At 36.1% G+C, this 115,343-nt stretch carries 104 protein-coding genes, 1 rRNA gene, 1 pseudogene, 1 CRISPR repeat array and 1 riboswitch (1 of these 108 running past the window's edge); of the genes and pseudogenes, 45 read left to right on the top strand and 61 right to left on the bottom strand.

Annotation, left to right across the window (positions count from 1 at the left end; genetic code table 11):
* Nucleotides 1–170 carry the 5' end (the start) of a restriction endonuclease gene (locus FHL06_RS02790; RefSeq protein WP_153384725.1) on the bottom strand. The gene continues 751 nt to the left of window position 1, outside the view, so the window shows 170 of its 921 coding nt (coding positions 1–170); it begins with the start codon at nucleotides 168–170; its stop codon lies off the left edge, out of view.
* Nucleotides 171–291: 121 nt separating this feature from the next.
* Here FHL06_RS02790 and FHL06_RS02785 point away from each other — a divergent pair, with 121 nt between their 5' ends.
* Nucleotides 292–774 carry a GNAT family N-acetyltransferase gene (locus FHL06_RS02785; RefSeq protein ID WP_153384724.1) on the top strand — a complete coding sequence of 161 codons (483 nt, stop codon included), beginning with the start codon at nucleotides 292–294 and terminating at the stop codon, nucleotides 772–774.
* 46 nt (nucleotides 775–820) lie between these two features.
* On the opposite strand, the gene FHL06_RS02780 is transcribed toward FHL06_RS02785, so the two are convergent.
* Nucleotides 821–1,279 (bottom strand): MarR family winged helix-turn-helix transcriptional regulator, encoded by a 459-nt coding sequence (locus FHL06_RS02780; RefSeq protein ID WP_153384723.1) that lies wholly within the window; start codon nucleotides 1,277–1,279, stop codon nucleotides 821–823.
* A gap of 154 nt (nucleotides 1,280–1,433) precedes the next feature.
* Here FHL06_RS02780 and FHL06_RS02775 point away from each other — a divergent pair, with 154 nt between their 5' ends.
* Complete coding sequence (locus FHL06_RS02775; RefSeq protein WP_153384722.1) at nucleotides 1,434–2,822, top strand: MFS transporter; 1,389 nt, start codon at nucleotides 1,434–1,436, stop codon at nucleotides 2,820–2,822.
* Nucleotides 2,823–3,207: 385 nt separating this feature from the next.
* Here the strand turns inward: FHL06_RS02775 and FHL06_RS02770 are convergent.
* Nucleotides 3,208–4,191, bottom strand: a pseudogene (locus tag FHL06_RS02770) (aldo/keto reductase).
* 311 nt (nucleotides 4,192–4,502) lie between these two features.
* Here FHL06_RS02770 and FHL06_RS02765 point away from each other — a divergent pair.
* The gene (locus FHL06_RS02765) at nucleotides 4,503–4,757 is read left to right on the top strand and encodes a TetR/AcrR family transcriptional regulator (RefSeq protein ID WP_153384721.1); all 255 of its coding nucleotides are present in this window, start codon (nucleotides 4,503–4,505) and stop codon (nucleotides 4,755–4,757) included.
* Nucleotides 4,758–4,783: 26 nt separating this feature from the next.
* Here FHL06_RS02765 and FHL06_RS02760 read toward each other — a convergent pair whose 3' ends face one another.
* The gene (locus FHL06_RS02760; protein WP_162000275.1) at nucleotides 4,784–6,037 is read right to left on the bottom strand and encodes an FAD-dependent oxidoreductase; all 1,254 of its coding nucleotides are present in this window, start codon (nucleotides 6,035–6,037) and stop codon (nucleotides 4,784–4,786) included.
* 114 nt (nucleotides 6,038–6,151) lie between these two features.
* Between FHL06_RS02760 and FHL06_RS02755 the strand changes: the two genes are divergently transcribed.
* Nucleotides 6,152–7,042, top strand: a complete 891-nt coding sequence (locus tag FHL06_RS02755) for a LysR family transcriptional regulator (RefSeq protein ID WP_153384719.1) — start codon at nucleotides 6,152–6,154, stop codon at nucleotides 7,040–7,042.
* Between the two features lie 275 nt (nucleotides 7,043–7,317).
* Here the strand turns inward: FHL06_RS02755 and guaA are convergent, their stop codons facing one another.
* Together guaA and coaA are read right to left on the bottom strand one after the other, a co-directional pair.
* Complete coding sequence (gene guaA, locus FHL06_RS02750) at nucleotides 7,318–8,883, bottom strand: glutamine-hydrolyzing GMP synthase (protein WP_153384718.1); 1,566 nt, start codon at nucleotides 8,881–8,883, stop codon at nucleotides 7,318–7,320.
* A 57-nt stretch (nucleotides 8,884–8,940) separates the two neighbouring features.
* Nucleotides 8,941–9,867: a type I pantothenate kinase gene (coaA, locus tag FHL06_RS02745; RefSeq protein ID WP_153384717.1), complete on the bottom strand. Its 927-nt coding sequence runs from the start codon at nucleotides 9,865–9,867 to the stop codon at nucleotides 8,941–8,943.
* A 93-nt stretch (nucleotides 9,868–9,960) separates the two neighbouring features.
* Here coaA and FHL06_RS02740 point away from each other — a divergent pair, with 93 nt between their 5' ends.
* A complete protein-coding gene (locus FHL06_RS02740) occupies nucleotides 9,961–10,542 on the top strand; it encodes an SGNH/GDSL hydrolase family protein (protein ID WP_153384716.1) in 582 nt (193 codons plus the stop codon).
* Between the two features lie 11 nt (nucleotides 10,543–10,553).
* Nucleotides 10,554–11,189, top strand: a complete 636-nt coding sequence (locus FHL06_RS02735) for a GPP34 family phosphoprotein (protein WP_153384715.1) — start codon at nucleotides 10,554–10,556, stop codon at nucleotides 11,187–11,189.
* On the opposite strand, the gene FHL06_RS02730 is transcribed toward FHL06_RS02735, so the two are convergent.
* The 10 genes from FHL06_RS02730 to FHL06_RS02685 form a co-directional block, all read right to left on the bottom strand.
* Nucleotides 11,178–11,336 carry a hypothetical protein gene (locus tag FHL06_RS02730; RefSeq protein WP_153384714.1) on the bottom strand — a complete coding sequence of 53 codons (159 nt, stop codon included), beginning with the start codon at nucleotides 11,334–11,336 and terminating at the stop codon, nucleotides 11,178–11,180. The genes FHL06_RS02735 and FHL06_RS02730 overlap by 12 nt on opposite strands.
* 367 nt (nucleotides 11,337–11,703) lie before the next feature.
* The gene (gene helD, locus FHL06_RS02725; RefSeq protein ID WP_153384713.1) at nucleotides 11,704–14,022 is read right to left on the bottom strand and encodes an RNA polymerase recycling motor HelD; all 2,319 of its coding nucleotides are present in this window, start codon (nucleotides 14,020–14,022) and stop codon (nucleotides 11,704–11,706) included.
* 124 nt (nucleotides 14,023–14,146) lie between these two features.
* Entirely contained in the window at nucleotides 14,147–14,914 is a 768-nt protein-coding gene (locus tag FHL06_RS02720; RefSeq protein ID WP_153384712.1) for a formate/nitrite transporter family protein, read from the bottom strand.
* Between the two features lie 139 nt (nucleotides 14,915–15,053).
* Nucleotides 15,054–15,740, bottom strand: coding sequence for a Crp/Fnr family transcriptional regulator (locus FHL06_RS02715; RefSeq protein WP_153384711.1), 687 nt, complete (start codon nucleotides 15,738–15,740; stop codon nucleotides 15,054–15,056).
* Between the two features lie 13 nt (nucleotides 15,741–15,753).
* Nucleotides 15,754–16,314: a ferritin-like domain-containing protein gene (locus tag FHL06_RS02710; RefSeq protein ID WP_153384710.1), complete on the bottom strand. Its 561-nt coding sequence runs from the start codon at nucleotides 16,312–16,314 to the stop codon at nucleotides 15,754–15,756.
* Nucleotides 16,314–16,544 (bottom strand): heavy-metal-associated domain-containing protein, encoded by a 231-nt coding sequence (locus tag FHL06_RS02705; protein ID WP_153384709.1) that lies wholly within the window; start codon nucleotides 16,542–16,544, stop codon nucleotides 16,314–16,316. Before FHL06_RS02705 ends, FHL06_RS02710 begins: the two co-directional genes overlap by 1 nt.
* An 83-nt stretch (nucleotides 16,545–16,627) precedes the next feature.
* Nucleotides 16,628–18,529 carry a heavy metal translocating P-type ATPase gene (locus tag FHL06_RS02700; protein WP_153384708.1) on the bottom strand — a complete coding sequence of 634 codons (1,902 nt, stop codon included), beginning with the start codon at nucleotides 18,527–18,529 and terminating at the stop codon, nucleotides 16,628–16,630.
* A 98-nt stretch (nucleotides 18,530–18,627) separates the two neighbouring features.
* Nucleotides 18,628–19,098, bottom strand: a complete 471-nt coding sequence (locus FHL06_RS02695; RefSeq protein ID WP_337692521.1) for a threonine/serine exporter family protein — start codon at nucleotides 19,096–19,098, stop codon at nucleotides 18,628–18,630.
* Nucleotides 19,099–19,101: 3 nt separating this feature from the next.
* Nucleotides 19,102–19,866, bottom strand: coding sequence for a threonine/serine exporter family protein (locus FHL06_RS02690; RefSeq protein WP_192917938.1), 765 nt, complete (start codon nucleotides 19,864–19,866; stop codon nucleotides 19,102–19,104).
* A gap of 97 nt (nucleotides 19,867–19,963) precedes the next feature.
* A complete protein-coding gene (locus tag FHL06_RS02685) occupies nucleotides 19,964–21,328 on the bottom strand; it encodes an LPXTG cell wall anchor domain-containing protein (RefSeq protein WP_153384706.1) in 1,365 nt (454 codons plus the stop codon).
* A gap of 182 nt (nucleotides 21,329–21,510) precedes the next feature.
* On the opposite strand from FHL06_RS02685, the gene FHL06_RS02680 reads away from it, so the two are divergent.
* A complete protein-coding gene (locus FHL06_RS02680) occupies nucleotides 21,511–22,416 on the top strand; it encodes a proline-specific peptidase family protein (RefSeq protein WP_153384705.1) in 906 nt (301 codons plus the stop codon).
* A 256-nt stretch (nucleotides 22,417–22,672) separates the two neighbouring features.
* Here the strand turns inward: FHL06_RS02680 and ppk1 are convergent, their stop codons facing one another.
* The 10 genes from ppk1 to FHL06_RS02630 form a co-directional block, all read right to left on the bottom strand.
* On the bottom strand, nucleotides 22,673–24,676 hold the full coding sequence (ppk1, locus tag FHL06_RS02675; RefSeq protein ID WP_153384704.1) for a polyphosphate kinase 1: 2,004 nt from the start codon (nucleotides 24,674–24,676) through the stop codon (nucleotides 22,673–22,675).
* Between the two features lie 29 nt (nucleotides 24,677–24,705).
* Nucleotides 24,706–26,079 carry a DUF2252 domain-containing protein gene (locus FHL06_RS02670; protein ID WP_153384703.1) on the bottom strand — a complete coding sequence of 458 codons (1,374 nt, stop codon included), beginning with the start codon at nucleotides 26,077–26,079 and terminating at the stop codon, nucleotides 24,706–24,708.
* A 413-nt stretch (nucleotides 26,080–26,492) separates the two neighbouring features.
* A complete protein-coding gene (locus FHL06_RS02665) occupies nucleotides 26,493–26,915 on the bottom strand; it encodes a PTS sugar transporter subunit IIA domain-containing protein (RefSeq protein ID WP_153384702.1) in 423 nt (140 codons plus the stop codon).
* Nucleotides 26,915–27,733 carry a PTS galactosamine transporter subunit IID gene (gene agaD, locus FHL06_RS02660; protein WP_153384752.1) on the bottom strand — a complete coding sequence of 273 codons (819 nt, stop codon included), beginning with the start codon at nucleotides 27,731–27,733 and terminating at the stop codon, nucleotides 26,915–26,917. Before agaD ends, FHL06_RS02665 begins: the two co-directional genes overlap by 1 nt.
* On the bottom strand, nucleotides 27,723–28,532 hold the full coding sequence (gene agaC / locus FHL06_RS02655; protein WP_153384701.1) for a PTS galactosamine transporter subunit IIC: 810 nt from the start codon (nucleotides 28,530–28,532) through the stop codon (nucleotides 27,723–27,725). The genes agaD and agaC overlap by 11 nt, the downstream gene beginning before the upstream one ends.
* Complete coding sequence (gene agaB / locus FHL06_RS02650) at nucleotides 28,533–29,015, bottom strand: PTS galactosamine transporter subunit IIB (protein WP_153384700.1); 483 nt, start codon at nucleotides 29,013–29,015, stop codon at nucleotides 28,533–28,535. It lies immediately after the preceding gene.
* Nucleotides 29,016–29,036: 21 nt separating this feature from the next.
* A complete protein-coding gene (locus FHL06_RS02645) occupies nucleotides 29,037–29,744 on the bottom strand; it encodes a GntR family transcriptional regulator (protein WP_153384699.1) in 708 nt (235 codons plus the stop codon).
* A 150-nt stretch (nucleotides 29,745–29,894) separates the two neighbouring features.
* Nucleotides 29,895–31,313, bottom strand: coding sequence for a PTS galactitol transporter subunit IIC (locus tag FHL06_RS02640; RefSeq protein ID WP_153384698.1), 1,419 nt, complete (start codon nucleotides 31,311–31,313; stop codon nucleotides 29,895–29,897).
* 32 nt (nucleotides 31,314–31,345) lie between these two features.
* Entirely contained in the window at nucleotides 31,346–31,651 is a 306-nt protein-coding gene (locus FHL06_RS02635; protein WP_153384697.1) for a PTS sugar transporter subunit IIB, read from the bottom strand.
* A gap of 14 nt (nucleotides 31,652–31,665) precedes the next feature.
* The gene (locus tag FHL06_RS02630; RefSeq protein ID WP_153384696.1) at nucleotides 31,666–32,178 is read right to left on the bottom strand and encodes a PTS sugar transporter subunit IIA; all 513 of its coding nucleotides are present in this window, start codon (nucleotides 32,176–32,178) and stop codon (nucleotides 31,666–31,668) included.
* Between the two features lie 271 nt (nucleotides 32,179–32,449).
* Here FHL06_RS02630 and FHL06_RS02625 point away from each other — a divergent pair, with 271 nt between their 5' ends.
* From FHL06_RS02625 to cas9, 7 genes are all read left to right on the top strand, one after another.
* Nucleotides 32,450–33,211 (top strand): DeoR/GlpR family DNA-binding transcription regulator, encoded by a 762-nt coding sequence (locus FHL06_RS02625; protein ID WP_153384695.1) that lies wholly within the window; start codon nucleotides 32,450–32,452, stop codon nucleotides 33,209–33,211.
* Nucleotides 33,212–33,229: 18 nt separating this feature from the next.
* Entirely contained in the window at nucleotides 33,230–33,664 is a 435-nt protein-coding gene (gene lacA, locus FHL06_RS02620) for a galactose-6-phosphate isomerase subunit LacA (RefSeq protein ID WP_153384694.1), read from the top strand.
* Nucleotides 33,665–33,681: 17 nt separating this feature from the next.
* Complete coding sequence (gene lacB, locus FHL06_RS02615; protein ID WP_153384693.1) at nucleotides 33,682–34,197, top strand: galactose-6-phosphate isomerase subunit LacB; 516 nt, start codon at nucleotides 33,682–33,684, stop codon at nucleotides 34,195–34,197.
* A 532-nt stretch (nucleotides 34,198–34,729) separates the two neighbouring features.
* On the top strand, nucleotides 34,730–35,674 hold the full coding sequence (locus FHL06_RS02610; RefSeq protein WP_153384692.1) for a hexose kinase: 945 nt from the start codon (nucleotides 34,730–34,732) through the stop codon (nucleotides 35,672–35,674).
* 27 nt (nucleotides 35,675–35,701) lie between these two features.
* Nucleotides 35,702–36,697: a tagatose-bisphosphate aldolase gene (gene lacD, locus FHL06_RS02605; RefSeq protein WP_153384691.1), complete on the top strand. Its 996-nt coding sequence runs from the start codon at nucleotides 35,702–35,704 to the stop codon at nucleotides 36,695–36,697.
* Between the two features lie 133 nt (nucleotides 36,698–36,830).
* Nucleotides 36,831–37,232 carry a MerR family transcriptional regulator gene (locus FHL06_RS02600; RefSeq protein ID WP_153384690.1) on the top strand — a complete coding sequence of 134 codons (402 nt, stop codon included), beginning with the start codon at nucleotides 36,831–36,833 and terminating at the stop codon, nucleotides 37,230–37,232.
* Nucleotides 37,233–37,468: 236 nt separating this feature from the next.
* On the top strand, nucleotides 37,469–41,542 hold the full coding sequence (gene cas9, locus FHL06_RS02595; protein WP_192917937.1) for a type II CRISPR RNA-guided endonuclease Cas9: 4,074 nt from the start codon (nucleotides 37,469–37,471) through the stop codon (nucleotides 41,540–41,542).
* A 537-nt stretch (nucleotides 41,543–42,079) separates the two neighbouring features.
* Nucleotides 42,080–42,577: direct repeats of the CRISPR family, unit length 36 nt; unit sequence GTTTTAGAACTATGTCATTTTATTTACTTATGAACC.
* A 230-nt stretch (nucleotides 42,578–42,807) separates the two neighbouring features.
* Here cas9 and FHL06_RS02590 read toward each other — a convergent pair.
* The 4 genes from FHL06_RS02590 to FHL06_RS02575 all read right to left on the bottom strand — a co-directional run bounded on the left by FHL06_RS02590 (nucleotide 42,808) and on the right by FHL06_RS02575 (nucleotide 45,550).
* Nucleotides 42,808–43,644 (bottom strand): DNA/RNA non-specific endonuclease, encoded by an 837-nt coding sequence (locus FHL06_RS02590; RefSeq protein ID WP_153384688.1) that lies wholly within the window; start codon nucleotides 43,642–43,644, stop codon nucleotides 42,808–42,810.
* On the bottom strand, nucleotides 43,644–44,324 hold the full coding sequence (locus FHL06_RS02585; protein ID WP_153384687.1) for a sunset domain-containing protein: 681 nt from the start codon (nucleotides 44,322–44,324) through the stop codon (nucleotides 43,644–43,646). The genes FHL06_RS02590 and FHL06_RS02585 overlap by 1 nt, the downstream gene beginning before the upstream one ends.
* Before the next feature lie 156 nt (nucleotides 44,325–44,480).
* Entirely contained in the window at nucleotides 44,481–44,921 is a 441-nt protein-coding gene (locus tag FHL06_RS02580; RefSeq protein WP_153384686.1) for a flavodoxin domain-containing protein, read from the bottom strand.
* A gap of 8 nt (nucleotides 44,922–44,929) precedes the next feature.
* Entirely contained in the window at nucleotides 44,930–45,550 is a 621-nt protein-coding gene (locus FHL06_RS02575) for an NAD(P)-dependent oxidoreductase (RefSeq protein ID WP_153384685.1), read from the bottom strand.
* A 113-nt stretch (nucleotides 45,551–45,663) separates the two neighbouring features.
* Here FHL06_RS02575 and FHL06_RS02570 point away from each other — a divergent pair, with 113 nt between their 5' ends.
* The 3 genes from FHL06_RS02570 to FHL06_RS02560 all read left to right on the top strand — a co-directional run bounded on the left by FHL06_RS02570 (nucleotide 45,664) and on the right by FHL06_RS02560 (nucleotide 48,401).
* A complete protein-coding gene (locus FHL06_RS02570; protein ID WP_153384684.1) occupies nucleotides 45,664–46,314 on the top strand; it encodes a histidine phosphatase family protein in 651 nt (216 codons plus the stop codon).
* A 46-nt stretch (nucleotides 46,315–46,360) separates the two neighbouring features.
* Nucleotides 46,361–47,020: a histidine phosphatase family protein gene (locus tag FHL06_RS02565; protein ID WP_153384683.1), complete on the top strand. Its 660-nt coding sequence runs from the start codon at nucleotides 46,361–46,363 to the stop codon at nucleotides 47,018–47,020.
* Between the two features lie 241 nt (nucleotides 47,021–47,261).
* Nucleotides 47,262–48,401, top strand: coding sequence for a trans-sulfuration enzyme family protein (locus tag FHL06_RS02560; RefSeq protein ID WP_153384682.1), 1,140 nt, complete (start codon nucleotides 47,262–47,264; stop codon nucleotides 48,399–48,401).
* 61 nt (nucleotides 48,402–48,462) lie between these two features.
* Here FHL06_RS02560 and FHL06_RS02555 read toward each other — a convergent pair whose 3' ends face one another.
* The 4 genes from FHL06_RS02555 to FHL06_RS02540 form a co-directional block, all read right to left on the bottom strand.
* A complete protein-coding gene (locus FHL06_RS02555) occupies nucleotides 48,463–50,238 on the bottom strand; it encodes a PTS lactose transporter subunit IIBC (protein WP_153384681.1) in 1,776 nt (591 codons plus the stop codon).
* A gap of 140 nt (nucleotides 50,239–50,378) precedes the next feature.
* Nucleotides 50,379–51,809 (bottom strand): 6-phospho-beta-galactosidase, encoded by a 1,431-nt coding sequence (gene lacG / locus FHL06_RS02550; protein WP_153384680.1) that lies wholly within the window; start codon nucleotides 51,807–51,809, stop codon nucleotides 50,379–50,381.
* 14 nt (nucleotides 51,810–51,823) lie between these two features.
* Complete coding sequence (locus FHL06_RS02545; protein ID WP_153384679.1) at nucleotides 51,824–52,168, bottom strand: PTS lactose/cellobiose transporter subunit IIA; 345 nt, start codon at nucleotides 52,166–52,168, stop codon at nucleotides 51,824–51,826.
* A 26-nt stretch (nucleotides 52,169–52,194) separates the two neighbouring features.
* Nucleotides 52,195–53,049, bottom strand: a complete 855-nt coding sequence (locus FHL06_RS02540; RefSeq protein WP_153384678.1) for a PRD domain-containing protein — start codon at nucleotides 53,047–53,049, stop codon at nucleotides 52,195–52,197.
* A gap of 472 nt (nucleotides 53,050–53,521) precedes the next feature.
* Here FHL06_RS02540 and FHL06_RS02535 point away from each other — a divergent pair, with 472 nt between their 5' ends.
* Nucleotides 53,522–55,216, top strand: a complete 1,695-nt coding sequence (locus FHL06_RS02535) for a phosphoenolpyruvate carboxykinase (protein WP_153384677.1) — start codon at nucleotides 53,522–53,524, stop codon at nucleotides 55,214–55,216.
* A gap of 103 nt (nucleotides 55,217–55,319) precedes the next feature.
* Here the strand turns inward: FHL06_RS02535 and FHL06_RS02530 are convergent, their stop codons facing one another.
* The 4 genes from FHL06_RS02530 to FHL06_RS02515 all read right to left on the bottom strand — a co-directional run bounded on the left by FHL06_RS02530 (nucleotide 55,320) and on the right by FHL06_RS02515 (nucleotide 59,185).
* On the bottom strand, nucleotides 55,320–56,090 hold the full coding sequence (locus tag FHL06_RS02530) for a hypothetical protein (RefSeq protein WP_153384676.1): 771 nt from the start codon (nucleotides 56,088–56,090) through the stop codon (nucleotides 55,320–55,322).
* 80 nt (nucleotides 56,091–56,170) lie between these two features.
* Nucleotides 56,171–57,862, bottom strand: a complete 1,692-nt coding sequence (locus tag FHL06_RS02525) for an FAD-dependent oxidoreductase (protein ID WP_153384675.1) — start codon at nucleotides 57,860–57,862, stop codon at nucleotides 56,171–56,173.
* A 60-nt stretch (nucleotides 57,863–57,922) separates the two neighbouring features.
* The gene (locus FHL06_RS02520; protein ID WP_153384674.1) at nucleotides 57,923–58,408 is read right to left on the bottom strand and encodes a prolyl-tRNA synthetase associated domain-containing protein; all 486 of its coding nucleotides are present in this window, start codon (nucleotides 58,406–58,408) and stop codon (nucleotides 57,923–57,925) included.
* A gap of 24 nt (nucleotides 58,409–58,432) precedes the next feature.
* Nucleotides 58,433–59,185: a MurR/RpiR family transcriptional regulator gene (locus FHL06_RS02515; RefSeq protein WP_153384673.1), complete on the bottom strand. Its 753-nt coding sequence runs from the start codon at nucleotides 59,183–59,185 to the stop codon at nucleotides 58,433–58,435.
* 183 nt (nucleotides 59,186–59,368) lie between these two features.
* Between FHL06_RS02515 and FHL06_RS02510 the strand changes: the two genes are divergently transcribed.
* Both FHL06_RS02510 and FHL06_RS02505 read left to right on the top strand, forming a co-directional pair.
* Complete coding sequence (locus FHL06_RS02510; RefSeq protein WP_153384672.1) at nucleotides 59,369–61,219, top strand: glucose PTS transporter subunit IIA; 1,851 nt, start codon at nucleotides 59,369–59,371, stop codon at nucleotides 61,217–61,219.
* 18 nt (nucleotides 61,220–61,237) lie between these two features.
* Complete coding sequence (locus FHL06_RS02505) at nucleotides 61,238–62,704, top strand: glycoside hydrolase family 1 protein (protein WP_153384671.1); 1,467 nt, start codon at nucleotides 61,238–61,240, stop codon at nucleotides 62,702–62,704.
* 72 nt (nucleotides 62,705–62,776) lie between these two features.
* Here the strand turns inward: FHL06_RS02505 and nhaC are convergent, their stop codons facing one another.
* Nucleotides 62,777–64,183 carry a Na+/H+ antiporter NhaC gene (gene nhaC / locus FHL06_RS02500; RefSeq protein WP_153384670.1) on the bottom strand — a complete coding sequence of 469 codons (1,407 nt, stop codon included), beginning with the start codon at nucleotides 64,181–64,183 and terminating at the stop codon, nucleotides 62,777–62,779.
* Nucleotides 64,184–64,686: 503 nt separating this feature from the next.
* Here nhaC and FHL06_RS02495 point away from each other — a divergent pair.
* The gene (locus FHL06_RS02495) at nucleotides 64,687–67,278 is read left to right on the top strand and encodes a hypothetical protein (RefSeq protein WP_153384669.1); all 2,592 of its coding nucleotides are present in this window, start codon (nucleotides 64,687–64,689) and stop codon (nucleotides 67,276–67,278) included.
* A gap of 163 nt (nucleotides 67,279–67,441) precedes the next feature.
* Here the strand turns inward: FHL06_RS02495 and FHL06_RS02490 are convergent, their stop codons facing one another.
* The 6 genes from FHL06_RS02490 to FHL06_RS02465 form a co-directional block, all read right to left on the bottom strand.
* Complete coding sequence (locus FHL06_RS02490) at nucleotides 67,442–68,095, bottom strand: amino acid ABC transporter permease (protein WP_153384668.1); 654 nt, start codon at nucleotides 68,093–68,095, stop codon at nucleotides 67,442–67,444.
* A 12-nt stretch (nucleotides 68,096–68,107) separates the two neighbouring features.
* Nucleotides 68,108–68,746, bottom strand: coding sequence for an amino acid ABC transporter permease (locus tag FHL06_RS02485; RefSeq protein WP_153384667.1), 639 nt, complete (start codon nucleotides 68,744–68,746; stop codon nucleotides 68,108–68,110).
* Complete coding sequence (locus FHL06_RS02480; protein WP_153384666.1) at nucleotides 68,743–69,570, bottom strand: glutamate ABC transporter substrate-binding protein; 828 nt, start codon at nucleotides 69,568–69,570, stop codon at nucleotides 68,743–68,745. The genes FHL06_RS02485 and FHL06_RS02480 overlap by 4 nt, the downstream gene beginning before the upstream one ends.
* Nucleotides 69,571–69,586: 16 nt before the next feature.
* A complete protein-coding gene (locus FHL06_RS02475; RefSeq protein ID WP_153384665.1) occupies nucleotides 69,587–70,324 on the bottom strand; it encodes an amino acid ABC transporter ATP-binding protein in 738 nt (245 codons plus the stop codon).
* Between the two features lie 452 nt (nucleotides 70,325–70,776).
* Complete coding sequence (locus FHL06_RS02470; RefSeq protein ID WP_153384664.1) at nucleotides 70,777–72,567, bottom strand: FtsX-like permease family protein; 1,791 nt, start codon at nucleotides 72,565–72,567, stop codon at nucleotides 70,777–70,779.
* Between the two features lie 21 nt (nucleotides 72,568–72,588).
* The gene (locus FHL06_RS02465) at nucleotides 72,589–73,341 is read right to left on the bottom strand and encodes an ABC transporter ATP-binding protein (RefSeq protein ID WP_153384663.1); all 753 of its coding nucleotides are present in this window, start codon (nucleotides 73,339–73,341) and stop codon (nucleotides 72,589–72,591) included.
* Nucleotides 73,342–73,531: 190 nt separating this feature from the next.
* Between FHL06_RS02465 and FHL06_RS02460 the strand changes: the two genes are divergently transcribed.
* From FHL06_RS02460 to FHL06_RS02450, 3 genes are read left to right on the top strand one after another with little or no spacing between them, the layout of a single operon-like run.
* On the top strand, nucleotides 73,532–74,977 hold the full coding sequence (locus tag FHL06_RS02460) for an APC family permease (protein ID WP_162000242.1): 1,446 nt from the start codon (nucleotides 73,532–73,534) through the stop codon (nucleotides 74,975–74,977).
* A gap of 42 nt (nucleotides 74,978–75,019) precedes the next feature.
* The gene (locus tag FHL06_RS02455; RefSeq protein WP_153384661.1) at nucleotides 75,020–75,871 is read left to right on the top strand and encodes a metallophosphoesterase family protein; all 852 of its coding nucleotides are present in this window, start codon (nucleotides 75,020–75,022) and stop codon (nucleotides 75,869–75,871) included.
* Between the two features lie 44 nt (nucleotides 75,872–75,915).
* Nucleotides 75,916–76,866 carry a DHH family phosphoesterase gene (locus tag FHL06_RS02450; RefSeq protein ID WP_153384660.1) on the top strand — a complete coding sequence of 317 codons (951 nt, stop codon included), beginning with the start codon at nucleotides 75,916–75,918 and terminating at the stop codon, nucleotides 76,864–76,866.
* 55 nt (nucleotides 76,867–76,921) lie between these two features.
* Here the strand turns inward: FHL06_RS02450 and FHL06_RS02445 are convergent, their stop codons facing one another.
* Nucleotides 76,922–77,578, bottom strand: coding sequence for a histidine phosphatase family protein (locus FHL06_RS02445; RefSeq protein WP_153384659.1), 657 nt, complete (start codon nucleotides 77,576–77,578; stop codon nucleotides 76,922–76,924).
* A gap of 136 nt (nucleotides 77,579–77,714) precedes the next feature.
* Nucleotides 77,715–77,778: riboswitch (Fluoride riboswitch) on the top strand.
* Between the two features lie 47 nt (nucleotides 77,779–77,825).
* On the opposite strand from FHL06_RS02445, the gene FHL06_RS02440 reads away from it, so the two are divergent.
* The 3 genes from FHL06_RS02440 (at nucleotide 77,826) to FHL06_RS02430 (ending at nucleotide 82,056) form a co-directional block, all read left to right on the top strand.
* On the top strand, nucleotides 77,826–79,358 hold the full coding sequence (locus FHL06_RS02440) for a MutS-related protein (protein WP_153384658.1): 1,533 nt from the start codon (nucleotides 77,826–77,828) through the stop codon (nucleotides 79,356–79,358).
* Nucleotides 79,355–80,839: a MutS-related protein gene (locus tag FHL06_RS02435; RefSeq protein WP_153384657.1), complete on the top strand. Its 1,485-nt coding sequence runs from the start codon at nucleotides 79,355–79,357 to the stop codon at nucleotides 80,837–80,839. The genes FHL06_RS02440 and FHL06_RS02435 overlap by 4 nt, the downstream gene beginning before the upstream one ends.
* A 188-nt stretch (nucleotides 80,840–81,027) precedes the next feature.
* On the top strand, nucleotides 81,028–82,056 hold the full coding sequence (locus FHL06_RS02430; RefSeq protein ID WP_153384656.1) for a lipoate--protein ligase: 1,029 nt from the start codon (nucleotides 81,028–81,030) through the stop codon (nucleotides 82,054–82,056).
* A 64-nt stretch (nucleotides 82,057–82,120) separates the two neighbouring features.
* Here the strand turns inward: FHL06_RS02430 and FHL06_RS02425 are convergent, their stop codons facing one another.
* Nucleotides 82,121–82,309: a hypothetical protein gene (locus FHL06_RS02425; protein ID WP_153384655.1), complete on the bottom strand. Its 189-nt coding sequence runs from the start codon at nucleotides 82,307–82,309 to the stop codon at nucleotides 82,121–82,123.
* 431 nt (nucleotides 82,310–82,740) lie between these two features.
* Here FHL06_RS02425 and FHL06_RS02420 point away from each other — a divergent pair, with 431 nt between their 5' ends.
* Complete coding sequence (locus FHL06_RS02420; RefSeq protein WP_153384654.1) at nucleotides 82,741–83,331, top strand: hypothetical protein; 591 nt, start codon at nucleotides 82,741–82,743, stop codon at nucleotides 83,329–83,331.
* A gap of 27 nt (nucleotides 83,332–83,358) precedes the next feature.
* On the opposite strand, the gene FHL06_RS02415 is transcribed toward FHL06_RS02420, so the two are convergent.
* Nucleotides 83,359–83,706 (bottom strand): hypothetical protein, encoded by a 348-nt coding sequence (locus tag FHL06_RS02415; protein WP_153384653.1) that lies wholly within the window; start codon nucleotides 83,704–83,706, stop codon nucleotides 83,359–83,361.
* 121 nt (nucleotides 83,707–83,827) lie between these two features.
* On the opposite strand from FHL06_RS02415, the gene FHL06_RS02410 reads away from it, so the two are divergent.
* The 10 genes from FHL06_RS02410 to FHL06_RS02365 all read left to right on the top strand — a co-directional run bounded on the left by FHL06_RS02410 (nucleotide 83,828) and on the right by FHL06_RS02365 (nucleotide 95,967).
* Entirely contained in the window at nucleotides 83,828–84,031 is a 204-nt protein-coding gene (locus tag FHL06_RS02410; RefSeq protein WP_153384652.1) for a hypothetical protein, read from the top strand.
* Nucleotides 84,032–84,205: 174 nt separating this feature from the next.
* The gene (gene hflX / locus FHL06_RS02405) at nucleotides 84,206–85,498 is read left to right on the top strand and encodes a GTPase HflX (protein WP_153384651.1); all 1,293 of its coding nucleotides are present in this window, start codon (nucleotides 84,206–84,208) and stop codon (nucleotides 85,496–85,498) included.
* 140 nt (nucleotides 85,499–85,638) lie between these two features.
* Nucleotides 85,639–87,273 carry a peptide ABC transporter substrate-binding protein gene (locus FHL06_RS02400; RefSeq protein WP_153384650.1) on the top strand — a complete coding sequence of 545 codons (1,635 nt, stop codon included), beginning with the start codon at nucleotides 85,639–85,641 and terminating at the stop codon, nucleotides 87,271–87,273.
* A 23-nt stretch (nucleotides 87,274–87,296) separates the two neighbouring features.
* Nucleotides 87,297–88,229 (top strand): oligopeptide ABC transporter permease, encoded by a 933-nt coding sequence (gene opp3b / locus FHL06_RS02395; protein ID WP_153384649.1) that lies wholly within the window; start codon nucleotides 87,297–87,299, stop codon nucleotides 88,227–88,229.
* The gene (locus FHL06_RS02390; protein ID WP_153384648.1) at nucleotides 88,229–89,254 is read left to right on the top strand and encodes an ABC transporter permease; all 1,026 of its coding nucleotides are present in this window, start codon (nucleotides 88,229–88,231) and stop codon (nucleotides 89,252–89,254) included. The genes opp3b and FHL06_RS02390 overlap by 1 nt, the downstream gene beginning before the upstream one ends.
* Nucleotides 89,255–89,270: 16 nt before the next feature.
* Entirely contained in the window at nucleotides 89,271–90,317 is a 1,047-nt protein-coding gene (locus FHL06_RS02385) for an ABC transporter ATP-binding protein (RefSeq protein WP_153384647.1), read from the top strand.
* Complete coding sequence (locus FHL06_RS02380) at nucleotides 90,317–91,243, top strand: ABC transporter ATP-binding protein (protein WP_153384646.1); 927 nt, start codon at nucleotides 90,317–90,319, stop codon at nucleotides 91,241–91,243. The genes FHL06_RS02385 and FHL06_RS02380 overlap by 1 nt, the downstream gene beginning before the upstream one ends.
* Before the next feature lie 1,539 nt (nucleotides 91,244–92,782).
* Entirely contained in the window at nucleotides 92,783–93,295 is a 513-nt protein-coding gene (locus tag FHL06_RS02375; RefSeq protein WP_153384645.1) for a YagU family protein, read from the top strand.
* A 9-nt stretch (nucleotides 93,296–93,304) separates the two neighbouring features.
* Entirely contained in the window at nucleotides 93,305–94,618 is a 1,314-nt protein-coding gene (locus FHL06_RS02370; protein ID WP_153384644.1) for an MFS transporter, read from the top strand.
* An 11-nt stretch (nucleotides 94,619–94,629) separates the two neighbouring features.
* A complete protein-coding gene (locus FHL06_RS02365; protein WP_153384643.1) occupies nucleotides 94,630–95,967 on the top strand; it encodes a replication-associated recombination protein A in 1,338 nt (445 codons plus the stop codon).
* 26 nt (nucleotides 95,968–95,993) lie between these two features.
* Here FHL06_RS02365 and rpiA read toward each other — a convergent pair whose 3' ends face one another.
* The 3 genes from rpiA to FHL06_RS02350 all read right to left on the bottom strand — a co-directional run bounded on the left by rpiA (nucleotide 95,994) and on the right by FHL06_RS02350 (nucleotide 98,604).
* Nucleotides 95,994–96,647, bottom strand: a complete 654-nt coding sequence (gene rpiA, locus FHL06_RS02360; RefSeq protein ID WP_153384642.1) for a ribose 5-phosphate isomerase A — start codon at nucleotides 96,645–96,647, stop codon at nucleotides 95,994–95,996.
* Nucleotides 96,648–97,112: 465 nt separating this feature from the next.
* Nucleotides 97,113–97,835: a C40 family peptidase gene (locus FHL06_RS02355; RefSeq protein WP_153384641.1), complete on the bottom strand. Its 723-nt coding sequence runs from the start codon at nucleotides 97,833–97,835 to the stop codon at nucleotides 97,113–97,115.
* A gap of 211 nt (nucleotides 97,836–98,046) precedes the next feature.
* Nucleotides 98,047–98,604: a guanylate kinase gene (locus FHL06_RS02350; RefSeq protein WP_153384640.1), complete on the bottom strand. Its 558-nt coding sequence runs from the start codon at nucleotides 98,602–98,604 to the stop codon at nucleotides 98,047–98,049.
* An 84-nt stretch (nucleotides 98,605–98,688) separates the two neighbouring features.
* Between FHL06_RS02350 and FHL06_RS02345 the strand changes: the two genes are divergently transcribed.
* Nucleotides 98,689–98,898, top strand: coding sequence for a DUF2187 domain-containing protein (locus FHL06_RS02345; protein ID WP_102195489.1), 210 nt, complete (start codon nucleotides 98,689–98,691; stop codon nucleotides 98,896–98,898).
* A gap of 43 nt (nucleotides 98,899–98,941) precedes the next feature.
* Here the strand turns inward: FHL06_RS02345 and FHL06_RS02340 are convergent, their stop codons facing one another.
* Nucleotides 98,942–99,901, bottom strand: a complete 960-nt coding sequence (locus FHL06_RS02340) for a hypothetical protein (protein WP_153384639.1) — start codon at nucleotides 99,899–99,901, stop codon at nucleotides 98,942–98,944.
* A 226-nt stretch (nucleotides 99,902–100,127) separates the two neighbouring features.
* Nucleotides 100,128–100,754, bottom strand: coding sequence for an LVIS_2131 family protein (locus FHL06_RS02335; RefSeq protein ID WP_153384638.1), 627 nt, complete (start codon nucleotides 100,752–100,754; stop codon nucleotides 100,128–100,130).
* 270 nt (nucleotides 100,755–101,024) lie between these two features.
* Between FHL06_RS02335 and nrdH the strand changes: the two genes are divergently transcribed.
* From nrdH to nrdF, 4 genes are read left to right on the top strand one after another with little or no spacing between them, the layout of a single operon-like run.
* Entirely contained in the window at nucleotides 101,025–101,255 is a 231-nt protein-coding gene (gene nrdH, locus FHL06_RS02330) for a glutaredoxin-like protein NrdH (protein WP_153384637.1), read from the top strand.
* A gap of 2 nt (nucleotides 101,256–101,257) precedes the next feature.
* Nucleotides 101,258–101,632: a class Ib ribonucleoside-diphosphate reductase assembly flavoprotein NrdI gene (gene nrdI, locus FHL06_RS02325; RefSeq protein WP_153384636.1), complete on the top strand. Its 375-nt coding sequence runs from the start codon at nucleotides 101,258–101,260 to the stop codon at nucleotides 101,630–101,632.
* Complete coding sequence (nrdE, locus tag FHL06_RS02320; protein ID WP_153384635.1) at nucleotides 101,619–103,784, top strand: class 1b ribonucleoside-diphosphate reductase subunit alpha; 2,166 nt, start codon at nucleotides 101,619–101,621, stop codon at nucleotides 103,782–103,784. Before nrdI ends, nrdE begins: the two co-directional genes overlap by 14 nt.
* Before the next feature lie 15 nt (nucleotides 103,785–103,799).
* A complete protein-coding gene (nrdF, locus tag FHL06_RS02315; protein WP_153384634.1) occupies nucleotides 103,800–104,825 on the top strand; it encodes a class 1b ribonucleoside-diphosphate reductase subunit beta in 1,026 nt (341 codons plus the stop codon).
* A 50-nt stretch (nucleotides 104,826–104,875) separates the two neighbouring features.
* Here the strand turns inward: nrdF and FHL06_RS02310 are convergent, their stop codons facing one another.
* Nucleotides 104,876–105,328, bottom strand: coding sequence for a MarR family winged helix-turn-helix transcriptional regulator (locus FHL06_RS02310; RefSeq protein WP_337692520.1), 453 nt, complete (start codon nucleotides 105,326–105,328; stop codon nucleotides 104,876–104,878).
* A gap of 177 nt (nucleotides 105,329–105,505) precedes the next feature.
* On the opposite strand from FHL06_RS02310, the gene FHL06_RS02305 reads away from it, so the two are divergent.
* Together FHL06_RS02305 and FHL06_RS02300 are read left to right on the top strand one after the other, a co-directional pair.
* Nucleotides 105,506–106,459, top strand: coding sequence for an alpha/beta hydrolase (locus tag FHL06_RS02305; protein WP_153384633.1), 954 nt, complete (start codon nucleotides 105,506–105,508; stop codon nucleotides 106,457–106,459).
* Between the two features lie 233 nt (nucleotides 106,460–106,692).
* Nucleotides 106,693–109,017, top strand: coding sequence for an L-type lectin family protein (locus tag FHL06_RS02300; protein WP_153384632.1), 2,325 nt, complete (start codon nucleotides 106,693–106,695; stop codon nucleotides 109,015–109,017).
* A 54-nt stretch (nucleotides 109,018–109,071) separates the two neighbouring features.
* On the opposite strand, the gene FHL06_RS02295 is transcribed toward FHL06_RS02300, so the two are convergent.
* From FHL06_RS02295 to rrf, 7 genes are all read right to left on the bottom strand, one after another.
* On the bottom strand, nucleotides 109,072–109,428 hold the full coding sequence (locus tag FHL06_RS02295; RefSeq protein ID WP_153384631.1) for a DUF1634 domain-containing protein: 357 nt from the start codon (nucleotides 109,426–109,428) through the stop codon (nucleotides 109,072–109,074).
* Entirely contained in the window at nucleotides 109,428–110,270 is an 843-nt protein-coding gene (locus FHL06_RS02290; RefSeq protein WP_153384630.1) for a sulfite exporter TauE/SafE family protein, read from the bottom strand. Before FHL06_RS02290 ends, FHL06_RS02295 begins: the two co-directional genes overlap by 1 nt.
* The gene (locus FHL06_RS02285; protein ID WP_153384629.1) at nucleotides 110,270–110,746 is read right to left on the bottom strand and encodes a hypothetical protein; all 477 of its coding nucleotides are present in this window, start codon (nucleotides 110,744–110,746) and stop codon (nucleotides 110,270–110,272) included. The genes FHL06_RS02290 and FHL06_RS02285 overlap by 1 nt, the downstream gene beginning before the upstream one ends.
* Nucleotides 110,747–110,843: 97 nt before the next feature.
* A complete protein-coding gene (locus FHL06_RS02280) occupies nucleotides 110,844–111,653 on the bottom strand; it encodes an alpha/beta hydrolase (RefSeq protein ID WP_238333947.1) in 810 nt (269 codons plus the stop codon).
* Between the two features lie 4 nt (nucleotides 111,654–111,657).
* Entirely contained in the window at nucleotides 111,658–112,860 is a 1,203-nt protein-coding gene (locus FHL06_RS02275; RefSeq protein WP_153384628.1) for an MFS transporter, read from the bottom strand.
* Between the two features lie 250 nt (nucleotides 112,861–113,110).
* On the bottom strand, nucleotides 113,111–114,733 hold the full coding sequence (locus FHL06_RS02270; RefSeq protein ID WP_337692519.1) for a helix-turn-helix domain-containing protein: 1,623 nt from the start codon (nucleotides 114,731–114,733) through the stop codon (nucleotides 113,111–113,113).
* 483 nt (nucleotides 114,734–115,216) lie between these two features.
* Nucleotides 115,217–115,333 (bottom strand): 5S ribosomal RNA (gene rrf, locus FHL06_RS02265).
* Nucleotides 115,334–115,343 lie beyond the last annotated feature (10 nt).

Here is a 115,343-nt window from a genome sequence, read left to right as displayed (position 1 = left end):
TTACCATTCTTTGACACTTTAAATCCAAAAACATCATTATATGTTAGCCCTTCATATCCACTATTAGCCATTTCTTTTCTGATATCTTTTCTTGAAGCTGAACCTCCAAGAGTTCTCAATGCTAAAACTATCGATTTTTCAAGTTCTGTTCTCGTATATGTATAAGACAATTTATTCTCCCCAGTACGAAACTTATTGTAATTAACAGCTAAATTATACAGTAAACTGATTATAAAAAATTATTCTTTGTGCTATGATATGAAATCAATCATACAAAAGAGGGTCCAGCCTATGAACATACGTCCAATTAAACCTAAAGACAACCAAGTTATCAAACATATCTTGCAAACTGATTTAAAGCATTTTGGTCTCGACATCCCTGGGACTGCTTATTTCGATAGCAATTTAGACAAATTGAACGAATTCTACGATGCTCAAGACAATCGCGCCTATTTCGTAGTCGAAAACGACCAAGGAAAAGTCGTTGGCGGTGCTGGCTGTGCTGAATTCGATTTGGATAATGGTATCGCTGAACTTCAGAAAATTTATCTAGACTCTAGTGCCCAAGGATTTGGGCTAAGCTACAGGCTGATTGCTTTAGTTGAAGATTTTGCTAAAAAGGCTGGCTATAAGCAACTTTATTTAGAAACTCATCACAACTTGAAGGCTGCTATACACGTCTATATTAAGTCTGGTTACCAAAAGCTTGCTGGTCCCATCAAAAATAGCGACCATAGCGGTGCGATGGACGGTTTTTTTATCAAAACACTTTAAGACACAAAAAGAAGCGACCATATGGTTGCTTCTTTATTTTGCTATCTCATTTACATTCTGTTTCATTAGAAAGATGCTCACTGGTTGGATCCGAAAATACCTCGGGTATCTGTGATAATCCTTGATATACCGAATCAAAATTATTAAGCAACAACTCGTGTAGACGTTGTTCACTTTTTTCAAAAAATTTTTCTATTTGATTTTCCAAACGTCGCGATTTTGCTGTCAGCAATAGACGCTTGTATCTCGCATCGTGTAATGCCGGAACTCTAATCAGTAAATCATTTTTTACCATTTTAGAGACTAAGTCAGAAGCAGTTGCTTTGCGGATATTGAACTCATGCTCGAGGTCGCGTTGGAAAATATCACGTTCTTCGTTATCTGAGATGAAATTAATTGCATAAATCTGCATTCCGGTTAGGCCAATAGTTTTAGCAAAGTGATCAACATCTCGTGCCAGAGCGTTGTTAGCTTGTTTAAGCATCACCCCAAGTGAATTTTTCATTTATAATCCTCCAAGTTCGTATACTAACTAAACAATATTATAAATTTTGATCTATTTTAAATCAATTAATACCTCACTACCATTTCATATAAGTCTATGTTAGAATATAAAACTAGTTCATATACGAACTATTTTTTTAAGGAGTGATTTATAAATGACCAACCAAAACGAAACGAAACTTTTTCCTGCAATATTTGCGGCAGGATTACTCTCGTTTAGTGGGGTCATCGTTGAAACAGCGATGAATATTATATTTCCTGTTCTGATGAAGGAGTTTCACATCAACACTGCAACAGTACAGTGGATGACAACAGCCTACATTCTGATTGTTTCAATTTTTGTTCCAATCTCTGCATTTTTGAAGCGTCGCTTCAAAACTAGATCTTTGTTTATCACAGCTAATCTACTATTTATCATTGGACTTGTAATAGATTCGATAGCACCAACTTTCAGTATCTTACTTTCTGGACGAATCCTTCAAGGTGTCGGTACTGGTATTGCTCTCCCTTTGATGTTCAATATCATCTTAGATTGGGCTCCTGAAAATCGTAAAGCTACTCTAATTGGCGTTGGGACGCTGATTACTGCAATTGCTCCAGCACTTGGACCTACATTGGGTGGGATAGTTCTCAATAGCCTAGGTTGGCATTGGATTTTCATCCTTTTATTGCCGCTACTGGTAATTTCATTTATCCTTGGCTTTTTTTCAATTGGACAAGCTCATGATACCGAAAAAAAAGGATTCGATTTCTTTGGCTGGGTGGCAATTATTCTTACTTTCGTCGGTTTGACATTAGCTTTCAATAACTTATCTATTATTGACTCTAAGCCGATTCAGTTTATTGGTTGGTTGCTTATTGGGTTACTGGGTCTTGTATGTTTCGTATATCAGACCAGTCATTCAAAGCGACCTCTAATAAATTTGTCTATTTTTAAAAACTGGTCTTTCAACTGGCATATATTAGCTTTCTTTCTAATACAAAGCATTGTCTTAGGATTATCTTTTATTTTGCCAAATTATATCCAGCTTGTGGATGGAAAAAGTGCATTACTAGCAGGATTCTTCGTTTTACCTGGTGCTGCGATTGGAGCACTGCTTGCTCCATTTGGTGGCAGGTTCATGGATATCTTTGGAGAGGCCCGTGCAGTTTTAAGTGGTGCAGCGATAGTCTTGATTGCAATGATCTTGTTTAGTGCCTTTGGTTTAGTACTAAGTGGGCAAGCGATACTTCTGATTTACGCGTTTTTGATGGTCGGAGTAGGAATCGTCATGGCCAATACCATGACCAGTGGACTTGCACAGTTGTCTGTCTTTCATCAAGCAGACGGAAATGCTGCTTTCACAACGTTGCAACAATTCGCCGGTGCTACAGGAACATCACTTGTATCAGCTATAATCACCTTGCAACAAGATCGGCCTATTGGGACCATGGCAGTTAATACTGCACGTGGCTCCATGTATGCTTTCATCTTATTACTAGCGTTTATAGTATTTGCAATAATCTTTTTAGTTGCCGCTCTACGTACTAGAAAGACAGCATGAGTGACGATTAAAAGCTGAAATTATTCGTGCTAATAAAAATATTTTAGAACTCGTCGATGAAGTGAACCCTCCTGGTTGGAGTAATCCAACGGGAGGGTTTTCTTCACGACTTCGTATCTAACAATTTTCCGTTATCACAATTAACACACAACCACACATTAAAAAATTTCAATCTTATACGTCGACGATTTCGTTTTAAATACCCTTTTTCATTTAAACTTAATCTGCTTCGATTGCTGCATACTCATAACTTCAATTTGAAACAATTCTACCCAGGACAGTAGTTATTGGTATAGCTTTCTAAGTAGACTTTGAATTATAAACAAATTTTTATTAGCAGGAATATGAACGAAAAGAGACAGCCATATGTAGGCTGTCTCTTTTTTTACCATTTGTAATGAACTGGGTTCTTAATGTACTTATCGTAAACATCTTCAACGATACCCATTTGTTCATGAGTGAAGGCCGGATAGTCGGCAGCTACAACGTTACGTTCGATCTGCTCAGGTTTTGATGCACCTGGGATAACTGTGCTGACAGCATCTGACATCAAGATATAACGTAATGCCATAGCCGCCAATTTGTCCCCGGCACCTTATCGTTGTTTCAATTCGTCCGCTGCTTTAACTCCAGTGGCATAATCGACGCCTGAGAAGGTTTCCCCAGCATCGAATTCTTCCCCGTGACGATTAGTTGTTCGGTGATCATTTTGACCAAATGTCGTGTTCAGGTTATATTTGCCTGTCAACAAACCGCTAGCTAATGGGACACGGGCGATAATGCCGACGTCATGTTCTTTAGCCATCTTGAAGAAGTTTTCAGCTGGACGAAGGCGGAACATATTGTAAATAATCTCGACTGATGAAATGTCGTAGTCGAGAGCCTTCATTCCCTCTTCGATTTTCTCGACTGAAACACCGTAATTCTTGGTTTTACCTTCTTTTTTCAACTTGTCCAAAGCGAAAAATGGTTCTGGATTATAGAAAACTGGTGTTGGTGGACAGTGAAGCAAGACGTTGTCTAGTGCGTCAACATCAAGATTTTTCAAACAGTCGTCGACATATTTGATGATGTTTGCTTCAGTGTAGCCACTGACAACATGAGGATCCATTCTCCGACCGATTTTAGTCGAAATGAAGACTTTGTCCTCTTTACCTTTCAAGAATTTAGCAATAGCACGTTGACTTTCGCCATCTTGATAGACATCAGCCGTATCGAAGAAGTTGACACCTTGGTCGAAAGCTTCTTCCAAAGTAGCTTGAGCATCCTTCTCACTGAAAGGGTCACCCCATTTAGAGCCTAGTTGCCAAGTACCTAGCGATACTTCACTAACGTCAAAGTTAGTTTTCCCGAATCTGCGATATTTCATGGTAGTCCCTCCAAATTATATAATCAATTTAATATTAGCATTACCGTTTCTCAAGCACCAGTTAAATCAGCCATTTAATTCCCCACGAACATCGTCTAAGACTTGATCGATATCGTCTATCAACTTCTTGGCGGATGTTATTGGTTGATTCATTGTGCTTCCTCCTTTAAATAATTAAGTGACATGTTGTGCAATTCAATACACAGTGTCTTTTACTCATTTAAAAAATACCTGAAATAAATCAAAAAATTAAGAACGCTTCCGCAAAAGTGTCCTTAATTTTTTGATTTTAAAATGTGTGGAGGACTTTTATGAAAAATGAACGAAAAACTGACCGCAGGACTATTTTCATAATCAGCGCTATCAAAGATGCTTTTTTGAAGTTGATTGAGCAAAAATCATACAATCAAATCAACGTTGCCGAATTTTGTCGCGAAGCTAGGATCACCCGTTCAACTTTTTACCTGCATTATGACAATTTGACTGACGTCTTAAATGAAATTCTTGATGAGGTTCTACTTTTCAATAAAACCTATATCGAACCAGTAAAAGCCTACCTTATATAGTGAATGTTCCTCCTGAACATATGCCTCTACAGTAACGCCCCCTGTGCCACTAGTTCTTTTCTAACTTCTTCAACACTCGTTCGTCCATTAATTGCTAATGCCGCCGCTACACCAGCAGCTTGACCAGTAATAAAGCCTGTTCCCATTACTCTGATCGAGGCTTGTGCCAAATGATCCGCTGAAATCAGCCGGCCTGCACCCCACAAATTTTCTATTCCCTTTGCTTTTAAGCAGCCTAACGGAATGCTGGCATATTCATTATCAGGGATACAAACATATTCCAGTTGATTATTAACATGGTGAAGCTCTAAACTCCAGGCAGCTCTCCCAATGCTATCAGACCGCTTCGTCGCATTGAGAATATCTTCGTTTTTTAATTCGACCTCGCCTATCATCCTACGTGCTTCTCTAATACCAATTTTTGGTCCCGAAAAAGTTAAAATAGCATTTTCACAACCTGCAATATATTTCTTAATCACTTTAAAGTAAGCTTGAACTTGTTTTCGTAGCTTCATTTCGTACTTAGTCATATTTTTGCTATCGAGACTATCAATCTTAATGCTCGGCGCCGCTAAAAATGCGTAACTGGCTTCAGGCTCTTTAAGAAATACGCCTCTTTCTTGAGTCAAATGCTTAATTCCAGCTTTCTTACCCTTTCTGACAGCCTGTTCTATATCCGCCATGCCAATAGCGTGCTGAGGAAGATTATCAATTCTAAATGATAAGGAGGCCTGTTGTGCATTCCCATCTTTATCGCCCCAATTAGTTTTCAGTCCGGCCGCATGAAGTAAGTTACCGTTACCACTAGCATCGATAAACTCTTTACCATGAACAGTAAATAATCCATCATCATCGGAACAGATCACAGTACTGATCTTGCCTTCTTCAACTCTTGCTCCAATAACAGAAGCATGTAATAAGAAATCAGCATTCGACTTACTCAGTAGATCGTCAAAAATTATTTTCATTTTTTCCGGATCAAATTTAATGGAAACGTTACCCGTTGATTTTGATGGAACAGCTGTGGTATTGATCCCAGCCTCTTTCATCTTATCTAAGACTAACTTACCAATTCCGCCAGCAACAAGATCCGGTTTTTGTCCCCTGGTATAAAAGCCACAATAGGAAGCAACTTGTGAATTTACTCCTGCACCACCAAAAGAGGGATCTCGTTCAATTAATAATACTTTTTGATTAATTTTTGAAGCCGCCAGTGCGGCGCTAATCCCAGCAGCGCCCCCGCCTACTATTACTACATCATAATTAAGATTTCTCTTCATCGGATTACCTCCCGCATATTTCTGAATTATTATGATCATTTACATTTTATTGTAGTAGCCATACTATATAAGTAAAATATATAGTTTAAATATATATTATAGGAGATTCCTATCATGGATATTAAACAAATTAAGTATGCACTGGAAGTAGCAAAATCTCATAATTTTACAGAAGCGGCAAGAAACCTTTACCTCTCTCAACCATCTTTATCTGAACAAGTCACCAAATTAGAAAAAGAACTGGGCTTTAAACTGTTTTTGCGACATAAAGGCCGCCCATTAACCATTACATACGCCGGACATGAATTCTTCAACCAGGCAATTCGTGTTGAAAAAGAGTTTGAACAACTGAAAACGATTAAAAATACTTTTAAAAATGAACAAGCGACATTTATTAGGATTGGGGTTTTAGGAACTTTTGGATATACCAAGATTCAATATCTAATTAATGAATTCCGAAAATTATACCCAGAAATTAAAATTGAATTTACAATTGATGTCTCAGAAAATTTAATTAAGCAATTTAGTCGGAACAAACTAGACATTATTTTTGTTACTAAAGACAATCATCAACTATTTAATTCCCAACAAGTCAAAGAATCTTTAATCTCTTCTAGTCCACTTTGCCTGATTTTAAACAAGCGAGATCCCTTAAGTATCAACTCCACTATTTCTTTAACCCAATTAGCAAATCAGAATATTTTATTACCTAGCTATCGGTCGGGATTATACAAAGCAGTTCATAATGAGCTTAAAAAGAACAATGTCAGCATTAATAAGGTCGGTGCAAATTCTCAAGTAGATGTTGTCTGTCAATTAGCTAAAGCAAATATTGCCAAGGGCTTCATTTCATTAGAAGTTTTTAAAAATAGTAAAACCAAAGATATTGCAGCCATCCCCATCACGCCAAAAATTAACCGCAATATCTATATGATTATCAATTTACAATCGGAATATCGACAAGTTAGTTATCTTTTTCAAACCTTCTTAAACGATAGATTGTAACCACCATTTTCCCCCCACATTTTATTTCTGTCATTATTACATAATAAAGGAATCGGGAATTCCCATCAGTTAAGATTAATTTATATAGAGCTTACAAATATTTTGATTTTCGTTCTTGAATTTTAAATTAATTGCTAAAAAAAAGCACCCAGTTTTACTGAGTGCTTTCATCTTCTGTGGCAAATAATCATGTTATTTTAGTACTTTTGAAGTCGAATCATCGTAGTCGAAACGTTGATATATCGTCTTTCCATTTCTAATTAACATAATGTTCATTATTCCCACTCAATAGTTGCGGGCGGCTTAGAGGTAATATCATAGACTACGCGGTTGACGTGGTCTACTTCGTTTACGATTCTAACTGAGATTTTTTGTAATACATCCCATGGAATCTTTGCGAAGTCGGCTGTCATTCCGTCGATAGATGTAACGGCACGAATTCCGATTGTATAATCGTAAGTTCTGCCATCACCCATGACACCAACTGAACGAATACCTGGCAAGACTGTGAAGTATTGCCAAATTTTTTCGTCTAGTCCATTCTTTGCGATTTCGTCACGTAGGACCCAATCACTGTCACGAACGATTTTTAGTTTTTCATCGGTTACTTCACCGATTACACGAATTCCAAGACCTGGTCCTGGGAATGGTTGACGCCATACTAATTCGTGAGGAATGCCAAGTTTTTCACCTAATTGACGTGTCTCATCCTTGAACAAAGTACGTAATGGTTCAATCAACTTGAAGTGCATGTCCTTAGGAAGTCCACCAACGTTATGGTGAGACTTAATTGTTTGAGCAGTACTTGTACCACTTTCGATAACGTCTGTATAAAGTGTTCCTTGAGCTAAGAAATCAATGCCCTTAAGCTTTTGAGCTTCATCGTTGAACACTTGGATAAATTCGTTACCAATAATCTTACGTTTCTTTTCAGGGTCAGTCACACCAGCAAGTTTGCTGAGGAATCTATCCTTAGCGTCAACTTTGATGATGTTTAAACCAAACTTGCCTGCCAAGCTATCCATAACTTGATCAGCTTCGTTCTTACGTAGTAGACCGTGGTCAACGAAGATACTTGTCAATTGTGTTCCAATGGCTTTATGAAGCAAGACACCAACAACAGAAGAGTCAACACCACCTGATAGTCCAAGAAGAACCTTCTTGTCACCGACAGTATCACGAATCTTTTGAATTTGTTGATCAATGAAATCATCCATTGACCAGTTGGCTTGGGCACCACAGATATCAAAAGCAAAGTTCTTCAAGATATCCATTCCATATTCAGTATTTCTAACTTCAGTATGGAATTGTACACCGTACATCTTGCGCTTGTCGTCAGCGATTGATGAGATAGGTGCATTCTTACTTGTAGCAACGACTTCAAAGCCTGTTGGAGCTTCTTTAACGAGGTCACCGTGACTCATCCAAACGTATTGCTTTTCAGGTAAGTCTTCGAATAATGCAGAATTCTTTTTCGTAATTTCGATATCAGCACGACCATATTCACGGTTATTAGCTGATTCGACTTTACCGCCAAGGTTATAAGCCATCAATTGCATACCATAACAAATACCCAAGATAGGAATTCCTAGCTTGTAAATGTCTTGGTCGATTGAAAAGGCACCTTCATCGTAGACACTCATTGGTCCACCAGAAAGGATAATACCTTTAGGATTGATTTCTTTAACTTCTTCAGCAGTAATAGTATTTGGTAATAATTCAGAGTAGATACCAATATCTCTGATACGACGTGTAATCAATTGATTGTATTGACTACCGTAATCTAGAACAATGATGCTATCGGCATCTGGCCATTGCTTGCTCAAATCAATTTCCCCCATTTTTTTATTTCCTCTATTGTATACGAAATTTTGTTCCATGTCATATATTGTATACGCTTAATATTTTCTCAAGTAAATTTTATTTATTTGATGGTCCTCAGATTTATGCAAAATAAGGTTGGCTCGGTTGCGAGTCGGCCTGATGTAATCACGCAAGTTTGGATAGTTGATAGTCTGCCAAACGTTTCTAGCCATTGCCATTGCCTCTTTTTCAGGCATCTGGGTGAATTGGTAATAATAACTGTTAGGATCGTTTCTAGCCAAATCTAATAGCGTTTCAAAGCGATTCAAGAACCATTCCTCAATATCTTTGACCTCGGCATCAATATAAATTGAAAAATCAAAGAAGTCGCTGACATAGATGTGCTCATTTTGAGGCAGCTGCAAAACATTGATTCCCTCGACAATCAAAATGTCAGGATTGTCTAGTTCTTCATATCTTCCTGGAATAATGTCATAAATATTGTGCGAGTAAAGTGGATACTTGATTTTTCCACCGCGAGTTTTGACATCCCCCAAAAACTTCAACAATTTATTCATGTCATAAGTTTCTGGAAAACCTTTCTTACCCATTAAATTACGCTCTTTTAAAATTTTACTGGGATACAAAAAGCCATCAGTCGTCATTTGTGAAACTTTATATTGTGGATATGCTCTTTCCAACATAATTTTCAACAACCTAGCTGTCGTACTCTTACCAACCGCAACCGAACCAGAAACCCCAATGATAAAAGGTGTTTTACGATTCTTAGTACTTAAAAATTCATTCTTCAATTTAGTCAATTTGCGATAATTTTTAAGATAAATGTGAAGTAGATGTCGAATTGGCGCATAGATAGAACGCACGTAGTCAATGGATATCTCATCGTCCAAAGACTTGATTTTACGCAATTCTCCGTCGGTGATGGCTTGCTTGGTATATTCACCATGGAAGTTTTCCCATTGCTTTCTAGTAAATTCATCATAGTTAGCTAAACTTTGCATATTGTTAAAACCTACCTAATATAGTAATTAACTTTTATTTATTTTCTGGTATTCTAGTATAGTATAGAACTTTTTGTAAAAAGGAAATAATATATGGAAAAAATAGTATTATTTGGGGATTCAATCATGACTGGCTTTTCTAGTGGCAAGGCTAAGAATTATTTAACCAAGCGGATTAAAAAAGACTTTCCTGACTATGACGTCATCAACATGGCGTTTCCGGATTTCAAGACCAATAATGCTATGACACAAGTTGACCGTATTAAAAAGCTCAATCCAACCATCGTTGTTTTGGGATTTGGTACCAATGATATTTCGATAGATGATGAAATCAAACCTGGTAAATTTTCTGCCAACTTAACTAACATAATCACTAGTTTAGGAGAAAAGCGGGTTATTTTGCTTTCCCCTCCTTACATTGATTGGTTAAAAGATCCAACCAGACCTTGGACACGCCAATTGCAATTTGAGTTAGTCACGGAACATCTTAGCAAACAACTAGACATTTCGTATGTCGACTTGCTACACGATATGGCTAACTGTGATAATCTTAAAGAGTTGCTACAGGCGGACGGTTTGCACTTTACTAAGCAAGGATATAATCTCTTAGAAGACGAGTTAATACCAGAAATTAAAGCCACGCTAGCAAGAAAAACTACACTAGTGTCGAATTGAAGGAGCACTTTATGGATTTAAATATTCCTCAAAAATATTTTATTTTATCGTGTAACGAAAAAGGTAGTATTCGTATTTTTAAGAATACCAGACGTCGCGCTTATTTGGCTGAAAGCTCATTTTTCGACTTAGCGCTGAATGATATTATCGATTTAACAGACAACAGTGTCATCATTAACAAGGTCTTGCCCGATGACAAGCAGTATTTGAACGAATTCTTCCAGATCATCAACAAGAATCAAGGCAAAAGTATTATCCACGTTTTACGTGCCATGGCCACCAATGAAAAAATCACTCGTATCATTTACAATGAAATTGGGGATTCACTCGTTGATAAGGTCGATGTCACTAAAGCTGTGACCGGACTAGTCTTCAAGACTAACAATTACTTACCTAATCGGAACGTGAAACGAGAATTAGTCACTGATTTAAGAAAAGAAATCTTAAATTCCAAGAAAATTCCGCCAGAGTCTTTCGCCCTTTTGGCTACTCTATACGGAAATCATGACTTGAAGCTTTATTTCTCGCAATACGAACAAAAACAGCTCAAAGATAAAATCGAAGTTTATCGTGAAGATGCAACTTATGAGAAGTTGTTCGAATTGTCGAAGCGTTTAAACCGAGTCACATTATCATTATTGAGTTAGGTTCAAGAATGCCGTCGTCCGTTCTGCTTTGTGGATGCTGGAACGTACTGGACGCAACTTTAAGCCAATTCCAAAACCAGGAATCGTCTTAAAGCTTGGTCTTTCACTAAGCGATAAATCGCTAAGTGAAATTTCAGTACTGAGCATCCACAAAGCTGCCACTCCCGACTGGATAACGTCATTTATTTTTTATTTAAAATAATCTCAAATCAATAAAAGCCTTCATTTAGATAATAGTTTATTGACTATATCTAAATGAAGGCTTTTTGTTTTTAGTATTAAAAATAAAACCACTATCCAGTCCGGAATAGCAAAGCAAATTGGCTCAGATGTGAAATTATTCTTAGCAATTTATTGCTTAGAATAAGGCCGAGCTTTAAGACTTTGCCTGAACCTGGCAAAGGCTTAAAGTCGTGCCCACATCGTTCCAGCCAAATTTGCTTTGCTATGGAGGACGATATATTACACCAATAAAAGTTCAAAAAGAGTTTTAGATAATTACTGACTCTATTATCTAGACACTTTGTTCCACTTCATAATACTTTTCGGGAACTCTTTGCAATAATTGCGATAGCTCGCCAATCGAAGTAATCGTCAACTTGTGCATGGCACGAGAAGCAATTGTGTAAACTAATTGTTGCTCGTCTTCATCGAACTTATCTTTTGATGCATCCCACATAATAACAGCGTCAAACTCAAGTCCTTTAGCTAAAAATGATGGTAAGACGATTGTTCCTGCTGCTAATCGTTGATTTTCTGAACGGATTAAGGTCGACTTAACTCCGGCTTCTGCTAGTTTTTGATGCAAGTCAGTCGCATCATCTAAAGTTTTGGCAATAATCGCCGTCGTGTATTTGCGTTGATCATTTTCTTTAACTTGACCGACTACTTGTTGAATCGATTCGGCTTCTGTTTGTGCCATTAACAGATTTGGCAAATCGCCATTGCGGTTGAATGGTTCGATTTTTTGTCCATTTGTCAAAATAGCTTTGGTAAAGTCCGTAATTTGTTTTGTTGAACGATATGAGTGAACTAATTGAACGACTCTAGTTTCGTCAGCTTCAAACAAACTCTGTGCTTCTGAAAGCAAGGTTTGACTATTTTTCTTCGTAAAGATGGACTGATTCAAATCGCCTAGCATCGTATAACGTGCTCGAGGGAATTTATATTTCATATAAGCTAGTTGGAATGGTGTGTAATCTTGAATTTCATCAATGAAAACGAACTTCATATCCAATTCACCATGCTTACCAGTAACTAAATCATACAAGTAAAGATATGGCGTCAGATTATTCATGGAAATTTGTTTGTTGTTGAAATCTTTGATGAATCCTGCAACATATTCATCCCATTGTTCAGTCGTAATACCATATTTACTCATATCGACAATTTGAGGAACAGCCTTCAAAAAGTTCAAATAATTAGTAGCAACGTTTAAGAATCTCAAGTGCTTGATATTGCGGTAAACGCCTTGCAGCATGGCCGTAACAATCTTACGTGCTAAGAATTTCTTCTCTTCATCGCCATTTTTAAATTCTTGATCAGCGGTAACGTAAAGTGCTTGCAGTTGCTCCTTGCTCAAGTTTTCGATTCGTTCGGAAACCCAATTAGAACGCATCTCGGCACCAATCTTACGATGCAGCATCTTGATTAAGCGGTCTACCGTTGCATCCAATCTGTTGCCTAGATTATATTGTGGACCATAGCTGTAATAAATTTCTTGAATCTTTTCCTTAGCGATAAAGACTTTGCCTTGGAATTTAATATCCTTGAAAGCCATCCCGCTTTGATTCAACAGCTTGCTATAATTTGTCAGCGTCTTGAAAAATCCTATATCTGCGACAAATTTCCCAATATTTTTATGCTCAGTATCGACGACCTTCTCGAATTGTTCGGACAAACTCTCAACTGCCAAGTTTGGCAAACGACGAGCGAGAAATTGTTTGTAGGTCATCTGAACCATATTCTGTTCACCCATCTCGGGTAGGACGTTTTTGATATAATCGTTAAACAGCGAATTAGGCGAGAACATGACCACTTGGCTAGATGTCAATGTCCCACGGTATCGATAAAGCAAATATGCGATTCGTTGCAAGATAGCTGACGTTTTACCAGATCCAGCAGCCCCTTGAACGAAGAGGAGCTTCGACTTGGTATCACGAATAATCTTGTTTTGTTCACTTTGAATCGTCTTAACGATACCTTTCATGTGCGTAGAAGATTTCCCATCGAGCACTTCTAGCAACATTTGGTCACCGATAGTTTCTTGTGTATCAAAGTAAGCCTTGATTTTTCCATTATCGACTAAGAATTGACGTTTCAAAAACAAGTTAACTGATTGTAAGCCATCAGGAGCTTGATATTGCACTTCGCCTAATTTTCCGTCGTAATAAATTGAAGAAATCGGTGCACGCCAATCGTAGACTAAGAAATGATCGTTTTTATCAGTGAAGGAACTCAAACCGATATAAACGGTCTCTTTCTTAGGTTCACCTTTTTCCTGGAAGTCCAAACGAGCAAAGAACGGCGTCTTCTCCAATTTTTTGAGAATGCCTAATCGTTGCTTCGATTGTTGCCAACTGTTATTTCTTTCATCGAGCATTTGTTGTTGTTGATGAATCGACAAAGCCGCATCCATCGAAATGGAATCTCCATCCATTCCTAAGTGAATGTCATCAAAAGCATTATTGATAACTTTTAAATCTTCTTCAGCAACATCCATATGTTCTTTAAGTTGATTTTCAGACTTCTTAATCTTATCAACCACATCATCTAAATGTGCTTGTTCAATCTTTTTTTCGTCTAGTTCATTAACCTTAGATTTATCTGTCATAATAACCTCTTAAATTAAAGTTATATAATGTTACCATTATTAACTACTGATTTCAAAAAAGACACGCTTTGATAATAAAAATACATCAATAGATATTCCTCCATTGATGTATAAAATATTATAATTATTTATTTTTGCTTGCATAACTATAATAGTAGAAACCAGCCACAAAAATTATTCCCCCGATAATGTTGCCTAAGTAAACCGGTACAAAATTCTGGAAGAACAAGCCCCAAGTACTGCCGTCTTCAAAAATAGCTGCTGGAATGATGAAACAATTAGCAATACTGTGCTGAAAACCGACAGTCACGAAAATCATGATAGGAAACCAGATACCCATAATTTTGCCCGCTGCATCTTTAGCTCCTAACGCTAACCAAACGGCGATTCCCACTAACCAATTACAGCCAATTCCTGAAACAAAAGCTGATAGAAAAGTGGCGCTGGTTTTAGCTTTGGCAACAGCAATCACGCTCTCTTGAAATGGCCCAACATGCGTTAATCCAACTACATGACCGAAAAAATAAGCTACAAAGACGGCACCAACGAAATTGAAAAAGGTAATCACTAACAAGTTCTTCAAATAATCGACTAGACTAGCTTTTTTAGCAAAAATCGAAGTCCCAACTGCCATCATGTTCCCCGTTGCCAATTCTCCACCAGCTAGCAAAATAATAATCAAGCCGATTGGGAAAACAGCTCCGCCGACTAAAGCTTTGACACTAGCCAAATTGTTCGGAATTGAAGCTGTCACTCTGACATAAGCCAAAAAGCCGATTGAAATCATCGCCCCACCGATGAATCCGAGAATTATCTTAGCCAAAAGCGTCTTTTTAAGTTTATTGACGCCAGCTGTAATACTTTTTTGCAGAATTTCTTCTGGAGTAAACATATTTTATTCCCCTAGACTCATCATTTAATGAAAATACAATATCATCTATTTGCGAACGTTTCAATATAATATCAGTTAATCATTCGGATAACGTGTTTACATAAAAATAACGCCACTTTTTTATAAGCGGCGTTATTTTTTAATCGATCATCATCAATCGATCAGTGTCTAAGATTTTAAATTTGTTATTACTAATTTTTTCAATCATACCCTGCTTCGCTAACGAAGTCAGTTTACGACTAATTGTTTCAGGGGTAGTGCCTAAATACGTGGCAATGTCTTTTTTCTTCAATGGCAAGGTGAATATTTCCTCATCTAGTCCAGCACTAGTTTCCAACAAATAGTTAGCCAAGCGGCTCTCAACGCTTGCGGTGGTAACTTCTGTTGTCTGTTGCTCGAGTTGAGCAATTCTGCGTCCCAATGCATTGACCATATTCACTGCCATTTCAGGTGTTTCTTGCATTAACTTTTGGAAATCGCTTCGTGAAATCTGACAAACATCAGTGTCCATCAAGGTTTGAGCGAAGCTGTTATGGTCGGTATTGGAGAACAAGGCGGCTTCACCATCAAAATCCCCAGTTTGGAGAATCCGCAACATTTGTTCTTTCCCATTGGCCGACATCTGGAAAACCTTGGCTTGACCGTGAGCTACGATTATCAAAGAATCGGAAGCATCCCCAGCTGAGAAAAGATATTCGCCGCTCTTGTAGTGATGGTGTGTCACCAAAGTTGCAATCGTATCTTTATCTTTTTTAGATAAATTTTGAAAAATCGTTACCAATTCAACACAATCTTCAGCTGTATGGTCATGCGCAAGTTTTGCCATTAACTATCTCTCCTTAGTCATCAAAATCCTCATCATCATCTTCGTCATCAAAGCCCTCTTTAGCAGATTTGCCAAGAAGTGCTTGATAGATTCTGATTTGGTGATTGTTAAAGCCTAACAATTGAACTAATACTTGAGCCATGAAAGGACGATCCTCATTTTCGGCCAATTTGATAGCGCGTGTGACAAACATATTGTCAGTACTGAAGTCATCGACCACAGTTTGGAGCATATCAGAGGCATCTAAGTACTTGTTCTTGCCGTCTTCTTCAATCATAGAATATTCTGAATATTCTTTCATAGTTGAAGGAGGTAATTCACCCTCATCCAATAATTCATCAGCAATCTTATCATACCAAGCATTATTTGCGTCAATTGTTTGATTCAAAACACGCTTGTAGTTTTCAGCGTTAGCACCTTTAACGAACCACTTGATTTGGTGCAACTTGATATTTAATAAGAAATGATTTGAAACGATGTGACCTGTCATTGCGCCAGCAGTAGGCTTGTGGTGATCAGCATCAGCCTGCTTTTGTTCAGCGGCAAATTTTTCGTCGATTGTTTGTTCAGTCATTATTTACTCTCCTTAACCTTTACCTTTTTAACTTCATATCCTAAGTCAGTAATTACATCTGATAGCTTGTCAGCTGAAGTCTTTGATTCATCAAAGTCAGCTCTGACCTTACCAGCATTGAAGAGAACCTTGACATTTGAAACGCCATCTTGGTTTTCAACACCCTTTTGAATCTTTGTTAAACATGATGGGCATGTTAATTCACCTAATTGTAAAATTGCTTTTGCCATAATTGATTCCTCCATTTATTTTAAAAATCTCAACAAGTAGTCAAACGATTACTTGCTCAACTAACTTACAAATACTATTCTAATTAGTCTGTGGCACTAATAACTTGATTTGAATCAAGTTTTACAGATTTATTTCTAATTAATCTCATTGCATTGAAGATAACTACTAAGATACTTACTTCATGAACGAACATCCCGCTGCCCATGTGAATAATACCAACGATTAAACCTAATAGTAGTAGAGCAACTGTTCCCACAGCAATGATGATATTTTCTTTAGTATTAGCGACTGTCTTCTTAGCTAAGACATAAGCGTGTGCTAAGGCTTCAAAACTTGATTTAACTAAGATAATATCGGAAGTTTCAATAGCAACGTCAGTTCCGCTACCCATACCAATTCCGATATCAGCTGTTGCAAGTGAAGGACTATCATTGATTCCATCACCAACAAAAGCTACGGTACTGCCTTGTTTCTTAAATTTCTTCACAAATTCAACCTTATCTTCAGGAAGCAATTCAGCATGAACTTCATCGATTGGCAATCTTTGAGCAACTCGTGCTGCAGCTACTTTGTTATCACCAGTCAACATGACGATTCGTTTCATACCAGCATCTTTTAGTGCTTGGAGACCAACTCTAGCATCAGGTCTTAATTGGTCATTGACGCCAACGACGAGACGAAGTTCTTGATTAACAGCCATTAAGACTACTGAATCTCCTTGATTCATCTTATCTTCGATAGCTTTATTTTGTGATTTTGAAATCTTAACGTTATTTGCTTTCATCAAGCGAGAATTTCCAACTAAAATACTGAAGTCAGCGTTCTTGCCAACTAATCCTTGGCCTTTAACAGTATTCAGTTCAGGCAGTTCTGGTGTATCGGTGACGCCTAAATCGTCAACATACTTCACGATAGCTTGACCCAATGGGTGATCAGAAGTTCTTTCAACCCCAGCAAGCAAGGCTAAATCAAGGTTTTTACTTTTGCCGAAGTCTTCATAATCAGTAACTGACATTTTGCCAGTTGTTAAAGTACCAGTTTTATCAAGGACTAGGGTATCGACTTTGGCAAAGCTGTTAACGGCATTGCCACCTTTCATCAAAATACCATTTTTAGCTCCGTTACCAATTCCGGCAACGTTTGAAACTGGGGCTCCGATGACTAAAGCACCAGGGCATCCCAAAACTAGAACAGTTATTGCGAGTGGGAAATTTTGTGTGAAGGCCCAAACTAAAGCACCAATGACTAAAACAGCAGGTGTGTAGTAGGTCGCAAATTTATCAATAAATCTAGCAGCAGGCGATTGGCTATCTTGAGCTTCTTCGACCAATTCGATGATTTTACCAAAAGTCGTATCTTCACCAACTGAAGTCGTTTCAATCGTGATAGTTCCATTATCAGTGATTGACCCGGCGAAAACTTTATCGCCTTGAGCTTTTTTAACTGGTGTTGACTCACCTGTAATTGAGGCTTCATTCATATAACCGGTACCATCGATGATTTTTCCATCGACAGGAATTTGACCGCCCGGTTTAACCATGACGTGGTCGCCCTCGTCCAAGTCATCGACATCGACTGTTTCAGTTGTACCATCTTCATTGACTAACTCGGCGGTAGTTGGAGCCATCTTCGTCAAACTCTTAACTGAAGAACGAGTCTTCTCCAAAGTTTTTTGTTCCAAATAATTACCAAAGAGGAACAAGAAGGTAACAACAGCCGACTCTTCATATTCTCCAATAATAAAGGCACCAATGACTGCAATGGTTACCAACAATTCAATACTGATAACTTTATTTTGCAAGGCACTGAAGGCGTGTAGAGCAATCGGAATTGCTCCGATAATACTTGCAAGAATCATAAAGATCGTTGCGGCAATTTCAAATTTCAATAGGAAACTTGAAATCAAACTAAGTGCAATCAAAATGGCAATTGAGACTGTCATTTTATTTTGATGTTTTGAAATCCAGATATTTAATTTTGTCATCTCATTTACCTCTCTCTTAACTTACAAGACATATTCTAAGGGGTAATAGAGTTTAAGAACTTGATGCATATCAAGTTTTGAAAAAAAGTGACCAAAAACTAAAATTGTTTTTGATCACTTTTCTTATTGATATATCTTTTTAAACTTGGATAAATTTTATTTGAGATTGCTTCAGCAATGATGAAGCCTACTGCTAAAGACATTCCCACTGTTAAGGCTTTGATAAAGCCGCTTGCTGCCAGCATATCTTTTCCAAGGGTAAAATTTTTCATGCTGTCGTAAATAATGGCCCCGGGAACTAAAGATACTAGGCAAGGAACGTAAATAATATTGACCGGCGAACGGACTAAGATAGCGCATAAATTGCCTAATATACCAATAACAATTGCTCCCAAAACATTGGGCATAATCAAGCTATCGGTAAACCAGGTGATAACGATATAAACTATCCACGCTAAGGCTCCGACCAATCCTGCTGGGACTAGCGTTCGTCTAGGATTATTGGTGATGATGCCAAAACCGACACTCGACAAAAATCCGAAGATGAACCCATAAACTATTTCCATCATTATTTAACCCCCTAATATGGCTTGAATTACGATTTGTCCAATAATCACGCCGCTTCCAATTGAAATTCCGGAAACAATCGCATCGGTGGCCCGAACTAAGCCAGAAATGGTGTTCCGTTCAATAATTTCTCGCAAGGAGTTAGTCATCGGCACGCCAGGAACTAATGGCATAAGAGCACTGATAATAATGTAATTAGCATCATGCGCCATTCCAACGAATCCTAAAACATTAGCCAAAACGCTGATGACCAAACTTCCCATCGCAACGGGGATATAAGGAATCTTTGAGTGCCTCGAAATAACTTGCGACATCAAATAGCCTAAAATTCCAACAAAAAAGGCCCAACCAAGGTCGCCCCAAGTTGCTTTAAACAAAAGCATTGGTGGCATCGAAACTAATCCTGCCCCGATACATTTAGTTATCCAAGAGAAGTCTAAGGTTTCATTTTGAACCCGTACTATTTCTTTTTTTATTTCATCAAAGGTGATTTCGTGGTTCGAAAATTGTCTGGATAAAGTATTGATCTCATCTACTTTTTGCAAGTTGAAATCTCCAACTCGAACTTTAAAAATTCTTGTCGTAGCACTTCTTTCTGAACTGACAAAAATACCTGTCATAGTGGCATGACAGACTACTGGTAAATCAACAGCTCGCCCCACATATTCAACCGTGTTCTCGACTCTAGCAGTCTCCGCACCGTTTTCTAGTAGAATCGTACCCACTTGACCACAGAGAGTGACAATATCTGCTTCCGTGATAGCCCCCATAATGGTTCCTCCAAATGGTAGATTTTTCATACATAATAGATAAGTATTAACACATTTTCTTGCAGAAAAAAAGCCCGCAGCATTGTGCGAACTTTAATTAGCGTTTCAAATAAGTTCCTTTTAATAGGATAATCCATAATGCCAAGATAGTGCCACCAATTAGCATCAATAAATGATCGACCTCATCGCCAGTCTCAGGCAAAATTTTAGAATTTGTCGTCTTGTTAGCTGAATTACTTTTATCAGACTTACTTTGACCGATTTTGTTGAGGCCACCTAAATTGGCAGCAATATTTGAAGTATCGTTGACGCCGCTTTGGTGCATCAGATTAGAAATATCATTTTGATTTAGACTATCAAAAACTAAATCAAAATCTACTGTCTTGTGCAAATTAAAAGCTGGCACGTTGATGGAAATATTGCCGGCAATCGGATTGCCCAAATCATCTAAACTGTTTAATGGAAAATCAAACTTCAAATAATTATTATCTTCATCATTTGTAAAACTTAAATTGATTGGCTTTTGCTTATTAATATAATTAATTTGAAAGGCCTTACTACCAAATTCCTTAGGATATTTAATCGTTGTTTCAACCGAATAAGTCCCATCAGGATTCTTAATCAATTTGGCTGTATTAGTAAAAAACGAGGCAATCAATGAGCCATCGCCATTATTTTTGGCTACCTTATAAGTCAATTCCTTCAAAACAGTTTTAGGCTGCGTTGCAGGTTTCGTGTCGGCAGTTTCATTGTTAGAAGCACTATCCGTCTTCTCTTGTGGCGTTTGGATAATATCTGAATCTTCATTTTCTTCATTAGAATTAGTCTCAGTATCATCATTATTTACAACGTCTTGATTGTTATTAGTATCTGGCTTATTTTCTTCAGGCTCAGTCTCGGTATCAGTTGTTTTCTTATCTTCTGATTCCGTGATTGAGTCCATGCTATCGGTAAATGGATTAGTTGTTTCCTGACTGTCCATTGTACTGGTATCGAATTTAAAATCGACTGTTTGTTGATTCATATCGATGCTTAACAATTTTGTTTTGACCACTGCTGTCACGTCGTCATTTAATTGTGACAAGCTATTAGTTTTAAAACTGATATCTAAATATTCTTTACCATCTTTGTTATAACTTTCTGATTCTTCAGGTGTTTGATTATCAATCTTGCTTACTTCCAAATCAGTCAATTGCGAAACTTCCACTGTCAAAACCAATCTGTAAGTTCCATCGTTGCATGTGTAAATCTCTGCACTCTTCGTAAAATATGGATCCACTTCTGATTTTTCGTTAGAATTTTCTTTATCTACTTCATAATTAATCGTTTTTTTGTCATTATTTGCTTCTGCTTGAACGGTTTCTTCAAGTAAATTGGGCGAACCTGACACATTTGTTCCAACCTCACCAAAAATCCCTAAAAATATCCCCACAGACAACAGACTAATAAAAAACTTTTTCATAATCTTATCGCCCCTCTTAACATATATACCAATTTTATCATATCTACCCTTTGCTCTTAAAGATAAGGTTGCGACTATTTGTCTCAAATTAGAAAAATCTAAATTATATTATAGATTATTTGAAATACCTAATCCGATAGATATATACTTATAGATATCATGCGCAGGAAGGTGACTTTTTTATGAAACAAGGAACAACGATCCTAACTTTAGACAATGGCTATCATTTGTGGACTAACACACAAGGCCACGGTGACATCAAATTACTATGTCTTCACGGTGGACCTGGTGGAAACCACGAATACTGGGAAAACTTCGGTGAAAAACTAGCTGACCTTGGCGTACAAGTAACAATGTACGACCAATTAGGCTCATGGTACTCCGATCAACCAGATTACAGCGATCCAAAAATCGCCGAAAAATACCTAACATACGACTACTTCCTAGAAGAAGTTGAAGAAGTTAGACAAAAGCTCGGCTTAGATAACTTTTATCTAATCGGCCAATCATGGGGTGGCGCATTAGTTCAAATGTACGCTGCTAAATATGGCCAACACTTAAAGGGTGCTATCATTTCAAGTATGGTTGACGAAATTGACGACTATGTAAAACACATCAACCAATGCCGAATGGATGCCTTAGGTCCAGACAAAGTTAAGTATATGGAACAAAAAGAAGCCGAAAACGACTTAGATGACCCTACATACCAAAGCTATGTTGACGTATTGAACGCTGAATACGTAGACCGCAAACAACCAACAGCAATCAGACACTTGATTGATACAATGTCAGTACCCGTTTATAACACATTCCAAGGAAACAACGAATTCGTTATCACCGGAAAATTAAAAGACTGGCACTTCAGAAAACACCTCAAGGAAATCAAAGTTCCTACACTACTTACATTTGGTGAACACGAAACAATGCCAATTGAAACAGCCAAAATCATGCAAAAGGAAATTCCACATGCAAGATTGGTAACAACACCAAACGGAGGCCACCACCACATGATCGATAATGCACCAGTTTACTTTGATCATTTGGAACAATTTATTAAAGACGTAGAGGCGGGCAGCTTCGCCGATTAGAGAGCGAAGCAGGACCGCTTAGACACCGCGGATTAAGACAATTTCACGAATTGCCCGCGCACTTTGCGGGGGATTTGGGAAATAGGCTTAATCCTCGGTGTCTGTCCTGCGTAGCTCGTTTCCACTATATAGCCAGAAAGCATGGTTATATAAGAAGAAACAACGCTTATTTAACTAAAAGGTATGGTTACAAAACACAAAAAAAGAGGAAAAACTCAAATCCAGAGTTTTTCCTCTTTTTAACTACATAAAAAACCTAATTAGTCTTAATATACTTTCTCCACTTAAGACGGCTAAGCCAAGTCTGTTGTGCCGAAATACTATGTTCATCAGTTTCCTTAGCATAACGTCCACTTTCCAACAAATGATAAGAATTAACATCATCCTTAGAAAACAGCTTAACAATCTTAATCAACTGTTGTTTAGGTTTATCCTCCACAACCGGTACAGCAATTTCCACTCGACGTTCCAAGTTTCTTGTCATCATATCGGCTGAAGAAATCCAAACGTCAGTATGATCTTTCCCATATTGGAATTTAAAAATCCGGCTGTGTTCCAACAATTGACCAACGATACTTTTAACTCGAATGTCTTCCCTTGGTCCACAGACGCCTAACTTCAAAGAACAAGCACCACGTACTATCAGCCTAAATGGCAAACCGTGGCGTGCAGCTTTATAAATGGCGTCGATGATATCAATATCAGTCAACCCATTAACTTCCATAAAGACGCTTCCTTGTCCATCACGAACATAAGCAGCAGTTGCTCGTTCAATATTTTTAATGACCATTTCTTTGATGCCATCTGGTGAAGTGACCAACAAATCGTAGTCAGCTTCTTTATGAGTGACTAAATAGTCGAAGAATTTAACAGCATCATCAATGTAAGTTTGATTGCTGGTAAAGTAACTAACATCCGAAAAACCTTTGGCGGTAATCGCATTGTAATTACCTGTACCAATTTGGACGTAACCCTTGCCATCACCATGCAAGACTAAGCAAATCTTGGAGTGTACCTTATTTACTTTGTCACCAAACAAAACTTTAACGCCCGCAGCTTTCAAAACTTTGGCCACCTCGATATTGTGTACCTCATCGAATCTAGCACGTAATTCAACCACAGCTGTGACGCTGATACCTTTACCTGCAGCCTCTTTTAATAGACGCAACAAGTCGGAATTTTCTTCCGTTCGATAAATAGTAATACAGATTTTAGTTGTTTTGGGATCATTTACAGCAGCTTCCAGATAATCGATAAAAACGCTGAAAGAATCGTATGGATATTGCACAAAAATTGGCGACCTATCCAAATACTTCAAAATATTCTTGGATTCATTCCAAGCTAAAGCTTTAAACGGTGGGAAAACTAAATCCTGATTACTCTTGTAAGTTTTCCGAAAGCTAGTTAAGAACTTAAGGTCCACTGGACCTGGAATTTTATAAACGCTCTTTTTGTTGATATCAAACAAGTCAGCAAAGTAATCGCGACCTTTTTTATCGCCGTTATCGGCAAATTCAACGCGAGTGATTTTGCGCAAGTCCCTAGTATCAACATAATTAATCATCTTATTCAAATAATCGTCGTCTGACATGTTCTTATTCAAAAAATCATACGGCTTGTTCTTGTCATATGTGACACGGAAAACATAAAATTTGGAAATCTTATATTTCCTAATCAAATTTGCGGCAACGTGTCTGATAACATCTTCAATCAGAATGTAATGATTTTTTACACCTGTTTCTACTAAACGGTCCAAGTCCTGAGGAATTGGCGAAGTATAAACGTGATGCGGCGTTTCCATCAATAAATTCAAATTTCGTCTGAACTTATATCCTTTTGAGAATCTTTGCATATCGATTCTTGGAAGGATTTTCTTATTAAAGAATTTTTTGACGTATTTTTTTTCCGAATCCGATAATTCTTTATAGCGCATTAATTCAAAGAGGTCATTATCTCTAGCTTCTTCCATCAATTTATAAAATAAATCGTATTGTCTAACAATATTTTCGCTATTAAATTTATAAGCTAAATCCAGAACCTTCTCCCCGGATAATCCTGATCTCTTATCATCTTCATGGTTCTTAACTAAACTATGAACGTTATGCATTCTAACGCGAAAAAACTCATCCAAGTTATTGGATGCAATCGCTAAAAACTTTAGTTTTTCTAAAAAAGGAACGTTTGGATCAGCGGCTTGATCGATGACCCGATTATCAAATAATATCCAACTTAAATCCCTATTATAATATTTATCTTTCATATATTATTTAACCCTTCATTCCTAAAAATTTAACTTTTATCCCTCTGTTCTTTTTTAAATGATTCAAAATCATATTCGACCTGTTTTACATAGCTGTTTGTGAAATTCATCAAAGAGTTTGCGATGTCAGCATATTCTTCGCCAAATCCAATGATCAATGGATAGTTCGGTGAGTGTGAATGCGCTCTGGCAAGTAAAATTACGCAGACTTTGGTGTAATCTTCAAATGATTCAAAATCCAGCTTGTCCAGATTAATCGATGATTTCATATCTTTAAATTGGCGCATATAGAAACTATATTTATCAGTATCAAAAGCTCCTAAGAATGGATCGGAGGCACTTTGTAAAATCAATTGACTGTTAACAATATTTTGACCCTGACTGACCTTCTCATCAGAATACAATTTGTCATCATTGTAGATTGGCAATGCTTGTTTGGCTTGAAGGACTAAATAGTTACTATCTAAATCCTGCAACAAAATCAAGTAGCATAGCGTTCCGACGCTACCAACCCCAACGCTGTGACGAACAATATCGATAATGTCAAAGTCTTCCAAGAATAATCTAACATCACTTCGCTGTGCTTTCTTATACTTTTTGTATCCTCCAACGACACTCTTATAATCTTTTTCACTGATATGTTGAGTTACCGGCTTATTTTCAACGAAACGACGTTGTCCAGAAGCTGTTAATTCGGTATATTTTTCAATAACTAACTTAGAATTGCTACGTTGTGCTTTTTTTATGCTTTTAGCAATCATATGATTAAAGGACTCTTGAAAATATTCTTCGTTATCCTTTAAGTTACCAAATATCTCCGTAATATTTTGAAGCGTGTTTGGCAAAATAAAACGTTTCATCTCCGAAATCTTTGTCATGTGCTTGAGAGTATCAAAATAAGTCTCTACGACTGTCAATAAAAACTCCTGCACATCAGATTCTTCGAAGCCATGTGATCTGGCAACAATTAAGGCACTGACTAAAAGGCGCTTCAAATCATATTCCCAGTGACCTAAATGTGCTTCATCAAAATCATTCATATCAAACAATAATTGTCCTTCAGATGATCCATAAAAACCAAAATTACCGAGATGGGCATCTCCACCGACCAATACTTTGATTCCACTGTTTTCGTTTCTTGATAAATCGTAATGCATTACATCGACTGTTCCCCTAAAGAATGCAAAAAGCGACTTCGACATCCTTTCACGTTTAACTGCTAATAATTCTGGAACTAGCAATTTGTTCTTGATGTTTAAAATCTTGTGAATATTTCTCTTCTTTGGTTCAAATTGATCAAATTTATCAGAAACCGTTGTCGCAAAGAAACGTCCTCTAATAATTAATTGTTCAGTACTCTTAAAAGCATCTGTATCTTGAAAAGTATATGGTGTACGGCTCATGCCCTCATCTCCTCGAATTTATTATACAATAGCTATCTTAGATAACCGTTGCTTGGGCCAACTTTTTTAATTAAAGTTTACTATATCCAAATATATTTCTTAAGTATGGTTAAAATATCGCCTCTAATATTAAAACATAAATTACACCACAAAAAAATAGGGGGCTAAGAAATTGCTCTCCAGAATTGTACTGTTAGACATCCATATCATGATACTAATATACTTATTTACAGATAAAGAAATATTCTTAGGTGAAACGAATTTTAAGTTAACTTTAACACGGCTTGTGGATTATTTCACTATCGAATTTAGTTGTGACAATTCACTAGCCTTTTTTTGAAAAAATTTGTTGCAAAAAAGAGGTTGCTGAACTTTATTCAACAACCTCTTTTTAAGATAATAAAACTATTTAATTAAATCCCATCTGAATCAGGTTCCTGTTCAACTTTCTTATGTTCAAAAACCTTTGTTCCATTTTTACTGATTGAAACAATTTCATCAGCTAATTTTTTTGAAGAATCTTTATAATTTGAAAGTTGCAAACCAACTTCCATAATAGAACCGACATTGCAGCCACAAGTAACGCTAATATCTTTATCGCTAGCGACGCTTAATTTCACTGCATCTTTAAACGGCGTTCCGCCAAGTAAATCACAAATGAAAACTACCGCATCGTCATCTTTTATTTCTTGGCTAAATTTTTTATAAAGTCCATCTTCATCCATATCACTAGTGAAATCGATAAAGCTAACATTTTTTAAACCACCAGCAAGCAATTTGATAGTAGATTCGATTCCACTAGCATAGTTGCCGTGACCTGTTACGACTAATTTCATTATAGGACCCCCATCCATGAGAATAGGATAGCAAAAATGAATGTTGCCAAAATAAGGATAACTGGTGAAACATTCTTCTTTTTCAATAACCAATAAAGTAAGAATGTATAACCTAGTGGCAAAATATTAGGGAAAATTCGATCAAAGAATTGGGTTTGAATTGAAATCGTGTGTCCAGCTGAAACAGGAATTTTTGTCTTAACTGTAATCTGAACATATGTAGCAATCAATCCACCAATAACCGTACATCCTAGGACACTGGCCGCATGTGAAACAATGGCTGAATTTTCTCTAATCTTAGAAATTGCTTTAGTACCAGTTGTATAACCTAATTGAGCAATTGGAATACGAGCAAAGAACATTGCTAAGTATACGAGGAAGAAAATCAGTGGTCCTAAAATACTGCCTTGTTTTGCAAACGATGCTGTAATACCAGCAACAATTGGTAAAATTGTAAACCATGTAATGGCATCACCAATACCTGCTAGAGGACCGAATAACGCAATTCTTAAGCCATCAATCGTTGAACGTTTTTCACCATTTTCTTCAAGTGAAGCTTCAAGTCCCATCAACAAAGGAGCGGCATAATTATTAGTATTAATAAATTGAAGATTTGATTTTAAAGATTTAGCTAAACCTTCTTTATCATCTTTATAAATCTTCTTTAATGCTGGAATCATCGCTAAAGTCCAACCATCAGCTTGCATTCTTTCATAGTTCATTGCTGATTGATTAAACAAAGATCTGATACCAAGCATTTTTACATCATGTTTAGTTAATTTTCCTCTTTTTGGAGTTTCAACTTTTTTAGATTCCATCATCGTCATCTCCATTGTTGTTTGAATTTTCCATAATTGCCTTTAATTTCTTATCATTTTCGGCATCTTTCTTACTTCTTGCATATTCAATCAAAGCAAGGGCAACACCGATAACGGCAACTGGCATCAAATTTCCAAATTTGATAAAGCATGCTGCAGTAAATCCAATCAAAAGATAAGGTACATATCTAGCTTTCAACATACTCTTAAGAAGTAAACCAAAACCAACAGCAGGTAAAATACTACCGGCAATTTCAAATCCGTGACTCAACCAAGTTGGCATCGAATTTACTAAGTCTTTCATTGGAGCTTGAGCACCATAAACACAAAGGAATGCGATAATACCGTATGATAATCCAACAATCCACGTTGGCAGCAATGCTAAACGTGTAAATTTCTTAGTATCGCCTTGTGCTGCATAAGTATCGAGTTTCTTTGTTAAAACGGAAAATGCTGAGTAATAGAATAAAATAATATATTGCATCAAAATACTAAATGGTAAAGCTAAACCAATAGCTGTAGCTGGAGATTTGCCTGTCGTATAAGCAAGTACGACTGTCATAATTCCAGCCATGATAGGATTAGGCGGCTGTGTTCCTCCAACTGGAGTTAATCCAGCGAAAGCTAGTTCTGTTAGACCAGCAGCAACGATTCCTAAAGTAATATTTCCTAGAATCATCCCTGTGACTGTACAAACAATCATTGGTCTAAAAATGTAAAAACCTTCCCACCAGAAATCAATCCCAGAAATAATAGCAAAGATTCCGATTATAATACCTTGCATTAAAGTAACTTGCATTTAAATCACTTCTTCCAACGGTTGTTTTTTATCTTCTGGAACTTCTTGTACATAAACGGAAGCACCTTTAGCAGCACATACTTTCAAATCGCTAATATCTTTATCGTCCATATAAGCTTGCTTCGTAATTTGTCTTTTTCCTTCTGAAAAATGCATATTACCGATATTTAGATTATCTATGGGAACGCCACCTTCAATTAACTTTCGAGCATCTTCTGGTGTGCGCACGATAATAAAAATCTTTTGACGGGCACTTGCTCGGTGAATATTGTTTATTGTTTTTTCAATTGTCCAAAAACGAATTCCAACGCCAGAACTTTCAGCGGTTGCCTCCATCAATTCCTGTTGAAGAGGATCATTTGCAGTATCATCATTAGCAACTAATAAAAGATTTGCTCCAATTGAAGAAGTCCATACAACACCAACTTGTCCATGAACTAGTCTGTTATCAATTCTCGTTAGTACAATATTTGGTTCACTCATTTTCTATTACCTCTTTCTAAACTAAACTATGAACATAATTAAATCTCTAACAACAGTGGACTGACTATAATAAACAAATTTCTCATCAAAAACGCCACGTCTTTTGATACTGACTAAGGGATCGCCAACGCTTAAATCAAAAATTTTGCGATTAGTTTTCAAAATCATTCCTGGCTCAGTCTTAGATACAAATTCAGGTCGTTTTTGATATTTTTTCACTAGAAAAGGAATCAGGTTATTATTATTCTCAATTTCACTTTTGTGTATCATGGGGAAAGCTGAAAATGGCAGATATATTTTATCTAAAAATACTGGTTCATCATCTGCATAGTACATAAGATATATAACGTAAAAATAATCATCAGGCTTTAAATTCAACTCTTTGCGGATTTTCTTTTCTGAACCATCGATGTTTAATTCAAATTTTCTTAGTTCAAATTTTGGAATTGAACCCATTTGTTCAATTTTTTTCTTAACATTCAAAAATTGGACTGTACTACCTTCTGATTCACTAGATGAAACAAATGATCCCTGACCTTGCTTCTTATAGATATAATTTCGACTCTCTAATTCAGCTAAGGCCCTTCTCACGGTGATTCTTGAAACGTTGTAAATTGCCCCTAATTCTTGTTCAGAAGGAAGCTTACTTTCTTTAGGCAATTTTCCTGATTCAATTTGTTTAATAAGATCATTCAACATGCTTTGATATAGTGGCATTATACTGTTCATCCGGATTTCCTCAACTTGTTATATTGTTATAACAACCACACTCATAGTAAATCACCTTAGCCCTTTGCTGTCAACGCTTTCATTAAAATACGTATAAAAAAGGCTCTCAATAATTAATCCTGAGAGTCTTAATTATTATTTCTTAATAAACTATTTGGCAGCTTTTGCAGCGGCTTCATCAGCATAAATTTTGTTTCTCTTCTTCATTTGCTTTGCGTACCAGATGAAAATCAATAGGTATGCAACTAATGCAAGTGCAGCATAGATAACAAACTTAATTTCACCAGTTGAAGCGTTACCTACTAAGTAAGCCAAGAATTTTTCGATAGGACCTTCCATTGTTGAGTGGGAAATCATTGTACCTGATGACAATCCCTTAGGGAATGCACCAAGCTTCTTAGCTGTTTCAGTAACCATAGGAGCTGACAATGTACCGGCCCATAGGAAGATAGGTAGTTCAATGGCACCGATAACGATCATACGAATAATCTTACCACGTGTAACAACTAGCAATGCTGGTGTAACACCCATGGCGATAATACCACCTAAAGGCAAGATCTTGTTACCAGGCAATACAAGTGCTTCAAGAAGCATGATAGGTGCTAGAACGTTAGCGGCAGCCCACATTTCAGCACGTCCGGCGATAAATGGCCAGTCAAGTCCGACATTCATTGTACGACCCTTTAACTTCTTGTTAGCAAAGTCTGTAATACCTTGTGATAATGGTTCAACAGCGGCAATGAACCAAGAACCGATCAAAGAGAATAGTTCCAAACAGAATGCAGCTGTAAATGAAAGTGTAAAGATTTCCTTAACACCTTGGTGTGAAAGTAAACCGATAAAGATACCTAAATAGATACCAATGGCAAATTTGCTTCCCCAGAATCCAATCTTCTTGTTCAATGCGGCAGCATCAAAGTCGAATTTATCTAACCATGGGAAGATAACATCAAAAATCTTATCAAAGACCATGATAATTGGGTTCATCATGTAGTTCATGTGTGTTGTTGTCATTGGATTAGAAGCAGGTGCATGAAGTAGATCATTAAAAGTAGGTTTCATTAAATCTGAGTTGATAATCTTCAAGACACCAATGAAAATAACAAGACATGTAGTAATTAGCAAGTTAGCACCGAAGAACATGCAAAGTAGTCCAACGAAAGCTAAGTGCCAAACATCGAAAATATCAACATCAAGCGTATTGGTTTTATTCCAAAGAATCATGACGATATTAACGATAACTAATACAAGTAAGAAGAACAATGTATATGGAGAACCCCAAGTAATAGTAGCAAGTGGGGCCCAACCTAAGTCAGTAACTGATAGTTGAATACCAGTTGACTTAACGAAGGCGTTCAATGCGTCTTGGAATGCTGTTGTCAACAATCCAATAACGGCACTGATGGCTGTAAGAGCGATGGCTAATTTAATACCACCTTCCAAAGCCTTGGAGAACTTAACTCTAAAAATCAAAGCGATAATTGTCAAAACGATTAACATCATTGGTGCGGCACCAAGGTCAATTAAAGGTTTGAATATCGCATTGGCGAAATCAATTATTCCTGACATATTCCGTTTCCCCCTAGATGTGTCTTATGAAACTATGCTTTGCCACTGTCCTTAATAGCTTGTTCTACTTGGTCATAAACAGGCTTTGCCATAGCAGGCATTCTATATAGGATAGGACCAGCATCAATAACTGGAATCTTAGGTGTGAATCCTAAATCAGTGGCAGCGATTGGTGTGAATAGATCATAATCATCCAACATATCCTCGGTAATATCTTTGATCATAACGGCATCACATTGTACATCGTAACCACGATTGCTCATTTCTGTTTCCAAAGCATCCTTGATTTGGTGACTTGAATTAACTCCGGCACCACAAGCAGCTAAAATTTTAAACATAATCAACACTCTCCTTATTCATTGCTTTTAGCATATTTAATAAATTTGCGATTCAAGAAAGAATAAATCTCTTTTGGATCGTCGCTCTTAAAGAATGGTACAAGCTCGTTTTCAGAAGTACGAGCCATGAAGTCCATGATCTGTGCCAAAATGTTTGATTGGCCCTCAGGATCATTGTTCAGAATCATGAATAAAAACTTCACGTTAAATTCCTTTGATGGATCAATCATATTGTGAAAAGGAATTTCGTTTTCCAATTTAATAGGAACAATCATACGAACTTTAACGAATTCGCTCTCCGTATGTGGAATGGCAATATTCGGTATCTTTGGCGATACAACTGACATATCTATTCCAGTAGGATAGTTTTGTTCTCGTTCCAATAAATTGTTAATGAAGTCTTTAGTTACAAGATCCTTTTTCAAAAGTGAAGCTGCTATTTCGCGAAAGACATCCTCTCTTGTCGAAGCTTTTGAAATATAAACTTCATTTTCGCTAAATAGTTGATCAGTAGCCAAATTTCCCATTAACACCATCACCTACCTGTTTGTTTGTTTTTGTTTACAAGAACAATGGTAAACGCTCTCATAAAATAAGTCAATACTAAATATAAAAATATAAGGTTTTAAATAGCCTTTCCTATATATAGTAGCGTTACTAACATGTTGACTGTTAAACAGGCAAGTTAAAAGCATCAAACAAAATAAACATTTCGTTGTTAAAGCGATTGACAATTTGTAAGTTAGATGCTAGATTATGTTTGTAACGAACAATAGTAAACAAAAAAGAGGTGATCTTTTGTTAAAGAAAGAACGCTTTCTAAAGATACTATCCGAATTAGATAAAAACGACATCGTTACTGTAAATGATCTAACTAGCTTATTAGATTGTTCCGATATGACCATCAGACGTGATCTTGAGGAATTGTCAGAATCTGGCAAATTAATCAGGATTCATGGTGGTGCACAAAAAATCAGCGTTTCCCCACTTGAGGAAGCCTCCCATGTTGAAAAACGTGAAGTGCACATAAAGGAAAAACAAGAACTAGCTAAATTAGCAGCAAATGAAATCGAAAATTTCGATACTATCTTTATTGGTCCAGGAACAACATTGGAACTGATTGCTCAAAATATTAAAAATATTAATTCTTTAAGAGTTGTCACCATTAGTATTCCTGTCTTTGAAAGCTTTAAAAATTCAGATCTTAACTGTGAATTAATTTTGGCAGGCGGTATCTACCGTGGACGTTCGGGAACATTAATCGGTGCCCTAGCAAGCAATGCTGTGGGTGGATTAAAATTCGATAAAGCATTCGTAGGTGTAAATGGTATTCAAAATTCACAAATTATGACAGCCAATACCGAAGAAGGTCGAATTCAAAGCGTTGCTTTAAATAATTCTCAGGTTAAATACATCGTTGCCGATAAATACAAGTTGAATCGAAATGACTTCTATACTTTCTACAGCCTAGACGATGTAGATTATCTGGTTACTAACAAGAGTGCTTCCAAAGAAACTATCGATTACTATCAACAGTATGTAAGACTTATTACCAATTAATAATGGAGGGATTATTTTATGAAGATTGCATTAGCTTCAGATAAAGCAGGAATGGAATTAAAGAATTACATCAAGGATTACCTTGAAAACGAAGGCAAAGGCTATGAAGTCGTTGACCTTTCAGAACAACCAGCTGCTGACTTCGTTGATTCATCAGTCGAAGTTTCACACGCTGTTCTAGATGGCAAAGCAGATCGTGGAATTATGTTCGATGAATACGGTACAGGTTCAGCTATGGCAAGTAACAAGATTCATGGAATGGTAACTGCCAATGTTACTGAAGAAAATTCAGCTCACATGACAACACAACATAACGGTGCTAAAGCCATTGCCATTGGTTCAGGAATCGTTGGCAAGAAACGTGCCGAATCAATCGTTGACAAGTACTTAGGTGTTGACTACGCCGGTGGACGTCACCAAATTCGTTTGGATATGCTTGAAAAATTATACTAATAGGAGGGAATTAATTTATGATTATTGCATTAGGAAACGACCATATTGTTACAGACGTTAAAATTCAAATTTCAAATATGTTAAAGGCCATGGGCCACAAGGTAATTGATGTTGGTACATATGACACAACAAGAACTCACTACCCTATTTATGGTTTGAGAGTAGCTAACTTAATCCGTGACGGCAAAGCTGATCTCGGAGTTGTACTATGTGGTACAGGTGTTGGTGTTTCAACAGCTGCCGACAAGAACCAAGGAGTACGTGCAGCATTAGTTGCTGATACAACAACAGCTAAGTATGCAAGAGAACACCTAAACGCTAACGTTATCAGTTTCGGTGGTGCCGTAGTCGGTGAACACCTAGCAGAAGAAATCGTAAAAACATTCCTAGCCGCTAAATATTTAGGCGAAGACGACGACCTAGTTAAAAAAATCGATGCCGTTGAAAGCAAAGACAATCCAGAACAACACGATAACCCTCACTTCTATGACCACGAAATGAAATTATGGAACGAAGGATTCTATCACGATTAGAGAGTGAAACAAGGGCGGTCAGCTCTCGGAGCCTAAGACAATTTCACGAATTGCTCGCGCACTTTGCGAGGGATTTGGGAAATAGCCTTAGGTGTAGAGAGTTGCCCTTGTGTAACTCGTTTTAGTTAGAGAGTGAAACAAGCCCGCTTAGATTCCGAGCATTTGCACAACTTCACGAATTGACTGCGTAGCAGGCAGTTTGGGAAGTTTCGCAAAGCACAGGAATCTGGCTTGTGTAACTCGTTTCCACTATTAAAATAAAACCTTTGGTTATTTAAATATTGTTGATTTCCATACAAGTATTGTTTATTTCCAAAAAAAACAATAGAATAACCAAAAATAAACATGAGCTACCATCGTTGCGTAACTCATCTGGGCTATATGAAATAAAAAAGTTAGCCCAGCTTCAAGCACTGAACTAATAAACAGTACAGTGCTTGAAGCCGGACTAACTTAGAGAGGTTTTGTTTCATCTAACCCATTTTTGGTGGTCTTTAATGACCATTTGAAATTTTACAAGGGGGTCCGCACAATGAGTAATTCAGTTTTAACAATCACCATGAACCCTTCCGTTGATATCTCTTATCCATTAGAACACCTAAACGTCGATACCGTGAATCGCGTTAAAGATGTTTCCAAGACAGCTGGTGGCAAGGGATTAAACGTTACAAGAGTTCTTAAGCAACTAAACGTTTCAGTAACAGCATCAGGTATTATCGGTGGCACGATCGGTCAATATATCACTGATCAACTCGATGAAAATGATATTGACCATGCCTTTATGAAAATAAGTCAAGAATCAAGAAATTGTATCGCTATTTTACATGACGATGGCGACCAAACGGAAATTCTTGAAGCCGGTCCTATCCTTTCAAAAGATGATGAAAATGCTTTTCTTGAACATTTTGAGGATCAAGTAAGCAGCTTTAAATTAGTAACTATCTCGGGAAGCCTGTCACAAGGCCTCTCAACTGGCGTTTATTCTAAAATGGTTCAACTCGCTGCTAAACATAATGTTCCTGTCATTTTAGACAGTTCAAATGAACCTTTACGTCTAGCATTAGAAAATGAAACTAAACCATTTATGATTAAACCTAATCAAGACGAAATTGCTCAATTAATCGGCAAAGATATTACTGACTTGAGTGATTTGAAAGACAAATTGACAACCGAAGAAATTTTCCAAGGAATTCCTTGGGTCGTAGTGTCACTAGGGGCACAGGGTGCTTTTGTTAAATACCAAAATGACTTCTTCAAAATAAATATTCCAAAAATTAACGCCGTTAACCCTGTTGGATCTGGTGACTCTACCGTAGCCGGTTTGGCTGCAGGTTTAGTTAAGGATGAAAGCCCAGAAGATATTATGAAAAGAGCTATGACAGTCGGTCTCTTGAATACTTTACAAGAAAAGACTGGAAATATTGACATTAGACAGTATAAAGATTATTTTGAAAAGGTAGACATAGTTAAGTACTAATGTTTAATTTATTATTCGGAGGAATGAATGTATATGACAACACCAAAAAAGTACGCAGCACTAGAAAAAATGTCTGACAAGAACGGAGTTATTGCAGCTCTTGCTATTGACCAACGTGGTTCATTGAAGAAAATGTTAGCCGCAGCCGCAAACAAGCCAGCTAACGAGGAAGATATTGTGGAGTTCAAGAAAGCGATTTCTAAAGAACTAACACCTTATGCTTCTGCTATTCTATTGGATCCAGAATATGGCCTTCCAGCTTCAAAAGTTAGAGCTGATGGCTCAGGTCTATTAGTTTCATACGAAAAGACTGGTTACGATGCTACTGAACCAGGTAGAATTCCTGATTTGATCCCAATCTGGTCTGTACGTCGTCTCAAGGAAGCTGGAGCAGACTCAATCAAGTTCTTGCTATACACTGACCCTGACGAAGATAAATCAATCGTTGACCAAAAGGAAGCTTTCGTTGAAAGAATCGGTGACGAATGTGTCGCTGAAGATATTCCTTTGTTCGTAGAATTAGTTACATACGATGACTCAATCGGTGATGTTAAGAGCGCAGAATACGCTAAAGTAAAGCCTCACAAAGTTATCGAAGCTATGAAAGAATTTTCAAAAGAGAAGTATCACATTGACGTCTTGAAGGTTGAAGTTCCTATTAACCTTGACTACGTTGAAGGATTCAATGGCGACAACCCTGTTGTTTACACAAAGGATGAAGCTGTTAAGTACTTCAAGGAACAAAGTGATGCAACAAACTTGCCATACATCTTCTTGAGTGCCGGTGTTACTGCTGAAGCATTTAGAGACGAATTGCACCTTGCTAAAGATGCAGATGCTAAATTCAATGGTGTTCTTTGTGGCCGTGCTACATGGAGAGGTGCCGTTGAACCATTCGCTAAAGATGGTGAAGAAGCTGGTAAGAAGTGGATGAACGATCAAGGTAAGAAGAACATCGAAGACCTTAATAAAGTTCTTGCTGAAACAGCAACTTCATGGAAAGAAAAAGTTTCAAAAGACTAATTTATTAGAATTTCAAAAAGCATATCCATTGCGGGTATGCTTTTTTTCTGTGACAAATCGTCTAAGTTTGCAAAGTAAAAGGTGCTAACATCACCTATGAAGCTTTCCTTTACAAACTAAGAATGTGATTACAATGTTAAAAATTTCTGAAGTAAGTAAAAAAATTGATTTGCCAATCGCTACGATTAGATATTACACAGATTTAGGACTGGTCCCTTCTGTTATCCGTGATGACGAAGGACAAAGGATTTTCGACGATGAGGCAATTGTCTGGTTGCAAGGAATCCAATTTCAAAGAGAATTAGGAACGCCAATTCCAGAAATCAAAGAGTATATCGAATTGAGTCAAAAAACTGGCCCTATCGCCTTACAAAAACGCCACGATTTATTGTTGAAGCAATATATTAGAGCTCAAGAACAAAAAAGTGCTTCTCAAATTCGACTCGATAAACTTAATAAAAAGATACAATTGGAAAATGACATCATCAGTGGCAAAAAGCGTGACAGTTTAAGTGCTGCTAGAAGATTCAACTAAACAACCTCATAACTTAATATAATTAGATCTAAACAACTTACTAGCAATTCCTTCATATTACGAATTTGAACCATCATATATACTTGTTAATTGCTTTTCATAATACAAAAAAGTTATTATTTCAACATAAAAAATGTATCTTATAAAAAAGACCTCAAATTAGGATTTAAATCACTTTAATTAGCTCATATATTGTATTCTTTATGTATCAAATACAAATGTAAATGGAGGATATCATGACAAAAAGAGAAGAACCTTATAATATTGGTATAGATATTGGTACAAATTCAGTTGGATGGGCCGCCACAAGCGAAGTCTACGATTTAATCAATCAAAAAAAGAAAAATCTCTGGGGTGCAAGATTATTTAAAAATGCATCCACAGCAAAAAAGACTAGAATATATCGTTCTACAAGACGACGTTATAAAAGAAAAAAGAACCATATCAATTGGCTTAATGAGGTTTTTAGTGAACAATTAGCTACAATTGATCCCTCTTTTTTGTTACGTTTGCAAAATTCTTGGGTTTCTAAAAAAGATTCTGATAGAAAGAGAGATAAATATAATTTATTTATTGATAAATCTTATACAGACAAAGATTACTACAAGGAATACCCTACAATTTTCCACTTGAGAAAAGAATTAATTCTAAACAAAAAGAAATTTGATATTCGCTTAGTTTATTTGGCACTTCACAACATTCTTAAATACCGAGGTAACTTTACTTATGAGCATCAAAAGTTTAGTATTTCAAATCTAAATAATGATTTGACAAAAGAATTGTTTGAATTCAATCAACAGTTAATAAATTATGATATTTCCTTTCCTGACAATTGTGATTGGACTCATATTACTAATATTCTAATTAGCCATGGAAAAGTATCTGACAAATCAAATAATATTTTAAATAATTTAAATCTTGATAAAAATTCAAAAAAAAGACTAAATGAAGTTCTTACTTTAGTCTTAGGCAATACAGCTCATTTAAATTCTATTTTTAAAACATCCCTAACTAAAGATGACGAAAAATTTAGCTTTAAAGGTAAAGATGTAGAATCACAATTAGATAGTTTAGAATCATTGCTAGATGATGAGCAATTAACACTACTAGATTCCGCTAATAGAATATATAGTAGCATCACTTTAAATGAAATTCTTAGTGGCGAATCTTATCTAAGTATGGCAAAAGTTAAACAGTATGAGAAACATCACATTGATTTATGTAAATTACGTGATATGTGGCATACTACTAAAGATAAAGATGCTGTAATGGATTCTAGAAAAGCTTATTATAGTTACATCAGAGAACCAAATTATGATATCAAGAAATTTTATTCTAGTATAAAAGATTTTCTCAAAATAGCTGAACCCTTGAATCTAGCAAAAGAAGCTGAAAAAAAAATAGATGAAGGAACATATCTAGTTAAACCACGTAATAAAGAAAATGGAGTTATACCTTATCAGTTAAATAAATTAGAAATGGAGAAAATTATTGATAATCAAGGTCAATATTATCCCTTTCTAAAAGAAAATAAAGATAAATTATTATCAATATTAAAATTTCACATACCTTACTATGTAGGACCCCTCCAATCATCTGAAAAGAGCCCTTTTGCATGGATGGAACGAAAATCAAACGGACACATACGTCCATGGAATTTCGACGAAATTGTAGATCGAGAAGCATCATCAAACCAGTTTATTCGTCGTATGACTGTTACAGATTCATTTTTAATTGGGGAACCTGTTCTACCAAAGAATAGCTTCATTTATCAACGATATGAAGCCCTTAATGAATTAAATAATATTCATATAACAGAAAATCTAAAATCAAATCCAAATGGATCTAGATTAACTGTAAAAATTAAGCAGCGTATTTATAACGAAATATTTAAAAAATATAAAAAAGTTACCGTCGATAAAGTAAAAAAATGGTTAATTGCTCAAGGATATTATAGAAATCCTATATTAATTGGTTTATCGCAAAAGGATAAATTTAATTCTAGTTTGACTTCTTATTTAGATATGAAAAAAGTTTTCGGATCATCTTTTATAGAAAACAGAGAAAATAGTAAGCAAATTGAAGAGCTTATTGAATGGTTAACAATTTTTGAAGATAAACAAATATTAAAAGAGAAACTACATAATTCCAATTACGATTACACTGACAATCAAATCAAACAACTATCCAACATGCGTTATAAAGGTTGGGGGCGTTTATCTAGGAAAACTCTTATTGATATTAAAACCGAAACTAATACGCCTCAATCACGACAGCTATCAAATTATTCTATCTTGGATTTAATGTGGTCAACAAACAATAATTTCAATAGCATTATTAAAAATAATAAATACGATTTCAAAAATTATATTGAGAATTATAATTTAAACAAAAATGAAAATACCAGTATCTCTGATATGATCGATGATGTTCATGCTTCCCCTGCTCTAAAAAGAGGTATTACACAAGCAATTAAAATAGTCCAAGAAATAGTAACTTTTATGGGACATGCTCCTAAACATATTTTCATTGAAGTTACAAGGGAAAGTGATAAATCTGAATTATCCACATCTCGTAAAAAGCGTATTCAAAAATTACAGAACAAAATGGCTAATAAGGTTGATGACTTCAAACCACAGTTAAGTCAATATTTAGTTCCAGATAAAGAAATTAAAGATGACTTTAAAAAATATAAAAATAATTTGTCAAGTGAACGTCTAATGCTCTATTTTTTACAAAACGGAAAATCATTGTACTCCGATGAACCTTTAAATATAGAAAATTTGTCTCAGTATCAAGTAGACCATATATTACCAAGAACTTATATTCCTGATGATTCTTTAGAAAATAAGGCTTTAATATTAGCTAAAGAAAATCAACGTAAGGGTGATTATTTATTGTTGAATCCATCAATAATAGATAAGAACCTAGATCGGTGGACTTACATGTTAAACAATGGCATGATGGGATTGAAAAAATTTAAGAATCTGACTAGACGAGTGATTACAGACAGGGATAAATTAGGATTTATAAATCGTCAATTAGTACAAACCTCTCAAATGGTAAAAAGAGTTGCGAACATATTAGATAGCATGTACAAAGATGAAGGGACTACTTGTATTCAAATTAGAGCTAATCTTTCTACTTCTTTCAGAAAAGCACTAAGTAACCAAAATAACTCTTATCATTTTCAACACCCAGAATTAGTAAAAAATCGTAATGTCAATGACTTTCATCATGCTCAAGATGCTTATTTAGCGAGTTTTTTAGGCACATATCAATTAAAGAAATTTCCTACAGATGAAATGCTACTACTTAATGGAGAATATAATAAATTTTACGGCCAAGTACAACATTTATACTCTAAAGAGAAAAAAATACCTGACAACAAAAAAAATGGTTTTATAATCTCTCCATTAGTCAATGGAACTACACAATATGACAAAAATACTGGAAAAACCATTTGGAATAAGACATTCCTTGATAAAATCTTAAAAATATTTAATTACCATCAATACAATATTACTAGAAAGACAGAAATTAAAACCGGTCAATTTTACAAAGAAACAATATATTCCCCAAAATCCAAATATAAAAACCTTATTCCTCAAAAAAAGAATTTAAATCCTAAAATTTATGGAGGATTTACTGAAGAAAAAACTTCTTATATTGCAATTGTAAATATTGACAATAAAAAGACAAAATCAATTTCAATACCTATTAGATTAATGAAATCTCTTAGTAAAAAAGAAAACTTACAAAATTGGTTAGAAAAAAATATTAAACATAAGGAATCCATAAAAATCATTAGAGATAAAGTACCTATAGGACAATTAACGTATAGTAATAAAAATGGTTACTTGGAACTAAAGTCGGGTGAAGAAATAATTAATGGTCGTCAATTATTTATTTCCCCTGAACATTCAGCTCTTTTGAAGTTACTTGAAACAGAGGATACAGATTTTGATTTGATTTTAGCTTTTTACAATAAAAATATTCTAACTGACATATTTAAGGAACTCACTATAAAAATGAAGAAATTATATCCCTATTACACAAAAGAGTATGAATTCTTAAATGATAACATTGACAATTTTGTACAATCTTCTACATCAGAAAAAGTTGATACTTTACAGCAACTACTAAAATTTTTAAGTGTCAATTCTACAAAAATATATCTCTCTTTTAATGGAATCAAAAAAAAGGAATTTGGCAGAAAAAGAAGAAATAACGGTTTGGAGTTAGGCAATACTGATTTAATTTATCAATCAGTAACTGGATTATATGAAACAAGATTTCATATTGACTGATAAAAAGGGCAAAAAAAAAGCTCCTACGCAGGAGCGGCACAATGGCTATTTAACATTAATGGTTATTTTAATTTAACTATGTCATTTTATTTACTTGTGAACGAATACAGTGTATCTCATTTCCATATTTATATCAATATTTTAGAAGAAATTCTATGAACTAGTGAACTATTTAATCCAATCGTCTTATAAAGCTAATACCTTGATTATTTAAATTTTTAAATGGATCTTATTATGCAACCATACTATTTGCTATTAAACCTTGACGATATATTAGATATAGTAAATAATAAAAAATATAGATATTATCAAAAGATAAGATGGATATGATAAATTAACGGTGGAATTGTGCTTTATTTCGATTTCATAGATAATAATCTTTTCTTTTCAACATTACAGATGTTTACTGATAAATGATAAATCTAAATAGAACATAAAATCACGTGGAGGCTTTTGATTTAAGACTTATATCTTTAAAAATTATTTCTAATTATGATAGTGACAAGCCAATTATTAGAATTTGGTTAGAAAACAACGGTTTTAGAACTATGTCATTTTATTTACTTATGAACCTAGAACTCTTGCAAGCAAGAAGAGGAAGACGTTTTAGAACTATGTCATTTTATTTACTTATGAACCCGAATTGTGGTATCTCACTAATCCATCTTTGTTTTAGAACTATGTCATTTTATTTACTTATGAACCTTCAGTGTTCGATGACTGGTACAAAACTGCGTTTTAGAACTATGTCATTTTATTTACTTATGAACCTGAACAAAATGCAGAAAACAAGTTAAGTTAGTTTTAGAACTATGTCATTTTATTTACTTATGAACCTAACAAGAAAATTCTGGAACGTTAAAACATGTTTTAGAACTATGTCATTTTATTTACTTATGAACCCTTAGATTTGAAGAGATAAGCGGATTAACTGTTTTAGAACTATGTCATTTTATTTACTTATGAACCTTGAGTACAATTTACCTGCTTGATAGCGCTGTTTTAGAACTATGTCATTCTATTTACTTATGACTACTTTATGATAACAATTTTATCAAATTTAAGTTACAGCCCTCTTATCCCACCTATTAGAATCTTGCTTATTCTATTTTTCCTTTAATTTTAATAGAGTATTTTTTAGTAAAAATACTTAACATAAATATTTTATAGCATTTAATAAGTAACAATAAGAGAGAGCCTGCATTGAAATATATCAAAATGGATTCAGTAATCAAAAAAAGATTACTGAGTCCATTTTTTAATTTTTATCCAATTTGACTAATTCCATCTGCGTAATTTAAAGTAACGCCTGATTGAACATTGAAAATATAGACGTTAAAGCGAACCGAATTATCACCGATTGATTGAGCTTCCATTTGCACGCCGCGAGGCAACAATTCATTTCCTCTAAAGACTGGCGTGACACGATATCTGATGTAATGGGAACTACTTTTCTTCAAATAATAAGCAATATCCATTTCATGAGCTAACATTTCCGGACTATTCAATGAACGAGTTCCTGTCATCAAGTTTTTAGGATTATTATTTTGACCCGTCAATTGATAGCCAATCAAATGGCTTCTGTTATAGAGCCATCCCCCGCTGATTCGTTTATTATGCCAACCGGTTGGATTCCAATGCAACGCCTCACGTTTGGCTGATGGCATCAAAGAAACGTTTAACAAAGCATTTGCGGACGTGACACGATTAAGATTATCCAAATCGCCATATTTTTGCCAAGCACCATTATTAGTGTTCAAATCAGTTTGAGAAAAATTAGGCTGATTGTTATTAACGATAATTTCTTGCGTTCCGTTATAGTTCATATCGGCTAATTTAGTGTTAGCAGAATTCTGGACTGGTTTATTGTTGTGCTCGTCAATAAACTTCTGATCGTCAGCTATTTCTTGCTGCAATTTGGTAATAGATTTTTTTAATTTCTTATTTTTAGTAACTAATTTTTTAGTTTTCTTTTGATAAGAATAGTTTTTTACAACTTCTACCTTACTATCAGTAGTACTAGCGGCTTGGCTTTGGTTGGCACAAGCTGTCAGTGAAGGCAGCAATGCAAAAACCATCAACAATTTAATTAATTTTTTCATCAGACCTTCGCCTTTCTGTAACCAGCATTGATAGCATCCTGCTCATTATCGAAATAAACGGCATTGGATGAATTCATCTTGTAGCCTCTTTGACCAGGTACGTGATAGATGTGCGAATTAGAATTACCAACGATTTTTCCAGATTGACTGGTAGTCATATCACCACGTTGCTGAGTTTCTTGTTGTTGGTTTTGCTTTTCTTGTTGCTGTTGAGCCTGTTGTTGGGCTTGTTTTTGTTGCTCCTCTTGCTGTTTTTGGGCCTGTTCTTGTTGTTGTTGCTGTTCTTCTTGTTCTTGTTTTTCTTTATCTTCTATTTGGTCTCTTTGCTCTTGTAAACTATCTTCTTGTTCTTTTAGTTTATTTTTTTGAGCTACTAAAGCAACGTGTTCTTTTTTAACGATTTTATACTTACTCTTACCGACGTATTTTGTTTTCGTTGCAACAACTGAAGTTCTAGGCTCATTTTTTTGATCCTGATGCGATACCTTTTCTTCAGTTGTTCCCCCACCGCTGGCAAAGGCAACTATCAAAATTATCAAACTACTAAATAAACCAATTCGATATTTTTTCTTAATTGCTTTACCGGTACGAGTTTTATTACGTACTTTATGTTGATTAATCAGCTTAATGGCAAAATAAATCATTGCAAAAAAGGCTATTAATCCGATTAAAACAGTCATCCCCACGACCCCCTTATTTATATATACAATTAAATCTTATCGGGGATAATTGCCATAATCAAGGTAAATTTGATTAATTTAAGACACATGTTCAGAAATATAAAAAAATAGCTGCAAAAATCATTGACGATTATTGCAACTATTATTTATTACAAACTATTTTAAACTTTTCAAAACATTATCAGCTAACATATCAACTCTCTTGAAGTCAGCCTCATCTGGATCTTGGTTGATTTTAACTGAGTCAGCAACTTGTTCTCCGTTGCTGGAATTCAATTGCATCGTAAAGTAATCGACTGCTCGACCAAAGTGAAGATGCTCTTTAGAACTAGAACCTAAAACAGCAAATTTAGTCTTCTCTAAATCGACGTCTGCTAAATCATCATAAAAGTCCTTCGCCTCATCTGGAACTTCGCCATCGTTATATGTATATGTCTCCACAATAACGGCATCGTAATCCTCTAATTCAAAAGCATCCGTATCGACGATTTGCTGCAAAGTCACTTCTGCACCATGGTCGCGTAAATACTGGTCTAAATACTTAGCAATTTTTTCATTTCGCCCAGTCATGCTTGTATATGTTAGTAAAATCTTCATCTAATTACCTACCATCTAACGCTGATGCGCTCTTTTTGATGTTTTGCATTGACGATTTCATCAACCATTGCTAGAGCAAAGTCGGCATAACTGATGACGCTCTTGCCATCTTTGTCATAAGTCAATTCCTCGCCTGCTAAAACGTACTCACCAGTTTTTTCACCCTTAGCTTCAAAGGTTGCTGCCGGACTGATGAAGGTCCAATTGATATTGCTGTCACGCAATTCGTCCAATGACTTACCCATTTCTTCGCTCAATGGTTTAACTGCGTCTGGGAAACCTGCTTGTTCGTAGACTTTTTGTTTATGATCCTTGTCGACGTACAATGAACCGGCTCCACCAACAACTAATAGTCTAGTTTCAGAGCCATTTAAAATTTCAATCAAATGCTTGGTTGCGGGCACGTATTCTTTGACGTTTGGTCCAAAGAAACCTAAGGCATCGACCAAAACATCGAAGTCTTTTACATCTTCAGCTTTCAAATCATAAACATCTCTGACTAAATATTTATCTGTCGGTGATTTCTTAGCTGCCCGAACGATTGATGTTACATCTAAGCCTCTTGCAACAGCCTCTTTGACGATTAGAGAACCTTCTTTACCATTAGCACCAATAACTGCTATTTTCATAAAAATTAATACCTCCCAATCCTTTGACTACCTTAACTTTACACAATTATAAGCAAAATAACTAAAAATAAGACTTAACTATAGTAGTATTGTCATACTAGGAGGCGAATTTTATGTCATATCAAATTTATTTAGTGAGACACGGTAGAACTTGGTACAACGAATATGAAAAAATGCAAGGTTGGTCCGATACTCCTCTAACAGATGACGGCGTAGCTGTAGCTCAAAAAGCTGCCGAATCTTTGAAGAACGTTAATTTTGCAGCTGCTATGACTTCAGATATGAAACGTGCAGTTGACACATGTCGAATTATTACTAGAAGAAATAGAAATCAGCTAACTCCTTACGAATTAGCTGAATTTAGAGAACAATTTTATGGATTTTACGAGGGTAAAAGTATTGCTGAATCATGGTTTTCAATCGGTAAACCACATCACGCTAAAAACTTTGCCGAAATCGTCCAAAAATATGGTTTCGATGCCACTATGGACTTCGTTAAAGAAGCTGACCCACTTCACGATGCTGAAAATGCTGAAGAATATTGGGGTCGAATCGAACGTGGTTTCAAAAAAATCGATCAAATTGCCCACGATGGCGATAAAATTTTATTAGTAACTCACAGTATTACCATTTTAGGACTAGCAGTTAGATATAAAACTGACGATATTAAATTAGATGATATTCCTGCTAATGCTAGTCTGACTTTACTTGAACGTGATGGTGACAATAATAAGATTACAAAATACAATCAATCATTAATCTAATGTAGTAAAATCAGATTAGACATATTGAGGGAGGAACTAGTTTCAAATGGCAAAATACCAAATCTACTTAGTTCGTCATGGACGTACTTGGTTCAATCGTTACAATAAAATGCAAGGATGGTCGGATACTCCACTAGCTCCAGATGGCATAGAAGTAGCTAAACAAGCTGCTAATGCTTTAAAAGACGTTGACTTTGCGGCCGCTTTTTCATCTGATGCTAGACGTGCCATCGATACTTGCAAATTGATTGTCGATCAAAATATTAATCATGATAAAATCACGCCTCAAAAGATGATGGAATTCCGTGAAGAATTTTATGGCTACTATGAAGGCATGAATTCTCCTGAAGCCTGGTTTATGGTTGGACAACCACACGGCGCCGATACCTTCAGTGAAATTATTGATAAATATGCCTTAGATGCAACCAAAGACTTCATGAAAGAGGCTGATCCATTCCATGATGCTGAAAATGCTGAGGAATATTGGACTCGTGTCAATCGTGGCTTCGAAAAGATGGATGAAGTTGCTAAAGATGGCGACAAAATCCTATTAGTTTCACATGGAACTACGATTCGTTCAATCACTGACCGTTATAACGATGGCGATTTTGACGTAACGGTTAGTCCAAGAAACTCCAGTTTAACAATGATGACTCGCGATAACGGTGTAAATAAGGTTACTAGTTATAACCAAATGCTTAATTAATAAAATTACATTTGACAAAACAATTTTTTTAATCTATTCTCAACACATAAATTACTACGAGGTAACAGCCATGATTTTATTCAATACTCAAACAGCTTCATGTTGTTGCGGTTCGCATTCTATGCGTGCCGTCAGTTTGAGTATCTAAAATCAAGCTAGACTACTGGTATATCACGCGTAGGGTGCAAATCAAATTTGATTTGCACCCTTTTTTTACGCAAAAATTAAAGGAGAGATTATTATGAAATTCAATACAAAATTAATTCATGGTGGCATTAGTGAAGACCAAGAAACTGGTGCAGTTTCAATACCCATCTATCGTTCATCGACTTTTCATCAGCATAAATTAGGAGCTGAACCTAAATGGGAATACGCTCGAACTGGCAACCCAACACGGAATGCTTTGGAGAGTTTGATTGCTGATATCGAAGATGGTAAAAGAGGCTTTGCTTTTGCTTCCGGTTCAGCAGCAATTCATGCTGTTTTCTCACTATTTTCAAATGGCGATCACATTATCATCGGCAATGACGTTTATGGCGGAACTTTTCGACTCGTCAATAAAGTTCTCAAACGTTTTGGACTAGAATTCACGGTCGTTGATACTAGAGATTTAACGGCTGTTAAAAATGCCATTCAAGAAAATACCAAAGCTATTTATTTTGAAACTCCCACTAACCCACTCTTAAAGATTACTGATATCAAGGCTATCGCTGACATTGCAAAAGATAATAATTTAAAGACTATCGTCGACAATACCTTTGCCACTCCTTATAATCAAAATCCTTTAACTTTAGGCGTTGATATCGTAGTTCACAGTGCCACTAAATATTTAGGTGGTCATAGCGACGTCGTGGCTGGTCTTGCAGTTACTAATGACGATGAAATTGCTGACGAACTAGCCTTTTTACAAAATTCTATCGGCAGCGTCTTAGGACCAGATGATAGTTGGCTTTTGATGCGTGGTATTAAAACCTTGGGTGTTAGAATGCGGGTCCACCAAGAGAATGCTCAAGCTGTTTACGATTATTTAGCTAATAACGATAAGGTTGCTAAGATTTACTATCCAGGAAATCCTGATTCGACTGGTTATGAAATTGCTAAGAAACAAATGTCAGGTTTCGGCGCTATGATTTCTTTTGAATTACAAGCTGGCTTAGATGCGAAGCGCTTTGTCGAAAGTCTCAACTTGATCGACCTTGCTGAAAGTCTGGGTGGTATTGAAAGTTTGATTGAAGTTCCTGCCGTTATGACGCACTCATCCATCCCTCGAGAAATCCGTTTGAAAAATGGTATCAAAGATGAATTGATTCGTTTGTCGGTCGGTTTGGAAGATGAATCTGATTTATTAAATGATTTGAAACAAGCTTTTGCTAAAATTTAAAAAAAGAACGGTCAATTCAGAATACAAATTGACCGTTCTTTAATTTAAACCAGATTACTAATTACTTAGTATCCGTCTTGTCGTCTTTATCATCGTCATCTTTCTTATTCAAATTTTCCATAACGAAGTCCAAGGCTTTCTTTGAATCACGTGTTAAGGCAATGTATTGTTGACCTTTTGTAGCAACTAATTGAATACCTAAACGATCGGTATCAGCTTTTAGATCATCGTAATATGTTCTAACTTGTGGAGCTAAGACAACTAAATCATAATTTGGCAAAATATCATGGTGAGAACCATAAGCACCAGCACTAGCAATGATTGGTTCATCGTACTTCTCAGCACCTTCTGTCAAGGCGTTGGCTAATTGTTCACTTGTACCGCCACCGGCACAGAGTACTAAGACTTTAACTTGTTTATCTAATTTTTTATCTTCTGGTGAAGCTTTTGTTTCTGTTTCTTCAGTTGTTGCTGTAGCAGTTGCATCGTTTGATTCTGTAGCAACTTCTGCAGATCCTGCATCGACTCCGGCAGTAGCAACGCCGTCTGCTTCGTCTGCAGCATCAACAGCAGCTTCTTTTTTAACTAATGAAGCATCGTAAGCCTTACAGAATGGTAGGTAAATCAATGTATCAAGAGCAAGCAATAGAACCATCAAAACTAATGATATTGGTTGGAAGTTAGTATCCAAGAACGCACCGATTGGCCCTGGCAATGCCCACGATAGAACGTACATGAACCCTCTCATATTGAATAAATCAATAAATAATTTACCAATAACAACGTTCACAACTGGTGAGAGAACGAATGGAATAAAGAAGTAAGGATTCAAGATAATTGGAGCACCGAACAATAGAGGTTCGTTAACGGCAAACATTACAGGAATGAATGATGCTTTACCGATAGCCTTCAATTGCTTTGATTTCATTAAGAACATGAAAATAAATGGAACAACGAATGTAGCACCAGTACCACCAAGTTCACCAACGAAGTTACCAAAGTTTTCTGTTAGTGAGTGGAATGGGAACTGACCATTCTTGAACAAAGCTAAGTTAGCAGTTGTATTGCCATAAAGTGCTGCGGTGATAGCAGGTTTTACAACTGATGGTCCGTGAATACCCATGAACCAGAAAAAAGGAATAAGGAACCAAATGATAGCCATACCGAAGTAACTTTCAGCACCTTTGAACAATGGTGCAATCAAAGTAGCAATCATGGCACTGAATGGAACGTGTAGCCATGCACGGATTAAGACATCAATAATACCCATTGCAATGATTGAAAATGAGAATGGGAAGACATCACGGAAGTTTTGTGAAATAGCACCAGGAACTTCTTTAGGCATCTTGATAGTAATATCTTTTTCAACACAGAACTTGTAAATAAGAACGGTTGCAAAAGCTGAAACAAAGGCTGATAGAATACCTTTTGTACCAAAGTAGTCGCCGATATAAGCGCCACTCTTTGTTGTACCAATGGCTAATAGCATGAAACCACACATTGAAGCCATCATAGTAGATGTTCCGTTAATAAATCTACTACCTTTGATACGCTGGTTAATAGAACCTGTGAAGGCTTTAGCTGTTGTCCCCGCAACATAAAAGCCAACAAATCCCATTGTGTAGTTATAAATCTTGTTGAACCAATCGTTTAAGCCAGTAGGCAAATTGACTCCAAACAATGGAGGAACAGATGTTAAAAGAATGAAAATACTTGAGAACAAGATGATAGGCATTGCTGCCAAGAATCCATCCTTGATTGCCATCAAATAAATATTCTTTGAAATCTTATCAAAGAACTTTTGATGTTTCTCCAATTTATCAATAATAAATTGCATAATGACACCCCTTTTTTAATTATGCTGGATATGATTTCGAAAAAAATGACCGCAGCAAAGCATAGTATTAGAATTAAATCTATTACTATGCTTCAACTGCGGTCATGCCTAATTTAATAGTAACAATCCACAACTAGAAGCTATTTCATCGTATCAGCAAGTGCCTTATACCATAAAGCACTCTTCTTGATGTAACGTTTCTGTGTTGCAAAATCAATAAAGAATAAACCATAACGCTTATTATATCCATTGGCCCATGAGAATTGGTCCTGAAGCGACCAGATGAAGTAACCGTTTACATTTACACCTTCGTTACGTGCTTTCAAGATAGCTTCCAGATGCTGGTCAACGAAATCGATTCGTTTATCATCATTGATAATAGTATCTTGAGTAGCATTCTCTGGTAATTCTTCTTTAAGACCTAATCCATTTTCAGTAATAAAGATTTCTTTACTATTTGGATATTCTGAACTGACACGCTTCAAAATATCATATAAGCCATCTGGGTAAATATTCCAATCCCAATCGGTGGTTGGAATATCAGGATTTTTAACTGCTTGACCAACTCCTTTGAATTTGAATGATGAAGTTCCTTTAGTACCGGTACCATTGAAATGATTAGTACTCTCGCCGTTATATGCAGCAAAGAATGATGGTTGATAATAATTTAAGCCAAAGTAATCATTTCGCGTAGATGCCTTCTTTAAAATATCCATGTCGCCCGGTTCAATGTCCAAATGCGCATCGTTTGCCTTTAAGATTTCATTGATCAATTTCATCGTCTTATCGGTATATTCGCCTTTGAAAGTTCCATCAAGCAAAAAGGCATTCATGAAAGCATCGCTCAAGTCGGCAGCATGTTGATTTTCTGCTGTATCTGGATATGGATAAACTGGTTGCAAGACGTGAATCAAGCCAATTTTTCCATCATAGCCGCCATCTTTAAACAAATTGACGACTTTAGCGTGTGCTAATAATTCATTGTGTTCTGCCTGAATGGCACTTGTGACATCGAATTTATGATTTGGTGGGAAATTACCTTGGATATATTGTGAATATGCTAAAGAAATCAATTCATTGATTGTAAACCAATGCTTAACTTCTTTGAATTCGTCGAAACAAAACTTCGCATAATCGACAAAATAATCAATATTCTTACGATTCAACCAGTCGCCATCATCAAATAAAGTCTTCGGCGAATCGAAATGATGCAAGGATACATAAGGTTCAATCCCATTATCAAGACATTCTTTGAATAATCTATGGTAGTAATCGATGCCTGCTTGAACAGGTTTGCCATAGCCATCAGGAAAAATCCTCGTCCAAGAAATGGAAACTCTAATTGCATTCAAACCATATTTTTTCGACAAGCAAATGTCTTCTGGGTATAAATGATAGAAGTCACTAGCAGGATCTGGTGCAAAACGACCTTGAGCTTTTAAATAGTCATCCCACATCGTCTTGCCTTTACCATCAACTTTAGTAGCGCCCTCAACTTGAAAGGCAGCTGTAGCGCCACCCCAAACGAAGTTCTTAGGTAATTTTTTGACCCGTTTTAATTCAATACTCAAATCAAGACCTCCTCTTATTTCATGTTTAAATTACGTTCAATTTTGTCGATTCGTTTGTATTCATCAATAAAGAATTTGACTTCATCCATCAACATCATTGTAGTCATCAATGTATCTTGGCCGTGAACCATGATGAAGGTAACATCCATATCTTCGCCGCCGGCTTCTTTACTCAAAAGCTTCGTTTGTTCATTATGTGCATCAACGATTGATTGATTAGCTTCTCCAACGCTTGCATTAGCTTTATCAAACTCACCTTTTTGTGCATATTGCAGTGCTTCAATCAAACTAGTTTTAGCGTCTCCAGCATATGCGACGATTGAAAAACCCGTCATTGAAATTTCTTCTTTAGTTGCCATAATAATCCTCCCTGAATTATCTACGATTATCTTTCTTGAATTAATCTCTGAATGTGAATTACGAAATAAACTAGCTCATTGTTATTCAAATTGATTTGCAAGCGAGCTTGAATCTTGTCACATATTTCATTTGCTATTCGATAAGACTTTGGATAAATCTTTTGAAAATCAGATTCAATACTTTGGTTCAACGCACGATTATCTTGTTCATTGGTGCTGATTCTTTGAACTAAATATTGTAAGTGAATCATCAGTCGGTCAAAATAGTTCTGATTAGTGATATTTCTCGTAATACCGTATTCCTTAAAAACACTCTGTACTATTTGGTTAACGCCCTTGCCAAAATCCTCCTGATCTTCTGTTTTTTCTTGCTCAGGATTTTCACTGCCACGAGCATTAATAAAATGCAATGCAATTGCCTTAGCTGAATCTTTTGGGAAATGAACATTTAAATCATGATTGATCATACTCACAGCTTTATCAGCAATCGCATATTCAGTTGGATAACGATCACGAATATCAGGAACGGTACTCTTTTCGTATTTTCCAGCTATTAAATGTTTGTAAGTCTGTGAAATATGGTCAGTCAATGTTACATAAATATAATCGAGAACTGGATAATGAAACTCCTTTTTCGCCATTTCAATGATGGCAAATCCTGTCATGGTAATGTCAATCGGTACATCCTTTAACAACGTGCCAAATCTTTGCTTCGCTTCATCGGTGTTCAAGTAGAAAATCCGTTCCACACGTGTTGGCGAAACATTGTCACCATGCCGCTTTTGAAACCCAACACCTTTACCTTGGATAATTGCTTGATCTTTTCGACCAACGTCCACAAGCACAGTATTGTTATTGTAGACTCGATTTACTACCAACAAAGCTTTCCCCCCTTTCTCGAAAAAAAATGACCATAAACTTCGCCCTTTTAGCGGAATTCATGGTCATGCCTAATTTAATAGTAACAATCCAACGATTTATTCAACTTACGAGTTCAGTATAACCACCAAACCGATTTTTGTAAACGCTTTAATTATAAAAATTATTATCCTTTATCATATTAATATAATTTTTTTATCTATATTTCAAATGAATGATAAATTGTTGATTCCAAAATAAGCTGAAAAATCTATTATTTTTTTCTGTAATTGAAATTAGAATAATAAATAATTTGATAAAATATTTTTTAATTTTAATTTTTCTAATTTAAAGCTGTCATATCACAACATTAAGCGGTTTAAGCTTTTATTCAATGTAGACAAAATTAAATTAATTCTAATTTTAACTACCAGTTTGCTGAAAAATGCTTTAAAATGATATTTAAGCTCACATTTGAAAGGAGATCTTTAACGTATGTCGAACTCATCACAAGCTATTGAATCCAAAGCATTTTATGCTAATCCTAATCGATCAGTTGCTGTTATTAACTATAACGAGGAATACATCCAAGATGTTTTCCAGTTAATCAATAGTAAAGGATTCTATAATTTAGTTGACTTATACCTCCAAGCAAGTCAACAAGCTGTTACTAATAAAGTTGAGGGACTATCCGCCGATTCGTATGTCAATATTTTGAAAGCTGTCCTAATCGACGATAAACCAAATTACGAAAAATATGGTAACGAACAAATTTTGAAAAGTATTGAAGACTTTTATTCATACTACCGTTCATACTTTAGAGTCTCTCTAATCAATAAACACAGTAGTGCGATCGTTAAAGGAAACTTCATGAATATCGATAATCGGTTTAATGAAGTCGTTATCCACCTCTATCGTTCTATTGAAGAAAAACTCCAAGGATTTTCTAACCGCACATATCGTCAAATCAACGCTGGTACTAACGCCTGTGTTTTGACGCAATCAATCAAGTGGGATACACCCGCTAAATATCAATCACTCGAAAGTATTCGCTTTTTGGATACTATCATGCTTCGTCCCCCAATGATGATGCACACTAAGAGTAACAAGCGTGAAGGTGTCTTCAGCGAAGTTCCTGACAACCCTATCGAAAAATTTGATGGCGACCAAAAGGATTGGTACTGCTTCCCAGCAAAAATTGGTGAAAGTTTAGCCTTCATCTACTTCCACCGCGACTATTTTGTCAGTGGAATTGCTCTAGCTAACCTCTTTGAAGTTGCTGATGAAGCAAGCGTTGCCGGTAAAAAGCCAGATGAAATCATCTTGTTTGGTCTTAAGAAAACTGAAGGAGATGTCAGTCACTATTATCACGATACCGATAATGATATTTGGGTCGGCGAAGTGCCATATAACGACAAGACAACTTACTTTGGCTATATGAAGAAAATGTGCTTAACAGTACATAACTTACACATGATTTATGAAAATCGTTTGCCAATCCACGGCTCAATGGTTCGTATCAGCTTCTCCAATGGCAAAACTAAGTCAGTTGTCTTCTTCGGTGATTCTGGTGCCGGAAAGTCCGAATCAATTGAAGCTCTACAAGAAATTGCTGACGATAAAATCATCAGTATCGAAACTATCTTTGATGATATGGGTAGTTTTGCCTTTGATGAACAAGGCAATATCTACGCGCAAGGAACTGAAACTGGTGCCTTTGTTCGACTTGACGATTTGAGCAGTTCAGTTGCCTTCAATAACATGGATCGTGGTATCTACTTGAACCCTGAATTGAAGAACGCTCGTGTCATCTTGCCAGCTAATACTTACAAGCACGTTATCGAACACCACGAAATCGACATGTGGGTCTACGCTAATAACTATGATAAGGAAATCGGCTTGCATCAATTCCCTGATGAAGAACATGCTAAAGCAACCTTCATTGCTGGTAAGCGTAAGGCTCTAGGAACAACTGATGAAGTCGGAATGACAACGACCTTCTTTGCTAATCCATTTGGACCAGTTCAAGAAGAAGAAAAGACTCGTCCCATCATCGACAAAGTCTTTAACAAACTTTATCATGACAAGGTCTACGTTGGAGAAATCTATACTCACCTTGGCTACGATAAGTCAAAATCTAGTTTGCATGAATCAGCTAAAGAATTACTGAATGAATTAATGAATAACTAATTACAAAAACCATCTGTCAACTTCGACGGATGGCTTTTTTAGTGATTAAAAAAAGGAACATCTTCAATGATACTTATTATGTATCGAATAAAAAGATATTCCTTTATTTATTATTATTGTATTTTTGATTGATTTCTGTTGTTAGTTTTTCTAGAGCAGCTGCTAAATTAGGACGATCATTCGATTTTTTTAAGGCTTTAGGATTATTCAAAACATATTTATCAGCGTCCGGTCTTTTAATCCAAAAATTATATTGTGGCACATCGATCATATAGGAATTATGAATCGTAAAGCCACTTTGTTTCAGAGCCATATTATAATCAGTCGCTTCATCTAAGTGGTTTGGTACTAAACCAGCAATAATTTTTGAACCAATGTCTGGCAGTGGAAATTCTTCATTTTTGACCAACATTTCATGATCGAAATCTTTCGGCTTACTCATATTGGCATACCAGTGATCAAATGAAACTAATCCACCCTCAAACGCAATATAAATATTTTTGCCTTTAAGCTGCGTGTCGCCGCTTAAAACTTTATCGATATGAATCGTTGCTTTGGTGTAAGCCATATTTTTAGGACTATTCATTCGTTGTAAATTATAAACCGTGCCCTTAATTACAGCTTTACTGTGATTATCCAACTGATCCATTGTTGTACCGACATAACTCTTGCCATTGTTAAAGCCATCGCTTTTAATGACATCCGCATTTACGATTCTTTTTTTCCAGATATTTTGATTTTTCTTAATAACTAAATTAGGACGTCCGATTTCTTTAGCTTGTGGTTTTATGGATCCTTGTAACGTCTTTATTCCGAAGACAGATAACGGTAAAACAAATACTAACAGTATTAAAGCAATTAGTGTTTTTTTCATCGCAATACTCCTCAGGCCCCATTATCGCACGTGTTGCAGCCATCTTGTACCGCGATTATTTTATATAATTTACTGAAAAATTAATAACTAGTTAAAATGGGCTCACGACCGGTAGTTTGGTCTTTAAAGTATTCATACTCGCAAAGTTCGCCATACGAACCGGATATATTGGTAATGTTTTTATAGCCTAAATTATCCAAAGCTCGAACCATATTGTAACTACGTTGACTAGATTGACAGTGAATATAGACTGGTTCTGTTGTGGGAATCTCATCTAGTCGATCTCTAAATTGACTCAAGGGAATATTAACCGAAGTCGTAATATGACCAGCTTGATATTCATTAGGTTCACGCGCATCAATGATAAAAGCGTTTTTCTCAACTAATTCTCTAACTTTAGTGACCGGTACTTGGCGATATTCATCATTCAAGATGTTTTCAGCCACTAAACCGACCATATTGACAGCATTCTTAGCTGTACTGAACCAAGGAGAATAAGCTAATTCTAGATGCGTCAAATCCGATACTCGACCATGCATCGTTATCATAGTTGCCAAAACGTCAATTTGCTTATCGATTTGCGAATGACCTATCACTTGAGCACCCAAAATCTCGCCACTAGGATAACCAAAGACTAATTTCAAGAAAATCGGCGTTGTATCAGGCATAATGCTGACACGATTTTTTGGTATAACGGTAGCAAAACGGTACTCGATGTTGTTTTCTCGACAAGCTTTTTCAGTCAAACCAGTTGAAGCCACATTAATGTCAAACAAATGAATGACTTGCGTGCCGATGAAGCCCTGATTATCAACTTTTCTGCCATAAATATGGTCCACTGCATCACGGGCTTCCATTTGAGCTGGAAAGGCTAAAGCCAGACGTGATTTTTGACAAGTTTGACGTTGCGTCAATTCAATTGCATCCCCAACGGCATAGACATCAGGAACAGTCGTTTCATAATGTTGATCGACTAAAATTGAACCCGTTTCCCCTAATTTACAGCCAATCTTAGTAGCCAAGGTCGTATCCGGTTTGACCCCGATTGCCATCACAACAACTTGTGCAGGAATTTTTTTACCAGAAGCCAATTCAACTTCTTGGTCAGAAATTTTGGCTAATCCATCATTGACAATAACGTTCACGCCATTATCATAAAGGTGTTTTTGAACAATTTGAGCAAAATCATCATCGACTGTTCCTAAAACATGCTCAGCTGCTTCAATCACAGAAACATTTTTACCTGCTAAAGTAAGATTTTCACCGACCTCTACACCGATAAAGCCACCGCCAATAACGGCCACGTCTTGGACTTTATTTTCAGTTAAATAACTTTGCAATTGCTTAATATCGACCACATTGCGAATTGAAAAGACATTCTTATTATCAATTCCTGAAATTTGTTTTGGCATGATAGGCTTGGCACCTGGTGAAAGAATCAATTCATCATAAGGAACTTCTTCTAACAAATCAGTTTTTACATCTCTTACTTGAACGGTCTTTTCAGCTGTATTGGCACCGATAACTTCCTTATTGACCTGAGCATCAATATTATATTGAGCCTTGAATTGCTCAGGCGTTTTTAAAACGATACTGTCAGCATCAGGAATCACGCCGCTTAGATTATAAGGTAGAGAACAGTTAGAAAAAGAAACATTGGGTCCCTTTTCAAACATGGTTATCTTTGCCTTTTCATCCAAACGTCGTGCTCTTGCAGCAGCTGAAGCACCGCCACCGACACCACCAACAATTACGATTCTTTTACTATTCATTATCAAATCTAGCCCCTTTCATCTAATCTGCCTAAACTATAACGCAAAAGATTTTTTAATCTATATTTGGAACAACTGATATTCAAAACCCAAACTTGTTAAAAATTTAAACAAGCCTTCACAACCAATAAAAATCGTCTTGATATTATCGTTGGGGTGAAAAGTTAATGGCAAGTTGCCCACAATATCCTTTTCAAAATAAACCTGTACATCTTTTGATTGATTGTTCAACAAGCCAAAAACCGAAACGAATCCTGGTTTCAATTTTAATTTTTCCCATAAAGCATCTTCTGAAGCAAACTTAAGATGCCTTTGATTAACAATTTGAGCAAAATTTTTCATATCAAGCTTTTTTTCATCAGCCATAAAGACTAAATAGAAATCACGCTTCTTATTATCAGTCAAAAAAAGCGACTTAGTCTTGACGCAAGGTCGATCAATGTATAAATCGGCCTCCTTTGCTGTATAGACTGGCGGATGTTCAATCATCTCAAAAGGTATTTTTAATTCTGTCAGTTTTTCTTGCACTCGTTCAGCTGGATTCATTGTTTTGGCTCCTTCAACTTGATTTTAATTTTCTTCATGCATTAAATTAAGCAAAAGTTCCACAAAAAACATTGGAATTGATTGTGAATCAACTACTGAACGATTAGAAAATGATGAACCCGGTAAAAAAATGGTATTGTTGAAAATATCTGCCAATTCAGCTTTTTGATTAAGAGTAATTAAAAAAGAATTCTTCGGCATATTCATAACAATATCAGGTAAAAAGTTTGAAAAATTTTGTTTATTACCACTAATAGAAAATAATACTAACGTGTCCTCCTCTTTCATGGATCTAGTAATATGGGCGGAGGTTATATATCCATTTGAGTAAATCGAAGCCTTGCCAAAGTCACTTAAACCATAATAAAGTTCTTTAGCTGGCAACGAGGATTGATAGTTTCCTATAAAATAATTTGTTTGATCATTCAATAAACAATCGATTAGATTGTTTATTTTTTTTTCATCAATTTGCGATATTTGGCCCATTACATTGACGTAATCATTCACATAATCGCCAACTACTGTATTCGCATCCCGATTCTGTCGGCCACTACGCAAGAAGTTAACCATTTCAAAACGAAAATCTTTGTATCCTTGAAATCCCAACGTCTGACAAAATCTTAATACAGCTGAAGTAGAAGTATGAGCTTCCGTTGCTAATTTCGTGATAGTAAATCTTTCAATATTTTCTGGATACTGCATAATGTACGAACTAACTTTTTGTTCTGATTTTGAAAGTTTTAAATGACGTGCCTCAATACTCTCAATGATATTCATGGCAGAACCTCCTTGATTCTTTTCATATCCCAACTTTAGTTATCAGTGACAATTTTGTCAATTTAATACTATAATTTTGTCATTTATCATTGACAACGCTTACAATAGCTATTACTATGATGACAGTTGGTAAAATTGTTAAATAATTTTGACAATATTGCCATTTATTTAGGAGGCAATATTATGGATTATAAAAAGCTTGGCGCTGACATCGTTAAAAATGTTGGTGGCGTAGATAATATTGATATTTTAGTTCATTGTATGACACGTTTGAGATTTAACCTAAAAGACGTTTCAAAGGCTAATAAAGAAGCCCTCGAAGATCTCGACGGAGTTTTAGGCGTCACATATGCTGGCGGACAGTATATGGTCATTTTAGGAAAAGATTTACTTCCTACTTATCAGGCTATTATTAAGGATTTTGATATTCAGACTGGAAAGAACACTGATGAAAATCTTGATAATTTAGATACTAAAAAAGAACCCCTTACTTGGAAAAATGTTGGTGGTAAGGTAATCGGTTTTGTTTCAGCATCAGTTACTCCTTTACTTCCTGGGTTGATTGCCGGAGGTATGATGAAAGTTGCTCTATTATTAGTAGTAACTTTTATATCTCCACATTATGCAAATACATCATCTTACCTATTATTATCAGCTATTGCTGATTCACCATTTTACTTTATGCCCATTATCGTTGCATATGGCGCTGCCACCAAAATGGGAGCTACACCAGTGTATGCAATGGTTGCAACAGCTTCACTATTACACGGTAATTTCACAACATTAGTAACTGCTGCCAAACATGCCACATTATTTGGCATGAGCGTCAAAATGCTCAACTATGGAAGTACTTTGTTGCCAGCACTTTTGATTGCCATTACAGCTTATTATGCAGAAAAATTCTTTAATAAGATTGTTCCAGGAATTTTCCGTTCAGTCTTTGTCGGAATGGGAACGATTTTTGTTTCTGGTTCTTTGGGATTCTTAATTTTAGGACCTCTAGGTAATATGTTAGGTCAAGGTATTGCTTCAGGATTCATGTTCTTGAATAGTACCGTTGGTCCTTTAGCTGTTGGTTTATTAGCTGCATGTTTACCTTGGATGGTTATGGCAGGTATGCATACTGCTCTAACTCCTTTTATGCCTCAATTACTAAGTAATCCTGGTTACGATGCAATCTTGCGTCCAGCTTTCCTACTTCACAATATGGCTGAAGGTGGAGCTAATTTAGGTGTTGCTGCCAGAACTAAAAATGCAAAGTTCAGAAGTGAATGTATTTCTCTTGCTATCGGTTGTATCGTTGCCGGTGTTACTGAACCAGCTATTTATGGTGTCAATTTGAAATATCGTCGACCAATGTACGGCGTCATGGCTGGAGGTTTCGTTGGTGGCTTTATTGCCAGTCTACTTGGTGCCAAAGCTTACGTGATGGGATATTCTAATGTTTTAGCTTTGCCAATTTTCCAAAAAACAATTATGGCTATGGTCTTTGGTATCATTGCCGCAATTGCAACTTCAGCTGTTGTGACATTTATTCTAGGAATCAAAGAAGAACCCTCTAAAAATGTTACTAAACCCGTTCAGGAAACTTACCCTGACGATGCCATTGTTTCAGTCAGTGATGGTACTTTAATGAATATTGAAAATGTTAACGATGAAGCTTTCTCAAGCAAGGCTTTAGGAGACGGCATTGCTATCAAATTGAATAATGATTTCGTTTGTTCACCAGCCAATGGTACTTTGGAAACTATGTTCCCAACTGGACATGCTTTTGGAGTATTGACTAATGAAGGCGTTGAAATGTTGGTTCACATAGGATTAGATACCGTTAAAGCTAAAGGCGATGGTTTCGATGTCCTAGTTAAACAAGGTGAAAAGGTCCGTGCTGGACAACCAATTGTTCGTGTTGATCGAGCAAAATTGAAGAAACAAGGCTATGATTTAACAACAATGTTAGTAATTACTAATGATAATAATCAAGAAATAGATTTGAAACAGTCAGGTGACGTTAAAGTTGGAACTGCACTAGTTTAATATTGGAGGAATAAAATTATGTCAAAAGAATTACCAAAAGGATTTCTTTGGGGTGGCGCAACCTCAGATTTTCAATATGAAGGTGGATTTAACGAAGGCGGTCGTGGTATATCATCACATGATTATGAAACCGATGGATCTAAAGAACATCCCCGCCACCATACGATGAAGATGCCTGATGGAACGTTAATTGAACCAAACAGTTCATTCATTTTGGCCGACTCTGTTCCTAAAGAAGCTCAACCAGTTTTCTTAGATGACCAATATTATCCAAGCCATAAAGCAGTTGATTTTTATCACCATTACAAAGAAGATATTAAATTAATGGCGGAAATGGGTTTCAACGTTTATCGTTTTTCAATTTCTTGGAGTAGAATTTTCCCAACTGGTGAAGAAGAAAAACCAAATGAAGCTGGTTTAAAATTTTATGACAGCGTAATCAACGAAATGGCCAAATATAACATGCAACCACTGATTACAATCAGTCACGACGAAATGCCTGTACATTTAGCATTGAAATATAATGGCTGGACTTCTAGAAAAGTTATCGATGCTTATGTTAAGTATGCTAAGACCCTCTTTGAACGCTTTGGCAATCGTTGTAAATATTGGTTAACTTTCAATGAAATAAATGCTGTTCGTGGATTTGGTCCTACCGGAGTTAGAAACGCTAACGGTCAAGATAGGTATCAAGCTGACCACAACATGTTCGTCGCTTCCGCTAAAGCAGTTAAATTAGGACATAAACTGGTACCTGGTAGTCAATTTGGAACTATGTATGCCATGAGTGAAATCTACCCTGCTACATGCAAACCAGAAGATATGTTCCATCATCTCCAAGAACACCGAGAAAATTGGTACTTCATTGATATTATGGGACGTGGATATTATCCAAGCTACGCTGATGAATTGCTGAAACGTCATGGAGTTAAAGATTTACATATGGAACCAGAAGACAAACAAACTTTAAAAGAAGGTCAACTAGACTTCATTGCTTTTAGTTATTATCGTTCAAATACTACTAAAAAAGGCGACGACTGGTTCAATGTTGGTGGAAATCCTAACCCCTACCTTAAGGAAACCCCTTGGGGTTGGCCAGTTGATCCACTTGGATTAAGATATTGCATGAACGAAATTTATGACCGTATCCAAAAACCTATCTTTATTGTTGAAAATGGTATGGGTGCAATCGATAAAGCTGACGAAAATGGTTATGTTGAAGATGATTATAGAATTGAATACCTTCAAGAACATCTCAGTGCAATGGCTGATGCCATCAACATCGATCACATCCCTTGCCTTGGCTATACAATGTGGGCCCCAATTGATTTGGTTTCATTATCGACTGGTGAAATGAAGAAACGTTATGGATTTGTCTACGTAGATATGGACGATAAAGGTAACGGATCATTGAAGCGGACTCCTAAGAAATCTTTCAATTGGATGAAACATATTATTGAAACAAATGGAGCTGCCTTAGATTAAAAAAATTTATAGTTCAAAAAAATATCACCTATTAGAATCGTAAACTCTAATAGGTGATATTTTTTTGAACTTTTACGCTGTAGCAACTTTTTTATTGTCAGATGTTTCAGCACGTTTTAACCCAATGCCTGTGAATCCACTGAGAATGGAAAGCAATGGCGATAATAAACTGAAGAAACAAAATGGCAAGAAGGATAGTGTGGGAACGCCTAAGGTATTAGCAACAAAGGCTCCAGCAACTCCCCAAGGAATCAAGTAGTTGATAACTGTTCCTCCATCTTCCAAGACTCGACTTAAGGCTAGATTATCTAAACCACGTTTATTAAAGGTTTGTTTGAAGGCTTTTCCAGGTAGAATCACTGATAAGTATTGCTCACCAACGAAGATGTTAACGCCAATTCCTGAAAGAATCGTAGCTGTAATAACAGAACCTGGTGTTTTGAGTTTTTCAGATAATGGTTCCATAGCTGTTTGAATAACGTTGAACTTCATTAAAAGTCCACCTAATGACAAGGTTAAGAAAATTAAGGAAACAGTGCCCATCATTGAACTAATGCCTCCACGAGTCAATAATGCATCAACACTAGCATTTCCCGTTTTTGAAACAAAGCCATTTTCGATGAATCCAGCGATACTCTTAACTGAAGTACTTGGTTTTTCAACAAAAATCATTCCGACTGTAATTGTAATATTTAAAATTAACGTGGCGATAGCTGGCACTTTCATAATTGAACAGATAAACAAGATGGCGATTGGTAAAATGGCCCACCATGAAACAACAAAGTTGTTATTTAAAACATTCAAAGTCGTATCGATTTTACTTAAGCTAGCTCCTGAACCAGCATTGCCTAATAATGTGTACAAGATCAAAGAGATAAAGAATGCGGGAATCGTGGTCCACATCAAATTCTTGATATGGGCAAATAAATCATCTTCAGCGATGGCTGATGCCAAATTAGTCGAATCTGACAAGGGTGACGTCTTATCTCCAAAGATTGCTCCAGAAATAATTGCTCCAGCAACTAAAGCTGGATTCATACCTAAAGTTTGTCCCATTCCAAAGAGTGCGATCCCGATGGTTGAAACGATGGTAAAGGCACTTCCAATGGAAGTTCCAATCAAAGCACAGACTAGAAAGACTGAGGGTACGAACCACTTAGCAGAAATTAAGTGGAATCCAGCAACCATCATGGAAGGAATGATCCCGGCTGCAATCCAAGTTCCAATTAAGGCACCAATCAGAATAAAGATAAAGATGGGAATGATACCATTTTTAACGCCGTCTGAGATGCCGTCGAAGATTTTATCCCAGCTATTGCCACGAACTTTGCCCCAAAGCATCAATAAACCGATAACTACTAGTACCGGTGTCTGTGGTGATAGACCGAATTTAATTACGCCCAATCCTAGGACGATTAACATTATGACTAAAATAGAGATTGCTTCTCTAAAACTTACTGTTTTTTTGCTCTTATTCATTTTAATTCCTCCGATTTTTTTATCTATTGCTAGTAAAAAATTAATATCGAGGATTACCGCCACTCGTATTCAACATATCTCTTACCCCTTGGTATAAAAAAAGTCCCTGCTGCTATTATGCAACAGGGACGATTTACCGTGGTACCACCCAGCTTGAGAATAGTTTAGTCTAAATAAACCATTGCTCCACTCTTGAGAAATAACGAATCTCTCTTCCGCTTGGATAGTCCAAGTAACATCTGGTATTTCATGAATATACCCTGACCGGTTCGCATCATCCACCGGCTTTCTTACGCCCAGATACATCACTAATTGTTTCAGATATTGATATGAATTTATTTGATTGACATCAACATTAACAACTTTATTCTCCCATGTCAACATTATTTATTAGAGATATTCACATTTTAATAAAAATTTTTCATGAATTGATTATTTTTGTAACCGTTTACGTGATATCTTATATATAACATAAATAATTTTATATTAGGGGGGGAGATTACATGGTTCAGAGGCATCATCTTTTATTTAAACTGGCCTTTTTCTGGATTTTTATTTGTCTGCTGATGCCATTCTTACATCCAAGAACTATTTTAGCTGACTATTCAGCTGCTACGACCTTGACTGATACTGATAAAGAGGCTATTAAAAATGCTCCAGAAGGACTTTTGATCAGTAAATATTTTACTAAACAAGATAAGACAGATACCGACATAAACGATAAAACCTACCCTTATCGACATAATTTTGCCACAACTGACGAATCTGGAAAAGTATTAATTTTAGCAAGTGGCTCTAGACAAACTGATACTGAAGATGTAAAAGAGGATGTTATATTAGGATTCCAAAAAACCTTAGGCACCATTCAAAATACGAGTTCTTATGGTGCTATATGGTCGGATGAAACAGCTAGTAATTATATTGACATCTCTAAAGAACAGCAAATTACTGCTTGGCTGTACTTCGGTAAAAGTTCTAATGACGAAGAGACCAACGGACAAGGAACCGCTCTAGTCTTACAAAATGATCCTCTAAAAACTAAAGCAATTGGTGCTGGTCAAGAAGGCCTAGGTGTCTATGGTTATGATGATTCAACATATGAGACCATTTTGTTCAAGAAAAGTCCTAAATTATTAGAACCTGCTGATGTTGCTAAAACAGCAGTCCAGAATAGTGTAGCTATTGAATTTGATACTCAACAAAATAAATTAAGTTTGCATCAACCAACTGAATTATATACACCTAAGAGCGATAATCCTCATACTACCCTCAGCGGTTTTGATACAGTTGATACTAGAGTTACGCCACCTTCAGGATATCCATTAGGTGCCCAATCTGGTGGTAATGGTGGATTTGGCCACATTGCCGTGACTTATCCTGGAATGCCAGGAACTTATGCTCAATCTGAAGCTTTGGGTACAACAGCCATGACAGAAACTTGGGAACCATTTACAGCTGGATACACGCAAATGCATGTCAATCCGGCTTCAACAACTTTGATAAATGACGAAGATTTAGATGGCAACACACTTTACTGGCATCACATCACGATGACTTGGCATCCTTCGACCGATGGCGGTAAAACAGCTACAATTGACTACTCTTTCAATGATAAAAACATCGACAATGTCGTTAACACTAATTATAACGGCGTTATAAATCAAAACTTTTTTGTTAGAATCGATGGCTCAACTCAAGTAGACTTAAGCACCTTTGGCGATATTCAAGATAACAAATTGCTTTGGGGCTTCACTGGTGCTAACAGTTCTGCTAGTGATGTTGAAAGTAAATTAGTCAGTCTTGAATCAATTCCTGCTTTAGTAAATGCTGAAGCAAATAGTTATATTTACGACACTACGATTGATAAAAAAATCACTGATGACAAATCAGACCCTGTATATAACGATGATAAAACGGTGGAAGCTGGTGACGATTTAGCTCTCCACTACAATCTTAACTACATTAATGGACACCAAGATTGGGACGGCGTCACCGGTTCCATTACTTTACCAGATAATATGAAATACACGCCTGATGCTAATAATAACATCGGGACAATAACTTATGCTAATGGCGTAACGGAAAATATTCCTGTCTCTGAATTAAAATCGACCTCAGTCAAAGATGTTTCTGGAAAAACTGTCACTGAAAATATTGTCACCCATAAATTTACCCAAGCTTTGAATGATAGTAATCAAACAGCCGAAGTAATCATCAATGGTCAAGCTGTCAACGATACTGAAGAAAATATCGACGTTGATGCAAAACCTGCTAAATTCAGTTCTGAAGCCAATATTTCAACGACGAGTACACCTGAATTCACTATCAAATATAAAAAGGATTGGAACTTAACTCTATCCACTCCAAAAACTGACTATGATTTAATCTATAAAAAAGATAACCAAGATTTGAATTTTGATACGACTTTAACCTACGACAAGGACCACAAGTTTGAAAAATCTGATCCTATCAAATACACAATAACTATCGACGCAGCTAAATATACTAAGGATATTACAGTCGATTCACAGGACAGTTCTGCTTCATATATGCTCGACTTAAAGGATATCCTTGGCGATGATTTTTGGAGCATCTTTGATAAAGATAAAGATCAGCCAATCAATGTTACTGTCCAAGCAACTGATCAAGACCACATCAAATCTAACCCTCTGACCTTCTTAGTCACAGTTAAGCCTGATAAGACACTTGAGTTAAAAGCTTCTGAATCATTGAACTTTCAAGATATTAACTTATTCAACAATCAAAAAGTTTTAATGAGAAAAAATGACTTCGATTTAAACGTCATTAGTTACAATTCTGTTTGGAAGCTCTTTGGTCAAGCTGGCGATTTAATCAATGATAGCAATGAAAAATTTGATGGTAATGTGATTTACCGTAACGATACTAAAACGCAGAATGTTTCTCAAGAAAAAGCATTAATTGCTCATCAAGATTCCGCTAGTCTAACAAAAGATGTCGATGAAATTTCTGACGACTGGCAAAAAGATACCGGTATTTTGCTTGAACAAGACGGTTTAAACTCTGTCGGCAGTTACCACGGTGATTTAACTTGGACCTTAACTGATACGATTTAAAACCATAAATAAAGAATTTGAGACATAACTATTTTCTCCTAAACTTGCAACATAAACGCGAGAACATAGCTTGTGTGCTTAAAATAAATAGCTCCTGGTAATCAAAATACAATTACCAGGAGCTATTTTCAAAAGCTGACCATTTATGCCTGCTCTTCTTTTTTTATGCCATTCTGTGGTCAATATATTTAGATAATAACGACAAGGCGTAGCAAACGATGAAGTACATGATTGCCATTGCTACAAAGACTGGCACGATATAGTTTGGATCTTGTCCATAAACAACTTGACCGTGTTGCATCAATTCTGGCACCACGATAATCGTTGCCAAAGATGTATCCTTAATTAATGAAATAAACTGACTAACTAAAGCAGGAATCATTTTTTTATAAGCTTGTGGTAAAACGATGTGCCACATAGCTTGACCATATTTCATCCCCATTGACCGTGAGGCTTCCATTTGTCCAATATCGACTGCTTGAATCCCTGAACGGATAATCTCCGCAATCATCGTCGATTCAAAGACTGTCATTGCTAAAATTGCCGCCGGAATCGTATCCGGCTTGAACCCAAAGGCTGGCAATCCAAAATAAGTAAAGAAGATGATCAATAGTAGTGGCAAGTTACGAATAACATCGATTATGAAACCAACTATTTTGGAAAAATATGGAATCTTCGTATAACGGATTAATCCTAGGATAGATCCGAAAATGAAACTCAAGATTACTGAAATAACTGAAATCATTATCGTAACCCATAAGCCTTGGAGAAGAAATCTGATATTTATCCATGAATAAGCGTCTATCCAATTTTGCATAATTTACTCCTCCTAAGCTAATTTTCTTTCGAGATATTGCATATAGTAACTGATTGGCATTGTGATAACTAAGTAGAACAAACCAACAATGATATATGTATTGATCGTATCAAAAGTCTGTGAGGCAATCGCATTACCTTGGTACATCAAGTCAAATCCAGCCACGAAAGCTAGAACTGAGGAATTCTTAACCAAGTTAACGAACTGATTGCCAAGAGGTGGAATTACCAATTTGAAGGCTTGAGGCAAAACGATGTAACGCATACCTTGCCAAAAAGTCATTCCCTGAGAACGGGCAGCTTCCATTTGACCAACACTGACGGAGTTGATACCCGCCCGAACCGTTTCAGCGATAAAGGCTGAAGTATAAATTGTTAAACCAATCGTTCCAGCGGTGAAACCATTGATTTTAACCACATAAAGTGGAATTACCAAATAGAAGAACATCGTAATAACCAAAAGTGGAATATTACGAAAGACTTCCACATAAATATTTCCAATAACACGTAAGAATTTATTTGGCACTACTTCAAGGATGGCGAACAACGATCCAATAATCAAACTGAAGAACAACGCCAAAATACTGGATAGAAGCGTCCAACCAAAGCCACTAATAAATTCACTCCAATTGCTTGTTAGTAGATTGATCATTTGCGTAGCACCTCCTTGTAGTTAAATCCAGAAACATTTCCGAACCACCTCACAACTAACTTGTTGTAAGTTCCGTCTGCTTCTAGTTCATTGAGTGCCTTATTGATAGCCTTTCTGAAGTCATCTTGTCCTTTATTGACTCCAATACCGTAAGGTTCGACCGTAAAGGCTTTTCCCTGAAGTTTGTAACCGGGATTATTGACGGCCATACCAGCTAAAATAACATTATCTGTCGTCAAAGCATCTCCTTGACCTGATTTCAAAGCAGTCAACGCCTGAGCATAATCGGGTAATTGCAAAACGCTAGCTTTTGGAGCAAATTTTTTAACATTTTCAACTGAGTTGGAGCCGACAACACCGATGATTGTCTTATTATTTAAATCCTGAACTTTTTTAATTGATGAATTATCCTTGACCAAAATTGATTGTCCAGCGTCAAAGTATGACTTGGAAAAATCAATCGTCTTTTTTCGTTCCGGCGTTATGGTCATTGTAGCGATAATGGCATCGATATTACCATTCTTCAGCAACGGGATACGAGATTGTGATGTAACGGTTACGAATTTGGCAGTAGCATCCTTGCCGAGCATTTTCTTAGTGATAGCTTTGGCAAGATCAACTTCGAATCCTTTTTCCTTACCATCTTTTACATCGATCAGACCAATCAATTTCGTATCAGCCTTAACACCCCAAGTGATAGTCTTTGATTTTTGGTCGTTAGTTAAGACATTTTGCTTAGAGAGCGGCTTGGAACCACAGGCAGTCAATGTAAGAGCTAGGAGTAAAGAAGTGATAATCAATGCTAAATATTTTAATCGTTTCATATCGTTTACCCCCTTTTTAATGTTTGATAATCTTGCTCAAGAACTTTCTAGCACGATCATTTGTAGGATTTTTAAAGAAGACGCTTGTAGCATCATCTTCAAGAATCTGTCCGTCATCCATGAAAATAACTCGATTTGCTACTTCTTCGGCAAAGCCCATTTCGTGAGTAACGATCAAAGAAGTCATATCGCTTTGACTAGTAACGTATTTGATAACGCCCAAAACATCGTCAATCATTTCTGGGTCCAAAGCACTGGTAGGTTCGTAAAATAGCATGCAACGTGGTTTCATCGCTAACGATCTAGCAATTGCCACACGCTGTTCTTGCCCACCGGAAATCTGCGATGGCATATTGTGAGCTTTGTCAGCTAATCCAACTTGATCAAGCAGTGCCATTGCCCTTTTTTTATTCTCTTCTTCACTTAGCTTCAAAACGATTCTGGGAGCTAACATAACATTTTCTAAAACATCTTTATTTGCGTAAAGGTTAAAGTGCTGGAACACCATCCCGACATCTCGTCTAATTCGATTGATATCAGTCGATTTTTCAGCGATATCACGTCCGTTGACAATCAACTGGCCCTCTTGAATGGTTTCCAAGCCATTGACTGTTCTAGCCAGAGTACTCTTACCAGAACCAGAAGGTCCGATTAAAACGACAGTTTCTCCTTTGTCAATCTCCAGATTAATATCTTTTAGAGCATGAAAATTTCCGTAATATTTTTGTACGTCGCGAAATTCAATCATTGACATAGTTATTTCTCCTTCCAATCCATAATAATTTTCCTAAAAAGTTTTATTAAAGAAATTCTAATGTCTTTGTAAGAATTTAGCAACAAAAAAATATTTTTGCAAGTGAAGAAATTGTCAAATCGTCTAACGTATATGGCTCAAGAACGCTATAATTCCAGGCTTATATTGCTTATAAATAAAAAATAAAAAATATTTTAATTTTTATCCCGAAACTTAAAATTTTGGACAAAAAAATAGTATTTATTAACAATCACTTAATCAATAAGCAAATGAATAAATACTATTTTTAATTAACATTCTTTTGATATTCAAATTTTGAATATCTAGTGAGATTTGTTGAGGATCTCGAAAATTAATTATTAATGGGGGGAAGGCTCCTCTTTTTGAGGAGCTGCGCCCAAAAGGTAGTTAGTTACCCGTTGACCGCAGTTCCCCCAAAAGGGAACTAGCTTTTATTTGAGAACAATCTTCTTATAAAGGTATCTTGTTAAGAAATAATAGCCTAGATACAAGACAAGAAAGATAGCAAATGGTATTTCAATATTGGCATATGGTTTGTACAATATTCCGACGAATAACTGTAGACCAAACAATACATGAACAATACCTAGAACAGCTGGAACTGAGAATAAGACGGCAATTTCTTTATTGATGGTTTTACGTAAGACTTTTTGTCTAGCACCAATTTTTGAAAGCATCTTATAACGCTTAACGTCACCGTTAGCTCCTGAAAGAATTTTAAACATCAAGCAGCTGGCTAACATGGCTAGAAAGGCAATTCCAAGGAAGAATCCCATGAATTCCAGGCCTGATAAGAAGCCATTGATTATCGTATAAGAAGTATATTTGTCGCTTGAAGTGGTTTTTAAACTTGGATAGCGATTATTTTCAGCTTTTGAAATAGCCTTGATTTCAGGTAAATTTTTCTTAAAGAAATCAGTTTTAACTAAGACACTCGTGATTTCTTTTGAATTAATAGCTTGATAAGTTTTATCGTTAACAAATTCAGCTTCCATCATTCGTTCTTTGGGCAAACGTGTTCCCATCAATTCATATTGGGCAGTACTATTCTTAGCTGGATCCTTGGTACTATTCAATTTAAATTGCATTGTTTTGGTATTCATTTTGGCGTAACCGACGGGTTGATTTTTAAATTCGCTTGCTTGATAGTAAACTTTTTTACCATCAGTTTTGTAATTATAAGTGACTTTTTTATCGACAGTTAATTTTTTCAAACGCTTTTGTTGAGCAGCATTAGGATTGGTTACTTGAACGTCATAATAATTTTGTCCATTGACGAGATTATCGATTTGGCTATTAAAACCTAAACCTACCGTAATAGCACCTAAAGCTAAAGCAAACATCATCGATACCATCGAGAGAATCTTAGTGTAATCAGTGATTCTAAAACTCAATTGAGAAAGCGTGAAATTATTCAAACCTTTTTGAGAAAATTTCGTATTTTTCTTTAGTAAAGCAATGATAGTCGTAACGACTGAATTGATCGTGAAATAAGTTCCACCAACAATCGTTACTAGTGCTACCGGAATGCCCATAAAAATAGCACTGGGATTATTACCGGTATAATACATTGTGAAATAGCCAATAATTAACATAACTAATCCAAACAAAGCTTGAATAGCTTTTAAAACGCCGTTACGTTTAATCTTAACTGGTTGACTGTCACGATTTAACAACGTTAAAACCTTGCTGCGACGTAATGATACCGAATTTTTAATCGCTGAAAGCAAGAAAATAACGATAAAGAATACAAAAGTCCAAAGTAATGCTGGTAAATAAAAACTATTAAAGTGTTTGACTTGCATATCTAAAGCTTTGATAATCCATCGACTAACGAAACTAGTTGCAATTATTCCGATAATACTTCCAATGATGGTCGACATTGCTCCGATAGCAAAAGTTTCAACGAAAATCATTTTGGAAATCTTGCTGCTTTTAGCACCAAGCATCATGAACATCCCATATTCTTTTTGACGCATGCTCAACAGGAATGTATTAGCGTAATTGATATAAACAATCGTAATAATTGCTAACAAAACGATTCCGAAAGCAAAAATAAAACTAGTTGCTGCTGCCGGCGAATTAGAACTTAAAAATGACTGATTAGTTGCTAACGACATGAACATATAAAAAATTGCTGAGGCAATCATCAACCCTGAAAATAAGACGCTGTAATCACGGATGCGATGCCTAATGCCACTTAAGGCTAACTTATTTAACATATTATCTTCCCTTTCCCCCTCTTATTCCGCAAATGTTCCTAATGAATCAAGGATTTCTTGATAGTATTCAGCTCGTGAATTATCTTCTTTTTTCAATTCTTGACCGATTTCACCATCTTTAATGAAAAGGATGCGGTCACAAAAACTTGCCGAGAAAGGATCATGGGTTACTAATAGAATCGAAACGTTGTCTTCACGATTGATTTTAGTCATCGTATCCATCAAAGCTCTAGCACTCTTGGAATCAAGCGCACCCGTTGGTTCATCTCCAAAAACGATGGCTGGTTGATGTACTAAAGCACGAGCAGCTGCCACACGTTGTTTTTGACCACCAGAAAGTTCCGTTGGATAGTGGTTCAAAATCTCCGTTAAGCCTAGTTTTTCAGCGATACTCTCCACGTTTGGTTTAATATCTTTAGTTGGCTTATTTTGCAAAGCCAATGGCAAAGCGATATTTTCGTAAGCTGTTAAATTCTCCAACAAATTGAAATCCTGGAAAATAAATCCAATTTCATTTGCACGAAAATCTGCCATTTTATTGTTATTCAATTTAGTGATATCTTGACCGGCAATTTCAACTTTTCCGCTTGTCGGTGTATCAAGAGTTGAGAGAATGTTCAAAAGGGTTGTCTTACCAGAACCTGAAGCGCCCATAATTCCTACGAATTCGCCGGACTTAACTTCAAAGTTAACGTCAGATAAGGCTTTAAATTGTTTCTCCCCGGCCTTACCATAAATTTTTTCAATATTTTCTACTTCAACGATTTTTTGCATTTATTCTTCCTCCATTTGATATATCAATCATAACGGGTGAGACTCCTTGAAGTCGTTGGATTTACCTTACATTTCCTTACAATTTTGTAAGTCATTGTCATTTATAGTGATATAGTATTTTAGAGGCTTTTTTACACAAAAGTTTCCGAACAATTATTTATAAAGGGGTGTATTTTCGATGGGGAAAAAAATGCCAGAACTTGACTCGAAAAAGTCATATATCAGCTGGCCCGTCGTGGCTTTAATGGACTTTGTTACCGTAATTGGTTTCGATGACATTGTCTATAATTTTCATAACCAAGGTTTAGGAATCGTTTTCACTTGGGTACTAATGTTGTTTTTATTCGTTGTACCTTACGAAATGATGGTCGGACATCTTGGTTCAACGTTTGACGAAGAAGGCGGTGGCGTAACTTCTTGGGTTCGTGCTACTGGGGGAAACCTTTGGGGTTACATTTGTGCTTGGACTGTTTGGGTCTCAAGTTTGCCTTATATCGTCGATGTCGCTAATTCAACTTTGATTTCATTTGGTTGGCTGATTAATGGCGACAGTTCCATGTCAGACAAAATGAGCAATTCGATGTTTGCTTTACTGACAGCTGTAATCTTTACGCTATTCATTTTTATTCAACATTACTTGAAAAATTCACTACAGATTTTAAGTATCATCGGTGGTGGTGCTATGTTCATTGTTTCCATTTTGTATGTCATCATGACGATTGCTTACTTGGGACAAGGAAACATGCCACATACGCAACCATTTACTTTCAAATCCTTCATTCCTAAATTTGATATGCACTATCTATCAACCTTTGGACTAGTAATTTTTGCGATGAATGGTTCAGAATTTGCTGCTCCATACGTTACTGAAATGAAAAATGGTAAACGTGACTTTCCAAAAGCTATGTGGATGCTCGCTATCATGACTGGATTCTTAACTGTTCTAGGATCATTTGCCTTGGGAGTCTTTTTCAATGCTCACCATTTGCCAAATGATTTGAAGATGAACGGTTCTTACTATGCTTTCCAATACATGGGTCAAGAATTTGGCATGGGTCAATTCTTCCTTTACTTATTTGCCCTAACGCAAGCACTTTATATGATGGCTCAACTTGCAGTCTTACTGGATGCCGGAACCAGAATGTTCCTCTCTGATACGGCTAGAGAATATTTGCCTAAGGGTCTAACTAAGACTGATAAACGTGGACTACCAATCAATGGTTACTGGCTAACGACAGCTATCTGTACGATTATCATGGTTTTAAGTACTACTTTGCCGAATATGAATTCTATTTTCAATCAACTCTTGAACCTTAACGGAATCGTCTCGCCATATACGACTTGTTTCCTATTTAGTTCCTTTATTTTAGTTAGATTGCATGAAGACAGATTCCAATCAGACTTTGTTTACATCAAGAACAAGTATCTAGCCATCCTTGTTGGTATCTGGTGCTTTGCAATTACTTTTGGGGCCGCAACTTTAGGAATCTTCCCAACTGATGAAACACCTGGAACTAAAGCCTGGACCCACGTGTTAAGCCTAAATATCATTGAACCATTAATTATGATTGCCATCGGAATTATTTTGCCATTGATTGCTAAATACCAGAGGTCAAAATCCGCCAATCAAAGCTAATTTGATGTAAACTAGCAGAAAGTACCCAAGGAGTGATTTAAATTGAAAGAAAAAATTGCAGTCCTTTCTGATATCCACGGCAATGTCACTGCCCTAAAGGCGGTTTTAGCAGATGCGCAAAAAAATAACGCCCAAGAAATTTGGTCGCTAGGTGATACTACAATTGGTGGTTCTTCGACTGAAGAATGCTTCCAATTATTAAGTGAAGTCAACACGACCCAATATCTTATGGGAAACTGGGAAACAGCCTTTCTCTCAGTTATTGCTACGCAAAGCGTTGACCTGGATAATCCTAGTCAAGTCTACTTTGCTAACTTAGTACAATACGATTTGGAACATTTAACACCAGGTCGAATTGATCAAATTAAGAATCTTCCTTTGACCGGTCAAAAGACTATCCAAAATGTCAACTTCTCATTGACGCACAATTTACCAACGTCTAATAAAGGACATGAATTATTCGCTTATAAAAAACAAGCTAACTTTGATCAATTAGATGTCGGCAATGAAATGGATGTTGCTATTTATGCTCACACGCACACGCCATTGTGGCGTTACACGACTTCGGGACAGATGATTTTGAATCCCGGTTCAGTTGGTCAACCTTGGTACAGTCGGCCTAGTTTGATGAAAGACCGTGATGCTAGTTACATGTTATTGACCTTAGAAAATGGCAAAGTTGACGATGTCGACTTTCGTAGAATTCCTTTTGACATTCAAGCCGAATTAAATCACGCCAATGAATTAGGTTTTCCTTACCCATCGCTTTATCAAAAGCTACTAACAACTGGTCATGCTTCAACTCACGACAAAGACATATTGGAAAAAATCAATTCAGAGAACAATTATCGTCAAAAAGCTAAGGACTTCTTGATTGACTTAGCTAAGAAATAAACGTTAATGTTAAAAAAATATCAAAAAGTTGAGGAGAAAAGCCTATGATTGATGAAATTTTAAAAGATATCGAAAAATATAAGACCATCATCATTCTCAGACATCAAAATCCCGACCCTGATGCTGTCGGTTCACAAACTGGTTTGGCCACGATTTTAAGAGATGCATATCCTCAAAAAAATATCTATATAACTGGAATTGATTTACCCGTCCTCGATTGGATCGGTAAAATGCAGACGATTCCCAGCCAAGCTTATCAAGATGCACTCGTTATCACCGTAGACACTGCCAACGTGCCCCGAATCGACAACAATGGCGATTATAAAAAAGCTGCTAAATTGATTAAAATTGACCATCATCCCAATGTTGATCCTTTTGGTGATTTGAATTGGGTCGATGAAGACTATTCTAGTTGTGCTGAAATGATTTACACTCTAGCTGATAAATTAGCACCGCTAAAAATCTCGAAACAAAGTGCTTATAGTCTCTATTCTGGTGTCATCGGCGATACGAATCGTTTCTTATACGCTGAAACGACTTATCGAACCTTGATGATTGCCGCCCAATTAGCAAAAACTGGCATCGATATTTCCGACATCAGCTTGCATGAAGACGAAATGTCTCTTCAAGTGGCTCGACTAGAAGCCTATATCCTAAATAACCTCAAGATTACTCCTTCTGGTTTTGGATATATCGTGATTCGAAAAGATACCTTGGAAGATTTCCACTTAGATGCTGGCGAATTAGATCACGTCGTGCCTTTGATTGGACGCATTACTAAAGTCCACAACTGGATTGTTGTAAGTGAAGAAGACACCAATCGTTTTCGAGTTAATTTGCGTTCCAAGACCGTTTCAATCAACGGAGTTGCTGAAAAATTTGGCGGTGGCGGCCATCCTTTAGCCTCCGGTGCTTATGTTGGTAGCATGGAACAAGTCAAAGCTTTGATTAAAGATATGGATGCTTTAAACAAAGAAAAAGAAAATTCACATTAAAAAATAGGTGATTTCAAGAAATGTTTTCTTAGAAATCACCTATTTTTTGTATTATTTAAATGTTTTGTTCAACCTTTTGGTTGTAGTAAACGACATGTGGCTCAAACTTATCGCCCTCGAGATGAATCTTAGTTAAAGACAAATTATTAGGTTCAATTTGACTCAACATATCATGAGCATAAGTATCGACTAAAGCGGTCAGGATTGCGCTGTGCGTGACGACTATGACGGGCTTTTTTTCTGCTTGATCGATTTTTTCAATTCCTTTAGCAAAACGTGCCCAAAACTCGCTGCTAGTTTCAGCCAAATTGGCTGGATCTAATTTAGCAATTTTATCTTGAATTTCATTAGCAGACAATTCCTTAAAAGTTTCTTCAACTGACTTACCGATAATTTTTTGATAAGTTTCTTTTTTGGACTGGCCTTCAAAACTGCCATAGAATTGTTCACGCAATTCAGGCATCGTGACCATTTTAAAAGTTTTCCCGCCGGCTGCTTTGGCGCCATTATTCAATTCCGTAACAGTCTGGACGGACCGGTTCATATCGCTGCAATAAATCGTATCTGAGAGTTCTCCTAAATTTTTCAAGGTTCTTCCCATGCGATAGGCCTCTTCATGACCCGCTTTGGTTAATGGAGTATCCGACCATCCCTGCATTTTCCTGAGATGATTAAAATATGTTTCTCCATGACGGATGAAGTAAATATTCATAGCTATCAACTCCCATTGAATCTGTCTATATAAGTAAAATTGTAGGCTTGTCCAACTTAAAAGACAATTGTTAGGTTTTTAGAAAACAAGACCTAAATTATTGCTGGAAAACAAAATAAGTAATATTATAATTCCAGAGAGAGTCGGTGATGACGTTCACCGCAAAAATTCAATTTGAATTTGACGACGTCTACCTTTATTTGAGGCAGGCGTCTTTTTTTATCCCAAAATTTGGAGGTATGGCTTTATGTTTAACAGCTTATTATTTACGAATACCAATAAACCAGCGGAATTATTACCCAATGATGATCCCATTTTTCAAGATTTGAACCTCGATGACCTCTTTTTACAAGTTAACCAACTGACTGGCTTCGATATTTCTGAATTTAATCATCAACCATTAATCGATGACGAAGAAATCCGTTACCGTCAGGAAACTTTTAAAGACTTTCAAAATGAAGATATCTATCACGATTTTGAAGACTTCACGAAACAAATGCTTTATTCCATGAAAGAACACGAAGAAATTCACAAACTATATCCTCAAGCTTATCGCGAGCATAAATTAGTCAACATTTTAGATGACGAATTAAATGCGATTCATTCTTTAATTCTTAACTTACAAGACCTATCGCTTGATTCCAAAGGCCTGGTTAAATTTATCGACTACCTAGAAGAATATGAAAATTCCGAAAAAATCTTGGCAATCAAAAAAGATATCAAAAACATCAATCATGATTTCAACGATATTTATTATCGGTTGTATCTCAATGGCCGCAATGTAACTGTTGAAGCTTCTCCCGAACCCAAAGAAAGCATGGATAGTCGTTTTGAAGAGATTTTTACTCCAATCTTCAATCATCAAAAGGACCTCACCAAACCAGTGAAGATGGACGACATTTATGGCTCTTACAATATGAACAACCTGCAAGTCTCAATCATCACCGAGTTAGTCAAGTTGTATCCTGACCAATTTGCAGAAATGAACCAATTCTATCAAAAATATGCTACTTATCATGATGAATTGATTGAAAAAATCGTTAAAGAGCTGACCTTCTTTTTAGCTTGGCAAAAAGCTGAACTAACGGTTGAAAAAATTGGCCATCTCGCTTTCACGCTTCCTATACTAGTTAAATCTGGCAGCAAACGTATCGATAACAGTTTTGACTTTGGTTTAGCGCTCAAGCAATTCACTTCCACGCAAACAATTGTTACTAATCAAGTAGAAATCAATCCGAAAAAACCTTTCTTAGTCATTTCTGGTCCCAATCAAGGGGGTAAAACTACTTACGCCCGCATGGTCGGACAAATTTTTTACCTAGCTAGATTAGGCATTGCGATTGCTGGAACCTCGGCCAAAATCAGAACTCGCCAGTCAATCTTCACCCATTTCGATCGCCAAGAATCCAGCAACAAACTCAGCGGTCTTTTGGAAACTGACGTTGAGCGAATCCACCAGATCATTCAAAAAGTCGACCAGAATAGTTTCGTTATCCTCAATGAATTGTTCTCCTCTACTTCTGAAGAAGATGCAACAAAACTTGGTACCAGAGTTGTTAAAGAACTTGATAAACGACATGCTAGCGGGATTTATGTTACTTTTTTGGAATCTTTAGGAACCTTGCCACAAGTTCAACCCCTGATGAGCCAAGTAACAGCTGACGCCAAAAGAACTTTTAAAGTCATTCCTGAGGAACTGAATGGCAAAGCTTACACCGATATTTTGTTGAATAAATATCACCTGAGCCAAGATAATATCGAAGGGAAGCTATCACAATGAAAACTACATTGATTTCACCTGACGACTTAGATTTGTCGGAATTCAAATTAACTGATCTACAAGAGAATGTCGTTGAAGACTTAGAATTGCAGCCAATTTTAGAAACTATGTCTGACCATGATAAATTTCTGAAACAAACAATCTTAAAAATTTGGTTCACGCCCTTAAAAACGGAATCAGATATCGTTTATCGCCAGGCTGCTGTCCAAGATGCTGTAAATCATCCTCAAGAAATTCACGACTTGTACCAATTAATCCTTGAGACTATCAAAACCGTCCGGAGTGAATTTTGGACTTTAGATTCCGGTTCTGCTTCTTATAAATTGCACAGCTTCGCCCGCCAAATCGACATTTACTTGAATTATCTCGATGAGGTCAAAGCCTTCAATGATACCGATTGGGAATCAGACAATTTCATTAATTTTTTCAAACGTTTGGATAAAGTCTTTTCTAAACAATCATTGGCTCAAATGCACGAATTGATTGATATCATCGTCACTAATAATACTTATAGCTTCCCAGTCAAATTGAATAAAAACTTTGGCAGCGATGTCTCTGATTTAGATTTTACTAAGAAGACCGGCAAATTCAGTGGCATGATGGATTCTGTCAAAACACATTTTGAAAAAAGAGAGGCCAAATTCGTTATTGCTGAGCGTGACGATGACAGCAGCAACGCCCTTGGCCATTACGACAATATCGCAGATTTCAATTTAGCTACTAAAGTCGTTAATACAAAATACGAATTAGAAAAGTTTTTTAACGAATTAAAATTTCAAGTTGGCTTTTTAATTGGAACCGTACGTTTGCAAAGATCCCTTTCAAAAATCAACCTCACCTACCCAAAGGTTGCCGCAAATACACGAGTAACTGGCTTGAAGAATGTCGTTTTACTCGTCAGTGCCGATGATGATACTAAAGTGGTCGGTAATGATTTGTCGGGCAACGATTTAAAACTTGTTATTATTTCGGGAACTAATCAAGGTGGCAAAACAACTACTTTAAGAAGCTTGGGACAAGCTCAATTGATGATGGATTCGGGAATGTATGTCTTTGCCGATAGTTTTCAAGCTCCTTTATTCGATGAAATCTTTACCCACTTCAAACGTGAAGAAGATACTGGCTTAACTAGTGGCAAGTTAGACAATGAACTCTTGCGAATGTCTAACATTGTCCAAGCTATTCACGACAAAACTTTGATTCTGATGAATGAATCATTTTCTTCAACTAATGAACATGAAGGATCACAAATCAACGCTCAAGTAGTTTCCGGTTTGGTAAACAGTGGCGTGACAGTTATTTCAGTCACTCATCAATTTGAATTTTCCAAGATGCTGCAATTGAATTCTGACATCGAACCGATATTCTTACGGCCAGAACGTGACGAAAATGGTCATCGAAATTTCAAATTATTAAAAGGGTCACCATTGAAAACCAGCTTTGGCGTTGACATTTACGACCGTGTCTTTGGTACTAAGTAAATCTAAAAGAGCTACTGTATTAGTAGCTTTTTTTGCTTTCAAAAACAACTAAGATTTCTAAATAACGGTATAATTTCGATGAATAATTTTAGAAATCATTAATTTGCATCAAATACGGGAAATAGTCTTTATTCAATCATATGAAAGGGATTACAATTGACTTAGTTAAAGAAGAAGGAGTGAAGTTTATGTTTTTTATCGATACATCTAGAAACAACAAACCAGTTTACAATGCCATTGTTAACCAATCTTTAGATAACTATTTGGTCAATGATTTACGTTTGCCAGGTCATGGACTGATTCTTTATATCAACAATCCATCCGTAATTATCGGCGTTAACCAAAATGCTTATGCTGAAGTTAACTTCCCTTATCTTAAGAAAAATAAGATTCAATTAGTCAGAAGAACTTCTGGCGGTGGCGCTGTTTATCACGATTATGGCAACTTTATTTTTGAAAATATCGTGATTGGCGACGATGAACATTTTGGCGATTACGCTTATTTTGCTAAACCAATTATTGACGCTTTGCATGACATGGGGGCCACAGGTGTCGAAATGCGTGGTAGAAATGACATTGTCGTTGATGGCAAGAAATTCTCTGGTATGACAATGTTTAAAGTGGGTGATTCATATGCTGCCGGTGGCACATTAATGTTTGACCTCGATATGGAAACTGCTAGCAAGGTTCTCACGCCTGAACAAGATAAGTTGGAATCTAAAGGTGTTAAATCTGTCAATAAGCGAATTACTAACATCAAACCATATCTCGACGAACCCTTCAAAAGCATGTCAGCTAATGACTTCAAAGTTGAACTCTTAAAACGTATCTATCACGTTGACAAGTTATCAGATATTGAAACTTATACCTTGAATGATAAGGACTGGGATATTATTTATTCTCGTTTGGAAGATAAATATGATACTGACGCTTGGAATTATGGTAAGAACCCTGGATTCACCAATTATGTTTCTAAACACTTTGATATCGGAACAGTAGCTTTTAACTTCTCATTAAAAGATAATAAAATTTCCGATGTAAAAATCTACGGTGATTTCATTACCGGTGGCGATATCAGTTTGATTGAAAAAGCTCTTGTCGGTGCCGAATTTGATAAGGATAATTTGGTCAAAGCCTTGTCTTCAGTTGATTTGGCAGCTAATTTAGGTAAGATTGAGCCTGAAACTTTGGCTGATCTTTTATTATCAAAGAAATAAAATTTTTTGGAATACAAAATAATAGCTATGGTAATTACGGATAATTTACCATAGCTATTTTTATTTAACGAATCAAAAAAGCTCCTGCCACAAGAAAAATGATTCCTAATATCAAAGAGAAATAAACTCCATAAAAGACATAAGGTTGGGGATTCTTAACATTTTTCTTGATATTGTAATAAGTTTTTCTAGCGACATATATTTGATATATTCCCATTAGAATAACGATGATTCCAATCAATTCCACAACCATGATATCAGCCCCTTACCATTATCATAGTATAATCTTATCAAATCCATTTAAAAATAATATCAAAACCAACGAAAATAAATAATAATCCAAAAAGCGAGCCATACCAAATTGAAAACTGAATAAATTTAGGAATCCTTTTTTGTGGCGTTGCTTTAATTTTGTAAAGTGATTTACCAGTCAGAAAAATTTGAATACATCCTAAAACAAATAATATTAAAGCGATGAAATATGCCATACTAATCACTACTTTCATAAATAATTTTGCTATTCACATCATAATGATTTTAATGATAATTCCCTACCTAAATGTCTTCAAAATATAGCTTTACCCATAGACAAATTGTCAGGATGATTTTATGACTGTTTTCATCAAAAAATGCTAAAGACAAATTGCAAAATAAATAGATTAGTAAAGAAAGAACAGATTTCTTATGTTGAGCTTTGGAAAAAAAGTCAATTATCGACCATTACTAGTTAGCCTAAGCCTCGCCTTCATTATCGGCCTGCTATTTAAAATAAATCTATCGTTGAGATCAGGAATAGAAATAGGAACGATTGTTTTCCTATTAGTCTTCTTAGGACATTACCTATTAATTTTACCGATTATCTTCAATTACTGGGATTCCCAAAAAGAAAACATTCGTTATAGCGATAACAAAACGATAAGAACACGCCTAGCTGTCATGTTCTACCCCAGACATCTGCGTCTAAAAGAAATAGCCAAAAATGATATCGTGGCCATCACACTACTTGGATTACCACAAAAAAGCTCTAATCCCAGAAATGACCCAACGGTCTCTGAAGAAACTGGCCTGTTATACAACTTAACTTTATTGATTAATCAACCAATTAAGATTAGATTAACTCTCCGTAATAAAACTGTTGTCGACTTGGATTTATCGAACGACTATGTTAATCGACCAGAAAAAACCTTAGGTAAATTAAATATTTTTTTAAATAGCTTTAATCCTCAACTAATTCATCTCACCACTGAAACCAGAGAATTTTTACATTCTAAATAATTATTGTGCAAACAAAAAATACTCCCTTTATAATTTAAAGGAAGCATTTTTTGAACTAAGGATATCTATTAATGAATAAGCTGTTTCAAAACTAGTCGTTCGTTTAGAAATTTGAACGATGACTTTCCAAAGACGCTTTGTATAATCATTGAAAACTAAATCATCAGCTTGAGCTTGATTTATTTTTTTTATTATTTGCTCAACTTCTTTGTCAAATAATGAACCGCGATATTGTTTATCACGCATTTCACGAACCTTATCTTCAAGATACCTACTAGTCTCCTGATTGATATTAGATTCATTGATTTGCTTAGTAAATGAGAGCTCGAATTCAGTTAACAGAGTCAACATTAGTTTTTGTTTAGAATAATCCATTTGTATTTTCACCCGTATATTAATATAACTGATTTTCTTAATAATAGATACCATTTTTGTATGATTATCTAGTGTATAATTAAGCGTATACACTTTTTATTAAATATTTGGAGATTATGATATGAACAAACAATTCTACAAAAGTATCAATTTTTGGTATGCTATCGCCATGTTGATAGTTGGCTTGATTTTTATTGACCATTCTACCAAATCCACTTGGATTTTGATTGATGCAATTTTCATTATTGCTGCTATCGTTTTCTTTTTATTGAGTCTCTTTAGAAAACCCAAACCTAAGAAGAAAAACCAAAGACCTCTTTTATAGAAAATTTCACTTTCTACTATTATATAGCGTGAATTTTGCTTCCATGTTATTATTTAGACAGTTTATGAAAGGATGGTATTAGAATCATGCGCTTAAAAGCAAATATCATTACACTTATTAAATAATACAAAGGCATTATTAACCCTGGGGTAAATAGTGCCACCAGGAGGATTTATGACTGAATCTAAATTAACATATGAAAAAACTCGTGTCATCGTCGCTGGAGTTAGCCACTTACAGCCTGACTTCGAATATACGATGCAAGAATTGGCTGCTCTAGTTGAAGCAAACAACATGGAAGTAGCTGATACAATCACTCAAAATGCCGACAGCGTTAGTGGTGCAACTTACTTTGGTTCTGGTAAAGTTAGTGAAATCAAAGAAATTGCCAACGCCGACGACGTTTCAATCATCGTTTTAAATGATGAATTGACACCTTCACAAATTAGAAATCTTGAAAAAGAAACTAAATTAAGTTTCATGGACCGAACCGAATTGATCCTCCAAGTTTTCTCCAATCGTGCTCAAACGAAACAAGCCAAACTTCAAGTTGAAATTGCTAAGTTGCAATATCAGCTACCTAGAATTCACCCTTCAGGTAACCCATTGGATCAGCAATCTGCTTCCGGTGGACTCGCTAACCGTGGTGCTGGTGAATCAAAACTAGAACTCGACAGACGTGTCATTAGAAATCGAATCACTGCTCTACGTAACGACCTTAAAACGGTCGACAAGACAGTTGATGTTCAAAGCAGACGTCGAACTAATACTTCCTTACCGCTAGTTTCCTTAGTTGGATATACGAATGCTGGTAAGTCGACGACAATGAACGGTATCTTGAATTTTAATAAAGACGATTCTAATGATCGAAAAGTCTTTGAAAAGAATATGCTTTTTGCTACGCTTGATACCAGCGTTCGACGCATCGACCTTGAAGATAATACCAGCTTTCTACTTTCCGATACTGTTGGTTTCGTCAGCAAATTGCCACATAATTTAGTTGAATCATTTAAGACGACCTTAAAAGAAGCTAAAGATGCTGACTTATTGATTCAAGTAATCGATGTCAGTGATGAACATTGGAAGAATATGTTGGAAGTTACTGAAAAGACATTGAAAGAAATTGGCGTCATCGACAAACCAATGATCTATGCTTTCAATAAAGCTGATTTGAAGCCAGGACAAAAGTTCCCAGCTATCGAAGGCGACAATATCTATTACTCAGCCATTGACAAATCGTCAATCGAAAAATTAGTTTACTTAATCAAACAAAAGATTTTTGTCAATTATAAAAAGACCGAATTATTGATTCCTTACAGCGATCAAAAAATAACTGATGAAATCCTTAAAAACTCCCAAGTTATCAAGAAAGACTTCACGAATGATGGTTCTTTGATCACAGCTAATCTAAGTAAGACAGAATTAGAAAAATTTAATAAATATATCCAAGCAGAGATATCTGATTAACAGATATTTCTGTTTTTTTTTGCATTTTAAGCCATATTGTATTATTATTTTATAAACATTAGATTTTTTCTAATTAAGGGCTATTGATTTTAATATTCATTAGTGTATTCTAAGAATAATTATTTTAGGGAGGTTAAACAATGAAATTTAAGAAGTATTTACTTGCATTGTTACCAATATTTCTATTCGCATTAGTGCTAAATGGCTGTGGTTCTTCTTCTGAAAAAGATAGTAAAAGTACCCTCTCCATTAGTTCTAGCGATGTTATCGCAACAATGGATTCATCAATGAACACCGATGTTATTGGTGCTCAAAACTTAACCAACACTATGGAAGGTCTTTACAGATACGATGGTAAAACCTTAAAACCGGCCATAGCTAAGAAAGTCGTTAAGCCAACTAATGGTGGGAAAACTTACACTTTCAATTTGAGACACACAAAGTGGTCTAACGGAAAACCTGTTACTGCTAGTGATTTCGTCTATGCATGGCGCAGAACAGTCGATCCTAAGACAGCTTCACAATATGCTTACATTTATACCGGTATTAAAAATGCCGACAAGATCAATGCTGGTAAGAAGCCTGTAAATACTTTAGGAATCAAAGCTTTGGGAAAATATAAACTCCAAGTAACTTTGGAAGATGCGATTCCTTATTTCAATACTTTGATGGCTAGTTCTACTTTTTACCCACAATACAAACCATCAGTTGAAAAAGCTGGTAAGCAATATGGTCTAAAGAGTAAGGGCATGGTCTTCAATGGACCATTCAAATTAGTTAACTGGTCTGTTTCTGACAACAGTTGGACTGAAGTTAAGAATAATTCTTACTGGAATGCCAAAGCTGTTTCACTAAAGAAAGTTAAATACTACGTCGTTAAGGATGCCAACACTGGTCTCAACCTCTACGATGCCAATAGAATCAACCGTCTTGAAAAGCTAAGCGGGGATACCGCACGTCAAGTTTCAAATTACAAGACTTTCTCCTTGGATAAACAAACAGGAAACTTCTATCTTGAGTTTAACCAAAAGAAATACAAGTTCTTCCGCAATGCCAAGATCAGACAAGCCATTTCAATGGCTATCAATCGTAAGCAATTAACGAATAACGTTCTTGGTAAGACTGGTGGTATTGAACATACGATCGTTCCAGTTGGTATGTCATACAACCCTAAGACTAACGTTGATTTCACGAAAGAAAAGACGCTTCAATCTTCAAGTAAATACACTGAATACAATCCTAAAGAAGCCAAAAAGCTTTGGAAGGAAGGAATCAAGGAAACTGGTCAAAAGAACCTCAACTTTACTCTTTTAGGTGATGATACTGACGGTTCTAAGAAACAAAATGAATTCCTTCAAGGTCAACTTGAAAAGAATCTACCAGGTCTAAATATTACCTTATCTAATGTGCCATTTAAGTCTCGTCTAGATAAATCTTCATCTGGTCAATTTGATATTGTTGTTACTGGTTGGAACGCCGATTATCCAGATCCTGTTACATTCTTGGATATCTTTACAAGCGACAACTCACAAAATAATGGTAAATATTCTAATCCAGAATACGATGCCTTAATCAACAAATCTAAGACAACTGATGCAACTGATGAAAATGCTAGATGGCAAGATCTTTTGGACGCAACGAAGATTTTAACTGAGGACCAAGGAGCTGTTCCTTTGTATCAGTCATATCAAGCTAACTTAACTAGATCTAATATTAAGAATTACACAATGACACCAAATGGTAGTTATAACCTTGTTACCGTCTTTAAAAAATAATCAAAGGTGAGGGAGATTAAATAATGACTAAGTATATTCTCAGAAGAATCTTTTATTTATTCTTGACCCTTTTCATTATTGCGACGATTACCTTCTTCCTAATGAAGATGCTTCCTGGTACTCCGTTCTCTAACCAGAACCGGATGTCAGCGGAACAACTAAAAATCGTTAAAGCACAATATGGATTGGATCAATCAGTATTTGTTCAATACGTTCGTTATATCGGTGGTCTATTGCAAGGAAATCTTGGTACTTCCTTCCAATTCAATAACGAACCTGTAACTTTATTAATCGGTCAAAGACTTGCTCCATCAATGCAAATTGGTGCTCAAGCTATGGTCGTTGGTACTATCGGTGGTATCTTGCTCGGTGCTATCGCTGCTATTCGTAAAAACACATGGGTTGATACATTCGCAACATTTATCTCAATTTTAGGATTATCAATTCCATCTTTCGTTCTAGCTGTTCTACTTCAGTTCTACCTAGCTTACAAATGGAAGATCTACCCAGTAGCATTGTGGGATAACTTCCAATCAAGTGTTCTACCAACATTAGCTCTAGCGGCCTTGCCGTTAGGTACTGTTGCTCGATTCATGAGAACCGAAATGGTCGATGTTATGAGTAGTGATTACATCGAACTAGCCAAATCAAAGGGTAATTCCAGTTGGAATGTTGTTGCAAAACACGCTTTACGTAACTCTTTGATTCCAGTTGTCACAATCATCGGTCCAATGGCCGTTTCCGTTATGACTGGTTCCATGGTTGTTGAGAATATCTTCTCAATTCCTGGTATTGGTGAACAATTCGTTAAATCAATCACCACAAATGACTACCCTACTATCATGGGGCTAACAATCTTCTATTCATTCTTATTAATCATAGTTTACTTGATCGTCGATATCCTTTACGGTTTGATCGATCCAAGAATTAGACTAGGAAATGGAGGTAAAGAATAATGGAACAGATTCCTCAAATTCCTAAGGAAAAATTTAAATTAGTACACAATGACAACAACAAAGAGCAAGAAAAAATTGGTACTCCTTCACTGACTTACATGCAAGATGTTCGTCGTCGTTTATTCAAGAATAAAGTTGCGGTCGTTTGTTTGACCCTACTTTCAATCATTCTTTTAGTTTCCATCTTTGCCCCAATCATTGCACCTTATAATCCTAATGCTCAACAAGTTACCATGTCTAACTTGCCTCCAAAGTTGGGTAACCTGAATATCCCTGGTATGAATGGTTATCAAAATATGGGTGGTCACATGGTCGATGCTTATAAGCAAGCCGGAGTTTCTGGTAGTGAAGTTCACATCCTCGGTACTGATTACTTAGGGCGTGATCTCCTATCTAGAATCATTTATGGTACAAGACTTTCACTAGTCGTTGCTATTTTAGCTACTTTAGTTGACCTTCTAATCGGGGTACCTTATGGTATCGTTTCTGGTTGGAAAGGCGGCAAAACTGATACATTCATGCAACGTATCGTTGAAATCGTTTCTTCAATCCCTAACTTGATCGTTGTTATCTTGATGATGATTATCTTAAAGCCAGGACTTACTTCAATCGTTATTGCGATTGCTATTACTGGTTGGGTCACGATGGCTCGTCTGATTCGGGCGCAGACTTTCCAATTGAAAGAGCAAGAATATATCTTAGCTGCACGGACACTTGGTGAATCCTCAACTAAGATTGCTACTAAGCACTTGATTCCAAACCTTTCATCAACAATTATTATTCAAACAATGTTTACAATTCCGAATGCCATTTTCTTTGAAGCTTTCCTAAGTTTCATTGGTATTGGTATTCCAGCACCAAACGCATCATTAGGTACACTTTTATCAGATGGTCAAAAAGCCTTCAGATTCTTACCATATCAAATGTGGGCTCCAGCTATTATCTTGAGTATTATCATGATTGCCACTAACCTTCTTGGTGATGGTTTACGTGATGCCTTTGACCCACAATCATCAGAACACTAACTAAGGAGAAATCGCAATGGATAAAATTCTAGAAGTAAAAGATTTGCATGTAGACTTTGATACCTATAACGGTGTTGTTCATGCTATCCGTGGTGTTAACTTCCATTTAAACGCCGGTGAAACCTTAGCTATCGTTGGTGAATCTGGTTCTGGTAAGTCCATCACAGTTCGTTCAATCATTCAATTACTCGCATCAAACGCTACTATCTCAAAAGGAGAGGTCCTCTATCACGGAGATGACCTCTTGCAAGAAAGCGAAAAGGAAATGGACAAGATTCGTGGAAACAAAATTTCCATGATTTTCCAAGACCCAATGACTTCGCTTGATCCAACTATGACAATTGGTAAACAAGTTGCTGAACCTCTATTGATTCACAACGAAGTTTCCAAAAAGGATGCACTGAAACGTGCTGAAGAAGTTTTACGCTTGGTAGGTATTCCTAATCCTAAAGCTAGAATGAAAGACTACCCTCACCAATTTTCAGGTGGACAAAGACAACGTATCGTTATCGCAATCGCAATCGTTGACTACCCTGAAATCCTCATTGCCGATGAACCAACAACAGCCTTGGATGTTACTGTTCAAGCTGAAATCATCGACTTATTAAGAGAATTGCAACAAAAAATCGGTACTTCAATCATCTTCATCACCCACGACTTGGGTGTTGTTGCCGGAATTGCTGACCGTGTCGCAGTTATGTACGCCGGACGCTTTGTCGAATATGGTTCGATAAATGATGTCTTCTACAATCCTCAACACCCTTACACATGGGGCTTATTGGATTCAATGCCAACACTTGATACGAATGAAGATGCTCGCTTGAATTCAATTCCTGGTACTCCACCAAACTTATTGAATCCACCAAAGGGAGATGCCTTTGCACCTCGTAATGCTTATGCGATGGAAATTGATGAGGAACAACAACCACCATTTTTCAAAGTATCTAAAAATCATTACGCTGCAACCTGGCTATTGCATCCCAACGCACCAAAAGTTACCCCACCAGCCGGCATTCTCAACCGCTACGCAAAATTTAAGAAATTAGGAGGCAATGCGAAATAATGGCAGATGAAAGAGAAGTAATCGTATCCGTTAAAAATCTCAAACAGTATTTCAATATTGGCAAACCTAATGAAGTTAAGGCCGTTGATGATGTATCCTTTGATATCTACAAAGGTGAAACTTTTGGACTAGTTGGTGAATCTGGTTCCGGTAAGAGTACTACTGGTCGTAGTATCATCCGACTTTACAATCCAACTGATGGCCACATCTTCTTCAATGGTCAAGACATTAGTAAAATCAAAACTCATGGTCCAAAGATGAAGGAATTCCGTCGTGAAATGCAGATGATTTTCCAAGATCCTTATGCTTCATTAAATCCTAGAATGAAAGTTAAGGACATCATTGCCGAAGGACTCGACGTTCACGGTCTAGTAAAAAATGAACAAGAACGTGACCAAAGAGTCCGTGAATTACTCGACGAAGTTAACCTGAATCCAGAACACATGACTCGTTATCCGTATGAATTTTCTGGTGGTCAAAGACAACGTATCGGAATCGCCCGTGCCTTAGCCGTTAACCCCCAATTCATCATCGCCGATGAACCAATCTCAGCACTTGATGTTTCGATTCAAGCTCAAGTAGTTAACTTGATGCAAGACATTCAAAAACAACAAAACCTGACCTACCTCTTCATCGCCCACGATTTGTCCATGGTTAAGTACATCAGTGACCGTATCGCCGTTATGTATCGAGGAAAGATAGTTGAACTAGCAGGCTCAAACGAAATCTACAAAAATCCATTACATCCCTACACACAAAGTCTACTATCAGCCATCCCTGTCCCCGATCCAGAAGTCGAAAAGAAACGGACAAGAATCAGTTTTGATCACAAGAACCACTTTCAAGATGATCAAAGATTACAAGAAGTATTACCTGGACATTTCTTGTATTGTAATGATGAAAAAGCAGCAAGCTTTAAAAAATAGAGAGCGAAAGACAACGCTTAGGACTTGAGGATTATCTGGGCTCTGGAAATTACTCACGTACTTTGTGAGTGGTTTACAGAGCCTGGATAACCGCAGAGTCCTGTTGTCTGTAGCTCGTTTCAATCAGAGAGTGGAAGAAGGGCGTTTAATTCTCGGAGGATAGCCTAGCTTCACGAATTGCTCGCGTACTTTGCGAGTGATTTGGGAAGCGTAGCTATCTGGAGAGAATTGCCCTTCTGCAGCTCGTTTTAGTTAGAGAGTGGAGAGCAACGCTTAGATTCTGAGCATTTGCCTAACTTCACGAATTGCTCACGTACTTTGTGAGTGATTTGGGAAGTGTAGCAAAGCGCAAGAATCTGTTGCTCGCAACTCGTTTCAGTAAACCAATAAAGCATAAAAGCGAAACCTCCCACTTCACTTTTATGCTTTACGCACCATTCTCCAAAGAACCACATACACACACGAAAAAAATCCCCAAAAAATAACGCATAACCACGTTATTCGCATTACACAACACACATCGAAGAATCCAAAATCCAAAAAAATATTATTTCATAACTCACAAGTAAAAGAGCTAGCCAATTGGCTAGCTCTTTTCATATTATTTGTAATTTTCATAGGCTTTTCTTCTTTCTTTTTAAATTCTATATATCATCTTAGGGGGAGGAGATATATGAAAAAATTCATGTTATTAAGTTTTATTATCTATTGTTTTATTTATAGTCATCGAGTCACCTCTTGTTGCTTGACTATGCTTATATAATAACGGGAATTTATGAATATACCATTTGGAAAATTAGAAAGAAATAGTAATTAATTGTGAAGAAATATTATTCTTATTTCCATGAGCAAATTTCTAAATCCCGTCAAAACAATACACAATAGAACTTAATAACTTTTATATTTACTGACACAACTAAAAAGAGCCTACCGGGGAAGTAGGTTCTTTTCATTTTTGTGATATTTATTTAGGGGGAATAAATATCAAATTGTTTTTAGGAAATTAACTTTTATATCTTAGGGGGGAGATAATCAAAGTTTTTCATTTATGTATATTTTATAAGGGGATTAAACTTTTTTAAAAATAGAGTATTTATTTATAAGGGTTTATTTCTATTCATGTGTAAAGTGAGTTATTTAAGAAAATAATTTTTACAGGGAATTTCCAATTTCATTCGGTCACTTCTTTCAAAAGTATCTGTTGTTATAAATTTTAAGGGGATTAATATTCATTCATAGTTTAAGTTATTTATTTTAAAGGTTTGTTTCTTTGAAAAGCGTTTGGTTCGTCCATCCGGTCACCTCTTTGCTTCTTTGTTTTTGACTATGCTTAAATAATAACGGGAATTTATGAATATACAGTTCCCAAAGTACGAATTAATTTATAACAATATATGAAGAATTTGTGACCATGTAATCCCTATCACCCCTCTTTTGAAAACAATCAGCTCTAATAAGACTAATTACCTGAATTCGATTTCTAGCTGATTTATAATTTAATAGAAATATTAATTATTAAATAGAAGAGAGGATTTGAGTATGAAATTAACTAAGAGTCAAAAAGTCGATTTGAAAGCTGCTTTAATTGCTGGTACTGCTGCCGGTATTTTTTCAGGTTTCGTTAAATTAGGTTGGGAAAATGTCTTGCCACCACGTACACCAGAACGTGATGCCGTTAACCCTCCACAAACATTATTAGAACAATTCGGTATTCCACAAAAGATCACTCGAGGTACATATACTTATTCTCATCAACAAATGCCTTGGGCAAGTTTTCTCATGCACTTTGGCTTCTCAACTTCCTTTGCTATCATTTATGAAGTTTTAGCCCAATACAAACCATTCATTAGAAAGGGTTCTGGAGCTATCTTTGGACTAGCAATCTGGGTTGCCTTTCACATCGGAATCATGCCAATGATGAAGACTGTACCTAGTCCTAAGGATCAACCAACTGAGGAACACATTTCAGAAGCTCTCGGCCATATCGCTTGGATGTGGACAAACGACATCGTTGGACGTGAACTTTACCGTCGTTTGACTGAACAAAAATAGGAGCCGCCTTTGAACAAATGGAGGACTTCAGTAACTGAACGAATCAGTTATGGCTTAAGTGATGCAGCCGATAATTTAGTTTTCCAAATGATGACCACCTACCTACTATTCTTCTACACCGACGTCTTCGGTTTGACCGCAAATGAAGTTGCTATCTTATTTGTTGTCGCCAGAACCGCCGATGTTTTTGAAAGTTTGATAATCGGAATGATGATTGATAACACTCACTCCAAATGGGGCAAGAGTCGACCATTTTTCTTGTGGTATTCATTTCCTTACGTAATTTTCGCTGTCTTAACTTTTGTGACACCTAATTTCCTACCACATTCTGGGAAATTGATTTGGGCCTACGTCACGTACTTAGGTTTAGGATTCTTTTATACTGCTGTTAACTTACCAATCACCTCAATCTTGCCTACGATGACCAATAATGAGCAAGAAACTACCCTCTTAGGAGTTATTAGACAATTCTTCGGTAGTTCTGTTCAAATCATTGTTGCTGTCTTTACGATTCCTCTGGTAAGCTTCTTTGGTAAAGGCGATCAACAAAAAGGATTCTTGGGAACTATCATTTTATTTGGGGTCATTTCCCTAATTCTAATTCTCAACACTTTCTTTCATGTGCGTGAACGTTATTCCAATGAGGAAATAAATCATCAACCAGTTTCAGCTGTTTGGAAGATGCTGAAGCAGAATAAACCCTGGATTATTATCTCGATTGTAATTTTCCTATACTGGCTGACGACTTCAATCAAGAACCAAACCACAATCTATTATTTCAAATACATTATGCATGATGAAGCAATGGTTTCACTGGCCAATAGCTTTACTTTGACTGCTTTGATCGGTGTCGTAGCCATTTACTTCGTCTCTGCCAAATTGGGCAAGAAAAATACGATGCTTTTGGGTATCGTAACAGCCTTTGTAGGACAACTAATCATCACCTTCGCTACTTACACGAAGAACCTGCCTGTGCTTTTTACTGGTATTCTTATCAACTGCATTGGTGGCGGTTTTATTATTGGACTTGTTTCTATTATGATTGCCGACACGATTCGTTATGGTACTTCAATGGGAATCCAAGCCGAAGGCGTCTTAGCTTCAACCGATGACTTTGGCGTTAATATAGGTCTAGGACTTGGAGGTTTAATTACCGCTGAATCGCTGCAATTATCAGGTTATGTTTCCAATAAAGCCCAGACAGCAACGACTATCTCTGCCATCAATTTAAATTACGCTTTAATCCCGCTGGCACTTTATGTAATTATGTTTTTGATTTTACTAGGTTATAATGAAGAAAAAATTAAAACTGCTATCAAATAAAAAGAGGCACTATGAAACAAGAATCGCTATTTTCTAATCCAGACAATGACCAAAATACTCCTCTAGCTAATCGGGTCCGCCCTACGACACTAGAGGAGTTTGTCGGTCAACAACATTTAATCGGTGATCACAAAGTTCTCAAAGATATCATCGATCAAGATAAAATACCCTCAATAATTTTTTGGGGACCTCCTGGGGTCGGTAAAACCACTCTTGCTGAAATCATCGCCAAAAAAACTAAAGCCAATTTCATTACTTTTAGTGCTGTCACCACTGGTATCAACGACATCAAAAAAGTCATGAAAGAAGCCGAACTCAATCGAGAAATGGGTCAAAAAACCATCGTCTTTATCGATGAAATCCATCGCTTCAATAAGGCTCAACAAGATGCCTTTTTGCCATTCGTTGAAAAGGGCAGCATCACCTTAGTTGGAGCAACCACAGAGAACCCTTCTTTTGAAATAAATTCTGCTCTGCTCTCAAGATGTAAAGTGTTCGTTTTAAAGTCGCTCACCACTGATGATTTGGTGACACTCATCAAGAATACTTTGACCAATCCTATGGCTTTTCCCAAGTTGAAAATTGACATCGACGACGATACGATTCAAATGATTGCTGCTTATGCTAATGGAGACGCTCGAGTTGCTCTTAACACCCTAGAAATGGCCGTTATCAACTCAGAAACAAAAGATAATACTGTTAAAGTCGATTTAAACGATATTAATCAACTATTAAATACCAAATCATTACGTTATGACAAACACGGCGAAGAGCACTACAACATCATTTCAGCTTTGCATAAATCAATGCGTAACAGCGATACTGATTCAGCAATCTATTGGGTCACACGCATGATGGAAGGAGGAGAAGACCCCCTCTACATCGCTAGACGGCTTGTTAGATTTGCTAGTGAAGATATCGGACTAGCAGATACTAATGCTTTAAACGTCGCTATTAACGCCTTTCAAGCTTGTCAGTTCTTAGGTATGCCAGAATGTAACGTTCATTTAGTTGAAACTGTGATTTATTTGTCAGTTGCACCTAAATCAAACGCTACTTATAAAGCCCTCTTGGCAGCTCAAAAAGACGTCAAAAAATATGGTAACTTGCCAGTTCCACTACAGATTAGAAATGCACCTACTAAATTGATGAAAAATCTTGGCTATGGCAAAGGATATGAATTGGCTCATAACTACAAAGATAAATTGACTACCATGAAGACTGTTCCTAAAGAAGTTGAAAATAGTCAGTATTATTTTCCTACCGAACAAGGAAAAGAACGTTTCTTCAAACAACGGTTGGAAAATATTAAGCAATGGCATTTAAATAATGATGACAAAAAAGATTAGCAGATTTTATCAATCCGCTAATCTTTTTATTTTTTTAGATGTTTAACATCATCATTTGTGGCTAATAGGACATCAGTTACTAAATTTTCAAAATAAGATGTCCCAAGAACACCAGTCATTTGTTCTAATGCTTCATTTATTTGTTTTATCTTGGACCAATCAGAGAATTGACAATCAACTAATCCATTGCCATTTTCTGTTCGGACCATCCCCGCAATCTCGCTAGATTGACGAACCTTTCCAACTCCACCTAATTCTTGAACTTTTTGAAGAACTTGAGGAATCGCTAATTCTAAAACTTCCACGCTTAAGACGACTTCTGGATTTAAAACTTTAGCAAAACGACTTTCTGGTGCCATAATCACATATCGTTTTGCTAAATTAGCATATAACTTTTCAAGCGTATGAATTCCACCATTACTTTTTAAAACATTCAAATTTTCATCGATACTGTCGCATCCATCAAAGGCAATATCAAATCGTTCAACTTGGTCTAAAGAAACTACGGTAATGCCTAATTCTAAACAGAGTTTTCGGGTTGATTCGGAAGGACTAGCAATTTTCAAATTCAAGTTCTTATCTAAAGCTTTGATCAACCTTCCTACTGTTCTGCCACCACCAAAACTGACAGTCATATTCGGTTCAATCAATTCCAGTGCTTGAGCGATCAATTTCTCCATATTCATTTCTCCCAAATAGATTTTGCTTTAATTTTACCAAATTTTGACCAAGAAAAAAGCCCGCTAATAAGCAGGCTGCGACGATATTTATTAACAAGATAAATACCTCTTCTTTCTTTTTAATGAGTTACGGGGAATAACTCATAATTGTTTTTTATTTCTATATCTTAGGGGGGAGATATATTTAATTTATGTTTTAAAGGGTTTAACTTTTATTAATTAATTGATTGTTTTCAATAATCATTATCTATTCAAATAAAGGATTGTTTCTTTGGGAAAATCTTATCTTATCAACTGTCACCTCTTTGCTTTTTGACTATGCTTAAATAATAACGTTGAAATTAGAATATTTTTATACCAATATGTGAAGATTTTTTGAAATTTAAATTGTACAAAAAAAGACTGCCAATTGGCAGTCTCGAATTATTTACTTATTTATAGAATGATTTGAATTTTGAATTTTAATTATAGAACCTTAACAGCGAATGAAGGCATGAAGTAACTTGAGATTGATGAAATCTTAACTGATTCGCCAGGTTGTGGTGCAGCGATGTATTGGTTGTTACCTAAGTAGATAGCTACGTGGTAACTTGCACCCTTGCTACCCCAGAATAATAAGTCTCCGGCTGAAGCTTGTGATACTGATTCTTGTGTACCGGCACTTTCTTGGGCTACTGTGTATGAACCAATGCTCTTACCAGTTGCTTGTTGATATACGTATGATGTGAAACCTGAGCAGTCGAAACCACTTGGTGTCTTACCACCCCATACATAAGGTGTACCAATATATTGTTTAGCAGTACTGATAGCTGCATCGACTGATGAAGTTGAACTTGTATCTGATGATGCAGCTGATTCTGTCTTAGCTGAAGGAATAGTTACGTCATTTACGTTAACCCATTCGTTTGTAGCAACTAAGTACCATGTGTTTCCTTGATCATCAACAGCTTCAGAACCAACTTTCCATGAACTGTTTGATGCCAAAGCACGTCCAGTATTCTTAGCACTTGAATTAGGAGCTGAATACAATGTTGTAACGTTCTTTGTTGTAACAACTGAAGGAACGTTTTCTGAAACGATTTGGGCAGCAGCCTTAGTTGTAGTTGTATGTGCTAGACCTAAACCTGTTACTGCTAATGATGCAGCAGCTGTAAATGAAATTAGACTTTTTTTAATGTTATTATTCAAAATTTAAATCCCCCGTTAATGGTTTGTTTTTATTCCTTAAGTTTTTATTAATTATTATTTTCTTATCACTCAACGATGACTATAATACTCTCTGAATATTGCAGAATTGTTACAGTAATTGTATAAGAATGTTACACTTTGTCATTCACAAAATAAAAGGGCTCTCATCGTTGTTACATAAGCGATAAGAGTCCTTTTGTGAAAAGGCTTTTTATTTGATTTTTTCATTTACTAGTATTTTTGCAACGGTTTCTTTGGTTATTTTGATATTATTGTTAACTATTACGTAGGATTTACCTCTTAATTCTTCAGGAATTTTCAAATCTCGCTGGAATTCATTACTATTGATTCGAGTTTGTAAACGAGCTTTATCGTCCCCACGATTTTCAAGTCTCTGAGTGACTGTTTCCAAGTCGACCTCTAAAAAGATGACCACGGCGTTTTTTCCATACTTTTCTTTGTAGGAGACGGCCCCTTTAGTATCAACAACAATGCTAGCGGCGTCATATTGTTCCCAAGTGCGATTCAGACTTTCTTCAGAAGATCCGTACCAGTTGCCGCTATATTCAACTTTTTCCAAATAATGGTTGTTTGAAAAGCTATCTTTTGTTTCAAAATAGTAGTCAATGCCATTTTTTTCGCCCGTACGTGGTAATCTAGTAGTGTGAGTTATAACACTAGGTATATGATAAGTATCTTGTAAGTATTTGCTAATTGTTGTTTTACCAGTTCCACTTGCTCCAGTGATAACGATAATTTTTTTATCCATTATGGGACCCCTAAGTTTGAAATATTTCTTCTACTATATTATTATACTAGTCTGTTAAGTAATTAATCCGAGGAGAATTTACATATGAAAATAGAAGACTTAAAAGTTGGTACTGTTTACGATTGCTCCGTTGATGAAGATATGGATTACCCATTCCAAGGTAAAGTTGAAAAGATTTACGAACACTCAGCTTTGATGGAAATTGTTAAAAATGATCCCAAAGATAATTCTAATAAAATGGAATTAAACAACAAAATTGTTGTAAGCATCAAGAAAATCAAAAAAGCTAAGTAATGATTTAACCGGCCGGACAAAATGTTCGGTCTTTTTTTGACTCTTAATCGTCGCCTTCATTGAGTCCAAAGTCATCATAAGTATCGTAATAATCATCATCTTGATCGTCAGCAAAATCGTAAGTCTTTTGTTCTTTAGTCTGATGCTTTTCCGGCACATGATAAATTTTAGGCTTTATTGTAATGCCTAATTTATCAATGGCCGTTTCTTTAGGAGTACTATTTTTATTTTGAAATAACGAATAGGTTTCTCCAGTATTCGCATCTTGAAGCTTCGTTTTCGACAATCTTAATAAAACCAACTGTCCTAAAATCTCTTTAGATTGATTTAAATTATATTGATTCAAAACATACTTGCCATTTTTAACCATTATGTCTTTATAAATAATGGGATATTTTTCCTCCCCATCCATTTGAACAATAGCTAAATAAGAATTTTCAGGTGGACAATTAAAACTAAGGTATCTGGCAGGATTATTGTCGCTGACATAAAATTTATTATCCAAATTCTTGGGCAATAGTCGCAAATCTTTTGGAACTGGACCTGGATGATAAATTTCTTTATCAGTATTATCGACAGCATCCTGATATTTACTGCGACTTCTAAAAACGGCTATATCTTTATTGGCAAGAATCTTTACTTTTTTAAATGAAATATCATCATACAAAATATAGGAATTGTCCGTCAACTGGTAGTAGTAAATATCATCTAAACTTTCTCGTTCCACATTTTCAACCAAATCCTTCATCGACAGCTTAGTCTTGGTGAATTTAACTTCGGACATTTCATCAGATACGGTATTTGCTTGAGGAGTATATTGATGATAAACTGCTTGAAAATCTTTGGGAACACCCTTTGTAAATTCCAAAGTTTTTGTCTTTTTCTTTTGTTGATGCGTGCGAGTTGTCGCAGGTTTTGAGTGACTCGTTTTTTGATGTTGACCGCAGCCAGACAAAAGCAGCAGAAATGAAAAAGTTAAGATTATTTTCGTATGATTTTTCACCTTTCATCCCCTTGTTATTGATGAAATAAGTTTAGCACGTAATTCAAAGCATTCAGGTTTTAACTGCCTGTTATATCAAAATAGAATAAGTCGTTAATTTATTTTAAATATTTTCACAAAAATAATAGGCGTGATAACCATTTACGATTGTCACACCTATTTTATCTTTATCATTATGATTAAAAGTTGAATCTCTAAACCTTACTTTTAATATTTTTAAATTTTTCTAGCGTTCGACGTTAATAAACGATCTAGCTGGAACCCTCAATACTCGATATTCCATGGCATAGCGATTAGCCTTCAAGCCTAATCCGTTGATGAAGTTATTCTTATACTTAGCTTGGACGGTAATTACGTAAGCAAACTGGTATTTTGAATCCATCTTCTTGATTTTTTTCATTGGCCAGTCTAAATGCAATCCTGAAACGGTAAATGGCAAAGTTGCATCTGAAACTGTGGCGTTTTTGCTTGAGACGGTATAAGTCGAATTATTCAACCAATATTGATAAACATCAGTTGCCGAACTAGATTCTTTTTTATTGATTTTGACATAGTATCCTTGTCCATCATCAGTCGTTTGAACAATCATCGGATCATATTTATATGAAACGGCGACTTCACTTTTATCTGTCAAATCAACCTTCGTAAACAAGCTATTATATAAAAGTCCGATAACAGCTAAAATTATGACGACAATTTCTAATAAATCCGTTAAAATAGTGGTCCAAGTAATTTTCTTTTTTTGGCCCACGAGAATTTTTAAATGACGATTTCTAATATTAAAGACAACAAAGATCAAAAGTGCTATGACAATGATCCATGCAATAATTCCCACAAAATTCCAAGAGTTCATAGTTTTCTCCCAACTAAAATTAATTGTTTTAAACACTCCATAACTCTATAATAGTCATTACGCTAATTTTACCACGAATCGAAAAATTATTTGAAATTGTAACGCAAAACGCTAAAAATTGCGTGGGCACACACGTTTGTCACTGATTTATAATGGCGACATAACCATGCTATATCGTGTATTGCTCGTTACATGTGAACACAATATGTTGTGTTTATTTAATTAAATGATTATACTGATTTAGAACGCAAGCGAGAGGAAGTAATACTTATGAATAATGTTATCGTATATAGTAAAAACAACTGCATGCAATGCAAAATGACCAAAAGATTCTTGAAGGAACACAACGTTTCTTTTGAAGAAAGAAATATCAATCAAGAGCCACAATATCTTGATGCTTTAAAACAACAAGGTTTCCAAAGTGTTCCCATCGTTATGAATGATTCTATGGACCCAATCGTCGGTTTCCGTCCAGATAGCTTAAAAGAGCTCGTAGGCTAATTTTGAAAGAAGTTGCCTATTATTCCATTACTGGTCAAACAAAACGTTTCGTCAATAAATTAGGAATAGATGGATACGAAATAACCGACGCCGATCCTTTCTACAAGATGGATCGGTCATTTATTCTTATCGTGCCTTCTTATGACGACGATATGATGGATCCAGTAATTGATTTTCTTCAATACGAAGATAATGCTAAAAACTGCGTTGGTGTCGCTGGTGGCGGCAACCGTAATTTCAATACGCTCTATAATCACACTGCTAAGGATATCGCTTCAGCCTTAGATGTTCCGGTCGTCTTCCAATTTGAATTCAACGGAACACAAAAAGATGTCGAAAACTTTAAGAAAGTAGTGAATAAAATTGGGACTAAATAGCCTAGACGCAACCAAACTCAGTTATTTTAAATTAAATAACGAAATCAACATCCCCGTGGATGATAAAATTCCTTTAAACAAGGATAAAGAAGCTGTTGTTGCCTTTTTCAAAGAAAATGTTGAACCAAACACAAAGAAATTTGCTTCTTTCAAAGATCATATCGACTACTTAGTTCAAAACAACTATATCGAAAAAAATGTTATCGATGAATATCCTCATGAATTCATCGACCAACTTTATCAAGACTTGATGGATCAAAACTTTAAGTTTCAGTCCTTTATGGCTGCTTATAAGTTCTACAATCAATACGCCTTAAAGACGGATGACGGTGACCTCTACCTAGAAAATTATGAAATGAGGATTCTTTTTAATGCCCTTTTATATGCCAATGGCGATCAAGAACTAGCTAAAGCCTTGGCCAAAGAAATGATTGCTCAACGTTATCAACCTGCTACGCCTTCATTTTTGAACGCTGGTCGCAAACGTCGTGGCGAATACGTTTCTTGTTTCTTATTGCAAGTAACTGACGACATGAACAGTATCGGAAGAACTGTCAACTCTGCTTTACAACTATCACGTATCGGTGGCGGAGTTGGTATCACCTTATCTAATTTGCGTGAATCAGGTTCACCAATCAAAGGTGTCGACAACTCTTCATCTGGTGTTCTACCAGTTATGAAATTGTTGGAAGACAGTTTCAGTTACAGTAACCAATTAGGACAACGTCAAGGTGCCGGAGCCGTTTATTTGAACGTCTTCCATCCTGACATCATCGATTTCTTGTCAGCTAAAAAGGAAAATGCTGATGAAAAAATCCGTGTTAAGACCCTTTCACTTGGTGTTATCGTTCCTGATAAATATTACGAATTAGTTCGTAATAACGAAGATATGTATTTATTCAGCCCTTATTCAGTTGAAAGAGTTTACGGCGTACCTTTCTCTTATGTCGACATCACTAAAGAATACGACAATATGGTCAAAGACGACCGTATCAAGAAATATAAGATTGAAGCACGTGAACTTGAAGACGAAATCAGTAAATTGCAACAAGAATCAGGTTATCCATATGTTCTAAATATCGATACTGTCAATCGCGACAACCCTATCGATGGCAAGATCATCATGAGTAATCTCTGTACTGAGATTCAACAAGTTCAAATACCTTCAGAATTAAATGACGCTCAAGATTACGTCAAAATGGGAACTGATGTCAGCTGTAACCTTGGTTCAACTAACATCTTGAATATGATGCAAAGTCCCGATTTTGGTAAGTCAATCCGTGCCATGACTCGTGCTTTGACTTTTGTCAGCGATGCTTCAAATATCGTTGCCGTTCCTCCAGTTGCCAATGGTAACAAAGTCAACCACTCAATCGGTTTAGGCGCTATGGGGTTGCATACCTTCCTAGCTTGTCACCACCTCGAATATGGTTCACCTGAAGCCATTGAGTTCATTAACGTTTATTTCTTGTTGTTGAATTACTGGACTTTAGTAGAAAGCAACAATATTGCTAGAGACCGTAATGAAACCTTCAAGAATTTTGAAAAATCAAAATACGCCGATGGTTCATACTTCGATAAGTATGTAAATGAGAGCTTCGCTCCAAAGTTGCCCGCTGTCAAAGAATTATTTGATGGCATCTTCATCCCAAGTCCTAGCGATTGGAAAGATTTAAAACAAAAAGTTATGCGTGATGGCCTTTATAACGCCTACCGGATGGCAGTTGCTCCAACAGGTTCAATCTCTTATGTCAACAACACTAGTGCTAGTTTGCAACCTGTTACACGTTTAGTTGAAGAAAGACAAGAGAAGAAAAATGGTAAAATCTATTTCCCAGCTCCCTTCTTAAGTAACGACACAATCAAGTACTACAAATCAGCTTATGATACTGATATGCGTAAAGTTATCGATACTTATGCTTCAGCTCAAGAACACATTGATCAAGGTATGAGTTTGACGCTCTTCATGCGTTCACAAATTCCTGAAGGAATCTATGAATGGAAAGACGATCCTAAACAAACTACCAGAGACTTAAGTATTTTACGTAACTACGCTTACTACAAGGGTATCAAGTCGCTTTATTACATTAGAACCTTTACTGAGAATAACGATGAAATCGGTAGTAACGAATGTGAAAGCTGCTCAATCTAGGAGGAAATTTTTATAATGGTTGAAACATATTACAAATCAATGAATTGGAATAAACTTGAAGACCAAATCGACAAGGAAACTTGGGAAAAGCTAACTTCTCAATTTTGGCTCGATACTAGAATTCCTTTATCTAACGATATGGATGACTGGAGAACTTTGAGTCCCGCTGAACACACCGTTGTCGGTCACGTCTTTGGTGGTTTGACTTTGCTTGATACTTTGCAATCTCAAGATGGTATCCAAGCTATGCTAAAAGATACCAGAACTCAAGCCGAAACAGCCGTCTTCAATAACATTGAATTTATGGAATCAGTCCATGCCAAAAGTTACTCCTCTATTTTCAGTACTTTGAACACTGCTGAAGAAATCGATGAGATTTTTGACTGGACTGATCACAACGAATACCTTCAAAAAAAGGCCAAGTTCATCAATGACATCTATCAAAATGGCAAGCCATTGGAAAAGAAAGTTGCCAGCGTCTTCTTGGAAAGTTTCTTATTCTACTCCGGTTTTTACACGCCACTTTATTATTTAGGCAATAACAAATTAGCTAATGTTGCTGAAATCATTAAGTTGATTATTCGTGACGAATCCGTTCACGGAACTTACATTGGTTATAAATTCCAATTAGGTTTCAACGAACTAAGCGAAAAAGAACAAGCTGATTTAAAGGATTGGATGTACGATTTGCTCTATACCTTATATGACAACGAAGAAAAATACACTCGTGAACTCTATAAGGAAGTTGGCTGGGTCGATGAAGTTATGGTCTTCTTGCGTTATAACGCTAACAAAGCGCTGATGAATTTGGGTCAAGAACCACTATTCCCAGATGGTAACGCTGAAGATGTCAACCCTATCGTTATGAACGGTATCTCAACTGGTACAAGTAATCATGACTTCTTCTCACAAGTAGGTAACGGCTACTTGATGGGTAAAGTTGAAGCTATGAAAGATTCCGATTACGATATCGGTCGTACTGGCGATCGTAAGACGCCAGAAAGCGATTCGCTCTTTAGTAAAGTTAAAAAATTAAAATAGATTACACAAAAATAAGCTCTAGCAATCAACTGATTGCTAGAGCTTATTTTTTAATCTTTAGCTGTAATATTTTCAAACAGCTTATTCGATAGACTTTCTAATTTGTCCCATTCCGTCTTAGAAAAATGACTCTTTTTTACCAATATTTCGGGTAGTTCATTTACTTCTTCTCTCTTTTTAGTCCCGGCAGCAGTTAGACAAACATTTACCACACGTTCATCTTTCTTACTACGTTGACGCTTTACTAAACCTTCATTTTCGAGGCGCTTCAATAAAGGCGTCAAAGTTCCTGAATCCAATGCCAACAAATTGCCCAGTTTCTTCACTGTCACATTGTGATATTGATACAAAGAAACTAAAACTAAATACTGCGGATAAGTTAAACCATTTTGGCTCAATCCATCATGATAAAGTTTTTGAATAGCTCGTGACGTCGCATAAAGAGAAAAGCATAAATGTTCATCTAAAGGGATTGGTTGTTGCTTGTCGTCGATAATAGGCACAATTGTTGCCCCCTTTTATAATTTATTCGTTAATACATTTTATTCCAAATCTATGAAATTGTAAATAATTATATTTTGTGCAATTTAATTGTTGACAAAATGTATCGCTGATTATATATTTATATCTGCCTCCAATATTGGTTGTGCACAATTTAATTACGAAAGAGGAATAATATTATGACAGATCGTATTTCTTTAGAACAAGCCGCTTTAGATTTTAGCATTGCTAATGAATCGCATCCCCGCATCTATGAAGTAGAACCTGCCTTAGGACGTTCTATCTTAGATCAAGTTCAAGATAGTCCGATTTTAAAACGAGAAGTTGATATTGAAGACGTTGAAATGAATACTGGCAAATGGGGCAATATCAATATCCGTTTCATCAGACCTCAAAACAACTCCTCAGTTCTTCCTGTTATTTTTTATATTCACGGCGCTGGCTGGGTCTTTGGCAATGCCCACACTCACGATAAATTGATTCGTGAACTAGCTGTAAGAACTAATTCCGTAGTCGTTTTCCCTGAATATGCACTTTCCCCTGAAGCCAAATATCCAACTGCAATTGAACAAAGTTATTCTGTGCTGCAACAATTATCAAACTTAGCTTCTGAAAAGAAACTCAATTTAGATAAAATCACCGTTTCCGGCGACTATGTTGGAGGCAATATGGCAACCGTTATGACGATTATGACTAAGATGCGTCACGGTCTTCCTATCGCCCAACAATTACTTTACTACCCAGTTACTGATGCTAATTTTGAAACTGAATCATACAAAACTTTTGCAGAAGATTACTTCTTAACTAAAGCCGGCATGCAATGGTTCTGGGACAAGTATACAACGAGTAAGCAAGAACGTGCTGAGATTACGGCTTCTCCATTAAGAGCCTCTCTTTCTGACTTAAAAGACCTACCTTGCGCAATGATTCTAAATGGTGAAGCAGATGTCTTACGAGATGAAGGAGAAGCTTACGCGAAGAAATTACGTGATGCGGGAGTTGAAGTTACGCAATTACGCTTCCAAGGTATGGTACATGATTTCGTAATGGTCAATTCTCTCGATCAAACTAACGCCACTCGTGCAGCAATGGATATTTCGACCAATTGGATCAATCAAAAAAATAATCGTTAATTATCAAAAAAGAACAAGCTGAAATAGCTTGTTCTTTTTATATAAATAAAAGCATATTTTGATAGCTATTTTATTTATTTTTGTTATATAAAAATAGAATGGTTTTACGGTACCATAAATGAATAATATATTTATACCTTTGTTATACTTTTGGCAGAAAACAACATCTATTTTATCTGCCAGAGGGGAATATGCATATTTTTAAAAGTAAATTTCGGATTATATATATTTTTTTGATTATATTTTTTTCGATTCTTTTTATCTATTTAGTCAATCCCAATACTGCTTTAGCCGATGACTATCAAAACGCCCTAGATACCGTACCTAAAGGACTAAAATGGAGCGATGATGATTTCAAAAAAGCCGGTTTTGAGGGCAACTCTGCAACTATTGTCAATTCTAACAACCCTGAATCTCCTGATACTAGTGTCATTAAAGTAACTAATGGTCTCTATCAAGTTGGTGGGATTTGGAGCAATGCTAACAATTACAATTACTTCGATATCGACCATGACCAAACAGCCTCGATGTGGCTTTATTTTGGACATGATAAAGCTACAGGCGGCGATGGTATGTATCCGGGCGATGGCATGGCTTTTGTGATTCAAAACGACCCTAGAACGACCGATGCTCATTCTACAGGGACCATTACAAATAAGGACAAATCAACAACTAAAGTCGTCCCTGGTAATGGTGAGACCTTAGGTGTTTGGGGTACCGATTGGGACACAAAAGAAACAGAACCCACGAATATTGCTAAAAATGCTATTCAAAACAGTGTTGCTATCGAATTCGATACTTTCATGGATCGAATGACTAATTTTAACGACATCAGTGGCGAAGGTGTTTCTTTTGATGTAGGAACCTATGGACAAAAAGATACTCATCACATTGCTGCCAATTATCCAGGAGAAGCTAGTACTTATATTCATCATTCTGTAACTGATCCAACTAAAACTGTAACCGATCCAACTAAAAAAGTTCAAAATACTGAAACTAATACAACCAAAGCAATCGATACAGCCAAAGCAACTGATTCAACTAAAGAAGACGGTACAAAAAACTACTTTTCATTGTTGCACTTAGCTTATACTTCCAACATAAATTTAGTCGATAGCAAGTGGCATCATTTAACGATTCATTGGACTAAGGCTACTTACAATCAAGTCAGTGGAAAAATGATGGGAAAACTGACTTATTATTACGATGACAAGAATCCTGATGGTACAGCTACTAATACCAGCAAAGTTTCTACTATGGGAGTTGATATTTCTAAATTCAATACTACCGATGGCAAACTTCATTGGGGTTTTACCGGTGCAACTGGTAGATACACCGAAAATAATTTGATTGCTTTTGAATCATTGCCTTCTTTTGTTGATGCAGAAGCTCAAACTACGATTCATAACGATACTGCTAATAAAGAAGTTCCAGCTGATGGCCACGTTGATACGCAAGATAAAATAACTTACAACTATGATTTGAAATATATCGGTTGGACTAGAACTTGGTCTGATATTAAAGCCAAGATGCAAATCCCTGCTAATATGACTTTTTCTAGCGGTGAAGTGACTTATGCCAATGGTTTAAGCGAAACTATTCCTAGTTCTGCCTTTAGTGATCCACAATATATCAATTACACCTTGCAACAGCATCTAGATAAGGACAATCGAACTGCTAAGATTTCTTTACATGGGCAGGCAGCTAAAACATCGACTAATCAGTTGACCGTCCCAACAGCACACGCTCATTTCGATGGCGATAATTTGATTACTGATACCGATACGACTTCATTTATTATTGACCCACGTTCCATTACCCTCAAAAGTTCAACGCCTGATATTATTAAAATCAATAAAAACGACAGCGTCGACATCCCTGCACAAGTCGACTACTTAGGAAATGAAAGCACAAAGCCTGATTACACTAAAATGACTGTCTACCAAAAAATAAACGACCAAGATTACGTTCCACTCACAACTCCAATTGCTGCAGATGGTAGTTTCACCTTGCATCTTGACAACAGTCAGCTAAATGAATCATCTACCCCAATTTCCTTTTATGTTAAAGACCCAGATGATTCAGTTGGACAAACGAATACCTTAAGTCGAATGATCCAAATTGGCGGTACTGTTGCCTTTGGTGAGGTGTCTAATAAGGTCTCATTTAAAAATATTTATTGGACTTCCAGAAATCAATTAGTTCCTCGACTTGATAAATGGAACATCAATGTCATCGACAGTCGTGATAAAGGCAGCAGCTGGTCAGTTCAAGCTCAAGCCTCTAACCTTATCAATACCAATAAACAACACACTCTATATGGTAATTTGGTTTACCGAGAAAATCCCGATAGCCAAGCAATAGATTTAACCAACAATGTTCACATTGCTAGTCATACTAAGAATAGTGACAACATAGAAACTAATAATATTGCCTCTCAATGGACGGATCAAAGCGGTATTCTACTTGCTTTAAACAATAGTAATCAAACCAGTCGCTCTGGTAATTACACTGGAACTATCAACTGGACACTCTTAGATTCAATTGACAATGCATAAAAAAATAAGCTATCGAGATATATTTTTCTCGATAGCTTATTTTTTTACTTACTTTTAACTTCGATATCCCATGAACATTGCAAACATCAAAATGATTAAAACAATCGTTGTGATTATAACGTATAAATTATCATGTTCTTTATAAAAGGCGTAAATCGAAACAACGACTCGCAATACTGGGGTCAAAATTAATAGAAAAACTCCTAACATAATGACCGCATATGACTTGCCACTAGCTACTCCAGCAAAAATTGCTGAAAATCTTTTGGGAAATCCATTCGTATAGCCGCTGCCATTCATAAAATAGAGCGCCATGCCAATTAGAATAACAATAGCTGAGGTAATGACACCGATTCGTAAAATTTTACCAATGATTACTTCAACTTCTCTAGTTTCTTCATGTGATTCCATTAGATATTCACCCCAAATCCTTTAAGTGCCATTTGCAATCCCATATACAAAATAATAGGGACAAAAATCATTCGAATAACTCGAGGTTTCAAAACTTGCATTAATCGAGCACCAATTGTAGCACCCGCTAAAACACCAATTGCTAATGGTCCAGCAATATCAGGACGAATCGATCCATTGAAAAAGTATACAGTCGCACTAGCTGCGGCAGTAACACCCATCATCAAATTACTAGTTGCACTCGAAGGTTTTAGTGGCATCTTCATAATCGTATCCATCGCGATTACTTTAAAAGCACCACTACCGATTCCTAATAAACCACTAGCCAATCCAGCAGCCCACATCATGACAAAACCACCAGGAACATTTTTCATTGAATAATCAACTTGTTTTTGTTCCGATTTATCATAATACGTACTAGCCAATTTGAATTTCTTAACTAGTCCTTCATCTTGGGTATAAACTGATTCGCCCTTCTTATCAAAAAGTTTCCGAAGCATATTATAACTTGAATATAATAGGAAAAATCCAAACAAGACATACAAGAAATTACTTGAGAACATCCCAACTAAGAGTGCACCCATAATAGCACCAACAGTCGTCGCGATTTCAAGAAACATGGCGACACGCAGATTCAGCATATCATCTTTTAAATAGGCAATCGTAGAACCAGAACTCGTCGCAATAACTGAGATGATACTAGCACCGATTGCATACTTAATATCTAACCCCATCATGATAGTCAATACCGGCGTGATAATCATACCGCCACCGATCCCCAAAATTGCGCCAAGAATTCCAGCTCCTACACCCATTACTAAGAGTAGTAGCATCGAATTCATTATTTATCCTCTTTCTCTACTTCTTCTTTATTTGAGAAATTCTCTACAGAAGTTTCATAGTTATCTTTCATTATATCCATTGCATGTTTAATTTCAGCATTTTTTAAGACATTTTCTGAAATTAAATCAATGTGAAATTTTGAGGCATTTAAATAATCGCATGCTGTTGAAAGATAGATTTTTGTCTCAACTTCTGCGTCGTCATCGAAGAAATGAGTGACTTTCTTAGCATCATCAAAAGGTAAATTTATAACACCAGTTTCTAAATAAAAGTTAATTTCGAATTCAGCATCGGCTACATGAATCATCACTTGGGAAAGTTTATTATCGGCAACATCCTTTTCCAGTTGTTCCTTAGCTTTATTAAGTGACCACAAGTCTTCTTGAAGCAAATCATCTTTACTAATTTCTAAACTAGTTTGATTAAAATTTCCTTCTTGAACGTTCTCCATAAAATCAGCAATTTTTACTTTCATCATTTTCTCCTAAAGGTACATTTTCAAAAAGTTATCCACAGCACTTTGATAGTTTATTGAGTCTACGTAGTAGCTACGAATATGGACGCCAAGACTTTTATACGTCTTTTTTTGGGAATTTTCCACATGTGGATAACTTCCCTTCCATTTTATAAGGGACTGTAAAATCATTCTTGCCATGCATGAATAAAATCGGCAACTTGTTTTGTTCTAAAGCCTTTTTACAGTTTGCCTGTTGGTATGAAAAGCCTGCACGAATTTTCGACATCAATGAAATACCATTGATTAGCCACTTGCCTTTGATATGATATCGTTTTTGACAATGATAGCTTAAAATATCAAATGCACTGGTATAACCAGAATCTTCAATAATCAGTTTAACATTTTTTGGTAAATCATTCCTGGTTGCAAGCATTACTGTTGCTGCTCCCATCGATGCTCCAAATAAAACGATCTTTTGATCAGGCTTTCTCTTATTTAGCTCTTTTATCCAGTCTAAAAGGTCTAAACCTTCAATATAGCCAAACCCTAAATATTTACCTTCGCTTTTGCCAGCTGCTTGATTATCGATTTGAAGCGTATTGCAGCCTAATTTATCAAAGAGTTGCGCGTGCACATTTAACGAATTATGATCCACGCCAAATCCATGCACCAAAATAGCCGTTACATGAGCGTTATTATTCGTAAACCAACCATATAGTTTACTGCCATTGTAACTGGACTTTATTTGCCACTCTTCTTTTGTCTTCTCTAAAAACTTTTTAGTGCTTTCTTCTAGTCCTTCATCCATCTTGACTTTGGGTGCTTGTGAACCTAAAGCCTTTGAACCTCTTTGTTGTATATATAAAAAAAAGGCGTTCAGAATTAGAACGACTAGTAATAACAATATCAATAAAAAGATTATCATTATCTTACCCCTCTTGTGCTAATTCTTTAACGCCTAACATTGCTACAGCTACTAATACCATTGAAACCGTTATTCCAACGAATAACGTTGAAAATGATAGAGCTGCAATTATTAAACTACCGGCATAAGGACCGATTGCTCGACCTAACGAACCAAAAATACTATAGAAACTTTGGAAAGTTCCACGGTTTTTATTCGTTGACATTTTGCTCAATAAAGCTGGAATCGTTGGAAAGACCATTGATTCGCCAACTGTCAAAATCAACATACTAGTGACGTATGCCGCATAGCTTTTAGCTTCTGGTAGCAGTAAAAATGAAGAACCCATGATTACTGTTCCAATGAAAATTTGAAATTTCAATAATTTAAATATTTTGGAAATCACACGATTCATTACTGGTTGAATAATCAAAAGCGAAGCAGCATTAATCGTGAAGACTAATCCGTATTCACGCGTTGTATAGCCTTGGTTGAGCATATAAGCTGACAAATTGCTGTCCCACTGCGAATAACCTAACCAGACAATAAAAATTGACGCACAAATAATAAACATATTAATGTTGAAACGTCTTGACCCGATTTCGATTCGTGGGTCTTTGATTTCAGTTGCTTCCATAGCTGGTCTGTCTGATTCATAATCACGTTCAGCAACCTGATCCAACACGTTAGCTCGAAGCAACAATATAACGCCGCTCAACACGAATAATAGCATTGGTATGAAGAAAGTGAAAAAGATACTCCACTTAAATATGAAGCCAACTGCTGTTGAGCCAATGGCAATTCCGATATTAGCTGCCAAATACATATTATTAAAAATAACTCGGCTATTTCCTGACATTTGCTCTGCGACAAAAGCAGTATAGGCATTGATTGCGGTATAGACTAACCCCATTCCAAATCCTAAAATGAACAACATAATCGCATATGTTGGCCATACATGATGTACTGACATACCTAACAACGATAAGATTGAAATAGCATAACCAATGTATAACGTTCCACGCTTAGAAAAACGATCGAACATAACGCCGCCAAGGGCATTTCCAACCATCATACAGCCTGAATAGACCATCAAGGCGAATCCAGCTGTAACTAGTGTTTCGTGTAGGTTCTTATGAATAAAAATTGTATTGACCGGCAACATAAACCCCATTACCAAGTTAAACGTGATATTTAAAATTAACAACCATATTCTTTGTGCACGCATCCTTCTCACCTCTTCTATTAATTTTTTCAATAAAAAAACCATGGCTTAAATCAACCATGGTTTTATCGGTAGTACTCAAATTGAGTAAATAGGTCCCGGTTCACATCCAGTTCCTATAGATATCCCTCACAATCCGGTGAGTGGTGCTCGATACCCTACCATCATAAGTGTCGTCCTAATTCGACGACTCTCGACTCATCGCACAACCTGTATCATAATATATTCTGAAAATAGTTGCAACACCTTTCACTTAAAGATTTGGGTTTTCACTAACTTTTTCTTCAGTCCAAATCTTATAAATCAAGTTCAATAAGCCGCCCATTTGGCCGTCGACGCCATTATACATCCAGCGATAGATGCAGACATCGTCTTTCATTTCATCTTCTGGTGGGTTGGCACTATTAGCAGTCACAACAATATCAGCGTCTTTTGGATCGCTTACGATTTTAGCATAAGGCAATGACTGCAATGTCACTGCAAGATCTGAGTAAACTAAGAAAAATGACTCTAATTCCAAGTAAACTTTGACTTGAATGTTCTTATTGTATAGTGAGAAGAAACGGTAAGCAATCGCATAAATAGCTTCCGAAATCTGTTTAGATTTTCCATTCAATGACTGATATTTATCACGAAGCATCAAATGTTGCACTGTTGAGTAAATTTTGCTTTCTAATCCTTCATCATTTAGCTTGCTGATAGCATCGCCAAATCCTGAATAGAGATTCAAAATTTCAATGTAGTTGTGATCTAATGCTAGAACGCCAATAATACATGTCGTTAAATTATATTTATAACGTAAGAATTCCTTGTGTGACAAGGCCATATCTGAAACTGCTTGTTCCACATCGATTGGAATAAGTTCCAAGAAATCATCAATGAAGTTAGCGAATAAAGGATTGTATCTAACTAATTGTTTAGAAACTGATTGTAGATATTCATCTGATACTTCAAAAGTAGCAGGAACGCACATCAACAAAATATAGAAGTCAGCTGATTGGAACATTTGCTCTTCGTAACTGACATCTTCTTTGATAGCACGTTTCAATTCTCGAACTTTTTCGCTACCAGTATCGCCTTCAAGCATCGAACCAGCACTTTCAAAAATATTAGGGAATGGATAGTTGATGACATTTAACGCATCCATATTCTGAACATGATTTCCTTCAATGATTCGATACAAATGAGCCATAACGACATAAGCATAGAACATCTTGGTAATATGGTTAGTTGGTTTGAGACGATATTTATCTAAAGCAATATCGACAACCTTAAAGGCAGTCTTTTGCGTAAAGTCTTCAAAAGGCCATACGTATCCCCTTGTAGCGTTCCAGTATAACGCCGCAATTGCTAAACGAATCGATTCCTCATCGCCTACGAAACGCATTGGTTCATAAGCTATTCGGACACCAAAACGCTTTAAATAGCCTCTCATTGGCTTTAAATGACGTAAAACAGTTGCTTTGCTGCTTTCTAGCGTTTCATAGAAATGTTTAAAAGAATCTTCCTTATTCTTAACGATTGCATCGAGGAATAAGTAGCCATCTGAATTAGTTGTCAAATAAGCATGATAGGCATCTCTTGTTACATCAAACATTTCTTCAGTACTGTAGTCATCCTTTTTAAGGATTTTCTTGAAATCATCTTGAATACCCAAGAATGTATTGTAAACACTCCCGTAACTCTTATTCATTTGATAAGCAGCCTTACGTAAGTTGATATCCTTAACCTTAATATCACGATTACGATAGGTATTGATAAGATTGGCACTGGCAAGTTGATTAGTTCTGATCAACTTTATTTTATTAAATAGTTGTATCTTTTCTATTTCTGATTTTGAGAGAAATAAGTCAGTAAAGCTATCCAAAGTATCCACCCCCGTAGATATAATTAATTCTATTATAATAGAATATATTCAATTTCGTATTAAAAAGATTACATTATAGTAAATAAAGTTTCATATTACTAACCTAGTAAAATTTATTACTTAAATAACTAGACAAGATATTTAGGGAAATATGAACACATTTTATTATCTATACCAATATGTTATTTTACGCCTTATTTTTAATAAGTATAGCCCCTGAATTTGCCTTAAATTTTGAAAAAAATAATTTTCATAAAAAAGAAAAAAATAAACTGAATTTTATTCAGTTTATTTCCTTGGATTTATATAAAATACTATATATTTTACTGTATTTTCATGAAAAAATGACGCTTGGCATCAAAGTTTACTTTTAAAAAAGTTTTTATTTACAATAAACTTTTTCATTATTTTTTATAAATATTTCTTCCTATTATTGTATCTGTAAAAAAGAAGACACGAAAAAAGGAATCGACATTGTCGATTCCTTAGCTTGCGTGGCAGCTCCCTATCCTCGCGGGTAGTTTCCCACCAACTACTTTCGGCGCGGAGAAGCTTAACTTCTGTGTTCGGCATGGGAACAGGTGTATCCTTCTCACTATCGCCACCACACTATTTTCGC

Source organism: Companilactobacillus halodurans (assembly GCF_009600985.1).
Taxonomy (GTDB): Bacteria; Bacillota; Bacilli; order Lactobacillales; family Lactobacillaceae; genus Companilactobacillus; species Companilactobacillus halodurans.
The sequence above is the reverse complement of the archived record's forward strand: the minus strand, read 5'-3'. Positions and strand labels throughout refer to the sequence as shown.

Coding starts and splice junctions, on each gene's coding strand:
- FHL06_RS02785 (WP_153384724.1), top strand. CDS start 292: ATGAACATACGTCCAATTAAACCTAAAGACAACCAAGTTATCAAACAT.
- FHL06_RS02780 (WP_153384723.1), bottom strand. CDS start 1,279: ATGAAAAATTCACTTGGGGTGATGCTTAAACAAGCTAACAACGCTCTG.
- FHL06_RS02775 (WP_153384722.1), top strand. CDS start 1,434: ATGACCAACCAAAACGAAACGAAACTTTTTCCTGCAATATTTGCGGCA.
- FHL06_RS02765 (WP_153384721.1), top strand. CDS start 4,503: ATGAAAAATGAACGAAAAACTGACCGCAGGACTATTTTCATAATCAGC.
- FHL06_RS02760 (WP_162000275.1), bottom strand. CDS start 6,037: ATGAAGAGAAATCTTAATTATGATGTAGTAATAGTAGGCGGGGGCGCT.
- FHL06_RS02755 (WP_153384719.1), top strand. CDS start 6,152: ATGGATATTAAACAAATTAAGTATGCACTGGAAGTAGCAAAATCTCAT.
- guaA (WP_153384718.1), bottom strand. CDS start 8,883: ATGGGGGAAATTGATTTGAGCAAGCAATGGCCAGATGCCGATAGCATC.
- coaA (WP_153384717.1), bottom strand. CDS start 9,867: ATGCAAAGTTTAGCTAACTATGATGAATTTACTAGAAAGCAATGGGAA.
- FHL06_RS02740 (WP_153384716.1), top strand. CDS start 9,961: ATGGAAAAAATAGTATTATTTGGGGATTCAATCATGACTGGCTTTTCT.
- FHL06_RS02735 (WP_153384715.1), top strand. CDS start 10,554: ATGGATTTAAATATTCCTCAAAAATATTTTATTTTATCGTGTAACGAA.
- FHL06_RS02730 (WP_153384714.1), bottom strand. CDS start 11,336: ATGCTCAGTACTGAAATTTCACTTAGCGATTTATCGCTTAGTGAAAGA.
- helD (WP_153384713.1), bottom strand. CDS start 14,022: ATGACAGATAAATCTAAGGTTAATGAACTAGACGAAAAAAAGATTGAA.
- FHL06_RS02720 (WP_153384712.1), bottom strand. CDS start 14,914: ATGTTTACTCCAGAAGAAATTCTGCAAAAAAGTATTACAGCTGGCGTC.
- FHL06_RS02715 (WP_153384711.1), bottom strand. CDS start 15,740: ATGGCAAAACTTGCGCATGACCATACAGCTGAAGATTGTGTTGAATTG.
- FHL06_RS02710 (WP_153384710.1), bottom strand. CDS start 16,314: ATGACTGAACAAACAATCGACGAAAAATTTGCCGCTGAACAAAAGCAG.
- FHL06_RS02705 (WP_153384709.1), bottom strand. CDS start 16,544: ATGGCAAAAGCAATTTTACAATTAGGTGAATTAACATGCCCATCATGT.
- FHL06_RS02700 (WP_153384708.1), bottom strand. CDS start 18,529: ATGACAAAATTAAATATCTGGATTTCAAAACATCAAAATAAAATGACA.
- FHL06_RS02695 (WP_337692521.1), bottom strand. CDS start 19,098: ATGATGGAAATAGTTTATGGGTTCATCTTCGGATTTTTGTCGAGTGTC.
- FHL06_RS02690 (WP_192917938.1), bottom strand. CDS start 19,866: ATGGGGGCTATCACGGAAGCAGATATTGTCACTCTCTGTGGTCAAGTG.
- FHL06_RS02685 (WP_153384706.1), bottom strand. CDS start 21,328: ATGAAAAAGTTTTTTATTAGTCTGTTGTCTGTGGGGATATTTTTAGGG.
- FHL06_RS02680 (WP_153384705.1), top strand. CDS start 21,511: ATGAAACAAGGAACAACGATCCTAACTTTAGACAATGGCTATCATTTG.
- ppk1 (WP_153384704.1), bottom strand. CDS start 24,676: ATGAAAGATAAATATTATAATAGGGATTTAAGTTGGATATTATTTGAT.
- FHL06_RS02670 (WP_153384703.1), bottom strand. CDS start 26,079: ATGAGCCGTACACCATATACTTTTCAAGATACAGATGCTTTTAAGAGT.
- FHL06_RS02665 (WP_153384702.1), bottom strand. CDS start 26,915: ATGAAATTAGTCGTAACAGGTCACGGCAACTATGCTAGTGGAATCGAA.
- agaD (WP_153384752.1), bottom strand. CDS start 27,733: ATGGAATCTAAAAAAGTTGAAACTCCAAAAAGAGGAAAATTAACTAAA.
- agaC (WP_153384701.1), bottom strand. CDS start 28,532: ATGCAAGTTACTTTAATGCAAGGTATTATAATCGGAATCTTTGCTATT.
- agaB (WP_153384700.1), bottom strand. CDS start 29,015: ATGAGTGAACCAAATATTGTACTAACGAGAATTGATAACAGACTAGTT.
- FHL06_RS02645 (WP_153384699.1), bottom strand. CDS start 29,744: ATGAACAGTATAATGCCACTATATCAAAGCATGTTGAATGATCTTATT.
- FHL06_RS02640 (WP_153384698.1), bottom strand. CDS start 31,313: ATGTCAGGAATAATTGATTTCGCCAATGCGATATTCAAACCTTTAATT.
- FHL06_RS02635 (WP_153384697.1), bottom strand. CDS start 31,651: ATGTTTAAAATTTTAGCTGCTTGTGGTGCCGGAGTTAATTCAAGTCAC.
- FHL06_RS02630 (WP_153384696.1), bottom strand. CDS start 32,178: ATGGGAAATTTGGCTACTGATCAACTATTTAGCGAAAATGAAGTTTAT.
- lacA (WP_153384694.1), top strand. CDS start 33,230: ATGAAGATTGCATTAGCTTCAGATAAAGCAGGAATGGAATTAAAGAAT.
- lacB (WP_153384693.1), top strand. CDS start 33,682: ATGATTATTGCATTAGGAAACGACCATATTGTTACAGACGTTAAAATT.
- FHL06_RS02610 (WP_153384692.1), top strand. CDS start 34,730: ATGAGTAATTCAGTTTTAACAATCACCATGAACCCTTCCGTTGATATC.
- lacD (WP_153384691.1), top strand. CDS start 35,702: ATGTATATGACAACACCAAAAAAGTACGCAGCACTAGAAAAAATGTCT.
- FHL06_RS02600 (WP_153384690.1), top strand. CDS start 36,831: ATGTTAAAAATTTCTGAAGTAAGTAAAAAAATTGATTTGCCAATCGCT.
- cas9 (WP_192917937.1), top strand. CDS start 37,469: ATGACAAAAAGAGAAGAACCTTATAATATTGGTATAGATATTGGTACA.
- FHL06_RS02590 (WP_153384688.1), bottom strand. CDS start 43,644: ATGAAAAAATTAATTAAATTGTTGATGGTTTTTGCATTGCTGCCTTCA.
- FHL06_RS02585 (WP_153384687.1), bottom strand. CDS start 44,324: ATGACTGTTTTAATCGGATTAATAGCCTTTTTTGCAATGATTTATTTT.
- FHL06_RS02580 (WP_153384686.1), bottom strand. CDS start 44,921: ATGAAGATTTTACTAACATATACAAGCATGACTGGGCGAAATGAAAAA.
- FHL06_RS02575 (WP_153384685.1), bottom strand. CDS start 45,550: ATGAAAATAGCAGTTATTGGTGCTAATGGTAAAGAAGGTTCTCTAATC.
- FHL06_RS02570 (WP_153384684.1), top strand. CDS start 45,664: ATGTCATATCAAATTTATTTAGTGAGACACGGTAGAACTTGGTACAAC.
- FHL06_RS02565 (WP_153384683.1), top strand. CDS start 46,361: ATGGCAAAATACCAAATCTACTTAGTTCGTCATGGACGTACTTGGTTC.
- FHL06_RS02560 (WP_153384682.1), top strand. CDS start 47,262: ATGAAATTCAATACAAAATTAATTCATGGTGGCATTAGTGAAGACCAA.
- FHL06_RS02555 (WP_153384681.1), bottom strand. CDS start 50,238: ATGCAATTTATTATTGATAAATTGGAGAAACATCAAAAGTTCTTTGAT.
- FHL06_RS02545 (WP_153384679.1), bottom strand. CDS start 52,168: ATGGCAACTAAAGAAGAAATTTCAATGACGGGTTTTTCAATCGTCGCA.
- FHL06_RS02535 (WP_153384677.1), top strand. CDS start 53,522: ATGTCGAACTCATCACAAGCTATTGAATCCAAAGCATTTTATGCTAAT.
- FHL06_RS02530 (WP_153384676.1), bottom strand. CDS start 56,090: ATGAAAAAAACACTAATTGCTTTAATACTGTTAGTATTTGTTTTACCG.
- FHL06_RS02525 (WP_153384675.1), bottom strand. CDS start 57,862: ATGAATAGTAAAAGAATCGTAATTGTTGGTGGTGTCGGTGGCGGTGCT.
- FHL06_RS02520 (WP_153384674.1), bottom strand. CDS start 58,408: ATGAATCCAGCTGAACGAGTGCAAGAAAAACTGACAGAATTAAAAATA.
- FHL06_RS02515 (WP_153384673.1), bottom strand. CDS start 59,185: ATGAATATCATTGAGAGTATTGAGGCACGTCATTTAAAACTTTCAAAA.
- FHL06_RS02510 (WP_153384672.1), top strand. CDS start 59,369: ATGGATTATAAAAAGCTTGGCGCTGACATCGTTAAAAATGTTGGTGGC.
- FHL06_RS02505 (WP_153384671.1), top strand. CDS start 61,238: ATGTCAAAAGAATTACCAAAAGGATTTCTTTGGGGTGGCGCAACCTCA.
- nhaC (WP_153384670.1), bottom strand. CDS start 64,183: ATGAATAAGAGCAAAAAAACAGTAAGTTTTAGAGAAGCAATCTCTATT.
- FHL06_RS02495 (WP_153384669.1), top strand. CDS start 64,687: ATGGTTCAGAGGCATCATCTTTTATTTAAACTGGCCTTTTTCTGGATT.
- FHL06_RS02490 (WP_153384668.1), bottom strand. CDS start 68,095: ATGCAAAATTGGATAGACGCTTATTCATGGATAAATATCAGATTTCTT.
- FHL06_RS02485 (WP_153384667.1), bottom strand. CDS start 68,746: ATGATCAATCTACTAACAAGCAATTGGAGTGAATTTATTAGTGGCTTT.
- FHL06_RS02480 (WP_153384666.1), bottom strand. CDS start 69,570: ATGAAACGATTAAAATATTTAGCATTGATTATCACTTCTTTACTCCTA.
- FHL06_RS02475 (WP_153384665.1), bottom strand. CDS start 70,324: ATGTCAATGATTGAATTTCGCGACGTACAAAAATATTACGGAAATTTT.
- FHL06_RS02470 (WP_153384664.1), bottom strand. CDS start 72,567: ATGTTAAATAAGTTAGCCTTAAGTGGCATTAGGCATCGCATCCGTGAT.
- FHL06_RS02465 (WP_153384663.1), bottom strand. CDS start 73,341: ATGCAAAAAATCGTTGAAGTAGAAAATATTGAAAAAATTTATGGTAAG.
- FHL06_RS02460 (WP_162000242.1), top strand. CDS start 73,532: ATGCCAGAACTTGACTCGAAAAAGTCATATATCAGCTGGCCCGTCGTG.
- FHL06_RS02450 (WP_153384660.1), top strand. CDS start 75,916: ATGATTGATGAAATTTTAAAAGATATCGAAAAATATAAGACCATCATC.
- FHL06_RS02445 (WP_153384659.1), bottom strand. CDS start 77,578: ATGAATATTTACTTCATCCGTCATGGAGAAACATATTTTAATCATCTC.
- FHL06_RS02440 (WP_153384658.1), top strand. CDS start 77,826: ATGTTTAACAGCTTATTATTTACGAATACCAATAAACCAGCGGAATTA.
- FHL06_RS02435 (WP_153384657.1), top strand. CDS start 79,355: ATGAAAACTACATTGATTTCACCTGACGACTTAGATTTGTCGGAATTC.
- FHL06_RS02430 (WP_153384656.1), top strand. CDS start 81,028: ATGTTTTTTATCGATACATCTAGAAACAACAAACCAGTTTACAATGCC.
- FHL06_RS02425 (WP_153384655.1), bottom strand. CDS start 82,309: ATGGTTGTGGAATTGATTGGAATCATCGTTATTCTAATGGGAATATAT.
- FHL06_RS02420 (WP_153384654.1), top strand. CDS start 82,741: ATGTTGAGCTTTGGAAAAAAAGTCAATTATCGACCATTACTAGTTAGC.
- FHL06_RS02415 (WP_153384653.1), bottom strand. CDS start 83,706: ATGGATTATTCTAAACAAAAACTAATGTTGACTCTGTTAACTGAATTC.
- FHL06_RS02410 (WP_153384652.1), top strand. CDS start 83,828: ATGAACAAACAATTCTACAAAAGTATCAATTTTTGGTATGCTATCGCC.
- hflX (WP_153384651.1), top strand. CDS start 84,206: ATGACTGAATCTAAATTAACATATGAAAAAACTCGTGTCATCGTCGCT.
- FHL06_RS02400 (WP_153384650.1), top strand. CDS start 85,639: ATGAAATTTAAGAAGTATTTACTTGCATTGTTACCAATATTTCTATTC.
- opp3b (WP_153384649.1), top strand. CDS start 87,297: ATGACTAAGTATATTCTCAGAAGAATCTTTTATTTATTCTTGACCCTT.
- FHL06_RS02390 (WP_153384648.1), top strand. CDS start 88,229: ATGGAACAGATTCCTCAAATTCCTAAGGAAAAATTTAAATTAGTACAC.
- FHL06_RS02385 (WP_153384647.1), top strand. CDS start 89,271: ATGGATAAAATTCTAGAAGTAAAAGATTTGCATGTAGACTTTGATACC.
- FHL06_RS02380 (WP_153384646.1), top strand. CDS start 90,317: ATGGCAGATGAAAGAGAAGTAATCGTATCCGTTAAAAATCTCAAACAG.
- FHL06_RS02375 (WP_153384645.1), top strand. CDS start 92,783: ATGAAATTAACTAAGAGTCAAAAAGTCGATTTGAAAGCTGCTTTAATT.
- FHL06_RS02365 (WP_153384643.1), top strand. CDS start 94,630: ATGAAACAAGAATCGCTATTTTCTAATCCAGACAATGACCAAAATACT.
- rpiA (WP_153384642.1), bottom strand. CDS start 96,647: ATGGAGAAATTGATCGCTCAAGCACTGGAATTGATTGAACCGAATATG.
- FHL06_RS02350 (WP_153384640.1), bottom strand. CDS start 98,604: ATGGATAAAAAAATTATCGTTATCACTGGAGCAAGTGGAACTGGTAAA.
- FHL06_RS02345 (WP_102195489.1), top strand. CDS start 98,689: ATGAAAATAGAAGACTTAAAAGTTGGTACTGTTTACGATTGCTCCGTT.
- FHL06_RS02335 (WP_153384638.1), bottom strand. CDS start 100,754: ATGAACTCTTGGAATTTTGTGGGAATTATTGCATGGATCATTGTCATA.
- nrdH (WP_153384637.1), top strand. CDS start 101,025: ATGAATAATGTTATCGTATATAGTAAAAACAACTGCATGCAATGCAAA.
- nrdF (WP_153384634.1), top strand. CDS start 103,800: ATGGTTGAAACATATTACAAATCAATGAATTGGAATAAACTTGAAGAC.
- FHL06_RS02305 (WP_153384633.1), top strand. CDS start 105,506: ATGACAGATCGTATTTCTTTAGAACAAGCCGCTTTAGATTTTAGCATT.
- FHL06_RS02295 (WP_153384631.1), bottom strand. CDS start 109,428: ATGGAATCACATGAAGAAACTAGAGAAGTTGAAGTAATCATTGGTAAA.
- FHL06_RS02290 (WP_153384630.1), bottom strand. CDS start 110,270: ATGAATTCGATGCTACTACTCTTAGTAATGGGTGTAGGAGCTGGAATT.
- FHL06_RS02285 (WP_153384629.1), bottom strand. CDS start 110,746: ATGAAAGTAAAAATTGCTGATTTTATGGAGAACGTTCAAGAAGGAAAT.
- FHL06_RS02280 (WP_238333947.1), bottom strand. CDS start 111,653: ATGATAATCTTTTTATTGATATTGTTATTACTAGTCGTTCTAATTCTG.
- FHL06_RS02275 (WP_153384628.1), bottom strand. CDS start 112,860: ATGCGTGCACAAAGAATATGGTTGTTAATTTTAAATATCACGTTTAAC.